120 protein-coding genes and 1 tRNA gene (1 of these 121 cut by a window edge) are annotated in these 110,103 nt (G+C 63.9%); 75 read left to right on the plus strand and 46 right to left on the minus strand.

Annotated elements, in window-relative coordinates:
- The 4 genes from aspS to Q0982_RS06435 all read left to right on the plus strand — a co-directional run.
- Positions 1-291, plus strand: partial view of an aspartate--tRNA ligase gene (aspS, locus tag Q0982_RS06420; protein WP_299393093.1) — the final stretch only. It extends 1,488 nt beyond the left edge of the window; the window shows 291 of its 1,779 coding nt (coding positions 1,489-1,779); its start codon lies beyond the left edge, outside the window; the stop codon is at positions 289-291.
- A 28-nt stretch (positions 292-319) separates the two neighbouring features.
- The gene (aguA, locus tag Q0982_RS06425; protein ID WP_299393095.1) at positions 320-1,342 is read left to right on the plus strand and encodes an agmatine deiminase; all 1,023 of its coding nucleotides are present in this window, start codon (positions 320-322) and stop codon (positions 1,340-1,342) included.
- Between the two features lie 352 nt (positions 1,343-1,694).
- Positions 1,695-2,861, plus strand: coding sequence for an ABC transporter substrate-binding protein (locus tag Q0982_RS06430; RefSeq protein ID WP_299393098.1), 1,167 nt, complete (start codon positions 1,695-1,697; stop codon positions 2,859-2,861).
- Between the two features lie 245 nt (positions 2,862-3,106).
- Positions 3,107-5,212 (plus strand): methyl-accepting chemotaxis protein, encoded by a 2,106-nt coding sequence (locus Q0982_RS06435; protein WP_299393101.1) that lies wholly within the window; start codon positions 3,107-3,109, stop codon positions 5,210-5,212.
- A gap of 54 nt (positions 5,213-5,266) precedes the next feature.
- Here the strand turns inward: Q0982_RS06435 and Q0982_RS06440 are convergent, their stop codons facing one another.
- Positions 5,267-5,800 carry a DUF6505 family protein gene (locus Q0982_RS06440; RefSeq protein ID WP_299393103.1) on the minus strand — a complete coding sequence of 178 codons (534 nt, stop codon included), beginning with the start codon at positions 5,798-5,800 and terminating at the stop codon, positions 5,267-5,269.
- A 90-nt stretch (positions 5,801-5,890) separates the two neighbouring features.
- Complete coding sequence (locus Q0982_RS06445; RefSeq protein ID WP_299393106.1) at positions 5,891-6,607, minus strand: GGDEF domain-containing protein; 717 nt, start codon at positions 6,605-6,607, stop codon at positions 5,891-5,893.
- Between the two features lie 281 nt (positions 6,608-6,888).
- Here Q0982_RS06445 and Q0982_RS06450 point away from each other — a divergent pair, with 281 nt between their 5' ends.
- The gene (locus Q0982_RS06450; RefSeq protein ID WP_299393108.1) at positions 6,889-7,704 is read left to right on the plus strand and encodes a DUF1849 family protein; all 816 of its coding nucleotides are present in this window, start codon (positions 6,889-6,891) and stop codon (positions 7,702-7,704) included.
- Between the two features lie 25 nt (positions 7,705-7,729).
- Here Q0982_RS06450 and Q0982_RS06455 read toward each other — a convergent pair whose 3' ends face one another.
- Together Q0982_RS06455 and Q0982_RS06460 are read right to left on the minus strand one after the other, a co-directional pair.
- Positions 7,730-9,046, minus strand: a complete 1,317-nt coding sequence (locus Q0982_RS06455) for a DNA polymerase IV (protein ID WP_299393111.1) — start codon at positions 9,044-9,046, stop codon at positions 7,730-7,732.
- Between the two features lie 4 nt (positions 9,047-9,050).
- Positions 9,051-9,980 (minus strand): ROK family protein, encoded by a 930-nt coding sequence (locus Q0982_RS06460; protein WP_299393113.1) that lies wholly within the window; start codon positions 9,978-9,980, stop codon positions 9,051-9,053.
- 263 nt (positions 9,981-10,243) lie between these two features.
- On the opposite strand from Q0982_RS06460, the gene Q0982_RS06465 reads away from it, so the two are divergent.
- Together Q0982_RS06465 and Q0982_RS06470 are read left to right on the plus strand one after the other, a co-directional pair.
- Positions 10,244-10,609: a response regulator gene (locus Q0982_RS06465; RefSeq protein WP_299393115.1), complete on the plus strand. Its 366-nt coding sequence runs from the start codon at positions 10,244-10,246 to the stop codon at positions 10,607-10,609.
- A 24-nt stretch (positions 10,610-10,633) separates the two neighbouring features.
- Positions 10,634-12,058: a PleD family two-component system response regulator gene (locus Q0982_RS06470; RefSeq protein WP_299393128.1), complete on the plus strand. Its 1,425-nt coding sequence runs from the start codon at positions 10,634-10,636 to the stop codon at positions 12,056-12,058.
- A gap of 109 nt (positions 12,059-12,167) precedes the next feature.
- Here the strand turns inward: Q0982_RS06470 and rpmG are convergent, their stop codons facing one another.
- The 10 genes from rpmG to ruvX all read right to left on the minus strand — a co-directional run bounded on the left by rpmG (position 12,168) and on the right by ruvX (position 25,562).
- Positions 12,168-12,335 carry a 50S ribosomal protein L33 gene (gene rpmG, locus Q0982_RS06475; RefSeq protein WP_299393130.1) on the minus strand — a complete coding sequence of 56 codons (168 nt, stop codon included), beginning with the start codon at positions 12,333-12,335 and terminating at the stop codon, positions 12,168-12,170.
- A gap of 121 nt (positions 12,336-12,456) precedes the next feature.
- Positions 12,457-14,073, minus strand: a complete 1,617-nt coding sequence (locus Q0982_RS06480; protein ID WP_299393133.1) for a S41 family peptidase — start codon at positions 14,071-14,073, stop codon at positions 12,457-12,459.
- Positions 14,074-14,238: 165 nt separating this feature from the next.
- Complete coding sequence (rnr, locus tag Q0982_RS06485) at positions 14,239-16,629, minus strand: ribonuclease R (protein ID WP_299393135.1); 2,391 nt, start codon at positions 16,627-16,629, stop codon at positions 14,239-14,241.
- 6 nt (positions 16,630-16,635) lie between these two features.
- Positions 16,636-19,335: a type I DNA topoisomerase gene (gene topA, locus Q0982_RS06490; protein ID WP_299393138.1), complete on the minus strand. Its 2,700-nt coding sequence runs from the start codon at positions 19,333-19,335 to the stop codon at positions 16,636-16,638.
- A gap of 138 nt (positions 19,336-19,473) precedes the next feature.
- On the minus strand, positions 19,474-20,679 hold the full coding sequence (gene dprA, locus Q0982_RS06495; RefSeq protein ID WP_299393141.1) for a DNA-processing protein DprA: 1,206 nt from the start codon (positions 20,677-20,679) through the stop codon (positions 19,474-19,476).
- A gap of 72 nt (positions 20,680-20,751) precedes the next feature.
- Positions 20,752-21,372, minus strand: coding sequence for a glycerol-3-phosphate 1-O-acyltransferase PlsY (gene plsY, locus Q0982_RS06500; protein ID WP_299393143.1), 621 nt, complete (start codon positions 21,370-21,372; stop codon positions 20,752-20,754).
- 14 nt (positions 21,373-21,386) lie between these two features.
- Entirely contained in the window at positions 21,387-22,703 is a 1,317-nt protein-coding gene (gene pyrC, locus Q0982_RS06505; RefSeq protein WP_299393146.1) for a dihydroorotase, read from the minus strand.
- On the minus strand, positions 22,700-23,689 hold the full coding sequence (locus Q0982_RS06510; RefSeq protein ID WP_299393148.1) for an aspartate carbamoyltransferase catalytic subunit: 990 nt from the start codon (positions 23,687-23,689) through the stop codon (positions 22,700-22,702). Before Q0982_RS06510 ends, pyrC begins: the two co-directional genes overlap by 4 nt.
- 69 nt (positions 23,690-23,758) lie before the next feature.
- Positions 23,759-24,976 carry a CaiB/BaiF CoA-transferase family protein gene (locus Q0982_RS06515; RefSeq protein ID WP_299393151.1) on the minus strand — a complete coding sequence of 406 codons (1,218 nt, stop codon included), beginning with the start codon at positions 24,974-24,976 and terminating at the stop codon, positions 23,759-23,761.
- A gap of 103 nt (positions 24,977-25,079) precedes the next feature.
- Positions 25,080-25,562 carry a Holliday junction resolvase RuvX gene (gene ruvX, locus Q0982_RS06520; protein WP_299393444.1) on the minus strand — a complete coding sequence of 161 codons (483 nt, stop codon included), beginning with the start codon at positions 25,560-25,562 and terminating at the stop codon, positions 25,080-25,082.
- A gap of 183 nt (positions 25,563-25,745) precedes the next feature.
- On the opposite strand from ruvX, the gene gatC reads away from it, so the two are divergent.
- From gatC to gatB, 4 genes are read left to right on the plus strand one after another with little or no spacing between them, the layout of a single operon-like run.
- The gene (gene gatC / locus Q0982_RS06525; protein WP_299393153.1) at positions 25,746-26,033 is read left to right on the plus strand and encodes an Asp-tRNA(Asn)/Glu-tRNA(Gln) amidotransferase subunit GatC; all 288 of its coding nucleotides are present in this window, start codon (positions 25,746-25,748) and stop codon (positions 26,031-26,033) included.
- Positions 26,033-27,508, plus strand: coding sequence for an Asp-tRNA(Asn)/Glu-tRNA(Gln) amidotransferase subunit GatA (gatA, locus tag Q0982_RS06530; protein ID WP_299393156.1), 1,476 nt, complete (start codon positions 26,033-26,035; stop codon positions 27,506-27,508). Before gatC ends, gatA begins: the two co-directional genes overlap by 1 nt.
- Before the next feature lie 5 nt (positions 27,509-27,513).
- The gene (locus Q0982_RS06535) at positions 27,514-27,978 is read left to right on the plus strand and encodes a GNAT family N-acetyltransferase (RefSeq protein ID WP_299393158.1); all 465 of its coding nucleotides are present in this window, start codon (positions 27,514-27,516) and stop codon (positions 27,976-27,978) included.
- Positions 27,979-27,999: 21 nt separating this feature from the next.
- Positions 28,000-29,448, plus strand: coding sequence for an Asp-tRNA(Asn)/Glu-tRNA(Gln) amidotransferase subunit GatB (gatB, locus tag Q0982_RS06540; protein WP_299393161.1), 1,449 nt, complete (start codon positions 28,000-28,002; stop codon positions 29,446-29,448).
- A 36-nt stretch (positions 29,449-29,484) separates the two neighbouring features.
- On the opposite strand, the gene Q0982_RS06545 is transcribed toward gatB, so the two are convergent.
- Both Q0982_RS06545 and Q0982_RS06550 read right to left on the minus strand, forming a co-directional pair.
- Positions 29,485-30,591: a DUF2336 domain-containing protein gene (locus Q0982_RS06545; RefSeq protein WP_299393162.1), complete on the minus strand. Its 1,107-nt coding sequence runs from the start codon at positions 30,589-30,591 to the stop codon at positions 29,485-29,487.
- 257 nt (positions 30,592-30,848) lie between these two features.
- Positions 30,849-31,532, minus strand: a complete 684-nt coding sequence (locus Q0982_RS06550; protein ID WP_299393165.1) for a cupin domain-containing protein — start codon at positions 31,530-31,532, stop codon at positions 30,849-30,851.
- A gap of 179 nt (positions 31,533-31,711) precedes the next feature.
- On the opposite strand from Q0982_RS06550, the gene Q0982_RS06555 reads away from it, so the two are divergent.
- Positions 31,712-32,407 carry a glutathione binding-like protein gene (locus Q0982_RS06555; protein ID WP_299393166.1) on the plus strand — a complete coding sequence of 232 codons (696 nt, stop codon included), beginning with the start codon at positions 31,712-31,714 and terminating at the stop codon, positions 32,405-32,407.
- A 64-nt stretch (positions 32,408-32,471) separates the two neighbouring features.
- A complete protein-coding gene (locus Q0982_RS06560; RefSeq protein ID WP_299393169.1) occupies positions 32,472-33,092 on the plus strand; it encodes a glutathione S-transferase family protein in 621 nt (206 codons plus the stop codon).
- A 69-nt stretch (positions 33,093-33,161) separates the two neighbouring features.
- Here Q0982_RS06560 and Q0982_RS06565 read toward each other — a convergent pair whose 3' ends face one another.
- From Q0982_RS06565 to Q0982_RS06595, 7 genes are all read right to left on the minus strand, one after another.
- Positions 33,162-33,383, minus strand: coding sequence for a hypothetical protein (locus Q0982_RS06565; RefSeq protein ID WP_299393170.1), 222 nt, complete (start codon positions 33,381-33,383; stop codon positions 33,162-33,164).
- A 118-nt stretch (positions 33,384-33,501) separates the two neighbouring features.
- On the minus strand, positions 33,502-34,449 hold the full coding sequence (locus tag Q0982_RS06570; RefSeq protein ID WP_299393173.1) for a DMT family transporter: 948 nt from the start codon (positions 34,447-34,449) through the stop codon (positions 33,502-33,504).
- A gap of 74 nt (positions 34,450-34,523) precedes the next feature.
- Entirely contained in the window at positions 34,524-35,531 is a 1,008-nt protein-coding gene (gene glk, locus Q0982_RS06575) for a glucokinase (protein WP_299393175.1), read from the minus strand.
- A complete protein-coding gene (gene otsA, locus Q0982_RS06580; RefSeq protein WP_299393178.1) occupies positions 35,528-36,913 on the minus strand; it encodes an alpha,alpha-trehalose-phosphate synthase (UDP-forming) in 1,386 nt (461 codons plus the stop codon). Before otsA ends, glk begins: the two co-directional genes overlap by 4 nt.
- The gene (locus tag Q0982_RS06585; RefSeq protein ID WP_299393180.1) at positions 36,910-38,706 is read right to left on the minus strand and encodes a glycoside hydrolase family 15 protein; all 1,797 of its coding nucleotides are present in this window, start codon (positions 38,704-38,706) and stop codon (positions 36,910-36,912) included. The genes otsA and Q0982_RS06585 overlap by 4 nt, the downstream gene beginning before the upstream one ends.
- A 6-nt stretch (positions 38,707-38,712) precedes the next feature.
- Positions 38,713-39,507: a trehalose-phosphatase gene (otsB, locus tag Q0982_RS06590; protein ID WP_299393183.1), complete on the minus strand. Its 795-nt coding sequence runs from the start codon at positions 39,505-39,507 to the stop codon at positions 38,713-38,715.
- 260 nt (positions 39,508-39,767) lie between these two features.
- The gene (locus tag Q0982_RS06595; protein ID WP_299393184.1) at positions 39,768-40,385 is read right to left on the minus strand and encodes an XRE family transcriptional regulator; all 618 of its coding nucleotides are present in this window, start codon (positions 40,383-40,385) and stop codon (positions 39,768-39,770) included.
- Positions 40,386-40,574: 189 nt separating this feature from the next.
- On the opposite strand from Q0982_RS06595, the gene Q0982_RS06600 reads away from it, so the two are divergent.
- Positions 40,575-41,063, plus strand: coding sequence for a hypothetical protein (locus tag Q0982_RS06600; protein WP_299393187.1), 489 nt, complete (start codon positions 40,575-40,577; stop codon positions 41,061-41,063).
- A 151-nt stretch (positions 41,064-41,214) separates the two neighbouring features.
- A complete protein-coding gene (locus tag Q0982_RS06605) occupies positions 41,215-41,619 on the plus strand; it encodes a DUF6362 family protein (RefSeq protein WP_299393188.1) in 405 nt (134 codons plus the stop codon).
- A gap of 63 nt (positions 41,620-41,682) precedes the next feature.
- Here Q0982_RS06605 and hspQ read toward each other — a convergent pair whose 3' ends face one another.
- The gene (hspQ, locus tag Q0982_RS06610) at positions 41,683-42,006 is read right to left on the minus strand and encodes a heat shock protein HspQ (protein ID WP_299393192.1); all 324 of its coding nucleotides are present in this window, start codon (positions 42,004-42,006) and stop codon (positions 41,683-41,685) included.
- A 478-nt stretch (positions 42,007-42,484) separates the two neighbouring features.
- Here hspQ and Q0982_RS06615 point away from each other — a divergent pair, with 478 nt between their 5' ends.
- The 3 genes from Q0982_RS06615 to Q0982_RS06625 all read left to right on the plus strand — a co-directional run bounded on the left by Q0982_RS06615 (position 42,485) and on the right by Q0982_RS06625 (position 44,781).
- The gene (locus tag Q0982_RS06615) at positions 42,485-43,006 is read left to right on the plus strand and encodes a TadE/TadG family type IV pilus assembly protein (RefSeq protein WP_299393193.1); all 522 of its coding nucleotides are present in this window, start codon (positions 42,485-42,487) and stop codon (positions 43,004-43,006) included.
- Positions 43,006-43,542 carry a TadE/TadG family type IV pilus assembly protein gene (locus Q0982_RS06620; RefSeq protein WP_299393196.1) on the plus strand — a complete coding sequence of 179 codons (537 nt, stop codon included), beginning with the start codon at positions 43,006-43,008 and terminating at the stop codon, positions 43,540-43,542. The genes Q0982_RS06615 and Q0982_RS06620 overlap by 1 nt, the downstream gene beginning before the upstream one ends.
- Positions 43,543-44,127: 585 nt before the next feature.
- Positions 44,128-44,781, plus strand: coding sequence for a heme-binding protein (locus Q0982_RS06625; protein WP_299393198.1), 654 nt, complete (start codon positions 44,128-44,130; stop codon positions 44,779-44,781).
- A gap of 4 nt (positions 44,782-44,785) precedes the next feature.
- Here the strand turns inward: Q0982_RS06625 and Q0982_RS06630 are convergent, their stop codons facing one another.
- Positions 44,786-45,118 (minus strand): hypothetical protein, encoded by a 333-nt coding sequence (locus Q0982_RS06630; RefSeq protein WP_299393201.1) that lies wholly within the window; start codon positions 45,116-45,118, stop codon positions 44,786-44,788.
- Between the two features lie 297 nt (positions 45,119-45,415).
- On the opposite strand from Q0982_RS06630, the gene Q0982_RS06635 reads away from it, so the two are divergent.
- Positions 45,416-46,081 (plus strand): class I SAM-dependent methyltransferase, encoded by a 666-nt coding sequence (locus Q0982_RS06635; protein ID WP_299393203.1) that lies wholly within the window; start codon positions 45,416-45,418, stop codon positions 46,079-46,081.
- On the opposite strand, the gene Q0982_RS06640 is transcribed toward Q0982_RS06635, so the two are convergent.
- The 9 genes from Q0982_RS06640 to Q0982_RS06675 all read right to left on the minus strand — a co-directional run bounded on the left by Q0982_RS06640 (position 46,078) and on the right by Q0982_RS06675 (position 51,896).
- A complete protein-coding gene (locus Q0982_RS06640) occupies positions 46,078-47,349 on the minus strand; it encodes a site-specific integrase (protein ID WP_299393206.1) in 1,272 nt (423 codons plus the stop codon). The two genes, Q0982_RS06635 and Q0982_RS06640, sit on opposite strands and share 4 nt — an antisense overlap.
- A gap of 144 nt (positions 47,350-47,493) precedes the next feature.
- Positions 47,494-47,829, minus strand: a complete 336-nt coding sequence (locus tag Q0982_RS23845; RefSeq protein WP_367575446.1) for a GrlR family regulatory protein — start codon at positions 47,827-47,829, stop codon at positions 47,494-47,496.
- 2 nt (positions 47,830-47,831) lie between these two features.
- Positions 47,832-48,482: a hypothetical protein gene (locus Q0982_RS06645; protein ID WP_299393208.1), complete on the minus strand. Its 651-nt coding sequence runs from the start codon at positions 48,480-48,482 to the stop codon at positions 47,832-47,834.
- A gap of 16 nt (positions 48,483-48,498) precedes the next feature.
- A complete protein-coding gene (locus Q0982_RS06650) occupies positions 48,499-49,560 on the minus strand; it encodes a site-specific integrase (protein ID WP_299393210.1) in 1,062 nt (353 codons plus the stop codon).
- Positions 49,561-49,876: 316 nt separating this feature from the next.
- Positions 49,877-50,188 carry a hypothetical protein gene (locus Q0982_RS06655; protein ID WP_299393213.1) on the minus strand — a complete coding sequence of 104 codons (312 nt, stop codon included), beginning with the start codon at positions 50,186-50,188 and terminating at the stop codon, positions 49,877-49,879.
- Complete coding sequence (locus Q0982_RS06660) at positions 50,185-50,490, minus strand: hypothetical protein (protein ID WP_299393215.1); 306 nt, start codon at positions 50,488-50,490, stop codon at positions 50,185-50,187. The genes Q0982_RS06655 and Q0982_RS06660 overlap by 4 nt, the downstream gene beginning before the upstream one ends.
- A 229-nt stretch (positions 50,491-50,719) precedes the next feature.
- On the minus strand, positions 50,720-51,316 hold the full coding sequence (locus tag Q0982_RS06665; RefSeq protein ID WP_299393218.1) for a hypothetical protein: 597 nt from the start codon (positions 51,314-51,316) through the stop codon (positions 50,720-50,722).
- The gene (locus Q0982_RS06670) at positions 51,316-51,585 is read right to left on the minus strand and encodes a hypothetical protein (RefSeq protein ID WP_299393220.1); all 270 of its coding nucleotides are present in this window, start codon (positions 51,583-51,585) and stop codon (positions 51,316-51,318) included. Before Q0982_RS06670 ends, Q0982_RS06665 begins: the two co-directional genes overlap by 1 nt.
- Positions 51,582-51,896: a hypothetical protein gene (locus Q0982_RS06675; RefSeq protein ID WP_299393223.1), complete on the minus strand. Its 315-nt coding sequence runs from the start codon at positions 51,894-51,896 to the stop codon at positions 51,582-51,584. Before Q0982_RS06675 ends, Q0982_RS06670 begins: the two co-directional genes overlap by 4 nt.
- Positions 51,897-52,090: 194 nt before the next feature.
- Between Q0982_RS06675 and Q0982_RS06680 the strand changes: the two genes are divergently transcribed.
- Positions 52,091-52,690, plus strand: a complete 600-nt coding sequence (locus Q0982_RS06680; protein ID WP_299393224.1) for a hypothetical protein — start codon at positions 52,091-52,093, stop codon at positions 52,688-52,690.
- A 7-nt stretch (positions 52,691-52,697) separates the two neighbouring features.
- Here the strand turns inward: Q0982_RS06680 and Q0982_RS06685 are convergent, their stop codons facing one another.
- Positions 52,698-53,921 carry a S24 family peptidase gene (locus Q0982_RS06685; protein WP_299393227.1) on the minus strand — a complete coding sequence of 408 codons (1,224 nt, stop codon included), beginning with the start codon at positions 53,919-53,921 and terminating at the stop codon, positions 52,698-52,700.
- On the opposite strand from Q0982_RS06685, the gene Q0982_RS06690 reads away from it, so the two are divergent.
- On the plus strand, positions 53,920-54,411 hold the full coding sequence (locus Q0982_RS06690) for a phage regulatory CII family protein (RefSeq protein WP_299393229.1): 492 nt from the start codon (positions 53,920-53,922) through the stop codon (positions 54,409-54,411). The genes Q0982_RS06685 and Q0982_RS06690 overlap by 2 nt on opposite strands.
- A 32-nt stretch (positions 54,412-54,443) precedes the next feature.
- Here Q0982_RS06690 and Q0982_RS06695 read toward each other — a convergent pair whose 3' ends face one another.
- Positions 54,444-54,950 carry a helix-turn-helix transcriptional regulator gene (locus Q0982_RS06695; RefSeq protein ID WP_299393230.1) on the minus strand — a complete coding sequence of 169 codons (507 nt, stop codon included), beginning with the start codon at positions 54,948-54,950 and terminating at the stop codon, positions 54,444-54,446.
- Positions 54,951-55,009: 59 nt separating this feature from the next.
- Positions 55,010-55,285, minus strand: a complete 276-nt coding sequence (locus Q0982_RS06700; protein WP_299393232.1) for a type II toxin-antitoxin system RelE/ParE family toxin — start codon at positions 55,283-55,285, stop codon at positions 55,010-55,012.
- Positions 55,286-55,348: 63 nt separating this feature from the next.
- Here Q0982_RS06700 and Q0982_RS06705 point away from each other — a divergent pair, with 63 nt between their 5' ends.
- The 26 genes from Q0982_RS06705 to Q0982_RS06830 all read left to right on the plus strand — a co-directional run bounded on the left by Q0982_RS06705 (position 55,349) and on the right by Q0982_RS06830 (position 75,759).
- On the plus strand, positions 55,349-56,335 hold the full coding sequence (locus Q0982_RS06705) for a CHC2 zinc finger domain-containing protein (RefSeq protein ID WP_299393234.1): 987 nt from the start codon (positions 55,349-55,351) through the stop codon (positions 56,333-56,335).
- On the plus strand, positions 56,335-56,925 hold the full coding sequence (locus Q0982_RS06710) for a transglutaminase-like cysteine peptidase (RefSeq protein ID WP_299393237.1): 591 nt from the start codon (positions 56,335-56,337) through the stop codon (positions 56,923-56,925). The genes Q0982_RS06705 and Q0982_RS06710 overlap by 1 nt, the downstream gene beginning before the upstream one ends.
- Positions 56,926-56,963: 38 nt before the next feature.
- Positions 56,964-57,320, plus strand: a complete 357-nt coding sequence (locus tag Q0982_RS06715) for a hypothetical protein (protein WP_299393240.1) — start codon at positions 56,964-56,966, stop codon at positions 57,318-57,320.
- A gap of 8 nt (positions 57,321-57,328) precedes the next feature.
- Entirely contained in the window at positions 57,329-57,565 is a 237-nt protein-coding gene (locus Q0982_RS06720; protein ID WP_299393243.1) for a hypothetical protein, read from the plus strand.
- Between the two features lie 2 nt (positions 57,566-57,567).
- Positions 57,568-58,965, plus strand: a complete 1,398-nt coding sequence (locus Q0982_RS06725) for a site-specific DNA-methyltransferase (RefSeq protein WP_299393244.1) — start codon at positions 57,568-57,570, stop codon at positions 58,963-58,965.
- Positions 58,966-59,044: 79 nt separating this feature from the next.
- Entirely contained in the window at positions 59,045-59,341 is a 297-nt protein-coding gene (locus Q0982_RS06730; RefSeq protein ID WP_299393247.1) for a hypothetical protein, read from the plus strand.
- The gene (locus tag Q0982_RS06735; RefSeq protein ID WP_299393249.1) at positions 59,341-60,891 is read left to right on the plus strand and encodes a phage/plasmid primase, P4 family; all 1,551 of its coding nucleotides are present in this window, start codon (positions 59,341-59,343) and stop codon (positions 60,889-60,891) included. Before Q0982_RS06730 ends, Q0982_RS06735 begins: the two co-directional genes overlap by 1 nt.
- 301 nt (positions 60,892-61,192) lie before the next feature.
- Entirely contained in the window at positions 61,193-61,798 is a 606-nt protein-coding gene (locus Q0982_RS06740; protein ID WP_299393251.1) for a hypothetical protein, read from the plus strand.
- 70 nt (positions 61,799-61,868) lie between these two features.
- On the plus strand, positions 61,869-62,474 hold the full coding sequence (locus Q0982_RS06745; protein WP_299393254.1) for a hypothetical protein: 606 nt from the start codon (positions 61,869-61,871) through the stop codon (positions 62,472-62,474).
- Between the two features lie 110 nt (positions 62,475-62,584).
- Positions 62,585-63,184 carry a DUF1441 family protein gene (locus Q0982_RS06750; RefSeq protein WP_299393256.1) on the plus strand — a complete coding sequence of 200 codons (600 nt, stop codon included), beginning with the start codon at positions 62,585-62,587 and terminating at the stop codon, positions 63,182-63,184.
- Complete coding sequence (locus tag Q0982_RS06755) at positions 63,162-65,267, plus strand: phage terminase large subunit family protein (protein ID WP_299393259.1); 2,106 nt, start codon at positions 63,162-63,164, stop codon at positions 65,265-65,267. Before Q0982_RS06750 ends, Q0982_RS06755 begins: the two co-directional genes overlap by 23 nt.
- 8 nt (positions 65,268-65,275) lie before the next feature.
- A complete protein-coding gene (locus tag Q0982_RS06760) occupies positions 65,276-65,488 on the plus strand; it encodes a hypothetical protein (protein WP_299393262.1) in 213 nt (70 codons plus the stop codon).
- 3 nt (positions 65,489-65,491) lie between these two features.
- Complete coding sequence (locus Q0982_RS06765) at positions 65,492-67,138, plus strand: phage portal protein (RefSeq protein WP_299393263.1); 1,647 nt, start codon at positions 65,492-65,494, stop codon at positions 67,136-67,138.
- A complete protein-coding gene (locus tag Q0982_RS06770; RefSeq protein ID WP_299393266.1) occupies positions 67,138-68,724 on the plus strand; it encodes a S49 family peptidase in 1,587 nt (528 codons plus the stop codon). Before Q0982_RS06765 ends, Q0982_RS06770 begins: the two co-directional genes overlap by 1 nt.
- A 57-nt stretch (positions 68,725-68,781) precedes the next feature.
- Positions 68,782-69,156 (plus strand): capsid cement protein, encoded by a 375-nt coding sequence (locus tag Q0982_RS06775; protein ID WP_299393268.1) that lies wholly within the window; start codon positions 68,782-68,784, stop codon positions 69,154-69,156.
- Positions 69,157-69,261: 105 nt separating this feature from the next.
- Positions 69,262-70,248: a hypothetical protein gene (locus tag Q0982_RS06780; protein ID WP_299393271.1), complete on the plus strand. Its 987-nt coding sequence runs from the start codon at positions 69,262-69,264 to the stop codon at positions 70,246-70,248.
- 77 nt (positions 70,249-70,325) lie between these two features.
- Entirely contained in the window at positions 70,326-70,808 is a 483-nt protein-coding gene (locus Q0982_RS06785; protein ID WP_299393273.1) for a hypothetical protein, read from the plus strand.
- Positions 70,808-71,122, plus strand: coding sequence for a head-tail joining protein (locus tag Q0982_RS06790; protein WP_299393276.1), 315 nt, complete (start codon positions 70,808-70,810; stop codon positions 71,120-71,122). Before Q0982_RS06785 ends, Q0982_RS06790 begins: the two co-directional genes overlap by 1 nt.
- A 1-nt stretch (position 71,123) precedes the next feature.
- Positions 71,124-71,573: a hypothetical protein gene (locus Q0982_RS06795; RefSeq protein WP_299393277.1), complete on the plus strand. Its 450-nt coding sequence runs from the start codon at positions 71,124-71,126 to the stop codon at positions 71,571-71,573.
- Positions 71,574-71,596: 23 nt separating this feature from the next.
- Complete coding sequence (locus Q0982_RS06800; RefSeq protein WP_299393280.1) at positions 71,597-71,752, plus strand: hypothetical protein; 156 nt, start codon at positions 71,597-71,599, stop codon at positions 71,750-71,752.
- Between the two features lie 3 nt (positions 71,753-71,755).
- Positions 71,756-72,148 carry a hypothetical protein gene (locus Q0982_RS06805; protein WP_299393281.1) on the plus strand — a complete coding sequence of 131 codons (393 nt, stop codon included), beginning with the start codon at positions 71,756-71,758 and terminating at the stop codon, positions 72,146-72,148.
- An 11-nt stretch (positions 72,149-72,159) separates the two neighbouring features.
- On the plus strand, positions 72,160-72,534 hold the full coding sequence (locus Q0982_RS06810) for a hypothetical protein (RefSeq protein ID WP_299393284.1): 375 nt from the start codon (positions 72,160-72,162) through the stop codon (positions 72,532-72,534).
- A 140-nt stretch (positions 72,535-72,674) separates the two neighbouring features.
- Complete coding sequence (locus Q0982_RS06815; protein ID WP_299393287.1) at positions 72,675-74,558, plus strand: hypothetical protein; 1,884 nt, start codon at positions 72,675-72,677, stop codon at positions 74,556-74,558.
- A 72-nt stretch (positions 74,559-74,630) separates the two neighbouring features.
- On the plus strand, positions 74,631-75,176 hold the full coding sequence (locus tag Q0982_RS06820) for a hypothetical protein (RefSeq protein WP_299393289.1): 546 nt from the start codon (positions 74,631-74,633) through the stop codon (positions 75,174-75,176).
- 12 nt (positions 75,177-75,188) lie between these two features.
- Entirely contained in the window at positions 75,189-75,335 is a 147-nt protein-coding gene (locus tag Q0982_RS06825; protein WP_299393292.1) for a hypothetical protein, read from the plus strand.
- Positions 75,328-75,759 (plus strand): hypothetical protein, encoded by a 432-nt coding sequence (locus Q0982_RS06830; RefSeq protein ID WP_299393294.1) that lies wholly within the window; start codon positions 75,328-75,330, stop codon positions 75,757-75,759. The genes Q0982_RS06825 and Q0982_RS06830 overlap by 8 nt, the downstream gene beginning before the upstream one ends.
- Before the next feature lie 20 nt (positions 75,760-75,779).
- Here the strand turns inward: Q0982_RS06830 and Q0982_RS06835 are convergent, their stop codons facing one another.
- Positions 75,780-76,400 carry an FkbM family methyltransferase gene (locus tag Q0982_RS06835; RefSeq protein WP_299393297.1) on the minus strand — a complete coding sequence of 207 codons (621 nt, stop codon included), beginning with the start codon at positions 76,398-76,400 and terminating at the stop codon, positions 75,780-75,782.
- Between the two features lie 187 nt (positions 76,401-76,587).
- On the opposite strand from Q0982_RS06835, the gene Q0982_RS06840 reads away from it, so the two are divergent.
- The 8 genes from Q0982_RS06840 to Q0982_RS06875 all read left to right on the plus strand — a co-directional run bounded on the left by Q0982_RS06840 (position 76,588) and on the right by Q0982_RS06875 (position 83,805).
- Positions 76,588-78,108 carry a LamG-like jellyroll fold domain-containing protein gene (locus Q0982_RS06840; protein WP_299393299.1) on the plus strand — a complete coding sequence of 507 codons (1,521 nt, stop codon included), beginning with the start codon at positions 76,588-76,590 and terminating at the stop codon, positions 78,106-78,108.
- The gene (locus tag Q0982_RS06845; protein WP_299393302.1) at positions 78,105-78,527 is read left to right on the plus strand and encodes a hypothetical protein; all 423 of its coding nucleotides are present in this window, start codon (positions 78,105-78,107) and stop codon (positions 78,525-78,527) included. Before Q0982_RS06840 ends, Q0982_RS06845 begins: the two co-directional genes overlap by 4 nt.
- Positions 78,527-80,764, plus strand: a complete 2,238-nt coding sequence (locus Q0982_RS06850) for a phage tail protein (RefSeq protein ID WP_299393303.1) — start codon at positions 78,527-78,529, stop codon at positions 80,762-80,764. Before Q0982_RS06845 ends, Q0982_RS06850 begins: the two co-directional genes overlap by 1 nt.
- A complete protein-coding gene (locus tag Q0982_RS06855) occupies positions 80,761-81,441 on the plus strand; it encodes a hypothetical protein (RefSeq protein WP_299393305.1) in 681 nt (226 codons plus the stop codon). The genes Q0982_RS06850 and Q0982_RS06855 overlap by 4 nt, the downstream gene beginning before the upstream one ends.
- Positions 81,442-81,529: 88 nt before the next feature.
- The gene (locus Q0982_RS06860) at positions 81,530-81,793 is read left to right on the plus strand and encodes a hypothetical protein (protein ID WP_299393308.1); all 264 of its coding nucleotides are present in this window, start codon (positions 81,530-81,532) and stop codon (positions 81,791-81,793) included.
- A 34-nt stretch (positions 81,794-81,827) separates the two neighbouring features.
- Positions 81,828-82,253, plus strand: a complete 426-nt coding sequence (locus Q0982_RS06865; RefSeq protein WP_299393309.1) for a cell wall hydrolase — start codon at positions 81,828-81,830, stop codon at positions 82,251-82,253.
- Positions 82,253-82,870: a transglutaminase-like cysteine peptidase gene (locus Q0982_RS06870; RefSeq protein ID WP_299393312.1), complete on the plus strand. Its 618-nt coding sequence runs from the start codon at positions 82,253-82,255 to the stop codon at positions 82,868-82,870. Before Q0982_RS06865 ends, Q0982_RS06870 begins: the two co-directional genes overlap by 1 nt.
- 11 nt (positions 82,871-82,881) lie before the next feature.
- Entirely contained in the window at positions 82,882-83,805 is a 924-nt protein-coding gene (locus Q0982_RS06875; RefSeq protein ID WP_299393315.1) for a hypothetical protein, read from the plus strand.
- A gap of 152 nt (positions 83,806-83,957) precedes the next feature.
- On the opposite strand, the gene Q0982_RS06880 is transcribed toward Q0982_RS06875, so the two are convergent.
- Genes Q0982_RS06880 through Q0982_RS06890 form a run of 3 tightly spaced genes read right to left on the minus strand, consistent with a single transcriptional unit; the run spans position 83,958 to position 85,263 of the window.
- Entirely contained in the window at positions 83,958-84,314 is a 357-nt protein-coding gene (locus tag Q0982_RS06880) for a hypothetical protein (RefSeq protein ID WP_299393317.1), read from the minus strand.
- A gap of 38 nt (positions 84,315-84,352) precedes the next feature.
- Positions 84,353-84,850, minus strand: coding sequence for a TIR domain-containing protein (locus tag Q0982_RS06885; RefSeq protein WP_299393320.1), 498 nt, complete (start codon positions 84,848-84,850; stop codon positions 84,353-84,355).
- A gap of 11 nt (positions 84,851-84,861) precedes the next feature.
- Positions 84,862-85,263 carry a hypothetical protein gene (locus Q0982_RS06890; RefSeq protein WP_299393322.1) on the minus strand — a complete coding sequence of 134 codons (402 nt, stop codon included), beginning with the start codon at positions 85,261-85,263 and terminating at the stop codon, positions 84,862-84,864.
- Between the two features lie 96 nt (positions 85,264-85,359).
- Here Q0982_RS06890 and Q0982_RS06895 point away from each other — a divergent pair, with 96 nt between their 5' ends.
- The 4 genes from Q0982_RS06895 to Q0982_RS06910 all read left to right on the plus strand — a co-directional run bounded on the left by Q0982_RS06895 (position 85,360) and on the right by Q0982_RS06910 (position 88,800).
- Complete coding sequence (locus tag Q0982_RS06895; protein WP_299393325.1) at positions 85,360-85,593, plus strand: hypothetical protein; 234 nt, start codon at positions 85,360-85,362, stop codon at positions 85,591-85,593.
- A 498-nt stretch (positions 85,594-86,091) separates the two neighbouring features.
- Positions 86,092-86,184 (plus strand) — tRNA-Ser (locus Q0982_RS06900).
- 533 nt (positions 86,185-86,717) lie between these two features.
- Positions 86,718-88,322 carry a peptidoglycan DD-metalloendopeptidase family protein gene (locus tag Q0982_RS06905; RefSeq protein WP_299393328.1) on the plus strand — a complete coding sequence of 535 codons (1,605 nt, stop codon included), beginning with the start codon at positions 86,718-86,720 and terminating at the stop codon, positions 88,320-88,322.
- 73 nt (positions 88,323-88,395) lie between these two features.
- On the plus strand, positions 88,396-88,800 hold the full coding sequence (locus tag Q0982_RS06910) for a polymer-forming cytoskeletal protein (protein ID WP_299393330.1): 405 nt from the start codon (positions 88,396-88,398) through the stop codon (positions 88,798-88,800).
- Here the strand turns inward: Q0982_RS06910 and Q0982_RS06915 are convergent.
- The 3 genes from Q0982_RS06915 to Q0982_RS06925 form a co-directional block, all read right to left on the minus strand.
- Positions 88,797-89,837 (minus strand): threonine/serine dehydratase, encoded by a 1,041-nt coding sequence (locus tag Q0982_RS06915; RefSeq protein WP_299393333.1) that lies wholly within the window; start codon positions 89,835-89,837, stop codon positions 88,797-88,799. The two genes, Q0982_RS06910 and Q0982_RS06915, sit on opposite strands and share 4 nt — an antisense overlap.
- A gap of 51 nt (positions 89,838-89,888) precedes the next feature.
- Positions 89,889-90,587: a haloacid dehalogenase type II gene (locus Q0982_RS06920; protein ID WP_299393334.1), complete on the minus strand. Its 699-nt coding sequence runs from the start codon at positions 90,585-90,587 to the stop codon at positions 89,889-89,891.
- 66 nt (positions 90,588-90,653) lie between these two features.
- Positions 90,654-92,627, minus strand: coding sequence for a lytic transglycosylase domain-containing protein (locus Q0982_RS06925; RefSeq protein WP_299393337.1), 1,974 nt, complete (start codon positions 92,625-92,627; stop codon positions 90,654-90,656).
- A 209-nt stretch (positions 92,628-92,836) separates the two neighbouring features.
- On the opposite strand from Q0982_RS06925, the gene dapA reads away from it, so the two are divergent.
- Positions 92,837-93,712, plus strand: a complete 876-nt coding sequence (gene dapA, locus Q0982_RS06930; RefSeq protein ID WP_299393339.1) for a 4-hydroxy-tetrahydrodipicolinate synthase — start codon at positions 92,837-92,839, stop codon at positions 93,710-93,712.
- Between the two features lie 20 nt (positions 93,713-93,732).
- On the plus strand, positions 93,733-94,197 hold the full coding sequence (gene smpB, locus Q0982_RS06935; protein ID WP_299393341.1) for an SsrA-binding protein SmpB: 465 nt from the start codon (positions 93,733-93,735) through the stop codon (positions 94,195-94,197).
- Here the strand turns inward: smpB and Q0982_RS06940 are convergent.
- A complete protein-coding gene (locus Q0982_RS06940) occupies positions 94,171-94,818 on the minus strand; it encodes a uracil-DNA glycosylase (protein ID WP_299393344.1) in 648 nt (215 codons plus the stop codon). The genes smpB and Q0982_RS06940 overlap by 27 nt on opposite strands.
- A 20-nt stretch (positions 94,819-94,838) precedes the next feature.
- Complete coding sequence (locus Q0982_RS06945; protein WP_299393345.1) at positions 94,839-95,471, minus strand: NYN domain-containing protein; 633 nt, start codon at positions 95,469-95,471, stop codon at positions 94,839-94,841.
- A 185-nt stretch (positions 95,472-95,656) separates the two neighbouring features.
- Between Q0982_RS06945 and folK the strand changes: the two genes are divergently transcribed.
- From folK to Q0982_RS07015, 14 genes are all read left to right on the plus strand, one after another.
- On the plus strand, positions 95,657-96,151 hold the full coding sequence (gene folK / locus Q0982_RS06950) for a 2-amino-4-hydroxy-6-hydroxymethyldihydropteridine diphosphokinase (protein WP_299393348.1): 495 nt from the start codon (positions 95,657-95,659) through the stop codon (positions 96,149-96,151).
- A 128-nt stretch (positions 96,152-96,279) separates the two neighbouring features.
- On the plus strand, positions 96,280-96,657 hold the full coding sequence (gene rpoZ / locus Q0982_RS06955; RefSeq protein WP_322096968.1) for a DNA-directed RNA polymerase subunit omega: 378 nt from the start codon (positions 96,280-96,282) through the stop codon (positions 96,655-96,657).
- 136 nt (positions 96,658-96,793) lie between these two features.
- Positions 96,794-98,947 carry a bifunctional (p)ppGpp synthetase/guanosine-3',5'-bis(diphosphate) 3'-pyrophosphohydrolase gene (locus tag Q0982_RS06960; protein WP_299393350.1) on the plus strand — a complete coding sequence of 718 codons (2,154 nt, stop codon included), beginning with the start codon at positions 96,794-96,796 and terminating at the stop codon, positions 98,945-98,947.
- 34 nt (positions 98,948-98,981) lie between these two features.
- Positions 98,982-99,599: a DUF2062 domain-containing protein gene (locus Q0982_RS06965; RefSeq protein ID WP_299393353.1), complete on the plus strand. Its 618-nt coding sequence runs from the start codon at positions 98,982-98,984 to the stop codon at positions 99,597-99,599.
- Positions 99,596-100,366, plus strand: coding sequence for a pyridoxine 5'-phosphate synthase (locus Q0982_RS06970; RefSeq protein ID WP_299393355.1), 771 nt, complete (start codon positions 99,596-99,598; stop codon positions 100,364-100,366). The genes Q0982_RS06965 and Q0982_RS06970 overlap by 4 nt, the downstream gene beginning before the upstream one ends.
- Before the next feature lie 39 nt (positions 100,367-100,405).
- Positions 100,406-100,810 carry a holo-ACP synthase gene (gene acpS, locus Q0982_RS06975; RefSeq protein ID WP_299393358.1) on the plus strand — a complete coding sequence of 135 codons (405 nt, stop codon included), beginning with the start codon at positions 100,406-100,408 and terminating at the stop codon, positions 100,808-100,810.
- A gap of 59 nt (positions 100,811-100,869) precedes the next feature.
- Positions 100,870-101,652, plus strand: coding sequence for a signal peptidase I (gene lepB / locus Q0982_RS06980; protein WP_299393361.1), 783 nt, complete (start codon positions 100,870-100,872; stop codon positions 101,650-101,652).
- Positions 101,639-102,376: a ribonuclease III gene (rnc, locus tag Q0982_RS06985; protein WP_299393363.1), complete on the plus strand. Its 738-nt coding sequence runs from the start codon at positions 101,639-101,641 to the stop codon at positions 102,374-102,376. The genes lepB and rnc overlap by 14 nt, the downstream gene beginning before the upstream one ends.
- Positions 102,373-103,284, plus strand: a complete 912-nt coding sequence (gene era, locus Q0982_RS06990) for a GTPase Era (protein WP_299393366.1) — start codon at positions 102,373-102,375, stop codon at positions 103,282-103,284. The genes rnc and era overlap by 4 nt, the downstream gene beginning before the upstream one ends.
- Positions 103,285-103,323: 39 nt before the next feature.
- Complete coding sequence (recO, locus tag Q0982_RS06995; RefSeq protein WP_322096971.1) at positions 103,324-104,094, plus strand: DNA repair protein RecO; 771 nt, start codon at positions 103,324-103,326, stop codon at positions 104,092-104,094.
- Positions 104,091-105,347, plus strand: coding sequence for an FAD-binding oxidoreductase (locus Q0982_RS07000; RefSeq protein WP_299393370.1), 1,257 nt, complete (start codon positions 104,091-104,093; stop codon positions 105,345-105,347). The genes recO and Q0982_RS07000 overlap by 4 nt, the downstream gene beginning before the upstream one ends.
- A gap of 85 nt (positions 105,348-105,432) precedes the next feature.
- Positions 105,433-107,655 carry a DNA topoisomerase IV subunit A gene (parC, locus tag Q0982_RS07005; RefSeq protein WP_299393373.1) on the plus strand — a complete coding sequence of 741 codons (2,223 nt, stop codon included), beginning with the start codon at positions 105,433-105,435 and terminating at the stop codon, positions 107,653-107,655.
- A gap of 310 nt (positions 107,656-107,965) precedes the next feature.
- Positions 107,966-108,439 carry a TRAP transporter small permease subunit gene (locus tag Q0982_RS07010; RefSeq protein WP_299393376.1) on the plus strand — a complete coding sequence of 158 codons (474 nt, stop codon included), beginning with the start codon at positions 107,966-107,968 and terminating at the stop codon, positions 108,437-108,439.
- Positions 108,440-108,442: 3 nt separating this feature from the next.
- The gene (locus Q0982_RS07015) at positions 108,443-110,020 is read left to right on the plus strand and encodes a TRAP transporter large permease subunit (protein ID WP_299393378.1); all 1,578 of its coding nucleotides are present in this window, start codon (positions 108,443-108,445) and stop codon (positions 110,018-110,020) included.
- Positions 110,021-110,103 lie beyond the last annotated feature (83 nt).

Consider the following 110,103-nt stretch of genomic DNA (forward strand, 5'->3'; position numbering starts at 1 on the left):
CCGGAGGTCATGTACAAGGCTTTCGGCATCGCCGGCTACAGCCAGGAGCAGGTGGATACCGAGTTTGCCGGCATGATCTCGGCGCTAAAGTTCGGCGCGCCGCCTCATGGCGGCTCGGCCCCCGGCATCGATCGGATCGTCATGCTGCTGGCCGATGAGCCGAACATCCGCGAAGTGGTGGCTTTCCCGATGAACCAGCGGGCCGAAGACCTGATGATGCAGGCGCCGGCAGCAGTGAGCGCGCGGCAGTTGGCCGAGCTTCACATCAAACTGGACCTGCCGCCCGAGTAACGCCGGGTTGGGCGCCGGGGGAGGGGCAATGGCTGAGCGGACTCCCGTCGATGGCGGCTTCTTCATGCCGGCGGAATGGGCCCCGCACGAGCGCTGCTGGATGGCCTGGCCCTGCCGCGGCAGCCTCTGGGAAGAGGGGCTCGACAAGGCGCGGGATGCCTACGCCGCAGTGGCCCGGGCGATCGCCGGTTTCGAGCCGGTCACCATGCTTGCCAACCCCTCGGAACTGGAGGATGCCCGCACGCGCTGCGGGGCTGAGGTCGACTGCCTTGCCCTGCCGCTCGACGACTCCTGGATGCGCGACTTCGGGCCGAGCTTCCTGGTCGACGGCAAGGGTTGCCTGGCGGGTGTCGACTGGGGCTTCAATGCCTGGGGCAACAGGTTCCACCCCTATGACCAGGATGCCCTGGTCGCCGAGCGGGTTCTGGCTCAACTCGGCGTGGCACGGTACCGTGCGCCCCTGGTCCTGGAGGGCGGCTCCATTCACGTCGACGGCGAGGGGACGCTCCTGACCAGCGAGGAATGCCTGCTGCACCCCAACCGCAATCCTGACCTCGACCGGACGGCCATCGAGGATCTGCTGCGCCGCTACCTCGGCATCGAAGCCTTTGTCTGGCTGGGCCAGGGGCTGGACAAGGACGACACCGACGGGCACGTCGACAACATTGCCTGCTTCGTGCGGCCGGGTGTTGTCATGGCGGTCACCTGCGACGACCCGGCGGATCCCAACCACGCGATCCTGCGGGACAACCTGGCCCGCCTTGCCAAGGCGAAGGACGCCAAGGGACGGGCCCTGGAGGTCATCGAACTGCCGCTGCCACGCGAGGCCCGCTATCTGGACGGCCAGCGGCTCTCCCTGTCCTACGTGAACTACTACATCGCCAACGGCGGCGTGGTGATGCCGTCCTTCGGCGACCCGCAGGATCCGGTCGCCCTGGAGATCGTCGCGGCGAGCTTCCCCGGCCGCAAAGTGGCCCAGGTGCCGGCCGGCGACATCCTGGTCGGCGGTGGCGGTATCCACTGCATCACCCAGCAGCAGCCGCTCGTCTGACGACCGCCGACTGGCCGGTTTCGTTCCCGTGGGCGCCAAGCGAGGCAGCGGGTCTGCGGTCCGGCCTTACGGCAGGTGTCGGATCATCGCTAGGCGTGCATTCCTTCGCAGTCGCTCCCTTTGGCCGGGCCCCGGCACCTCGCAGCCAGGCAACCATTCGTTAAGCAAACACTTTGCGTACTTTAGATTGATCAAGTTGTCTCGCTATTTGCTGTATTAACGGATACTTCACCCGCATTTCCTATAGCCCTTCCAAGCTTGCAGTTGCCCTTGGGTTTTGATCCGGGAGCTTCAATGGTGAGCGTAAACGTAATGATTAGAAGGAATTCTGGGGATCATGGGAAATCGTCATATGAAGCGTGCGCTGCTGCCGGCCGTTGCATTTGCCGTGGCGGCGACCACAACCATGGCGGCAAACGCTGAGGTCGGTGTTACGGACACCACCATCACCTTCGGCCAGTCCGCCGCCCTCGACGGCCCTGCCGCCGCGCTCGGCACCGGGATGCGTGAAGGTATTCTGGCTGCCTTCGCCGAGGCCAACCGCAACGGCGGTATCGCCGGCCGTCAACTTGAGCTCAAGAGCTACGACGACGGTTACGAGCCGGAGCGGGCCATCAGCAACGTCCAGAACCTGATCGACCAGGATCAGGTCTTCGGCCTGATCGGTGCCGTCGGCACGCCGACGTCGAAGGCGACCCAGCCGATCGCGACCGATGCGGGCGTGCCCTTTGTCGGTCCGTTCACCGGTGCAGGCTTCCTGCGCGACCCGGCGCTCGACAACGTCATCAACGTCCGTGGCACCTACGGGCAGGAGACCGAGGCCTGGATCAAGCACCTGACCGAGGACCTGGGGTACGACCGTATCGCCATCCTCTATCAGGACGACTCCTTCGGCCGTGTCGGCCTTGCAGGTGTGAACAAGGCGCTGGAGAAGCGTGGTCTTTCGCTGGTCGCGGAAGGCACCTACAAGCGCAATACCACAGCCGTGAAGTCGGCGCTTCTGGCGATCCGCAAGGCCAAGCCGCAGGCGGTCGTCATGGTCGGCGCCTACAAGCCGATTGCCGAGTTCATCAAGCTTGCCCGTAAGACCAAGCTGTCGGCCACCTTCGTCAATATCTCCTTCGTCGGCTCGAAGGCGCTGGCCAAGGAACTCGGCAAAGACGGTGAGGGCGTGGTGATCACCCAGGTCGTGCCGTTCCCCTGGGATGCCTCGATTCCGCTGGTCAAGCAGTACCAGGCGGCGATGAAGGCGCATGACCCCAGCGCCGAGCCCGGCTTCGTTTCGCTGGAGGGCTACATGGTCGGCCGTATCGCCATCATGGCCCTGGAAAAGGCCGGCGGCGAGATCACCCGGCAGTCCTTCCTGCAGGCTGTTGCCAACACCGGTGCCTTCGATCTGGGCGGGGTCACGCTGACCTACGGCCCGGGTGACAACCAGGGCATGGATGAGGTCTTTCTCTCCATCATCCAGTCCGACGGCTCCTTCAAGGCGGTCGAACGCCTGAGCGGCGCCAGCTAACCGTTCGTGCCGTGAAGGGGCGCCCCGGTCGGGCGCCCCTTCTTGCCGCAGGCCCATGCGGGCTCTTATGTGGGAGTATTGGGGTTAGTGTGATGGGCAATCCAAAAAGCGAGGAGGCGGAGGCCTCCCCGGTGGCAAAGCAAGCCGCCAAAACGTCTGCGACCAAAACGTCTGCGACCAAAACGTCTGCGACCAAGACGTCTGGGAAGACCGGGAAGTCCGGCCGCAAAGGCCTCCACCAACGCATGAGCGGTATCCGTGCCCGACTGTTCAGCGCTTTCGGCGGCGTCGCTTTTCTGACCGTCGCTGCCAGCGCCGTCGCGCTGATCGCCTTCTCCAACGTCGGGGAGGTCTTCGAGAAGGTCACCAGCCGTAGCGTGCCGGCGATGACCGAAGCGCTGAGGCTGTCGTCCATCAGCGCGGCGCTCTCCGCAGAGGCGCCCGCCCTGGTAGCCGCCAAGGACGATGCGCAGCGGGCGGAACGCAAAGCGGTGCTTGCCGAGATGAGCACCGAGATGAACGCCAATCTCGCGGCCCTGCGTGCACGCCTCGGCCAGTCCGAGCAGCTTGAGGCGATCGAAGGCATGACAGGCGAGGCGACGGCCAATCTGCAGTTGCTGGACGAAGCCGTCGGAGAGCTGCTGGCCGCCCGCGCGGCGCGGGAAGCCAAGGTCGAAGAAATCACCAGCGTCCATGCAGACATCCTCTCGATCACCGTTCCAATGGTCGACGACGTGAATTTCGAACTGGTGATCCAGGCCGACGATGCATCGCTGATCGGCGGCGAGGCCGTAACGGAGCTGTTCGACAGCGGCGTCACCTCCCTGCGTGCCGTGCTGCAGGTCGAAGCGCAGTCGAACCTTCTGGACGGCATCCTGCGCGATGCCGCCAACACCAATGACGCCAGCCGTCTGGAGCCCCTCAAGGAGCGCTTCGATACAGCCGTGGCGACCTTGGGCGAAAGCCTCGGGCTGATCCCGGAAAGCGAGCAGGCCGAGACCCTCGGCTTCCTGATCTCCAGCCTTGTCGCCCTGGGAGCGGACGAGGTGAACATCTTCACGCTGCGCAAAGCCGAGCTCGGTGCTGCGGACCATGCGGAGGAGGTGCTGAATTCCAGCCGCCAGTTGACGCAGGAACTGGCTGTGCAGGTCGATGCCCTGGTCGGCCAGGCGGCGGATGAACTGAACCAGGGTACCACGTCGTCGGAAAGCGCGATCTCGCAGGGCAAGCTCTGGCTGGCAGTCATTGCTGTGGTCAGCCTTGGCTTCGCCCTGGCAATCGCCTGGCTTTATGTCGGCCGGAACCTCGTGGCGCGGCTTTCCGCGGTGGTGTCGGCCATGCGTGAGATCGCAGGCGGCAATCTGAAGGCGCAGCTTGCGGTGAAGGGCAATGACGAGATTGCCGAGATGGCCACGACACTGATGGTGTTCCGCGACGGCTTGGCGGAGGTCGAGAAGGCCAACGCCAAGATCGAAGAGGAGCGCGCGGCGGCGGCCATGGAGCGGCAGGCCGCGATGATGGAACTGGCCGACGGGTTCGAAGCCTCGGTGCTGGGCGTTGTCGAGTCCGTTTCCTCGGCTTCCGGCGAGATGCAAAGCTCCTCGAAAGGCATGGCTGAGCGGGCCGACAATGCGAAAGCGCAGGCCGATGCGGCAGCCGGCGCGGCAGAACAGGCGGCCGGGAACGTGCAGACGGTAGCCAGTGCCGCCGAGGAACTGGCGGCCTCCATCGAGGAGATCGGGCGGCAGGTGAACCAGTCGTCGAAGATTGCCGCCCAGGCGGTCGACCGGGGCCAGAAGACCAATGCGCAGGTGGAAGGCCTGGCGCAGGCTGCTCAGAAGATCGGCGAGGTCGTGAAGCTGATCACGGATATTGCCGAGCAGACCAATCTGCTGGCCTTGAACGCTACAATCGAGGCGGCGCGGGCCGGCGAGGCCGGAAAGGGCTTCGCTGTTGTTGCCAGTGAGGTGAAGGGTCTGGCAACCCAGACCGCGAAGGCCACTGAAGACATCGCCGAACAGGTCAACGACATCCAGGCGGCCACCCGGGTCGCGGTGGACGCGATCAAGGAGATCACGACGACGATCTCCGAGATCGACAAGATCGGCACGACGATCGCCTCTGCCGTCGAGGAACAGTCGGCGGCGACGAAGGAGATCTCCCGCAACGTCCAGGAAGCTGCCAACGGCGCCCAGAAGGCCGGCAGCAACATCTCCGGCGTGCACCAGGCGATTGGCGAGACCGGCGAGTCGGCGCAGCGGATCCTGGGGGCTTCCGGCAAGCTGGCAGAGCAGGCCGGTGAGCTGAAGTCGCAGGTCGGCCAGTTCCTGGAGAAGGTGCGCAGCGCCTGAGCCGACGGTCCTTCGGGTGGTGCCGCGCCACCGGCGCCGCCTTGATGGCGAGCGCTAGCCCTCTGGGCTCTTGTCCTCTGCGCCTTCTTCTTCTGCGCCTTCTTCCTCTGCGTCTTCTTCCGCTGCGATGGTCCAGATGCGGGCGTGATCCTTTGCCCGCTGCGGTTCGACGATGCGGATCCGCTCGGCAATGCCGGCCTCGGTCATTTCCCGCTCGATCGCCAGGAGGCTGCCGAGCTTTTGCGTGCAGAGGCCTGCCGCGTCTTCCAGTTCCCCCCGCGCCGCCAGCAGCGCTTCGGGCAGGCTGGGCGCGCCGTAGTGCTCAACCAGATGGCGGGCGAGCTGTTCGACGAGACGGAAGAAATCGGCTTCGTCGATCTCCGCCACCTCAACCAGAGTCGTGAAGCCGAAACTCTCAAGGCCCAGCCAGGCCGATCCGAAGGCGATTCGCAGCTTGTTGTCGGCGCTCTCGGCCTCCAGGTCGGTGAAGGCAAAGGTTCCGGGAATGGCCCACTCGCCGGACTCACAGGCCTTTGAAAAGACCTGGAGGTCGGACTGATCGAGGCGGATGGCACGGGGCAGGCGCATGCGCCCAGCCTATAGCATTGGCTCCGACTTTGCGAAAGGAGCGCCGTAGCGCAAGGCCGCGAGGCGACGTGTCTCAGCCCCGGTCTTCTCTTAGCCCAGGTCTTCGCTGGCGACAAGCTGGGGGCGCTTGTTGCGGTAGAGGTCCTGATCGGCAAGGAAGATGAGCGTTTCCGGCTGGCTGCGCCGGTCGTAGGTCGCCATGCCGAAGCTGGCCGACACGGGCAGCAGGGACGCCTGCCAGGGGACGGTCAGCCCGTTGATCAGGGTCGAAAGCTTGCGCGCGAGAAACTCGCTTTCCTCGCCCGCGGTGTGGGTCATGATCACCGCGAACTCGTCGCCACCGACCCGCGCGACATAGTCGCTTTCGCGGATCGAACCCTTCAGCGCCTTGGCGACCGCCCGCAGCATGGCGTCGCCGGCCTGGTGGCCGTAGGTGTCGTTGACCGCCTTGAAGTGATTCAGGTCGCACAGCAGGAGCAACCCCTTTTCGTCCATGCGGCGGGCGCGGGCCAGGGCCCGGGAAAGCTCGGTCTCGAAGCCGCGGCGGTTCAGAAGCGTGGTGAGTTCGTCTGTGACGGAGAGGGACTCCAGGAAGCGGATGCGGGCGCGCTGAAGCGCTATGGACTGCTCGGCCGCCGCTGCTGCCTCCAGCAGTTCGTCCAGCAGCGTAAGGCCGTCGGGGCCCAGGGCCTCCGGCGAGTGCTGGGCGATGCGCCGCAAGCGGTCCGCTGCCGAGCAGAGCTGCGGCAGGCTGTCCTGCGCGATCAGGGTCTCGAACCTCATCCCATCCAGGAGATCTGGAATCATCCCTCTGTCCACCCACATTGGTCCCCGTCCCACGCCTGTCGATGCAAGCCCGGTGCCATCATGAAGATTATAAGAATCAATGGTTTGTGTATGGCCGCCGGCTCTGCCGCGGGACGTTTTTGCCGCCTGGCCGGCAAGTTCTGCCGGGTCCGCGAGCCTCTGCCCAACTGCTTCCACCGCTGCGCAAATGGGTCGAAAGGCTTGATATTTAAGAGATATGCAAGCACTTAGAACGGTGACAGGAAGCAGAGGGGCCGACCCAAGCCGCAGGGGAACTGATTATGCGTTTTGCGAAGTGGACTGTCCTTGCGATCCTGGCCATGGGCTGGGGCGCGCCGGCATCCGCCACGGCCGCGGCACCAGGCATCGATCTGGTGCCTCACCGGGCGAGCTATGCGTTGACGCTGGGTGATGCGAGCAGCGCCAGCCCGGTGGTGCAGGCGCAGGGCCGTTTCGACTTCGAGTGGGCCGATGCCTGCGATGGCTGGACCGTCGTCCAGCGCTTCCGTGTCAATCTGATCTATGAGGATGGCTTTGTCGCCGACTTCGGCTGGAGTCTGTCGTCGTGGGAGTCCAAGGATGGCGGGCGCTACCGCTTCTTCATCCGCCGCTTCGATTCCGGCGGCGAGAATGAACGCGTGCGCGGCGAAGCCACCTTGAAGGAGGACGGGTCCGGCCGAGCCGTGTTCACCGAGCCCGAGGAGCGCGAGCTCGTGCTCCCGGACGGCACCCTGTTCCCGACCCAGCACACGATTGAGGTGCTGGCCCGTGCGCAGGAGACCATGGTTCCCCACTGGCGCCTGGTCTTCGACGGGTCGGGGGAGGAAGGGCTCTTCGGAGTCTCTGCTGCGTTGTCGCGCCGCCTGCCCGCAGGAAGCGGGACCGGGCTCGCGAGCCCGCTGCTGACCAAGGTGCCCTCGTGGCGCATGACCCTCGCGTTCTACGGCGCCGATGAGTCGAACGCGGAGCCGGAACAGGAGCAGGGCTTGCGCCTCTTCGCCAACGGTATCGTCGATGAAATGCGCTTGAACTACGGCGACTTCGTCCTCGACGCCGATCTCAGCAGCGTCGAGCCGCTGCCGGTACCGGATTGCTGACAACGGGCGGCTGACCGGCCTCCAGCTACTCTTCGTCCCCGCCCCGAAGGCTTCCGCCGAGCGCCCGGCCCTTGATGATCGACTCCTCTCCCAGTTTGTTGCGGACCTGGTCCATAACCAGTTCGATCTTGACCCGCTTGTTGCGTTCGGGATCGAGAAGGTCCGGCAGATCGGCATCATCGTCGGCAACCAGATCGGCGGCACCGACGCCGATGAGGCGGAAGGCGCGTCCATCGGCTTCATGGCGCAGAAGCGGCTCGGCCGTTCGATAGATCTCCTCGGCCATCTGGGTTGGCGTCGACAGGCGGCGTGAGCGCGACACCAGCTTGAACTCCGCCGTCTTCAGCTTGAGGTGAACGGAGCCGCCGGCCAGGGAGGCGCGCTTCAGCCGCTTGGCCACCTTTTCGCAGAGCGGCCAGAGCTGGGCGGCGAGCCGCTCGGCGGAAGCGATGTCGGTGTTGAAGGTCGTCTCTGAGGAGATGCTCTTCGTGGCGCCCTCGGGACTGACCCGCCGGGCGTCTTCGGCGCGCGCGAAATGATAGAGGCGCGTGCCGATGCTGCCGTAGCGGGCGACGAGGGCGCTCTCCTCGTAAGGCAGAAGATGACGCACCTTCGTGATCCCGTCGCGGGCGAGGGCGGCTTTCAGAGACTTGCCGACTCCCCAGATGATGCCTACGGGGCGGTCCGCCAGAAAGGCGCGTGCCTCCCGCTGGCCGATGACGGCAAAGCCGCGGGGCTTGTCCAGGTCGGAGGCGATCTTGGCGAGAAACTTGTTGAAAGAAAGGCCGATAGACGCGGTCAGGCCGAGATCGTCCTCTATGCTCTTGACCAGGCGTGCCAGGCTGCGCGCAGGCCAGCCATGGTGAAGCGCCTCCGTCCCGCCAAGATCGAGGAAGGCCTCGTCTATGGACAGCGGCTCCACCATGGGCGTGAGCGCGCGCATGCGTTCGCGGATGTCCTTGCCGATGGTGCTGTACTTCGCCATGTCCGGGCGAATGACGACCGCATCGGGGCAGGCCTTCAGCGCCTTGAACATCGGCATCGCCGAGTGCACGCCGTACATCCGCGCGACATAGCAGGCGGCCGAGACGACGCCGCGGCGCCCGCCGCCCACAATCACCGGCTTGTCCCGCAGCTCCGGCCGGTCGCGCTTTTCCACGCTGGCATAGAAGGCATCGCAATCGATGTGGGCAATCGACAGCCTGTCGAGCTCGGGGTGCCGGATCAGCCGCGGACTGTCGCAGTTGGGGCAGCGCGCGATCTCAGGGGAGTCGTGTGCCTGCGTCTCGGGGACCTGATGCCCGCCAAAGGCCTGCAAGCAGTCACGACAGATAGCCGGCATGGCGTCAACCTGCTTCTCGCGTCGGAAGCGGTGCTTCGCCAGCGGGCCAGAGATGGGCCGCGCCGAAGACGCCGCTCGAATCGCCGTGAGCGGCCTTTACGATGGGAGTGACCACCTCGTCCGAGAACACGTAGCGCGGCAGCAGGGCCGGGACGTTCGTGTAGAGCCGATCGATGTTGGAGACGCCGCCGCCCAGAACGATGATGTCCGGGTCGAGCAGGTTTATGACCGGCGCAAGCGCGCGTGCCAGCCGGTCTTCGAAGCGCTCCAGGGCCGCATTGGCCGCCGCCTCGCCGCTTTCTGCCCGCTCCGCGATCGCCGCCGCGGTCGCTTTCTGTCCCGACGCCGCCTCGAAATCGCGTGCGAGCCCAGGGCCCGAGAGAAAGGTCTCGACGCAGCCGCTGAGCCCGCAGTAGCACGGCGGACCCGGCAACTCGTCGGGCCGCGGCCAGGGCAGGGACATGTGGCCCCACTCGCCGGCGATAGAGTTCTTGCCGACATGGGGGCGTCCGTTGATGGCGACGCCTCCGCCCACGCCGGTTCCGAGGATCACACCGAACACGATCTCAGCGCCCGCCGCCGCGCCGTTGGTGGCCTCCGACACGGTCAGGCAGTTGGCGTCGTTTGTGATGCGCAAAGGCCGTCCCAGGCGCAGGGCAAGATCCTTGTCGAGCGGTTTTCTGAGCAGCCAAGTTGAGTTGCAATTCTTGATTAAACCATTGGATGCAGAAAAGGCGCCGGGAATGCCGATACCGACGCTCCCGCGCATTCCAAGCTCGCGCTCAATCTCCTCGATCAGCGCGGAGATCGCCGCAATGGTCGCTGCGTAATCCTCACGCGGGGTGGGTACGCGGCGGCGGATCAAAGTGGCCCCCTTGCGGTCGATGGCAACGGCTTCAATTTTCGTGCCGCCGAGATCAACGCCGATCTGCATGAATTTCCTACCTATTTTGCCTCTTGGTGAATGTGGCACCAGACCTTAGTGTAAGCAAAACTTACCAAAAATTAACTTTATCGTTCTATCACTGTGGTGAAGCTGGTGTCGGGGCGCGGCAGGGGAACTGCGGTATTCTCACCGGACTTTGAGACGATCTTGTCGGTGCGGTCTTCCCCGAGGACGGTACCTTTCATCCAGGAATGCCACGGGGCAGGGCAAACAGCATGATGAATGGAACAAACAGCGTTGCGAGCGAGAGCATGGCTAAGACTGTGCTGATTGTGGAAGACAACGAGCTGAACATGAAGCTCTTCCATGACCTCCTCGAGGCGCATGGCTACAATATCCTGCAAACCAAGGACGGCATGGAAGCGCTGCGCCTGGCGCGCGAGCACCGGCCCGATCTGATCCTGATGGACATTCAGCTTCCCGAGGTGTCGGGTCTGGAAGTGACGAAGTGGATCAAGGAAGACGACAATCTGAAGGCCATTCCGGTTGTCGCCGTGACCGCCTTTGCCATGAAGGGCGACGAAGAGAAAATCCGGGAGGGCGGCTGTGAGGCCTATATCGCCAAGCCGATCTCCGTCACGAACTTCCTGGAGACTGTCGAGCGTTTCCTGAACTAGCTTCGACAGAGCACGGCCGACACGATGACCGCGCGAATCCTGGTAGTTGATGACATACCGGCCAATGTGAAGCTGCTCGAAGTCAAGCTTTCGGCTGAGTACTTCGACGTCCTGACCGCTTCCGACGGACCCCAAGCCATCGAGATGGCGCGCAGCGAAGCGCCCGATCTCATCCTCAGCGACGTCATGATGCCGGGGATGGACGGTTTCGAGCTTTGCGAGACGCTGAAGGCGGATCCTGCGACCAGCCACATTCCGCTGGTTATGGTGACTGCGCTGAGCGACGTTTCCGACCGTGTGCGCGGCCTGGAAGCCGGCGCCGACGACTTTCTCACCAAGCCGGTCAACGACATCGCGCTCTTTGCTCGTGTGCGGTCTCTGGCACGCCTGAAGCTGATGACCGACGAGCTGCGCGTGCGCCAGGCAGCCAGCGGCAACGGCAACGTGCTCTCGGAGAACGACATCGAGGTCGAAGGCCGGATCGCGGATGCCCGGGTGCTGCTGGCCGATGCGAGCGATACCCTGGCCGCCAAGGTCGCCGACTATCTGGGTGAGGACGGGCACCGGACCGACCACGTGCGCACCGCATCGGAAGCCCTCAACGCCACGCAGGGCACGGGCTACGATCTGCTGATCGTCAGCCTGCATCTGGGCCAGGAGGACGGCCTGCGCCTATGCTCGCAGTTCCGCTCCCAGGAGGACACGCGGCACGTTCCCATCCTGCTGCTGCTGGATGAAGAGGACCTGCCCCGTCTGCCCAAGGGGCTGGAGATCGGCGTCACCGACTATGTGATCAAGCCAATCGACCGCAACGAACTGCGGGCGCGCACGCGCACCCAGATCCGCCGGCGCCGCTATCACGACAAGCTGAGCGACATGCTGCGCAGCTCGGTTGCGCTGGCCTATACCGACACGCTGACCGGCGTCTACAACCGCCGCTACATGAACGCCCACCTCGACCGCAAGATCATCGAGATCGCGGAGACCGTGAAGCCCGTCTCCCTCCTGATGTTCGACCTCGATCACTTCAAGAGCGTCAACGACACCTACGGGCACACCTCAGGGGACGAGGTTCTGCGCGAGCTCGCCGAGCGGGTCTCCGACGGCGTCCGCGACATCGATCTCGTTTGCCGCTATGGCGGCGAGGAGTTCGTGATCGTCATGCCCGATGCCGACATCGACGTCGCCGTGAACGTGGCCGAACGGGTCCGGAGTCTGGTCGCCGGCCAGACCTTCGAGGTTTCCGGCAGCGAGGCACCGCTGGAGGTGACTGTCTCGGTCGGGGTGGCGACGACCCGCGATCCCACCGAGACACCGGAGACACTGATTTCCCGCGCCGACGAGGCGCTTTATGCGGCGAAGGCCGGCGGGCGGAACTGCGTCCGTTCGGCGGAGCTGGAGCGCCGTGCCCAGCGTTCGTCCTCCGCCACTGCTGCAGGCGCCGACTAGGCCGACCCGCGGGCTATATCCTCAGGGCAATCCGCGAAATGCAAAACGGCCGCGTCAGGGCGGCCGTTCAGCGATGGATGATCCATAGCCGCCAACCGCGGCCTGGGCATCACTTCATCTTGGATTCCTTGAAGAGCACGTGCTCGCGCGCAACGGGATCGTACTTCCGGAGTTCCAGCTTCTCGGTCATGGTGCGCGGGTTCTTCCTGGCCACGTAGAAGTAGCCGGTGTCCGCGGTGCTCACCATCTTGATCAATTGCGTGGCTGGCTTGGCCATGTCCGCTGTCCTTTAACCTGTACTCGGCACCTGATGTGCCGGGGAGTGCGAGGGAAAATAGCGGTCTTGGGCAGACTGTCAAGCCGATCCCGGGCCGGATCGGTCGAAGACTTTCTTCCTATCAACCTCCGGAGGCCTTGACGAGACCACCGCTGCGCTGCGCCGTATCCGGAGCGCCTTCGACGACCCGGGCAAAGAGGGTCGGGTCCTCGAGGAGCTGGGTTGCCACTTCGAGATCGAGCTCGGTCTGCTCTTCCCGCGAGGGGCAGTTGGCCCGCAGGTCTTCGACCGCCTGATCATCGTTGAGGTCGATCTGCTGCAGCCGCAGACCCCGATCCAGGGGCAAAGCGCCGCTGTCGATCAGCGTCACCACATCGTCGAGATCGGAGACCTCGCCGGAGGTGCAGATGTCAGGCATGACACCGCGGCGGTGCAGGGCGTAGCCCGAAGGTGCGTGGAAGCGCGCCCAGGTCAAGGTCAACTCGCCCTGGTTGGGCAACTGCTCGATCCGCTGCACCGTGCCTTTGCCGAAGGAGGTGCTGCCGACCACCACGGCGCGGCCCGAGTCCTGAAGAGCGGCGGCGACAATCTCGGCAGCCGACGCGGAGCCCCCGTCGACCAGCACCACCATGGGCACACGTGCGATGAGGTCGCCACGGCCGGCGCTGAAGTACTGATGGCTGTCGGGGTGGCGGCCATGGGTCGCGACGATCCGGCTGTCGCTGACGAAGAGATCGGAGACCTCAACGGCCTGATCGAGAAAGCCGCCGGGATTGCCGCGAAGATCGAGAATGAGACCTTTCAGGTCGTCGCCGAACTCGTTCTCGATCTGCTTGACCTTCTGCTTCAGGGTGTCCGTGGTGCGCTTGTTGAAGCTGGACAGGCGGATATAGGCCAGATTGCCTTCCCGGCGGTAGGACACGGTCTGCGGCACGATGTGGGCGCGCTTCACTTTCACCTGAAGTGCCGTTTCGCTGGCATCGCGATCGATCGTCAGGTTGACCTCGGAGCGGACCGGTCCGCGCAGGCGGCGGACCACCTGGCGCTGGGAAAGCCCTTCGACAGGTGCGCCGTCGATTGCGGTGATCACGTCGTCGCTTGCGAGGCCGGCGTCCTCGGCCGGCGTATCCTCCATGACCGAGAGGATCAGCACACCCTCCTCGATCAGGCGAATTCTAATGCCGATCCCGCCGAAGCCATCGCGACTGGCCCGGTTCTCCCGTGCAGCTTCGCGTCCGGCATAGCGGGAAAAGCTGTCGAGCTGGCTGAGGACGCCGTCAAAGACAGCCTCGTAGAGCTGCTCCGGGTTGGCGCTGTCCAGATCAACCGAGTGATAACGGCTGGCGCTGATAGCGGCCGCTGTCAGCGCACCCCAGGCTTTGGCATCATCGGAGTTCGGGGCCGGATAGCTGGCCATCGAGGTGCCATCGATGCTGACCCGCACCAGATCGCCGTCTCTGGCCACGCCGATGGCCGGATCGATACTGGCCAGGCTGCCCATACCCGCGATCGCAAGCTGGGAGACCGACACCTCCTCGATAAAGATGTCGGAAACGTAGCCATAGCCGGTGCTGAACAGATGCCCCGCCCGCGCTTCGTCGTAGCCGGCGGGCGGCGCGGAGTCCTGCGATGCGCAGGCGACCATGAGGAAGGCGAGGCACAGGGGACCCGCGCGCCGCAGCAGCCCGCGGAACTCAAACATCTTCAACTCGATGGTCTTGAACGACCCAGACCTCATTGCCACCCTTAGCAACCCCCGTCGCGCCCCTTGAACCAAACATAAGCGAAGTCGTTAACTCCACGCAAAGCGCAAATTCGCTAGCCCAGGGAGATTCAACACTTCGCGTCTGTTAGTAAGCACCCTCTAGCGTCAAAGATTCGTTAACGCCAAGGTAATAATTCTCTATCGGTCCTTTCGATCTCTGCGTGCCCGGTCCTTTGTACCCGGCGCCGGTTTGCGCCCGGCTTTGGCCCGTTTTTTCTTTCTGCCCGGCTTTTGTGGCAATTTTCGGGCCTTGGCCGGCGGGGTCCGGCTGGTGCTCAAGGGATCCCACTTCTCACGGGTATTTTGCGCCGATCTGCTACCTTCAGTTGAGCCATCGCCCGACTCGAGCAGGGCGAGAATGAGGCCGCCGGTAACGGGATTCGACTCCAGCAGGCGCACGCGCACCCGGTCGCCGAGCCGGTAGACCCGGCCCCAGCGTTCGCCCTCCAGGCTGTGACGCGCTTCGACATGACGATAGAAATCGTCTGGCAGGGTGCTGATGGGGATGAGGCCGTCGGCCCCACTGTCGTCGAGGGTGATAAACAGCCCGAAGCGTGTGACGCCGTTGATCCGCCCGCTGAAGTCCGCCCCGACCCGGTCCTGCAGGAAGGCCGCGGTAAAGCGGTCGACCGCGTCGCGCTCTGCGGCAGCGGCCTGGCGTTCGGTGGCGCTGATGTGGGAGGCGGCCTCGTCAAAGCGACCCTCCGCATCCGGCGGCAGGCCGTCTTTGCCGAGCCCCAGGGCGGCAATGAGAGCCCTGTGCACCAGAAGATCCGCATAGCGCCGGATGGGCGAGGTGAAGTGGGCGTAGTGGGTGAGGGCGAGCCCGAAGTGGCCGATGTTCTCCTGGCTGTAGATCGCCTGGCTCTGCGCGCGGAGAATGAGATCGTTCACGAGGCCGGCCTCCGCCTGGCCCGCGACCTTGACCAAGAGCTGTGTGAGCATGCGCGGACGGACCACCTGGCTGGCGTTCAAGCGCAGTCCAAGACCGCGCAGCACCTCTGCCAGGGCCTTGAGGCGCACCGGGTCCGGCTTGTCGTGCACCCGGTACATGCAGAGCTGACCGAGCCGCTCCAGCTCGCGGGCCGCGGCCACGTTGGCGGCAATCATGAACTCCTCGATCAGACGGTGGCTGTCCAGGCGCTCACGCGCCTCGATGGCGATCACCCTCCCGTCTTCTGCAAGGCGGACCTTGCGCTCCGGCAGGTCCAGTTCGAGCGTGCCGCGTTTCTCCCGCGCCTTGATGAGAGCGTGAAAAGCTCCGTAGAGCGGCGGCAGCACCTGAGCCATCACCGCCTCGTTCCTGCCATCACCCCCCGGCGCAGGGCTGCCCTCGTGGGCGGCCTGCACCTGCTCGTAAGTCAGCCGTGCTGCCGAGCGCATGAGTCCGCGCACGAAGCGCTGACGCAGCAGGCGCCCCTCGGCATCAATCCAGAGGTGGACCGCCATGCAGGGCCGGTCCTCCTTCGGGTTCAGCGAGCACCAGCCGTTAGACAGTGCAGGGGGCAGCATCGGCAGGACGCGGTCGGGAAAGTAGACCGAGTTGCCGCGGCCGTAGGCCGAGCGGTCCAGCGGGCTGCCCGGGCGGACGTAGTGGGCAACATCGGCGATGGCGACCAGCAGGTGCCAGCCGCCGGCGTTTTTCGGATCGTCATCCGGCTCGGCGAAGACGGCATCGTCGAAGTCCCTGGCGTCCGCGCCGTCAATCGTCACCAAGGGTATCGCGCGCAGGTCCTCCCGCTTTGCAAGCGTCGCGGGGCCGGCGGCCTCCGCTTCGGCGACGGCGTCCTCGGGGAATTCGTTGATCAGGCCGTGCTCGTGCAAGGTGATGAGACTGAGCGCCTTGGGGTCATCGCCGCGCCCGAGGCGCTGAACAACGCGGACGGAACGGAGGCCGAGGCGTGGACCCCGGCGGCGCTCCGGCAGGATCTCCGCCAGCACGAGTTCGCCCGGCTGGGCTTCGCCGGCATTCTCGGAAGAAAGGATGAAATCGCGCTTGGCACGCCGGTCGGTGGGGCGCAGGCGCCCGCCTTCGTCGCTCCGCTCGTATAGGCCGAGAACCCGGCGTTGCGGCCGGTCCAGCTTGCGGATGACTTCCGCTTCGTAGCTCTGATCGCTGGTCTTCTTGAGCCGGGCCAGCACCCTTTCGCCGACCGCCAGGGTCGACCGGCTGCCGCGGGGCGGCGCCAGATAGATGGTCGGCGGCGGTGCCTCGTCTTCCCAGACCGCAGGCCGCGCGCGCAACTCGCCGTCTTCGTCGAGCTCGCTCACTTCGATCACCATAACCGAAGGGAGATGCCCCGGCGTCGCATGGCGCCGGCCGGTCTGGCGCTCGAGCAGGCCATCGGCCTGCAAATCCTTAAGGAGAGCCTTCAGCCGGATGCGATCGTTGCCCTTGATGCGAAAGGCACGGGCGATCTCGCGCTTGCCCACCGGCTCGGCGCTTTCCTTGATGAAGGTGAGGACCTGTTCCTTGGTGGGGAAGGGTGCGGAGCGGGCCTTGGCAGCCGGTTCCTTCTTGCGCGCCACCTTGGGTCAGTCGGCGACCGTCGAGGGGACGGCTTTCGCCTTCTTCGCCGGTGCCTTTTTGGCTGTCGTCTTTTTGGTTGCCGCTTTCTTTGCGGTCTTTTTCTTTGCGCTCTTTTTCGCTGCCGGTTTCTTCTTGGCGGCGGCCTTCTTTTTCGCAGCCGGTTTCTTGGCGGCTTTCTTTTCGGCCTGGGCGGCCAGCAGCGGCAGGGCCTGTTCCAGGGTGATCGTCTCCGGGTCGATATCGCCGGGGATCGAAGCGTAGAGACGCAGGTGTTTTACGTAAGGCCCGAAACGGCCCTTGCCCTGGGTCACCGGCTTGCCGTCATCCGGGTGGTCGCCCAGCGGGCGGCCCGCCGCCGCACCGCGCTTCGGCGCTTCGGCGATCAGAGCGACGGCGCGATTGAGCCCGATGGTCAGCACATCGTCGCCTTCGGTGAGCGAGCGGTAGGTCGACCCGTGCTTCACATAGGGGCCGTAGCGCCCGATGCCGGCACTGATTGTCTTGCCGTCTTCGGGGTGGTTGCCCACCTCGCGCGGCAGCGCAAGCAGGGCCAGAGCCTTGGCGAGATCGACCTCTGCCGGGGAGAGCCCCTTGGGCAGCGACGCCCGCTTGGGCTTGGTATCGCCCTCCGGCTCGCCGGCCTGGAGATAGATGCCAAAGGGCCCCTTGCGCAGGGTGATCGTCTTGCCGGTTCCCGGGTCCTCGCCAAGTGGCTTGGGATTGGTCAGGTCGATGCCGTCGGTGTCGTCTCCCTCGCCGGGGACGGCGAGGGCGCGTGTGTAACGGCAGTCCGGATAGTTCGAGCAGCCGACGAAGCCGCCTGTGCGGCTGAAGCGCAGACCCAGCCGCCCGTCGCCGCAGGAGGGGCAGGCGCGCGGGTTCCTGTCCGGATTCTTCGGGTCGTGCGGAAAGAAGTGCGGCCCCAGGTCTTCGTCCAGCGCATCGATGACCTGCGTGATGGACAGCCCGCTTGCTCCCTCGACCGACGTGCTGAACGCCGACCAGAAGTCCCGCAGGACCAAGCGCCAGTCGATGCGCCCGCCGGAGATGTCGTCGAGCTTTTCCTCCATCTCGGCGGTGAAGTTGTACTGCACGTAGCGTTCGAAGAAGCTGGCGAGGAAGGCAACGACCAGGCGGCCGCGGTCTTCCGGCACGAAGCGGCGCCGGTCGAGCTGGACGTAGTTGCGGTCCTGCAGCACCTGAAGGATGGAGGCATAGGTCGAGGGGCGCCCGATGCCCAGCTCCTCCATCTTTTTCACCAGGCTGGCCTCGGTGTATCGAGGAGGCGGCTGGGTGAAGTGCTGCTCGGGGCGGATCTCCTGACGGGTCAGGGCCTCGCCTTCGCTCAGCTTCGGCAGGCGGCGGTCGCCCGGCTTATCGGTGTCGCCGTTCGCCTCGTTGTCGCGGTCGTCCCTGCTTTCCTGATAGAGCGTCAGGAAGCCGTCGAAGGTGACGATGGAACCGGTCGCCCGGAGCTGGGCCACGCCGCCGTCGGCCTTGATGTCGACGGCGACCTGGTCGAGCTCGGCCGAGGCCATCTGGCTGGCCACCGTGCGGCGCCAGATGAGATCGTAGAGCTTGCGGCCGTCGTCATCGAGAAAGGCGGCGATGTCCTTCGGCCGGCGGAAGAGGTCCGTCGGACGGATGGCCTCATGCGCTTCCTGGGCGTTCTTGGCCTTCGACTTGTACTGGCGTGGGCCCTCCGGCAGGTAGGGGTCGCCATAGTCGGTGGAGATCAAGGAGCGCGTGGACGACAGGGCCTCCTCGGCCATCTGCACGCCGTCGGTGCGCATGTAGGTGATGAGGCCGACCGTTTCGCCGCCCAGGTCAAGGCCCTCATAGAGCTTCTGGGCGACACGCATGGTGCGCGTGGCGCCGAAGCCCAGTTTGCGCGACGCCTCCTGCTGGAGGGTGGAGGTGGTGAACGGCGGATAGGGGTTGCGCTTCGTCTGCTTGCGCTCGACCTGGGAAACGGCAATCTGCGTTGCCGCTTCGAGCTTCGCCGTCGCCGCCTTGGCCGCGGCCTCATTGCCGAGGTCGAACTTGTCGAGCTTGGTCCCGTCCAGATGGGTGAGCCTGGCGGTGAAGCCGGCGCCCGCGCTGTTCAGCAGCGAAACCTCGATGGACCAGTATTCCTGGGGGCGGAAGACTTCGATCTCAGCCTCACGCTCACAGATCAGACGCAGGGCCACGGACTGCACGCGTCCGGCCGAGCGGCTGCCGGGAAGCTTGCGCCACAGCACCGGCGAAAGCGTGAAGCCGACGAGATAGTCCAGCGCCCGCCGCGCCATGTAGGCGTCGATCAGTTCGCGGTTCAGGCTGCGCGGATGGTCGAAGGCCTCGGCGATTGCCTTTTTTGTGATCTCGTTGAAGACAACGCGCTCGACATCGACTCCGTCGAGCACGTCGCGCCGCTTCAGCTCTTCGACGATATGCCAGGAAATCGCCTCGCCCTCGCGGTCCGGGTCGGTCGCGAGATAGAGGTGTTTGCTCCGCTTCACCGCATCGGCGATTTCTTTCAGGCGCTTTTCGCCTCGCTCGTCGACCTGCCAGCTCATGGAGAAGTCTTCGTCGGGCCGCACCGAGCCGTCTTTTGCCGGCAGGTCGCGGACATGGCCATAGCTGGCCAGAACCTGAAAGTCCTTGCCCAGGTACTTATTGATGGTTTTCGCCTTGGCGGGCGATTCAACGACGACGACGTTCATGCGCTGTGATGATTCGCTCTGTTCCTTACGATCTCGCTAAAGCGGCGCCTTTCCGGGCTTTCCGCGGCCCCTGCCACAAATGTGTCGCAGCGGGGCCCCGGTCAATGCCCGGTCAATGTCCGGTCAATGGGACCGACCTCATAATAGGTCCGCAGGGGCTTTGTAAAGCCGCGCAACGCGGTTACCCGGGTGTCGTTCGATGCGTCCGGCCAGTTCAAGGTCGAGCAAAGCGCTGTGGACAACGCCGATGGGCAGGCCGGAAAGCCGCACCAGTTCATCGACCATAATTGGCTCAGGACCGAGCAATTCTTCCAGGTCCCGTCGCTCGTTCGGGCCAGCCTCGGCCCTCTCGGCGATCGGCGGTGTAGGGGGCGGCGGAGCCTGGGGTGCGAAGACCTGCTGCAGGCCTGTCGGTGACGACCCTGGCGCTGACGACCCTGGCGCTGATGACCCTGGCGGTGCGGGCAAGGGCGCGCGCAGATCGTCCAGAATCTGTGCGGCGGACTCCACCAGAGTGGCGCCCTCCCGGATCAGATGGTTGCAGCCGGCGGCGCGCGGGTCCAGAGGAGACCCGGGCACGGCGAAAACGTCGCGCCCCTGTTCGGCGGCAAAACGCGCGGTGATCAGGGAACCGGAGCGCTTGGCCGCCTCGACGATGACGAGGCCGCAGGAGAGGCCGGAGATCAGGCGGTTGCGGCGCGGAAAGTGCCGGGCCTGCGGTTTGGTGCCCAGCGGCATCTCGGAGATCACCGCGCCGCGGTCCTGCAGATCGCGATGCAGACGGTCGTTCTCCGGCGGGTAGACGACATCGACGCCGCCGGCCAGCACCGCGACGCTGGGTCTCGGCAGCGCGCCGAGGTGGGCGGCGGTGTCGATCCCCCGGGCCATGCCGGAGACGACGGCGTACCCCGCTTCCGCAATCTCCGCCGCCAGACCCTGTGCGAAGCGCCGGCCGTTGGCCGAGGCATTGCGCGCGCCCACGATCCCGACCGCCGGGGCGGACAGGGCCGCTGGATCGCCAAGGACGATCAGCAGGGGCGGTGCGTCCTCCAGTTCCCGCAGCGGGGCAGGGTAGGCGGGTTCGCACCAGGCCAGCAGCCTGGCACCGGCTCGCCGGGTCGCAGCCATCTCGGCCTCGGCGTCAGCCTGGGAGCAGATCCTGATTCGGCGTTTTCCGCCGGCGCGCGCCGCGACCTCGGGGAGGGCGGAGAGGGCCGCCGCGGGGGATCCGAAGCGGTCGAGAAGCTGGCGGAACACCACCGGGCCGACATTCTCCGAGCGGATCAGGCGCAGCCAGGCAAGGCGCGCTTCATCGTCCAGAGGTTTAATGGTGTTCGGCTGCATCCCGTTTAGATCGTCATGCCGGGGCGCAAAGGTCAAGCCTGGACGGGCGTCGATGGCTAGGCGCGGCCCGAGTCAGCCGGTCTTCTGGCCGATTTTCGGCTCTTCGCCCTTCAGCAGGCGGCGGATGTTGGGGTGGTGGCGCCACCAGACAAGCGCGGCAACGGCAGCCGTCAACTCCACCATCTGCAGGTCGGCCAGCAGGAACCAGGAGAGCAGCGGCGCCGCGGCAACCGAGCACAGGGATGCGAGCGAAGACATCCGGAAGACCAGAGCCACGAGCAGCCAAACGCCGCAGCAGGCGGCACCGACGGGAAAGGAGAGGGCCAGGAAGACGCCGAGCGCCGTGGCGACGCCCTTGCCGCCTTTGAAGCCGAGCCAGACCGGAAAGAGATGTCCGACCACAGCCCCGAGGGCGGCGACCAAAGCCATGTCCGGTCCCCAGATCTGGGCAATCAGAACCGCGGCGATGCCCTTGCCGGCATCCAGCAGCAAGGTGGCGGCGGCCAGACCCTTGCGGCCTGTGCGCAGGACGTTGGTGGCGCCGATGTTGCCGGAGCCGATCTGCCTGACGTCACCGAGCCCGGCGAGGCGCGTGAGGATCAAACCGAAGGGCAGGGAGCCCAGCAGGTAGCCGCCAGCGAGGGCGGTGGCCAGGTAAGGCCAGGCAAACTCCCAGGAGATCGGGTCGGGCATCGCGCCTGGCCCGCTCAGGCCGCTTCGAAGAGGGTGCGGCCGTCCACCACGGTGCGGCGCACGCGGCCTTGAACCGGCAAACCCTCGTAGGGCGTGTTCTTGGACTTGCTTTCGAAGCGGTCGGGGTCGATCCGCCAGCCACGGTCGGGATCGAAGACGGTCAGGTCCGCCGGTGCCCCCTTCGTCAGCCTGCCGCCCTTGAGACCCAGGATCTCAGCGGGCTTCTCGGTCAGCCGGCTCAGCAGCTCGAGCAGGCCGATGCCGCCGGAGTGGTAGAGCTGCAGCGACAGCGGCAGCAGGGTTTCCAGGCCGACGATGCCGGGCTCGGCGATGGCGAAGGGCAGGCGCTTGGATTCCTGATCGTGCGGGCTGTGATCGCTGGCGATGGCATCGATGGTGCCGTCGATCAGACCGGCGACCACGGCGCGGCGGTCGTCCTCGCTGCGCAGCGGCGGCGAGACCTTGGCAAAGGTCCGGTAGTCGCCCACGGCAATCTCGTTGAGGGTCAGATAGTGCGGTGCCGTATCGCAGGTGACGGCAAGACCGCGGGCCTTTGCCCGGCGGATGACATCCACCGTCTCGGCGGTGGAAACGTGGGCGACATGGTAGCGCCCGCCCGTCAACTCGACGAGGCGCAGGTCCCGCTCCACGGTCATCACCTCAGCCACCGCCGGGATGCCCGGCAGTCCCAGGCGTGTCGCCATTTCGCCGCCGTTCATGGCGCCGCCGGCAAGGCTGGGCTCCTCCGGGTGCTGCACGATGAGGTGGCCGAAGGTCTTGGCGTAGGAGAGGGCGCGGCGCATGACCTGGGCGGAGGCAATGGCGCGGGTGCCGTCGGTGAAAGCGACGGCACCGTACTCGCCGAGCAGCCCCATCTCCGTCAGTTCCCTGCCTTCGGTGCCCCGGGTGACGGCGGCGTAGGTGTAGACCTTGACGCTTTTCTCCTCACGGGCGCGCCGGGCGATGTACTCGACCCCGGCCACGTCGTCGATGACCGGGTCGGTGTTGGGCAGAGCCACGACCGAGGTCACGCCCCCCGCAGCCGCCGCCCGCCCGGCGCTGCCCATGGTTTCCTTCTGCTCTTCGCCGGGTTCGCGGATGTGAACGCGCATGTCCACCAGCCCCGGCGCCAGGCAGGCGCCCCGGCAGTCGACGGTCTGGATCCCCTCTGGCACGCCCTCGGCAAAGAGCTGAGGGCCGAAGTCGGTGATGCGGCCGTCTTCGGCCAGCAGGGCGCCGGGCGCGTCGAGACCTGTGGCCGGGTCGAGCAGCCGTGCGTTGACATAGGCGGTGCGGTGTTTGGGCAGCAGTTGGGTCGTCAGCTGAGTCATCGGGCCAGGCGCTCCGGCGTGAGCTCCGAGGCCATGAGGTTGGCGTTCAGGGTCTCAAGGCAGGCCATGCGTACGGCGACGCCCATCTCCACCTGTTCACGAATGACCGAGCGGTTGATGTCGTCGGCCAGGTCGCTGTCGATCTCGACGCCGCGGTTCATGGGGCCGGGGTGCATGATGAGGGCATTGGGTTTGGCGGCCTGGAGCTTGTCCTGATCGAGGCCGAAGAAGCGATAGTATTCCCGCGTCGAGGGCACGTAGCTGCCCTGCATGCGTTCGGTCTGCAGGCGCAGCATCATGACGATGTCGCAGCCCTCCAGCCCCTTGCGCATGTCATGGAAGGTCTCGACACCCATGCGCTCGACCTGGCCGGGCATCAGCGTGGGCGGCGCGATCAGGCGGACGCGGGCGCCTAGGGTCGTCAGCAGGTGGATGTTGGAGCGTGCAACGCGGCTGTGGGCGATGTCGCCGCAGATCGCCACCAGCAGCCCCTCCAGGCCGCCGAGGCGGCGGCGGATCGTCAGGGCGTCGAGAAGCGCCTGGGTCGGGTGCTCGTGGCTGCCGTCGCCGGCGTTGATGACGGCGCAGTTGACCTTCTCGGAGAGCAGCTGAACGGCGCCGGAATCGGGATGCCGCACCACCAACACATCCGGGTGCATGGCGTTCAGGGTCATCGCCGTATCGATCAGCGTTTCGCCCTTTTTGATCGAGGACCAGGCGACCGACATGTTGATGACGTCGGCGCCCAGCCGCTTCGCAGCCAGCTCGAAAGATGTCCGCGTTCTCGTTGAATTCTCAAAGAAAAGATTGATGACCGTTCGGCCGACCAGAAGGTCTTTCTTCTTGTCGCTGCCGCGGTTCAGCGCGACGTAGCCGTCCGAAAGGTCGAGAAGGAAAAGGATCTCCGGTGCCTTCAGCCCCTCGATCCCGAGGAGGTGCCGGTGCCGATAGCCGCCAAAGGCGGTCGCTCTTTCAACCGAGGTCATTAAAGCGGTGTTATGACACCGGGCGGGGGCTTGGGCAAGCGGGTCCGGCGACCCTCTGCGAGAACGGCGTCAGATGATGCCCTTTCCGCGCAGTCGCGCGCAGTCTTCCGGCCCCATATCGAGCAGTTCCTGGAGAATCTCGTCGCTGTGCTGACCGGCGCGCGGGGGCGCGAATCGATACTCCACCGGGGTCTCCGAGAACTTGATGGGGTTGCCGATGACATCCACCTCGCCCTTCTCACTGCCGGGGTATGGCAGGGCGACCTTCATCCCGCGCGCCAGAACCTGGGGATCGGCAAAGACCTTGTCCAGCGTGTTCACGGGGCCGCAGGGCACGCCGCGCTCCTCCAGACCGTCGACCCACTCCTGCTGGGTTTTGCGTTTCGTGTAGTCCGGCAGAATCTCGTAGAGCGCGTCCCGATTGCGGACGCGGGCCGCATTGGTTTTGAACCGTTCGTCCTCGGCCAGGTCCGCGCAGCCGGCGAAGTCGCAGAAGCGCGCAAACTGCTCGTCGTTGCCCACCGCGATGATCACCAGCCCGTCGGCACAGGGCATCACCTTGTAGGGCACGATGTTAGGGTGCTCGTTGCCCTGACGCTTCGGCACCTCGCCCGAGGTCAGGTAGTTGAGTCCTTCGTAGGACAGCCAGGCCACCTGGCTGTCCAGCAGGCCGAGGTCGATATGCTGTCCCAGGCCGGTCATGCCGCGGCAGTGGAGGGCGGCCAGGATCGCCGAGGAGGCATACATTCCGCACATGATGTCGGCGATGCCGACGCCGACCTTCACCGGCTCCCCCTCGGGCTCGCCGGTCAGGCTCATCATGCCGCCCATGCCCTGGGCCAGGTAGTCGTAACCCGCCCTCGCGGCATAGGGTCCGGTCTGGCCGAAACCGGTGATCGAGCAGTAGATCAGCCCGGGGTGGGACTCCTTCAGGTCGTCGTAGCCCAGGCCGTAGCGGGCGAGGTTCCCAACCTTGAAGTTCTCCACCAGGATGTCGCAGTAGCCGATGACCTTGCGGGCCAGGGCCTGCCCTTCGGGCTGGGAGATGTCGATGGCGAGCGAGCGCTTGTTGCGGTTGGCGGAGAGGAAGTAGGCGCTTTCGCTGGTGTCGCTGCCGTCGGGTCCCGGGACGAACGGCGGGCCCCACTTCCGGGTGTCGTCGCCCTGGCCGGGACGCTCGACCTTGATGACGTCGGCCCCCAGGTCCCCCAGGAGTTGGGTGCAGGTGGGGCCTGCCAGAATGCGGGTCAGATCGAAGACCCGCAGGCCGGAAAGGGGAGCGGTCATGCGACTGGGATCCTTGGCGGCGTGCTCGGTGGCGGATATCAGCCGTTTTGCCGCGCAGCCATCCCAGGGTCAAGAGTTGGCGGGTCAAGAGTTGGCGCTCCCGTCAGGCGGGTCTGCGGGCCGCAATGGCGTCGAGGGCACCCTGGAGGATGTAGGCAGCGGCCATCTTGTCCACCACCTCGGCGCGGCGCTTGCGGGTCATGTCGGCCTCGTCGACGAGGAAGCGTTCCACCGCTGCGGTGGACAGGCGCTCGTCCCAGAACGCGATGGGCAATTCGAAGCCGGCTTTCTCCACAAGGTTGCGGGCGAACTGGCGGACCGACTGGCAGCGCGGCCCCTCGCTGCCGTCCATGTTGACGGGCAGGCCGATGACGAGGCCGCCGATCCGCTCCTCCCGGCAGATCTCCGCCAGCCGGGCGGCGTCCTCGGTGAACTTGCCGCGTTTGAGGGTGGTGAGCGGCGAGGCGATGGAGAGCAGGCCATCGGAGACCGCGAGACCGAGGGTCTTGCTGCCGGGGTCGATGCCCAGCAGCCGCTGGCCGCGGGCGAGCTTCTGCGGCAGATCCTGGGGCGCGGTTTCCTGCATCGGGCCGTTATAGGCGGAGCGGGCGGAGGTCGGCAAGGCAGGCGGGGCGCGACCTTGCAGGGCGCCGGGGCCGGTGCTAGTTTCCGGCGGTTTTTCAATGCCCTGATCTTCGAGGTGCATGGCCGCTCCGCGGACTGGCCCGCACCAGTGGTCGGGGCCTTCCAAAAAGAGGGTGGCTGGCCGATGTCGGTCGACAAGGATACCGTCGCGAAGATCGCGAGTTTGGCGCGCATTCGCATCGATGAAGCCCAGAGCGAGTCCCTGGCCGGGGAGCTTTCGAACATTCTGGGATGGATCGAACAGCTTTCCGAACTGGACACCGAGGGGGTCGAGCCCATGACCTCGGTGGTGTCGATGACGCTGCCGCTGCGCGAGGACGACGTGACCGACGGTGGCATCCCCGACAAGGTGACGGCCAATGCGCCGGAGGCCGCCCATGGTTTCTATGCCGTGCCGAAGGTGGTCGAGTGATGAGCGATCTGACCGCCCTCACGCTGGCCGGCGCCCGCGACCTTCTGGGCAAGGGCGAGGTCTCGGCCAAGGAGCTGACGGAGGCCCATGTCGCCGCCGTCGAGGCCGCCCGGCCGCTGAACGCCTTCATCACCGAAACGCCGGAGAAAGCGCTGGCGATGGCCGAGACCTCCGACACCCGGCGCGCCGCCGGAGAGGCCGGTCTTCTGGAAGGCCTGCCCATCGGCATGAAGGACCTGTTCTGCACCGAAGGAGTGCTGACTACCGCGGCCTCCCACATCCTCGACGGCTTTCATCCGACCTATGAATCGACGGTGAGCCGGAACCTCTGGGACGCCGGGGCAGTGCTGCTGGGCAAGACCAACCTGGACGAGTTCGCCATGGGCTCCTCCAACATGACCAGTCACTATGGCGCGGTGGAGAACCCCTGGCGCCGAGAGGGGGACAATCGGCCCTTGGTGCCCGGCGGTTCGTCCGGCGGGTCGGCGGCCGCGGTGGCGGCCCGGGCCGCTCTGGCGGCGACCGGAACGGACACCGGCGGGTCGATCCGCCAGCCGGCGGCTTTCTGCGGCATCGTCGGCATGAAGCCGACCTACGGGCGCTGCTCGCGCTGGGGGATCGTCGCCTTCGCGTCCTCGTTGGATCAGGCGGGGCCAATGACCCGGACGGTCAGGGACTCGGCCCTCATGCTGAGGGCCATGGCGAGCTACGACAGCAAGGACTCCACCTCGGTCGACCGCCCGGTGCCGGACTACGAGGCGGCGCTGAGCGGCGACATCCGCGGCATGAAGATCGGCGTTCCCAAGGAATACCGTGTCGAGGGCATGACCGACGAGATCGAGGCGCTCTGGCAGCAGGGCATCCGCTGGCTGGAAGAGGCGGGTGCGGAGACGGTCGAAATCTCCCTGCCGCACACCCACTATGCGCTGCCGACCTATTACATCATCGCGCCGGCTGAGGCCTCCTCCAATCTGGCGCGCTACGACGGCGTGCGCTACGGCCTGCGCGAACCGGGCGAGAGCCTGGACGAGATGTACGAGGCGACCCGGGGCAAGGGCTTTGGCGCCGAGGTCAAGCGCCGGGTGCTGATCGGCACCTATGTGCTCTCCGCCGGTTACTACGACGCCTACTACAACAAGGCGCGGCGGGTGCGCAGCCTGATCGCCCGGGACTTCGCCCAGGCCTATGAAACGGTGGACGCGATCCTGACGCCGACCGCGCCCTCGGCGGCCTTCGGCGTCGGCGACAAGATGGACGATCCCATCGCGATGTACCTGAACGACGTTTTCACCGTGCCGGCCTCGCTGGCCGGGCTGCCGGGGATCTCGGTTCCGGCCGGCCTCTCGGCGGAAGGGCTGCCGCTCGGCCTGCAGATCTTGGGCAAGGCCTTCGAAGAAGAGACGGTGTTCAAGGTGGCTGGAGTGCTGGAAGAGGCGGCGGGCTTCGAGGCCAAGCCGGCTTTCCGGGCGGCGTGACGGCCATGGCGGCGCAGGCAACAGCGATCGCCGTGCGCAAAGCCGGGCCCGATGACCACGGGCTCCTGCTGCCGTTGTTCGAGCGCTTCTATGAAGAAGAGGGCTTCGAGGACGCGGTGGCCGGCGTGGCCGAGAACCTGCGCCAGATCCTGGTACGGGACGATACGGCGGCTTTCGTCGCCTTCGCCGGCGAAGATGCCGTCGGGGCGGCGGCGGCCAGCACCTCCTTCGGCCTGGAGGTCGGGCTCTACGCAGAGCTGGAAGACCTCTCCGTTGATCCGGTCTGGCGCGGCAAGGGTGTGGCCTCGGCCATCGTGGAAGCGGTCGCCGACTGGGCCCGGGCCAAGGGCTGCTCGGATATTGAGATCGTGCTGACCCCCCATGCGCAGGCCAAGGCCGATCTGTTGCCTTGGTATGAGGCGCGGGGGTTCGTCGAAACCGGGCGGGTAATTTACGAGCGGGCGCTTTAGTCCGGCAAGCGGAGCAGAACGATGGCACTGGTGAAAGGCAAGTCAGGCGATTGGGAGATGGTCATCGGGCTGGAGGTCCATGCCCAGGTGATCTCCAAGTCCAAGCTGTTCTCGGGGGCGTCGACCGCCTTCGGGGCGGAGCCGAACAGCCAGGTTTCCCTGGTCGACGCGGCCATGCCGGGCATGCTGCCGGTGCTGAACATGGTGGCAGTGGAGCAGGCGGTGAGGACCGGCCTCGGCCTGAATGCCCAGATCAACCTGACCTCGGTCTTCGAGCGCAAGAACTACTTCTACGCCGACCTGCCGCAGGGCTATCAGATCTCCCAGTACCTGCACCCCATCGTTGGGGAGGGCACTATCATCCTGGATCTTGAGGACGGCGAGACGCGCGAGGTCGGTATCGAGCGCCTGCACCTGGAGCAGGACGCCGGTAAGTCGATCCACGACCAGCATCCGACCCAGTCCTACATCGACCTGAACCGTTCCGGCGTCACCCTGATGGAGATCGTCTCCAAGCCGGACATGCGCTCGGCGGAGGAGGCGGGGGCCTATCTGCGCAAGCTGCGTACCATCCTGCGCTACCTCGGCACCTGCGACGGCAATATGGACGAGGGCTCGATGCGTGCCGACGTGAATCTCTCGGTGCGCCGTCCCGGCGAGGCCTTCGGCACCCGCACGGAAACCAAGAACGTCAATTCCATCCGCTTCGTGCAGCAGGCCATCGAAGCGGAGACGAAGCGGCAGATCGAGATTCTGGAAGAGGGCGGGGAGATCGTGCAGGAGACCCGTCTCTTCGACGGCATGACCGGCAAGTCGCGTTCCATGCGCTCCAAGGAAGAGGCCCACGACTACCGCTATTTCCCCGACCCGGACCTGCTGCCGCTGGAACTGGATCCGGCCTGGGTGGAGGAGATCAAAGCCTCCCTGCCGGAACTGCCGGACGCAAAGAAGACGCGGTTCGTCGGCGACTTCGGTCTGCCGGCCTATGATGCCGGTGTGCTGGTGGCCGACCGGGAGACGGCGGCTTTCTATGAGACGGTGGCAGAGGGGCGCGATCCGAAGCTGGCGGCCAACTGGGTCACCGGCGAGTTCTTCGGTGCGCTCAACAAGAGCGGCGTCGAACTGGCTGCGGCGCCGGTGGATGCCAAGAAGCTGGGCGGCCTGTTGGATCTCATTGCCGACAACACCATTTCCGGACGCATCGCCAAAGAGGTCTTCGAGGCGATGTGGGAAAGCGGCGAGGACGCCGGCGCCATTGTCGAGGCCAAGGGGCTGAAGCAGATCTCTGACAGCTCCGCCATCGAAGGCCTGGTGGAGGAAATCATCGCCAACAACCCAAAGCAGGTCGAGCAGTTCAAAGGCGGCAACGAGAAGATCCTGGGCTGGTTCGTCGGCCAGGTGATGAAGGCCACCCAGGGCAAGGCCAACCCGGGCATGGTGAACCAGGTCCTGCGCCAGAAGCTCGGCTGACCGCGGCGGCGATCAGCCGCCCGTCGGCTGGAGCACCTAGTCCTGCTCGGTCAGGCGGCCGATCTGAAACATGACGCTCTCCAAACCGTCGGGGCTGAGCCGGCGGTAAGCCCGCACGAGGTCGGCGACGATGCGCTGTTCCAGGGCCTCGGGATCGAGAGTCGCGCCATCGTCGCGGCGCGCCTGCAGCACGATTTCAAGGACGACCTGGAACGCCTTTTGAAGGTGGCCCGGCAGGCCGGCCTTGCGGTAGAGGGACTGCAGCGCCGGCGTGCCGGTGTCGCGCAGGACCTTCTGCGCCTTGGGGGCGGAGATGCGGGCAAGCGTCGCGAGCCCGGTGCCGAGGAACTCCAGATGGCCGGCGCAGAGCACCCTCAGCAGGAGGGTCGCCGTCAGGCTGCCGTTCAGGTGAAGCCGCATGGCTGCCGCCTCGATCTCCTGGGCGGTAACCAGGGTTGCCAGGGATTGGGCAAGCGCCCGTTCGCGGCCATGTTGGGCAAGCTGATCGGCGAGCGCCGCAGGGAAGCTGTGCTTGTCAACGAGACGCTCCCGCAGATCCTCGCAGACAAGCGCGACAAGCCGCTCCTGAACTGCGAACGGCAGCGCACTGCGCTCGACGAGAAGCTTGTGAACATCCGGCTCCTCGGCAAAGGCGTTGAGGAGCTTGCGGTAAGACGACTCCGAGATCTCTGCACCCTCGTTCGCCAGGAGCACTTCGACCACGCTCTGCTTGCCGGTGTCCACAAGGGCGCCGGACACGACTGCGCTGACCGTATCGCGCGCAGCAATGGCGCACTGCTTCTCGGTGCTGCCGGTCTCGATGATCGCAAGGAGATCCCGGTCGGAGAGCGCAAGCGACGTGTGGAGAATCGGGGTGGCGACAGATTCGATGTCCTGGGCGAGCGTGAGGGCGATGCTGTCCGGCAGCAGAGGGGAGGACTTGATGTGCTCGGCAAAGCTCTGGCGCACATCGACCTCGGTATGGCAGGCCAGCCAGCGGAAGACCTCCAACGCTGCCGAGCGTTCACTGTCGGATATGACGCCGCGGCTGAAGGCTTCGGCAGCCTGGATCGCAAGCTGCCCGGCGTTGAGCTGGGCCAGGCCCTCCATAGGCCCCTGTTCTTTACTTGCAAGCTCGACCATAGAACAACCTGTTTGATTATCTTATCGGACGAAAAATTTAGTCGTTCTGAAAATATCTGTCAATTTTTATTGATCTATATTTGATTTATATTTGTGAATATTTTTATTCGTATTTGTCGCGAATTTTAGGCAAACCTTGAGGGCGCCAGCCGGCGCAGGGGAGGCTCCGCTGGTTGGTGGGCGATTCGCGGCCACGCTTCCAGGATGCGGTTGATCGTATCGCGTGCAAACCTGCTTCAGAGGCGAAGCAGCAACGATCAGGTCCGCAGGTGATTGCGCTTCAGATAAAGGGTGGTTTCCGCCGAGGCGGTGAAGGCGGAGGAGAGGCCATACGGCTCCCGCAGCCAGGCGCCGGCGTTCAGGCGGCCTTCGCCGTTGCTCAGACGCCCTGAGACAATGAACATCTCCAGGCCGCCCCCGGCGGCTTCTCCGTCGATCAGGGCCGGCGGCAGCGCTGCGCCTGGGGCGAGGCGGAGCAAGCGGACATCCTCCGGATAGCCGGCATCCCGATAGAGCAGAAGTTCTTCGGCACCCGGAGCCGCTGCACGCCAGCTGTCGGCGTTGTTGGTGTCGACGACGACATGCTCGCGGTTTGTTCCGGCGAACTGGCACAGCTTCACGAAGATAATGCAGCCGTCCTTCGAAAAGGGCGCATGTCTGAACCCCTGGGGGTTCAGCAGGTAGGTGCCGGCCGGGTAGTCGCCATGCTCATCGGAGAAGGTGCCTTCGAGCACCAGGATCTCCTCGCCTTGCGGATGATCGTGGGGGTGAAAGCGGGACTGGGGATCGTAGCGGACCACCGAGGTGACGCGGCTGAACTCCCCGTCCACAAGGTCCAGACGCTTGCGCCAGACGGTCGCGCTGGGGCTTGCCTGCCATTCCATCTTGGCTGTGTCCATCGCCGCCGGCCGCGTGAAATCGGCGTTCAGACTGTCGCTCATCGCCTTCTCCATGGTCTCCCTACCTCTAGGTAGGGGCGCTAGCCGGCGGCCTCAAGATCGATCTTCGGTCTTGCAAAGACTTTCCAGGCACCGCATGTGTTGGCTCATGGGCGGCAGGGGTGCCGCCGGATGGTCCCTGGAAAGGCGCGCCATCCTCTTATGGGGCAAGGGAAAAGGTCATGGCAATCGAGCTCTATTCCTGGGCGACGCCCAACGGGCACAAGATACACATCATGTTGGAGGAACTGGGTGTTTCCTACAACGTTCACGCGATCAATATCGGCGCCGGCGATCAGTTCGACCCGGAATTCCTCAAGATAAGCCCGAACAACAAGATGCCGGCAATCGTCGATCCCGACGGGCCGGACGGGAAGCCCATCTCGGTGTTCGAGAGCGGGGCGATCCTGATCTATCTGGCGAACAAGTACGGCAAGTTCTTTCCGGAAGAGCCTCGTGCGCGCTACGCGACCCTGCAGTGGCTGATGTGGCAGATGGGCGGGCTGGGACCGATGCTGGGCCAGGCGCACCACTTCAGGAACTACGCCCCCGAGCGCATCGAGTACGCCTATCAGCGCTATACGAACGAAGCCAAGCGGCTTTACGGCGTGATGGACAAACGCCTTGCCGAGGCGCGCTATCTGGGCGGCGAGGAGTACAGCATCGCAGACATCGCCGCCTGGCCATGGACCCGCACACCCGACCGTCAGGGCGTGAGCCGCGACGACTATCCCAACTACAAGCGATGGTTCGAGGAGATCGCCGAGCGCCCGGCGGTGCAGCGTGGGGTTGAGGTGCTGGCCAACCTGCGCAGCGAGGGCTTCGACGCCAAGGCAAAGGAAATCCTCTTCGGGGCGACGCAGTACGCGCGGAGATAGAGGCGGAAAGCGGATCGGCGCGTTACTCGTTCACGGGTGATGCGGAGCAGCGGAGCACTGACACGTGACCATCGATTTCTATACCTGGACCACACCGAACGGCAGAAAGGTCTCCATCGCCTTGGAGGAACTGAGGCTGGATTATGCCACTCACCCGGTTAACATCACTAAGGACGAGCAGTTCGCTCCTGATTTTCTGAAGATCAGTCCAAACAACAAGATCCCCGCCGTCGTCGATCCCCAAGGCCCTGACGGTGAGCCCATTTCGGTCTTCGAGACCGGGGCGATCCTGCTGTACCTAGCCGATAAGACAGGGCAACTGATGCCGGATGAGCCGCGCGCCCGCAACGCGGCGATGCAATGGCTGATGTGGCAGATGGGCGGCTTTGGACCGATGCTGGGGCAGGCCCATCACTTCCGACGCTTTGCGCCCGAGAAGCTTCCCTATGCCGTCGATCGCTATTCAAACGAGGCGCGGCGGCTCTACGGCGTGCTGGACAAGCGCCTGGAGGAGGTTGAGTACCTGGCCGGGGACTACTCGGTGGCCGACATCGCGACCTTTCCCTGGGCAGCCCGTCATGAGTGGCAGGGAATCGCCCTGGAGGACTTCCCGAACGTCAAGCGTTGGTACGATGCCATCTGGGCCCGGCCGGCGGTCGAAAAGGGTATGGCTGTTCCGGGATAAGGCCGAGCACGCAGCCCCCGCGGCGGCACGGCCAGCACTGCGTGGGGCCAGGTGGGGCAGGTGGGGCAGTCAGGCAGAGGGCCTGCGGCCCCGGCGGCGGCCCCTCGGCCGTAGAGCGACAATCTCGGAGGGCGCCGTCTGGGCGCGGCCGGCCAGGACGGACAGCTCGTCCTTGCAGCGCTGAAGGTTCAGCAGTTCCCGGGAATCGTCCCGATCATAGACCTCGACGCAGCTCAGCTTGATCTCCACCAGATCGATCAGCGTCTCGACGGAGGATTTCGACAGTCCCATAAGATGCCCCTGACTGTTTTGATTAGATCGAGAGCATTTTTTGTGTAAATCGGTTAAAGGCGCGTAAAGCCCGTGGCCCTGGCCCAACAATTTTTGACCGTCGCGCCAGTCCGCGGGCTTACGGGAGGTTGGGCGGCTCGGCCTGCTGCCGGTTGCCGCCGGGTCGCAGCCGCTGGAGGGCCGCGAAAACGCGGCCATCGATTACGGCCAAGCCCAGGAAGATAAGGAGCATTCCCGCCAACGCCGCAAGCGTGACCACCTCACCGAGCGCCAGGGCGCCAAGAAGAACGGCGGCGATGGGGATGAGAAAGGTGACCAACAGCAGGTTGGTCGCGCCGGCGCTGGCGAGAATCCGGAAGTAGAGGATGTAGGCAAAGGCGGTGCTGATTACCGCCAGGGTTGCCAGCGCCGTCCAGGTCGCGAGATCGGGCCGCGCAGTCCAGGGGCTTTCGAGCAGCAACGCAGCCGGCAACAGCATCACCGCAGCGCAGGCCGTCATGCAGCCGGCAGAAACGATCGGGCTGAAGCGGCTGAGACGGCGCCCGAAGATGCCGGCCATGGCATAGGACATGGCGGCGGCCATGACGGCCATCTGACCCCAGGACTGAGCCCCAATACCGGTCAGGGCGCCCGGGCCGATCAGCACCACCGCCCCCAGAAAGCCGATGCCGACCCCGACTGCGCCGCGGCGGGTCATGCGCTCATCCTTCGTCAGGAAATGAGCGAAGATAAATGTAAAGAGCGGAGTCGTGGCATTCAGGATCGAGGCCAGTCCACTGTCGATAGAGACCTGCCCCCACATAATGAGAGAAAAGGGCAGGGCGTTGTTGATCAGCCCCATGAAGGCGAGGGGGGCCCAGTCGGTCCAGGCTTTCGGCAGGTTCTCGCCCCGCATCGCGGCAAAGGCCAAGAGCACCATGGCGGCAAGGCCGACGCGGGCCGTGGCCAGGGTGAGGGGCCCGAAATCGCGAAGACAGATTTCGGTGAGGAAGAAGGAGATGCCCCAGACCAGCGCCAGCAGAACGATCTGCAGCCAGTCGCCGTAGGCCATCTGTGGTGGGCGCATGCGCCGTCTCCCAACTGTGATCCCGCGGATCAGCATAGGGACCGCGGGAAGCTTCTATATCCGCTTCTTGCGCCTTACCGCATGTCGGCGGAGATAAGGTCGGGAGCGCCGAGAAGCTGTCGTGCGGCGACGGTCAATCCGGCGAAGGCCGCATCCGGCTGGGTTATAAGCCAGGTCGGAATCCGGGCAAGGTAGCCGCTGAGGCGACCCTTGTCCTCAAAGCGTCTGCGGAAGTCCGATTCCGCCAGGAACTCCGGGAAGCGCGGCAGGATGCCCCCGCCGAGGTAGACTCCACCCTGCGCGCCATAACACAGTGCCATGGACCCTGCGAAGGACCCGAGGAAGGCGCAGAAGACCTGGAGGCTGCGACGGCACCGATCGTCGGATCCTTCGAGGCCAAGCTGCGTGACCTCTGCCGGGTCCATCGCTTCAACCGCCGCTCCTTCGAGGTTGGAGAGTGCCTGGTGGATGTTGGTCAGACCCGGTCCAGACAACAGTCGCTCGGCGGAGACATGGCCATAGCGCGCCCTCAGGAAGGCCAGCACCTGCGCTTCGACGTCATTGGTGGCCGCCATGGTCGAATGGCCGCCTTCGCCGACCAGCACCTGAGGCTGCGCCTCCGCAGGCATCAAGGCGGCGACACCGAGGCCCGAACCGGGCCCGATCACGGCGAGCGCACCGCCCGAGCTCGACAGGGGTGGGCCGACTGTCAGGCGATCGTCCTCCGTCAGGCGGTCAAGGCCGAGGGCGAGGGCAGCATAGTCGTTCATCAGGCGGACGGAGCGAAAGCCGAAACGCCTGCACAGTTCGTCGCTGCGTGCGTCCCAGCCCGAGTTGGTCATTTGAGCGCGCTCGTCGCTGACCGGGCCGGCGAAGGCGAGAACGGCGGCAGTGAGCGGCCTCTGCGCCCGGCCGGATAGAGTCTCGAGCGCTGCGCCCAGGGCATCATAGGACTGCGCATGCTCGGCAACTTTCAGCCTGACCAGGGGGCTGGTGCCGTCCGCGCTCAGCAGGGCGAAACGGGCGTTGGTGCCGCCGATATCGGCGAGCAGTGCCGTGGCCTCGTTTCCGGATCCGCTCACGGGATGCGTTTCCCGTGCTGCAGGGTTTCCAGGTAGTCGGCCCACCAGGCCGTGACGTCGTTCACGGCGATAGCGCGATGCATTGAGCGCCAGCGCTCCCGCCTTTCTTTGAGCGGCATGGTGAGCGCTTCCTGGAGCCGCTCTGCGACGCCTTCGACGTCATAGGGGTTGACGATCAGGGCCCCGTCCAGTTCGCGTGCCGCGCCGGCGAAACGCGACAGCACCAGAACCCCGGGATCTTTGGCAGGCTGGGCGGCCACGTATTCCTTCGCCACCAGGTTCATGCCGTCGCGCAAGGGAGTGACCAGCCCGATACGGCTGCTGCGGAAGAAGCCGGCAAGAACCCGCCGGCTGAAGCTTTTGTTGAGGTAGCGGATCGGTACCCAATCGTACTCGGCAAAGGCGCCGTTCACGCGCCCGGCTGTGGCCTCCATTTCGCGCCGGATGTCGACATAGTCCGCAACATCGGCACGCGAAGGCGGATTGATCTGCAGGAAGACTACGTTGCCCCGGTTGTCCGGATAGGCGGTCAGGAGATGCTCGAAAGCTTCGACGCGGTTGATGAGACCCTTCGAGTAATCCAGCCGGTCGACGCCGATGATCAGATCCCGGCCGATAAGGCTTTTCTTCAGACGCGCAACCTGGTTCGAGGTTTCGCTTTCCTCAGCCATCTTGGCGAAGGTCTCGGTATCGACGCCGATAGGGAAGGCGCCTGCGCGGAGGGTTCGGCCGAAGACACGGATCACCCCGTTCTCGCCGACCTCGCCGCCGATCTCGCGGCGGATGTAGTCCTGGAAGCACTCCAGGTCCTCGTCCGTCTGAAAGCCGATCAGATCGTAGGCGCAGAGCGCCTTGACGATCTCGCGGTGCCAGGGCAGCGCGGTGAAGACCGGCAGGGCAGGCCAGGGGATGTGCAGGAAGAACCCCATCTTCTGCCGGCAGTTCGCGTTGCGTAGCTGCTCGGCCAGGAGGGTGAAGTGGTAGTCGTGCACCCAGATGACATCGGAGTCCTTCAGAAGAGGCTGCAGACGATGAGCGAAATGGGCGTTGACCCTTTCGTAGCCCTTCCATGTCCGCTGAGAGAACTCCGCCAGATCAAGGCGATAATGAAAGAGCGGCCAGAGCGTCGAATTGGCGAAGCCCTTGTAGTAGTCGTCATAGTCGCGCTGGGTGAGATCAATGGTGGCGAAGGTTGTCTTCCCGACCTCGGCGACGCTCGGCTGGCCGTAGTCGCGTTCGAGGACCTTGCCGCTCCACCCGAACCAGATGCCGCCGTGCTGACGCAGCGCGGCGCGCAACGCCACGGAGAGGCCGCCTTCCGAGCCCGGACGGGAAAGCTTGCTGGCGGCGACGCGGTTGGAGACGACGACAAGCCGGCTCAATAGGCTTCCTCCCAGGACTTCGAGAGGCGCATGGCGGAGCTGATGAGCCCGACCATGGAATAGGTCTGGGGGAAGTTGCCCCAAAGCTCCCCGCTTTGCGGCGCGAGGTCTTCCGAGAGGAGGCCCATGGCGTTGCGCGCGGCGAGCATGGTCTCAAAGAGCGCGCGCGCTTCCTCGGTCCGCCCGACCGCTGCAAGCGCGTCGATGTACCAGAAGGTGCAGACATTGAAAGCGACCTCCGGCGAGCCGAAGTCATCCGGGGCAGCGTAGCGCTGAATGAACTGGCCGTGCTTCAGGTGCCGCTCTATCTGTTCGAGAGTGCCGAGGAAGCGAGGGTCGGTGGCCGGCAGAAACCCGATCTCCTGCAGGCAGAGAAGACTGGCGTCGAGGTCGCGGCCGCCGAAGGTCGAGACCAGGCTGCCCAACTCGTCGTTCCAGGCGTGGTCGAGGATCCCCTCACGAATGCTTTCGGCGGCGGCGGCCCAGTGGCTCTGGCGCTGCGGCATCTCCAGCTGTGCCGCGATCTTTGCCAGCCGGTCGCAGGCCGCCCAGCACATGACACTTGAGTAGGTGTGCACCTGCTGGCGGGTCCTGAGTTCCCACAGACCGGCGTCGGGCGCGTCCCAGAGCTTGATGGCCTGTTCGCCCAGACGCTCCAGCTTCTCGAAAAGGCTGATATCGCCGGGATGGTCCAGGCGCCGGTCGAAGAAACTCTGTGTTGAGGCGAGTATGACGCTGCCGTAGCCGTCATTTTGAATCTGCGTGTAGGCACTGTTGCCGATGCGCACCGGCCCCATGTTCCGGTACCCGGGCAGCGAGCCGCAGACCGACTCGTCAAGCTCGGCCAACTGAGAGATGCCGAAGACCGGTTGCAGGTGGCCGTCGGCGGCATTGGCGCCGACGTTGGAGGCCACGATGTTGGAGATGTAGTTGAGAAAGCCTTCCATCGTCTTGGTCGCGCCGAGACGGTTGAGCGCATGGACGACGAAGTAGGCGTCTCGGAGCCAGCAATAGCGATAGTCCCAGTTGCGGCCCGAGTCCGGCGCCTCCGGGATCGACGTGGTCATGGCGGCAATGATTGCGCCGGTTTCCTCGTAGCTGCAAAGCTTCAGGGTGATGGAGGCGCGAATCACCGCATCCTGCCATTCGAAGGGGAGGGCGAGGTAGCGGCACCACTCGCGCCAGTACTCGTCCGTTTTCTTGAAGAACTCCCGGCTTGTCTCGTCCACGGGTGCCGTGAGGCTCTCGTCGGGCCCCAGGATCAGAGTGACCGGGCGTTCGAGAATGAAAGGAGTCTGCTCCATGACATACGTGATCGGGCCATCTGTGGTCAGCCGCAAGGTGAGATGTGGCATGACGAAGCGCAGATGATTGCTGCCCCGCGTGACCTCAGGATCGCGCTCGCCATAGTCGTAGGTGGGGCTGATGCGAATACGGATCCGCGGGCTGCCGGAGAGAGGCCTGGCATGGCGGATGATCGACGGCGGTCGGTGAATGCGATCGAAGTGCTTGAAGCGCGGCGCGAAGTCGGTGATCTCGATGACGCCGTCGGCTGAGTCGTAAAGTCTGGTGACCACGACTGCCGAGTTCTCACGATAGTGCTGCTCGGAGCGTGCGAAGTCGAGGAGCTCGATTTCATAAACGCCTCGTGCGCTGTCGTTGCCGGCAACAAGGTTGGAGAACACCGGGTCGCTGTCGAAGCGCGGCATGCAGGCCCAGACGATGCGGGCCTTCTGATCCAACAAAGCGCCGAAGGTACAGTTTCCGATTACAGCAAGATCAAGCGTATTCACTTTGCGTCAGACCCGGGTCCTGTCAGCAGAGAACTTGGTAAGCCAGGCATGGACTGCCGCCTCGTCCTGCAGGCGGTACGTCGCCTTGGTAGCCTCGCCTGCGGCTCCCACTTTAACCGAAAGCCCGCCGAGGCGGTTCACTGCCTCGAAGCCGTCTTCGTCGGTGACATCGTCGCCGACGAAGACCGGCACGCGGCCGCGAAAAGGCGGTTCCTTCATAAAGGCCGCAACGGCGGTTCCTTTGTTCGCGCCCTTGGGCTTCACTTCCAGGACCATCTTTCCGTGTTGCAGTTCGAGCGCTGCGCCGCTGTTGCGCAGCAAAGTCGCCACCATACGCTCGGCCTCGTCTTCAAGTTCCGGCGCCTGACGAAAGTGGAGCGCCATTGCGAGTCCCTTGTCTTCGAGCAGCAATCCCGGGTGAGACTCCGCGAAATCGGCGAGGGGTTGCCGCAGAGGCTTTAGCACATCCTCCTGGCCTCCGGTAGCTGTGTCGCCCGCTGACTTGCGGCGCTCCAACCCGTGAACGCCAGCGGCGCTGAGGCGCAGTGGCGAAAAGAGGGCGTCCAGCTCGCCGACGCACCGCCCGCTCACAAGAGCCAAGGCACCTTCCAGCCGGTTCTGTATGTCTGCCAACAAAGACAACAGAAACGGGGGAACGCGAACGTCCTGTGGGCGTGGTGCAATCGGCAGCAGAGTCCCGTCGACATCGAGAAACAGCGCGCAGGATTCGGCCGGCAAAGATTCACTCGGGTTCAATGCTTCGCCCGTGTTCGATTTCAGTGTGACTGATGCGGAATCCATATCGGAATGCTTGTCTGTGGCCCCCACTCCCTAGAGGTGCCGCATTGCCCGGCAACGTCAAGCGTCAATGGCGGTGCGGCATAAGGCGAATGGGTAGGCCTATGCAGCCTGCGGCCTCGCGCCAGCCGATGCCCGGGGTTTGTGCGGAATTCGCAACAGTCGTTTCTCGCGCTACCAAAATGACGAAGAGCAGAACGGGGAGGATCGCGCTCCGGTTGGATTCAATGCCGGGAAAAAGGCGGTTACCGCAACACTGCAGGCTAAGGGCGCGGCCTGAGCTTTACCCAGGTCACGGGTGCGATCCACTCGACAGGCACGTTGTGCTCGATCGGGGTGGCGGCATTGACGGAGACGAGGGTCACCTCGCCCTTCTTGCTGCCCGGCTCGACAATCTTGACGAGCTGGCGGCCGTCCTTGGTCTGGACAACGCATTCGCGCCCATAGCAGTTTGCGAGATCCAGCCCTTCTTCGCGGGTGTAGCCCAGATGTTCACCGTCCTTGAAGCGCGGGGCCATGGAGTTGCCGCGCACGACCACGCAAACTCCGCCGCCTTCGCCGTGAGGCGCGTCGATCTTATAGAGGCCGCTGCCTTTGGCGTGATCGTCGATCGACATGACCGTCTCTCCGGCGCCGACGTAGCCGACCACCAGGCTCGAAGCCTTGATGCTGCCGGCAATGGGGGCACCGAGTTTGATCATCAGGTCGTCCAGGGGGGTCTCAAGGTAGTCGGCAATCTCGACCGCCTCCTCGATCTTGATGCTGCGGCTTTGATTGAGGATCTCGGTGATTCGGGAGGGGTCTAAGCCCATGTGCCTTGCCAGGCCTCGCTGGGTCTTCCCGAGCTGGCGCAGGCGTTGCTGGAACCATTGCTTCTGCATCTGGATAAATTGCGAAATTTGCTACGATCTGTCTATTGCAATTTTCGCAACACTCACCTACATTGAGTTGCGAATTACGGAATGTATTCTAGGGAGAAAGCAGTGGCGGAAGCAACAGGGTCCTTGTCGGAGAGAGCCGGAAAGACACGTCGCGCTGCGCAGCCCGGGTCGCCGCGGGAGGGGCGGAGAGTGCAGGCCGCGACCGTGCGCCGGGCGATCAAAGACCTCTTGCGGCGGTGTGCACCCAACGACTGGACCGTCCGAATGCTGCCGGCACCGGCATCCGGCGACGTGGCCGGCCAAGGGGTCGACCAGGCGTTCGACCAGGGAACGGGTCGGGGGCGACAGCCCGACATCGTGCTCATTTCTCCCGCGGGGCGATGCTACTTCCTGTTCGTGAAGGCGCCGCATGACCGCTGGTGGGACGGTGACCTCAGGCGCGTGGATGCGGAGAAGGTGACCGAAGACGAACGCAGTCTGATGATAACCCTGAAGCGGGCGGGAAACGGGGCCCGCGCGGTGTGGAGTACGGAAGACGCCAAGCGCGCATTGGCGGCCTGGGGCTGCAGGCTGACTCCGGACCGCCAGCCCGCGCAACCGTCGGCCGGCGGTCGGCAGGCAGCCGGGCCAGCCCAGTCCGCAAAGCGGCCGACGCTTCGTTTCTGGCGGGGCGCCTGAGATGGCCGTTCGCGAGTCAGCAAAGCGTTCCCAAGGTGTTTCTCCAAAGGTTCTGGCGCGGACCAGGTCGGTCCTGGCACACGGGCGCGCGCTCGCCAGATCCGCCGGGCGCGAGACCCCAGATCTTCGGGACGCGATCTGGGAACTGCTGATGGAGGCGGCGGACACGCTTTCGCGCCTGCCGAACCGCGAGCGCGGCTGGCTGACGGCGGCGAGCCGTGCACATTGGCCAGATGTCGTTCGGCAATACGAGGAGAGCTTTCAGGACGGGCGCTCGCCGTCGTCGGCAACGACGCTTCGGCGCAGCCCGGCCAGTGCCGAGGCTATCGACCGCATGGACACCGTGCTTGCGTGGCTGCCTCTGGCCGGCGGCAGCAATCCGCGGCGGGATCTCGCGGTTCTCTTCGGTCTCGCCTGCGGAGCGAAGGTCGCCGCGTTACGCCGGCGCTTCGGATGCGGCCGACGCACGATCTACGACATCCGCGACCGGGCTTTGAAGCGTCTTTGCGCGCATGTGTCTTCGGACCTGAGGCTGGAAGCGGATGCCGAAGGCTAGTCGCTTCCCTTCCATAAGCGGCACTGCCAAGCAGGCGACCGTGCATTCAACCGATGAAGGGACTCAGTTGGTGAGGGATTGGCGCGGCACGTAGTGGCCGTCTTCAAAGCCAGTAAAGAGGTCATCGACCTGCGGATGGGATACCGCATCGCCGCTTTCGTCGATCACGAGGTTCTGTTCCGATACATAGGCGATGTAGGACGTTTCCGAGTTCTCGGCGAGCAGGTGATAGAAGGGCTGATCCTTGCGCGGCCGGATGTCCTCGGGGATCGCCTCCCACCACTCCTCAGTGTTGGAAAACGTCGGGTCGACGTCGAAGATCACGCCGCGGAAGGGAAAGAAGCGATGCTTCACGATTTGACCGATTTGAAACTTCGCCGTTCTCATCGTCTGCCTGCCGCCGGAGCGGCCCTGTAGGTTTTTAATGTCCCTTAGTCATATGCGGTCTTGAACGGACGAGACAAGGGAACAGTGGTGCGCAGGCGGATCAGAGGTTGGACGCCAGATCGATGAATCGCTTCGAATTTAGCACAGTTCCGATCTTGTCTTTTTCTTAGATCGAACTGGAAGAAAGCATTGTAATTTATTGTAATTACTAAATAAACAATTCGAGCCAAATTGGCTGAATCATGACAGACTCTCTGGCTGGCTGCGGCGGCGCCAAGGTGCCTCGGGGAGCCTTTTTCACTTAAGGGTTTGTTAAGCGGATCACGGTCGAATCCTTATTCAGGAGGATCAGGACTCGCGGGCGCCAAGGCGTCGGCGTGCCTCCCTTGAGAGGATTGCGATGCGTGCGAAAGCAAAGAATGGTCAAGGGGAGTGGCCGGGAGATGGCTGTCGAAGCCGTGCTTCCAGGCGGTCCCTGTTGAAGCGTGCGGCGAGCGCCGTGGGGCTGCTGCGCGATGAACGCGGCAGTGCGGTGATCGAGTTCGCCTTTGTCGCGCCGCCCTTCGTGTTTCTTCTGACCGGGATGCTGGAAGTCTCCGTCATGTTCTTCACCAGCAGCGTGATGGAGGGGGCGACCACGGAAGCAGCGCGAGCGATCCGCACCGGTCAGGTCCAAAGCGAGGCGGACCCGGTCACGGCATTCCGCGAAAGGCTTTGCGACTCGCTGTATCACGTCATCGACTGCAACGAGGTGATGTTCAACGTCCGTACCTTCTCCGACTTCGGAGCCGTGTCCATGCCGATCGAAGTCGACGACGACGGTGAGATCGTCAACAACGGTTTCGCCCCCGGCGGCAGCGGAGCGGTGACCGTTGTCCGTGCCATTTACCGCTGGGATTTCATGACGCCGCTGATCGAGCAGGTGTTGCCGGGCGGGGACGCAGGCAACCTGCTCATCTCGACCGTTGCTTTCCAGAACGAACCCTATGATGTGAACTGATGCTGAGCCTGGCGCGCAGATTCGCCGCCGATCGACGCGGCAACGCAACAATAGACTTCGCGGTTCTGTTGCCGGTGATGCTGATGCTGCTGATCGGCGTGGTCGAGTTCACCAACATGCTGCGGCTCGACAGGAAGGTGGTCTCCGCGGCGCAGACCACGGCCGACCTCATTACGCAGAAGCGCATTGTGACAGACGGCGAGATCACCGACATTCTTCGGGCTGCCGAACTGGTCGTAGAGCCTTTCCCGTCAGCGCCCCTGGCCCTCGGCATTACTGCGATCCGGTTCGACGAAGACACCGGCGCGCCGGAAATGGACTGGCAGGAAAGCCGCAACGGCGGTTCGGTGCCCAATGCGCTCACGCTGGCGCAAAACATGGGTCCGCCGGGGGAAGGCGTGGTGATCGTCCGGGCGACCTATGATTACACCCCTATCTTTCTCGGGTTCGTTGTCGGGCAGACCGAAATCGAGGAGGTCTCGATCATGCGCCCCCGGCGCAGCGCCTTCGTCGAAGGGCCGACTCCGCCCTCCTAACCCCGGCATCCCGGAAAGGATCGTCCTCGCCGCCACGCGCCGCCGGCGAAGCTGCTGATCCGGCAGGCGGTCTGCGGCGGCTGTGTGCCGGCCCGGCAGGACATCCAGCTCCGGTTTCGCAAGCGGTCAAAAAAATTGCGAATTCAGCAATTTTTTCGTTGCACAGTCCTGCTAAGGGCGCGTCGATGTCTGGCTAGGAGACTGATGTTGTTACGGTTTCCGCACCACGCCAGACCCCACTGTGTCAGCTTTGTGCCAGCAAGCGCTCTCTCGGGCCCGGCCTGCCGGGTCCGACCAACCTCAAGGCCCCCGTCGCGCCGCGCCGTGAGGGCGCAGGAGAGGGGGGCACCTAGGCCGCGGCCTTCTCGGGGACGAACCGCGCCCGCCCGTCGCGCTTGGTCGAGAGAAACAAGATCAGACCCAGGACCAACAGTGCTCTTACGTCTCTCATAGTGTTTGCCTCCGTTTTGAAGCATTACGGCGGACCGGTGGGTCTGGTTCACCGCCGCCTTACTTCTGACACGGATCAAACCAAGTTCGGATCCACGCCGTATAAGAGGCATTGGAGACGATCGGGTCGATACGATGCGAAAGGCGATGAAGGTGCTGGGCTTCGTGGTTCTGGGCGGTGTGGGTCTGGCGGCTGTCGCCGCTGGCGCCTGGTGGTACTACACCAACAACGTCGAGCAGCCGAAGTACGCGGTCGTAACACAGGACGGCGCCATCGAAGTGCGCGACTACCCGGCGCTCGTCGTGGCCGAAGTGCTGCGCCGCGGAGACCGCGGGGCCGCCGTACGCGCCGGCTTTTCTCCCCTGGCCAATTACATCTTCGCCAAGGAACGGGAGGGCCAGTCGATCGCCATGACCGCGCCGGTGACCCAATCCCGCGAAAAGATTGCCATGACGGCCCCGGTTACGCAGGCGCGCACCGGTGAGGGAGATACCTGGGTCGTGCGCTTCATCATGCCCTCCGAGTACGCCCTGGAGGATCTGCCACTGCCGGCCTCTGCGGATGTCAGTCTGAAGCCGCTCCCGCCGGCCCGCCGGGCCGCGATCCGCTTTTCCGGCGTCGCGACCGATGCGCTGATTGCCGAGCAGGAGGCCAGGCTTCTGGCCTGGCTGGAGCAACAAGGCCTGACTCCCCAGGGCAGCCCGACCTACGCCTATTACAACGATCCCTTCACGCCCGGCCCCTTGCGCCGCAATGAGGTGATGGTGGAACTCAGCACCGAAGGCTAAAGCTTCAGGGCTCCGCGCGCTCGCGGGCGAATCGTGCCTTGGCCTTCAGGTAACGGGCAAACAGGACAATCAGGGCCACGGGCAGCAGGGCCATGAGGGCGATGACCGCCAGCACCCAGAACAGGAACCACAACGGTGGGAACTCGGCGACCGCGGAACTGGTGAGCGCCTCGGTTCCCGTGAATACCCAGGCAGCGCTGAAGAAGCCCAAGACGGCCAGCAGTCCCAGGCCGGCATAGAAGCCCGTGCCGGGCTCCGCCGGGCAGAGGGTCAAATCCAGCCCGATCAGCCCATAGGCCAAGACCATGCCCACGCCGAGGACGGCAATCTTCCGCAATAGGGCGCTATGTTCCTGCACGAACTCGGTCCAGTGTTTTGCAGCGAGAGCTAGCGGTACGTCGAATTGGATCCGCTGCCCGTTCAATTCGGCCCGCTGCTGCTTATCTCTCGCAGTATCGTAGCTCTTTTTTCGCTCAAAAGTTGACATGAGCCTGTGACCGGACAACCATGCGGCTCAAGGCTAGAGTGAGTGCAAGAGTTGGTTGGTCCGACACCCGAATACGCTTCCGCAGCTCCAATCTACGACAGTCGCGTACCCTACCTTCCGGGGTTCTTCGCCGGATTGGGGACTCAGATGTTTGAAGGCGAGCCTTTGCGCCTCGCTGATCTAGCCTCTGGACCGGGCGCTCTGGCGCAGGGTTTTTCCCCTTACGTCTCTGCCTGTTTGCTGGTGGATGCAGAACCGGAGATGCTAGCCGTTGCCCGGAGGGGTAACTACAAGGAGCCCTGTGAGGCGGACTTCCTCTGTGCATCCGTCGAAGACCTGCCTTTAGAGGTCGGTGTCTTTGATATTGTGACGATCGGCAGAGCGCTCCACTGGTTGCCACACCAGGCGACGCGCGCCACGTTGCAACAAATCACCAAGCCTGGGGGTCATGTGCTGATCTGTGAAGCGGGCACGTTCCGCTATGAGTACAATCCCTGGCACAAAGACTTCAACGCAGTGCGCCAGCGATACACGAAGGAGGATCCTTTCGTCGGGAGCCAGGGGAACGCGATGTTCTTCAGCGGAAGCAGCTTTCGATGGCGCGGGAACACAACGATCATTGATACGCAGATGGTCTCGATCGACAAACTGATTGAACGGGCCTTCTCGTACAGTTCGACCGCCCGCGATGTGCTTGGTGATCAAGCCGCTGCCATGGAAGCGGACTTACAGGCGGCCCTTCGGCCGCACGCTCGCGATGGTCTCGTCCAGGAAGTGATCTATAGCGCCGCGCAAGTGTTTGTCCGCGACTAACGCGAATCTGTCCAAAGCTCCTTTTCCGGGCGTACTTCCAAAAGTCCACTTTCCCCGCGGCAGAGCCGGCCGTTGATAGCGGTTCGTGGCAGATGTTGGGTCTTGGTACTGGGCGCCGGCAGGCTGCCCAGGCGCTGCCCGAGGGGCAGGGCCGTCACAACGGCCTCCAGATCTATCGGGACGTCGGAGATATAGAAGCGCTCCACCACGGCCGGATTGCGCCACATGCCGGCCAGCGCGATGGCCTTGGCGTCGAGCCCCAGGTCTTGGCGCAGCGTGTTGGCAAAGTTGTGCCTGAACCAATGGGGCGTAGCCTCCTGAATCACCATGGCGCGCTCATGATAGCCGAGGGCTTTCATCTGCCGAACGCAGCGTCGCTTGGCGCGGGCAAAGGCATGGCGGATGTGGCCCCCACGGCCTTCGATGTGGGGATAGGGCCGGCCCCGCTCCGTCAGGAAGGCTTCGGGGTGGATGTCGCGCCGGCGGCGGAACCAGTCCTGCATCATGCCGGCGGCGTAGGGGTGCAGCGGCCTAAGATAGCAGTGGCCGTTCTTGGTCTTTGGAAAGAAGACGCGTCCGAAATCCCCGCTGAACGTGAAGTGAGTGCGCTTGAGGTGCACGACCTGGCCGACGCGGGCGCCGGTGGCGTAGAGGACGGCCAGCATCGGCTTCAGTTGGTCCGCTGCGCAGTCGATGAGGAGCTCCACTTCGCCAGGGTAGAACCTTTTCATGGCGGCGCTGCGCTCTTGGTTGCGGACTTGGATCCGTGGCCAATAGGGTGATGCGTAGAGGTAGCCAGCCTTGGCAGCGTAGTTAAGCACGGCCGCCATGAGACCCTCTAGACGACGCCTGGTCGTCGGCTGGACGTGGCGGCAACGGCGGATGAAGTAGCCTTCGAGCTCGGTGCGATCGAGATCGGCTATGGGCACGCGCCCAAAAGCGGCGATGAACTCTCGGACCATGCGAACGGAAGTGTGTACAGGCTGGCGGACGCGCAGGAATTCTTCCGCGACATCCGCGAAGGGCGCGTCAGGCAGGCGCTTGTAGACAAAGCGGTCCAGGACCTCCGCCTCCCGCTTGATGCGCAGCACCTCGGCTGCCGCCCAGGCTCCAGGCTGCCTTGCTTCTAGACCGGTGCTTTCTCTTATGCGGATGGACTTCTTGCCGATGCGGACCGTGCCGCTGAGATAGAGCTTTGTGCTGGAACTGCGCTGGACGACTCTCAGGCCGCCAGCCTGTGTGGGCGAGGCATATGGGTCTCGGGGCATTGTCTTCTATCCTCATGTTGGGCCAAACCAATGGGTAGGTCGGCCACTCCATAAGGACAGGGAGTGCGTGGCAGGTGTGTGGAAACACTGTACAAGAGCCTTGTAAACTCACGGCACTGTTAAAGGACCGTAGGGTGGTCGACATCACTCAAACAGCGGCGCCACTCTCCTTCCACGCATCTTAATGCTGACATTTGGGATACTCTGACTGCTGCCCTGAAGATCAAAGCCGCTGTCATCAGATGTACCAGACAAGTTCAGTGTGAATCTGGAGATTGGACCCATAACCGAGTTGGGGGTACCGCGGTAGTGCGTTACTTCGATAGTCGCTCGGACTTTGCCACCGTAGTTATCGAACCGGCCCTGATAGAAGTATGATCCATCCCCGCCATTAACTCTACCATTGTCGATTACAACAATTCCTGAACCGAAATCTCGGTTGCTGGCTTGAAAGTCAACGCCGAACAATCCGGATAGCATAACTAACCTCCGTCCTTAAGAATACTGGCGAGCTTCTCGAAGTCGCTTTGCGTTTGAGGGAAGTTCTCGACTACACTTTTCAGCCGCTCAGCTTTCCAAGAGTCTCCAAGACGACGTTCAAGTCGAGTTGGGAGATCGAGCGCATTTTCACTTGATCGTAAGAGTTCAAGAACCTCCTGCTCCTCTAGAACAAGTTCATCAATCAAGAATGTGTAGAGGCTGTTCCCTCGCAAGCTGCCGAGGGTCTGAAGCCTCTCCCGGCGCTTTGCGATCCAGTCGCCGATTTCTTTGCCATCGGGTGTTCGGTTGGCAAGCTTCTCCAAACCTTCCTGCAAGCCATTCACAGTTTCTTCCAGTTGTGAAACCTGCGCCTTGATCTTCGAGTTAGTGTTGGTCCCAGCAATCGAGTCCAAATAGTGCTTTGGGTCGTCATAGTCTTGCGGAGAGAACCAGACGGCTGGCCTTACAAACAAGATAAAAAAGAAACCAATCACCAGCACCACAGGAAACAGCATAACAAACCAGACAAAGGTAGATTGTAGCTCGGGCGATAGCTTGATTAGGACGTAGGCCATTGACACTTCTGACAGCCCGGCAAACCCTCCAAGAACTGTTAGTGGGCTGCGAAGGATAGTGGAGTGCTGCGAATTCATGCGGACTATCCAGTATCTAATTTTGGTTCTTTATGCGGCCAAGTCTGACGTGCGGCGAATTGATCTTGCCAAACGCCATCCCCTTGATCGCCTCTTCCACATGCGCGGGCGCGTCAGCGATGTAGGTTTCGTTGACCAGTGAAACGCTCTCCCACATCCCGGCCTCAGCGATGGTGCGCGGGTCGAGTCCGTGGTCCTGCCGAAGCGTGTTCGCAAAGTTGTGGCGAAACCAGTGTGGTGTTGCCTGGCTGATTACCCGCGCTCTGTCATGGAGGGCCTTCGCCTTCAAAGTCCGCACGCATGCGCGGCGGGCGCGCAGGAATCCCTGGCGGATCTGGCCGCCTGTGCCGCGCTGGACCGTATAGGGCGCACGGTAGTAGGTGAGGAACATGTCGGGGTGCGGATCCCTGCGGCTGTTCACCCATTCGATCAGAATCTGAACGGCGTAATCGTGTAGGGGCCGCGAATAGGCGTTGCCGTTCTTGGTCTTGGGGAAGGTGACGCGCCCATTTCCCGGCACCAAGACGAAGTGCTCGCGCTGCAGATAGAGTGTCTGTGCGACGCGCGCGCCCGTGACCAGGAGCGTGGCCAGCAGAGGCTGCAGGTGCGGCCGGGCACAGTCGATCAGAAGTTCTGCTTCACCCGGCAGGAAGCGCTTGACCACGCCTGTGCCCTTCTTGCGCGGAATCTTGGTGCGCTCCCAGTAGGTCATTGCCGGAAGGTAGCCCTTCTTCACAGCGAAGGTCAGGAGTGCGTGAAGCGTATTCTCGTGCCGCCGCTGGGTCTGCGGCTTGGCATGGGCAAAGCGGTGGCGATAGAAGCTTTCTATGTCCTTGCGGCTGATGTCGATGATCGGGCGCTTGCCGAAGGCGTCAATCAGTTCGCGCAGATTGCGCAGATCGGCCGGGCCAGGATCTACGGCTTTGATGTAATGAGCCGCAAGGGTGGCGATGAGGTCTGGTGGCGGGCGTCCGTAGACTGCTTGGTCCAGGATTTCCGCTTCGACCTTGATCCGGATGGCCTCGGCGGCTTCCCAGGCTTTAGGCGCGCTGATATCAAGGCCTGTGCTTCGGCGCACTCGGACGCTGGTTCCTGCAACGCGCAAAGTTCCCGTGATGTGGAGCTTTGTCGTGCCGGGCCGAACGACGACCTTAAGGCCGTATCCGCCGACAGGATGGCGGCCTTGAGGGCGTGAAACTGACTTTCGGTCCATACCTTCGACCTTCCTATGTAGCCGTGCAACTGCAGGCGGCGGTCGGCTGGCGGCTGACGGAGATCTTCAGCAAGACGAGTTTGCAGCCAACGCGCGCTTTTGCCAAGGCGCTCTGCAACCTCACCGAGGGTCAGATGATCCGGACTTTGTCGTTTTGGGCCCAGGTGAGTTTTGCGAGGCCTCATCGGCCAACGCGTCCTTCAACCTGCTCGCGGATGGCCGCGTGTTCGCGGCGACGTTTGCGCTCGCCGTCGGCAACCTCGTCGGCGAAGCGGGTGAGGGCGCCCAGGGCACCGGGCTTGCGCTCCAGCCTCCAGGCCAGGATGAGGGGCAGGGCCGTGCGGCCCTGGCTGCGCTCCCGGTCGTTGCGCTTGCGCCGGCAGGCGTCGACGCAGAAAGCCTGATCATGCCGGCGCGGATAGAAGGGCTGGCCGCACTCGCGGCAATAGGCCAAGCGCGGCGGTCGCGGAAGGCGGGCGAGCGGAGCGGTCATAGCGGCTTGTCCTCGCTGTTGGCCGGGCGCGTGTTCGCGAGCCGGACTTTGGCGACATGCTGGGGAAAGTCGTCGGCGAAGCCCCGGAGCCAGTCGGCAAAGGCAGCGGGGTCCTGCTGCGTGCGGGCGACCAGCATGATCACCGCGCTCAGACAGCACTCGACCATCCGGAGGCCCCCGTGCGGACCGGCCATGGCCCGGACCCGTTCGACGAACTGAAGGACGAAGGCGTCGGCTTCGGTCTGCGGGGACCCTGACGGGATCAGGATCAGATCCGTCTCCAAGTCTTCGTTGCCGGTCAAGACGGACACTCCGGCACGAAACGCTCGACGGGACCACCGCAGTCGGGGCACTCCGTTGGGTATGCGTCCGGGTCGTTCGTGGCCGGCATAGATCCCACGGCATCGGGACAGCCACTGGCGCAGCGATAAAAGAAGCGCCAGCCATCGAGGGGTGCCGGGTTATAGCTACTGCGCCACATCGGGTCGAAGACCGCCTCCGGGTGCGGAGGTTGCTGTTCGGACATGGCCGCTAATCCCTCGACTGTGTTGCGGGGCAGAACTCCTGCAACCGCTGGAGCCAGACTTCGGCGGCGCGCGGCCAGGGCCAGGGCTTGATGACGACCCGGTCGGGTGGTGGGTAGCCGCAGAGGTCGGCAGCCACGAAGCTTGGCTTAAGGTCGCGCACCTCGGTGGCGAACATCACGTCGTCGGCGTGCTTCACCTGCTGCTTGGTCTCGGCGGGGAGAGGCCAGGAGAGCCCGGCAGCGGGGTAGATGATGCGGTCGTGCCGCTCCTCCAGGATGTCAAGCAGCATCGGGGTTCCGTACTCCTCGCGCAGCAGGTCCTTCAGCGGGCCGGGCGTGTCGTTCAGGTAAGCCTCGTGTGCATCGTGCAGCAGCCCGTAGGCCCGGAGATCCGGCGGGAGGATGTCGGCGACGCGGACGCAGTGTTCGGCGACCGAGATCGGCAGCGCTGTCGCGCCGATGTGCCGGTTGATCTTGGCGAGATGCTCGGCGATGTCGGGCCAGTGCAACTGCGCACCCTGGGGCGCGGCCAGATGCCATTGGCGTCCTGATACGGTCTTGATGGTGGCGGCCCGGCGGGTGGGTCTGGAGGCTGTGGGCATCAAGGAAACCTCGTGACGGGATCGGTGTTGCGGGTGGGCACCCGGCCCAAATAGAAGCGAGCGTCCCGGCGAAGGCCCACGAGGGTGGAGGCGGCGCAGCGGGCGAGGCTGTCGCGCTTTGCGTAGCCACGGATCTGGTCGAGGGCGTGGAGGCACTCGGCGACCGTGGCGGGGTTGCCCTGACGCAGGCCGTGCCGGGCCAGAGCCGCCGTCTGCCAGAGCGAGTAGGCGCAGAGTTCGAGGCCGGAGGTCATGCGGCTGGAGATCATCGCAGCGCCTGCTCGATCCCTCTCGCCCGCTGCACGGCTGCAAGGCTGAACTTGTCGATGGCCTCCAGGCTGAAGCCCTGCGCAACCAAATCCATGCGGTCGCAGGTGCCGCGCTCCTGCTTCACGCGCACGAGGGTGCGGGCCATGGACTCAATCAATCCTGCGGGTTTGTAAGCCTTTAGGCGGCAGCGCACGCGCGCGATGCGGGGGCGGCGGACCGGGATCATCCGGTCGAGGGTTCGTGCCCGACCGCGGTCCTGCGGGCCGATCGGCGCATCCGTGTTGCATTCGAGGAGGTCTTCGTGGGTCATAGGGGTCTCTCTCCAGGATTGATATGGAAAAGATATGCGCAAAAATGCGCATCAAGCAAGCATCAAAATGCGCACGCAGGAAAACCCTACGGTTTGCGCGGGAGTCCCCAGGGCAGGTGCCGTTTCCTAAGGGCTCGTGCTATGGTGTAGTGAGGTTGTTGTCAGTCTATCGCGAGTAGGCGGGAGGGGCGCGCATGGTGGACGGGCAGACAAGTCCGAGGGACGGATGGAGCAAAGCGCAGTCGGTGGCGACGATTTTCGCCACGGTCGCTGTGCCCATAATCGTCGCCTTTGCCGGCTATGTGGTGAACGCAAATCTTAAGGACCGGGACGTGAAACTGCGTACCACCGAATTGGCGATCGCGATTTTGCGGGAGGATCCGAAGAACAGCCCGGAGACGCCGCAGCTAAGGCAGTGGGCAGCCGAAGTTATAGATCAGTACTCTGGTGTCTCGTTCCCGGAGGGAGCTCTGGATGAACTGAGAGAGAACGCAATTCCCATCAGTTATGCCAATGGGTTTTTCGGTGTTGATCCCACTCTAGAGATCAAGGCTGCACAAGCGAATCTTCGGGCCTTGGGTTATACGGGTGACGTTAGTTGTAAGGCATTGATGAGACCGGCTTTCGGTGAGTTGGAGAACCTAGCTAAGCGCTTCGTCGAAGATAATCCTCCGCGCCGAAACCTAGTCGAAGGAGATGTCCTGAATGCTATGAACCGAATTGCGAGCAACTGTGCACGCCTCCATTTTTTGGATGTGATGGGAGGAGTTGCTCAGCCGCCCGAACTTCAATGAGGCGCGATTAGGCTGTCGCCTCGGGCCGGATCGAGGCAATCACCAGGGCGGTCACTAGGATCGCGTCGTCGTGGATTTCGGCGGTTTCGCCGGGGGCCGGTAGGTCAACGACGCCTGCGTAGCGGGGATTGTCGGATCGGGCATAGAGCCGCCCTCGACCCTGCTCGACAACGAACTCCTTCACGGTCGCCTCGACCAGATCTCCGCGGCGATGCTCGACAATCACGCGCTCACCGGATTTGGGCTCACGGCCGAGATGGAGGAAGGAGACGCAGGCAAGGATCGAGCCCTCCGGATAGACGAGGTTCATTGAGGGGCCGCGCACGACAAGGCCGAACTGGGGCAGGGCGGTGTAGCGCTCGACCCCGGCGACACCGACCGGATACCAGTCTTCCTGCGGCCATTCCATCGCTTCGCGCCAGGCGCCGGCTTCTACGGTGCCACGCACGGGCATGAAGCTGAGGTTGGCCGATTTAGCCCGCGCGGTATACAGATCCCATGACTGCATCGCGGCGCCAAGGGCTTCGTGAGCGCGTATCTCAGCCAAACTGCGCAGCAGTTGTTCGCGTTCCCGGCCTTCCGGCAGATCGGCGATCTGCTGTTCCAATTGCGCGATCGCCTTTGAAGCACCCTGGTGCGCCTGCGCCTTTCCGGCGGCCTCTGCGATCTTGGCAATGCTGCGCCGCGAGAGGGTGTGCTTGACCTCCTGATTGAGGAAGCGGTTCAGGGTGGACGGCGCAAGTCCGGCCTTGCGGGCCAGCTCGGTCGGGCTCCACCCGGTCTCAGCGAGGATCTCACGCACATAGGTCCGCGCCCGCTCCTGCTCGGCATCGGCTGCGCTCGGACGGCGCTTTGCTTGCGGCATCGGTTGCGACTCTGTCCTGATTGGCGTCGGCGCAAGACTGCACATCATTGCGCTTCCAAGCGTAAGGTATTTTTGCGCTTGTTGTGTGCGCAATAATGCGCATATTCTCTCGCCATGGACTTCGTCTCCCGCATAGCCGCCATCGAGGCAGCCCTCGCCGAGCGGGAGATCCCCGTCGACCTCTTCTGTACCCGGGCTGGTGTCAGCCGGGCTTCCTGGCAGCGTTGGAAGGCCCGGCAGACCTTCCCCAACGGGCGTCTCTGGCTCCGGGTCGAACAGACCGTGAGGACGTTGGGCCTGCTGGGAAGCGATGCCGTCGAAGAAAGCATCGGCAACCTGGCAGGCGAAGTAACGGAGATCAGCCATGGCTAAGTCTCGGTACAAGGATCGAAATCCCGCGAGCCTGAAGGCAGCGGTGTCGGATCTGATCGAATCCTGCGGCGGCGGGCCCCGTGCCGCCGACGTGGCCCGGGTCGGGAAGGCCTCGCTGTTTCGATACACGGACGAGAGCGAGGACAACGCCAACTACCACATGCCCGCAGACGTGATCCGTGCCCTGGAGACACACTGCGGGCAGCCCATCGTGACCCGCTTCCTGGCCGCCGAGGCCGGCGCGGTTCTGCTGACCCTGCCGCGCGAGGGCGGTCTGGACGGGGATTGGTCAGTTCGGCTTGCCGCCCTGGCCAAAGATAGTTCCGACATCTTTGCCAAGTTCGGCGAGATCCTCGCCGACGGAATGATCACGCCGCGCGAAGCCGGGGAGGTGATCCAGGAAGTCGACAAGGCCATGGCCCATCTCGGCCAGATCCGGGCCGTCATGCGTTCGATTGCAGACCAGGAGGGCCGGGGCAGATGAGTGCCGCGGCGAAAGTACCACCGGCAAGCGCGTTAGCGCGTTGCTGGGACCAGCATCTCCATGTCCACTTCAAGCGCGTTCGCCAGTTCGCTGAGGACGGGAACGGACAGGTTCGCCTTGCCGGACTCGACCTCGGAGAGGTGGCTCTTGCTGATGCCGATGCCCTTCGCCAGTTCGGTCTGTTTCAGTCCGCGGTAGACGCGCCAGACCTTCACAGCGTTCTCGCCGTCGAGAATGGCGTTGACCACCTCGGCGGGGAAGGTCTCCTCGTCGCGCGTCGCCTCGTAGGCCCGGCGGGACTTGTTGTCTTCGGCTGCCTCGACCAGTGCGTCAAAGTCTGCACGGGGCAGGGTGACTGTTTCAATGACGCGCGTTCCCTGGCGTGCTTGTTTGGAAATGGGCACAAATGCCTCGGTGTTTCTCGAGCTCTTGCTGATGGTCATCGCAGAACCCGCGATGGTCTTGACGTCGCGCGCCTTCGTGCTGCCGCTGCGCGCGGTGGCTGGTTTGCTCGAACGTCCGCTGCGAGACTTCTTCATCCTTCTTCCTCCTCCTTCACAGATCTTCCGTATCGCCTGTTATCTCTGCACCTCCGTATTCATCGGTATGCGCTGCCGCGCGGCTCGATTTCAAATACTTCGACGGTTCCTGTGTCGCGGTCGATGGTCATGGAGACCCGTCGTTCCCCGACCCGAAGCCTGAACCCGTTCTTCATACCCTGCAAGGGTTTGAGGTTCGGGTGGTGGCCGAAGGGGTCCTTCGCCACCGCTTCGATGGCCGCCCTGATGGCTTCCGCCCTATTTCTCGGCATGCGGATCAGACGCTTCGCCGGGGTCTTTTTGTACGTCAAGTCCATGTCGAAATGTTCGCTCATATCGAACTTTTTTGCAAGAATAAAGTTCGGTCACGGCGAACTTTTGCGGCTCGAGGAGTTCACGTGACCCGGCGCGGCAGCCAGCAGTTCACCGACTTCTTTGTCCGCGAAGTGCGGGAGCGCACCCGGATCGTCCACCTGATCGGGCGGGACGTACCGCTGACGCGGCGGGGCGGGCGGCACTGGGGGCTTTGCCCCTTCCACCAGGAGAAGACGGCGTCCTTCACGGTCAGCGAAGAGCGCGGCTCCTACAAGTGCTACGGCTGCGGCGCGCGGGGTGACGCCATCGACTGGCTGAAGGACCACCACGGCTTGGCCTTTCGCGAGGCGGTCGCCGAGCTTGCGGTGCAGGCGGGCCTGATCGCCGACCGAGAGGGGCGGACGCTGCCGCGCAAGCCGCCGGTACCGCGCAAGAGCGAGGAGGAAGCCTCCCAGGACCGGGCGCGGTCCATCGCCTGGGCACGCAGCCGCTTCGCCGAAAGCCGACCCGCCGCCGGGACCTGGGTCGAGCGCTACCTGCGGCGGCGCGGGATCACCATTCCTATCCCGCCGACCATCCGCTTCCATCCCGGGCTGAAGCACAAGGGTACGGGGCTGATCTTTCCTGCCATGGTCGCAGCGGTCCAGGACGGCCAGGGCCGCATCACCGGCATCCACCGGACCTTCCTGCAGCCCGGCGGTCTCGACAAGGCCAATGTCTGCGACCCCAAACAGATGGCCGGTGCCTGCTGGGGCGGCTGCGTGCGCCTCGGCCCGGTAGAGCGCGAGTTGCCGATGGGCGAGGGGATCGAAACCTCTCTTTCCGTTCAGCAGGCCATTAAGCGCAGCTGCTGGGCGGCGCTTTCGGTCGGCGGCATGGGCGCAGCCGTCCTGCCGCGGAAGGTCGAGGGCGTCATCCTCTGCGGCGAGCGGGACGTGAAGGATCAGGCTGCCTACGACGCACAGATCGAGGGCGCGGCCCGCTGGCACCACGACCACGGTCGCTGGGTGCGCATCGCTTGGCCCGGCGAGGGCCAGGACTTCAACGACATGCACCGGGAGCAGGCCTGATGCAGAAGCTGCTCCGACTCGTCGTCATCTCGGTCTGCCTGAGCTTCTCCACGGCGGCTTCCGCCTGGACCTGCATGGAGGACCCGGAGAATTTCAAACTCGACCACTGCCGCGCGCCCAGAGCCTTCCGGCGTGCGGTCCGGCGGCGGCCCGAACTCTCGATGCGCAGGCACAAGGCCGCGCAGGTGGAGATGGGCCGGCTCGACGAGGCCAGGGCCGTCAACAGGCGCGTCAACCGTTCGATGATCTACACGCCCGAGGCGGTCGACGACTGGCTTTCTGGCAGCGACTGCGACGACTATGCGCGGCAGAAGCTGCTCGATCTTCTCGACCGGGACTTCCCGCGCGGGGCGCTGCGGCTGGCCATGGGGCGCACGCCCGAAGGCGTCTACCACCTCGTCCTTCTGGTGGATGCCGCCGACGGCCAAACCCTGGTCCTCGACAACCGCAACGACCACGCCCTGCCGATTGAACACAGCAACGTGACGTTCCTGCTCTGGCAGAGCCCCGGGACCGATCTGTGGCAACGCGCCGAGGCCAAGCCGCTCGACTTCGGCGGCGTCTGGGCAGCCAGCACGGGGACGCGGTGATGGGAGCGAGGCGGAGCGGGCCACAGAAAGGAGATTGCATGACTCAGACACAGGAACTCTCCCCGCAGCCCAGACTGCGGTTTCCACAGGGCGTCCGGCGTCGGCGTCCTGTGATGATTACCGCGCACTGGGAACGCTACTGGTACGGCGGGGAGCGCTGCGCGCTGATGGTGCTGCCGCAGTCGTGGATCGCGGTGGTGCCACGCCGCGCGACCATCACGGGCAAGCGGATCTGGCTGATCGTGGTCGGCGAGACCTACCGCAATACGGCGCCCCTCCGCTTTCTGGCGGTCAGCCGTCGCGGGGTGCGGGACACGGTGCGCGAGGCGCAGCGCCGGCTCGGCTGGGACCTGGTCCTCTCCCCTTGGGGCGAGTTGCCGGGAGCGCTGCTGTGAACCCCCGGGTGAAGCGTGCGCGGATCCCGGCGGCGGCCCTGGCGGCCCAGTCCTCCTCGGGCCGCTGCAATTCCCGGCGGGTCGATCCGCTGCCAACGCCAGGCGCGTACCGCTATTGCGACGACCGCGCGAGCGTGAAGACGCGACACTGTCTCTCCTGCCGCGAGCCCTTCCGTTCCGTGAATGCCGGCAACCGGATCTGCAGCGGTTGCATCGCCCGGGTGAGCAAGCAGGTCGAGGGCTGACGATGGCGGTCAGGCTTCTCGTCGGCGATGCCCTGGAGCACCTTCGAACGCTGGCGGATGAAAGCGTCGACAGCTGCATTTGCTCGCCGCCCTACTGGGGCCTCCGCGATTACGGCGTCGAGGGACAGATGGGCCTGGAGGCGAGCCTTGGCGAACACCTGGAGGCCATGGTGGGGGTCTTCGCTGAGGTCCACCGGGTCCTCAAGCCGGGGGGCGTGCTGTGGCTGAACTACGGCGACTGCTATGCGGCCGAGCCCAACGGACGCTCCGCAGCGGAGACCAAGGCCAAGGGGGGCGACGACCGCACGTTCCGCGACAAGCCGATGAAGACCACGGGGCCGATACATCCGCCGGTTGCCGGCAAGCCCTTCGAGACACCGAAGGGCGCAGGCCGCCGGGGCGGCGGCAAGAATGCTGCGGGGCCGGTCTTCGATGCCGACTACCGCCAGCGCACGACCGGGGGGTTGCATCTGGCTCGGCGGGAGGACGTCAAGGGGCGGGTGGTGGCCGGGGGATACCTTAAGCCCGGGGACCTCTGCATGGTCCCGAACCGGCTGGCCATTGCCCTGCAGGAATGGGGGTGGTGGGTCAAGGCGGAGTGCGTCTGGGCCAAGCCTAACGCCATGCCGGATTCTTCCGGGGTCAGCCGTCCGGCGACGGCACACGAGAAAATCTTCATGCTGACCAAGTCGGACCGGGTGAACCTTTGGCGGGCACGGGATACGGGCGAGATCTCCTACGATCCGGATCACAGCGAGATGGCGGTGATGAAGTCGACCAAGGATCAACGGCTCGGCAAGCGCTGGATCGCTATGCGCCATCACTACGATGCCGAGGCGGTGCGGGTCCCGGCAGACCCGGAGAGCCTGGCACGCTACGAGCGGGGCCGCTCCGACGACCACAAGTGGGCCGACGGCGGCCCGGGCGGACAGACCATCGCGCGAAGTTTTCGCGGCATGCGGCAACCGAAAGACAAGCAACGGGGTCACGCGCGAGAGCATGCGGGCTTCAAGGAGCGCTGGGACCAGATGACCCGCGAGGAGCAGCAGGCCAACGGTCGCCTGCTGCGCAATTACGAGCCCGCCCCGCCCGTGGTCTGGGAGATGCCGACGGCGTCCTTCGCCGAGGCGCACTATGCGACCTTCCCGCCTGAGCTTGTGGAGCGCTGCATCCGGGCGGGCTGCCCGATGGGCGGGACGGTGCTGGACCCCTTCGGAGGGGCGGGCACAACAGGTTTGGTGGCGGAGGCCATGGGACGGAACGCGATCCTGATCGAACTGCATCCGGATTATGCCCGCATGGCCCGGCGGCGTATCCGGACCGGCCTGGGGCGGGTCGAGGCAGACCTGCCTGATGACGGACCCGAGGGGCTGCCCCTCTTCGGCGGGGCGTCGCGGTGATGGGGGCGCAATCTTTGCGCCCTAATCCGCATTTCGGCGGCGGGCTATCCAGGGGCGACAGGGTGATGAAGGGACGGGCATGAGCCGAGCAGCGCGAGACGGCGCCAGGGAACGCCAGCAAGCAGCGCACGCGAAGCGTGGCCACGCTTCAAATCCGCCGCGCGCCGCCGCCTCGCCGCCGCCTGAGCCGAAGGCCGAGCGCTGCGGGATCTGCGGCGGTCGCGGCACCTACGGCTATTTCGGCAAGCCCTACTGCGGCGATCACCTGCCGGACGACTTCTGGAACGTGAAGCGCAGGGCGGAAGGCGAGCCGGTGCCGGAGCGCACAGTATCGCCACCGCGGCGGCAAGGGCCGGACCAGGGGTGCCTGTTCTGATGCCCGGTCAGGCAAACCCATCCGGCGAGGCGGGTATCCGCGACGCCATCGACCAAGCGGAAGTCGTGGAGTTCCCGCAGGGCGGCGGCGACGGCGATTCGCTCAACCTTGCCTGCGCCTATCTGCCGAAGAACGACGTCGGCAACGCCAAGCGGCTGATCAAGCGCTACGGGCCGGACCTGACCTATGTGGAAGGGATCGGCTGGTTCTGCTGGGAAGGTACGCACTGGGATGGCGAGCGCGGCGACCTGGAAGCGCAACTGCGGGCCCACTGGACGGCGGGCGATGTCAAAGAAGAAGCGGAGGCCATTGTCGATGATGGCCCGTTCGAGGATGAGGCCGACAAGGATTTTCAGGAGCGGGTCGCGAAGCATCGGTCCTGGGGTGTGGGCTCCGGCAACTCGAACCGCATTCACTCGATGCTGCGCGAGTCCGTGCCCTACCTCGCTCGGCGTCTGGAGGACATGGACGCGGACGCCTTCCTCTTCAACGTCCAGAACGGGACGCTGCACCTCGGGCCGGCGGGCGACGACACCGAGGGCGTGTGGCTGAAGCCCCACGACCGCGCCGACCGCATCAGCAAGGTCGCGCCGGTTGCCTTTAAGGCGGCGGCGGACGCGCCGATTTTTCAGGCCTTCCTGCAGCGCATCCTGCCGGACCCGGAGATCCGTGGCTTCGTGCAGCGGTGGTTTGGCTACTGCCTGACAGCGGACACCTCGGAACAGGCGCTGGTGCTGTTCCACGGCCAGGGGGCCAACGGAAAGTCGACCCTTATCGAGGTGGTGTCCTGGATCATGGGCCGCTATGGGCTGGCGCTGCCCTTTGCCTCGCTGCTGCACGACGACAAGCGGCGCGGCTCCGAGGCGACGCCGGATATCGCCCGGCTGCCAGGCGCGCGGCTTGTGAGCGCGAGCGAGCCCGAGATCGGCCAGCGCTTCTCCGAGTCGCTGCTGAAGTCGCTGACCGGTGGCGAGACCATCACGGCGCGGCACCTGAACCGCGACTTCTTCGAGTTCCAGCCCACCTTCAAACTGGTGCTGTCGTTCAACCACAAGCCCTCGGTGCGGGGTCAGGACGAAGGGATCTGGCGGCGGCTCCTGATGGTGCCTTTCGATGTCACCATCCCGGAGCCGGAGCGCGACCGTGCGCTGCTGTCGAAACTGAAGGACGAAGGCAGTGGCATCCTGAACTGGCTGCTCGACGGCTTCCGGCTCTGGGTCGAAGGCGGACTGGCGGTGCCGGACGGGGTGCGGGCGGCGACCGATGCCTACCGCAGCGAAAGCGATCCCGTCGGCCAGTTTCTCGCCTCGGCGACCAGGCACGACCCCGGTGCGACTGTGCAGGCCTCCCGCCTCTACAAGGCCTATGAACTCTGGTGCAAGGACAGCGCGGTCACGCCGCTCAAACAGACCGCCTTCGGCAAGACGCTGGGCGACCGCGGCTACAAGCGCTCGAAAATCGGGACCTACTACTACAGCGATCTGGCCTTGGAGCCGGGATACGATCCCGACCTCCAACAGCCGGGGGATCAACCTTATGGCGACGACTGAGGGCATGGGACGGATGTCCCCAACCGTCCCTACCGTCCCTAACCGTCCAGAAAAAAGGCGAGGGATATCATAGGGTTTGGACAGTTGGACGGTTTGGACGGTTTTCCACACCGCATGAGGCGGGCGCGCGCGCTATGCGTAGGCCCTGAAAACGGTCCAACCGTCCAAGAACCATTGGAAGTCATTGAAACGCCAACTATCTGCCGAGCAGCAACCGTCCAGAAAACCGTCCATGGGAAGTCGCCTCCTTGGACAGCTGTCCGGGTGAAACGAATGAGAACTTTGGCCTAGGGTGAAGATCATGCACAGGGAAGAAATCGATATCGAAAGGCTGCTGATCTGGACTTATCAGACCAAGGCGGCCGACAAGGTGGCCTCCCGCCTCAGCGGCATCGGGCCGGGGCCGGTCACGACGAACGCACAGGGCTTGATGCACATGGCCGCGCTCGGCTGCCGCATCGATCGGTCTGGACCGGGTGTCCCGACAGCGGGTGCCCAGGATCTCGACCCAGATGCGGAGGCCGTGCATGAGGCGGTACTCGCCTTGCCCCAGTCGGATGGCGCACTGGTGTGGCGGCATGCGAAGACGGCCACGCGCCCGGACTTCATGCCGGGCGCTTCGACAAGGATGTGTCCCGTGCTCCGCGGCAATGGAAAACCGAAGATGGTTTACCGCGATAGGGCTTGTACCAAACCGTCTTACTGTCTCATTGAGGCCGACCCACCGCAGGCGCGCATAGACTTCGTGCGCAGGACTTACAAGCAGTGGTGGGACGCGATGGCGGCGCTCGTCGAGACGCTGGTCATGCGGGCGTTCACGGTGACCGGCCCTTCGGCGCCGCGCGCGCCCTGGAAAGGAGAGCCCTTGACGAAGCAGAAAAAAGTTGACTACCTTTCGGCACAGTGAAGTAGGTTCATCGACCGAAGCCCGCCCGACACCCGTCGCGGCGGGCTTTCTCTTGCGCGGAGCCAGCCATGTGATTGACCTCTCGGTGCGCTCGAACATCAAAGAGCTCGAGCGCTACCTCACCCGTGTTCAACGCAGGCAACTACCCTTCGCGACGTCGCAGGCTTTGAATGGGACCATCTTCGCTGTGCGACGGCGCATCGTTGGGCGCACCTTCGGGGAGGCCTTCAAGATCCGCAACAAGCGGTTTCCCTCCGCAGCCATGCGGGTGAAGAAGGCGACCAAGAAGCGCTTGGAGGCGACGCTCTTTGATCGCCTGGGGCGGGACTATCTCCAGCGCCACACGACAGGGGGGACCAAGCGTCCCTTCACGGGGCGGCGATTGGCGGTCCCGACACGGAAGGTCAAGCGAACGGGGACGGGCAAGGTGCCACGGTCGCTGCAGCCGACGACGCTGCGGAACAAGCCGAACGTCTTCGTTGGCCGGTTCAAACGTCCGGAGGCTGGCCTCTGGCGGCGGACCAAGGCGGGGGTGCAACTGCTCTACACGATGCCGCAGACCGCGCGCATCGACCGAAGCTTCCGCTTCTATGAGGACGCCACCGGGGTGGTGAACCGACAGTTCAACCGCCGCTTCTTCGTGGCTCTGAAGCGGGCGCTGCGCACCGCAAGGTGACCGAGGGGCCGATGGGTCCTTCCGGCGCGCAAACGGACACGGGGAACGCGCCACCGCGGAAGTGTTGAAACTGTCAGCGAAATCAGACCGTTAACTTTCCATTGGTGTTGATGTTGTCGGAGCAAGACACAACGACGGCGGATCTGCCCGAGGGGCCGGTGCTGCTGAACAAGGGCCAACTGGCGATGGCCTTTCGTGTGTCCTTGCCGACCATCGACCGCTGGAAGCACGCCGGCATGCCGATCGAGGAGCCCGGCAGCAACGGCAAGCCTTACCGCTGCGACCCGGACAAGGTCTTGGCGTGGCGGCGGGAGGAGGAAGGGCGCGAGCAGGCGCAGCGCGCAGCGGAGGCGGAGAGGATCGCCGAACTGCACGGGCAACTCGACCTGCAGGGCGGCTCCGTCGATGGCCTGGACTCCCTGACGCCGAAGCAGCGCCAGGCGTACTACGAAGCCGAAGCGGTGCGCATGAAGGTTGACCGCGAGAGAGGTCTGCTCTGCGAGACCGAGGCGGTCAAGGCGCAGTTCGTCGAGGTGTTCTCGTTCTTGAGCGGACGCCTTCAGGACTTGCCCGATTTCCTTGAGCGCCGCTGCAACCTCTCGCCCGAGGCGGTGGAAGAACTGGCGGCGGCTGTGACCGAGTGGCAGCGGCGGCTTGCCGATGACCTGAGGACGGAGGCCCTGGACGATGGCCGCAACACCGCCGCTTGAGCCGCCGCCGCTGCAGGCTTTCCAGGACCCGAGCGTCTTGCGCGCCGAGGCCTCCGAGTTTATGGCACCGCCGATTGGGATGTCCGTCAGCGAAGCCGCGGAGCGGTATCACTTCGTCCATAAGCCGGGCGGGTACAGCGGCTTCTGGAGCAACGAGGACACGCCCTATCTCGTCGAGCCGATGAACTCGTCGCTGCGGCGGCGCTTGTCGGGGACCGTATTCGTCGGGCCGGCGCAGTGCGGCAAGACGGCGGGCCTGGTCATCAACCCTATCGTCTACGCCGTCACCTGCGATCAGGCAGACATGCTGGTGATCCAGACGACGTCGGCCATGGCGCGCGATTTCTCGAAGCGCCAACTCTCGCGTCTGAACCGCTTCAGCCGCGAGGTCGGCAACCGCCTTGACCCGACGAAGGGCAGCGACAACGTCTTCGACAAGCACTATCGCGGCATGATCCTGTCGCTGGGGTCGCCGACCATCAACGATCTATCGGGGCGGCCGATCCCGCGCGGGATCATCACCGACTATGACCGCACGCCGCCGGACGTGGACGGCGAGGGCGAGCCCTTCGATCTGCTGCGCAACCGCGCGAAGACCTACGGGTCTCGCGCCTGGACGGGGGCCGAGTCCTCGCCAGGACGCCCGGTGCTGAACGCCAAGTGGAAGCGGACGACGCCCCACGAGGCACCACCGACCACCGGGATCCTCGCGCTCTACAACCGCGGGCACCGCGCACGCTGGCAATGGGAGTGCCGGCACTGCCGGGACTTCTTCGAGGGGCACTTCGGCCTGTTGAAGTGGGCCGACAGCGCGGACATCGAGGAATGCGCGGAGTCGGTCGAGATGATCTGCCCGCTCTGCGGGGGCTTCTTGCGACCGGAGTGGAAGCGCGAATTGAACGCCGAAGGGATCTGGGTCGGCGATGGGCAGGCGGTGGTCGATGGCCGGTTGGTCGGCGATGCCCGGAGAAGCGACATCGCGTCCTATTGGCTGAAGGGGCCGGCGGCGGCTTTCCAATCGTGGCAGAGCCTCGTGCGCAACTGGCTGACCGCGAAGGCGGAGTGCGACCGCACCGGCTCCGAGGAATCGCTGAAGGTCACGGTTAACACGGATCAGGCGGAACCCTACCTGCCGAAGGCGGCGCAGGTGGAGTCGTCGCTGGAGGCCGAAGAACTGATCGAGCGGGCGGAAGCATACCCGCTCGGTGTCGTGCCGGAGGGAGCGGTGTTCCTGACCGCTGCGGTCGACGTCCAGGCGAACCGCTTCGAGATCCTGGTTCGGGCCTGGGGGCCTGGGATGGAGTCCTGGGTCGTCGACTTCTTTTCTGTCTATGAGACGGAAAACCGCGACGGCAAAAAGCGCTTGATCAATCCCGCGCTCTACAACGAAGACTGGGATCTGCTGCGCGAGATGATCATCGAGAAGCGCTATCAGCTTGCGAGCAGCGAGGGCCTGGAGATGGCGATCCTGCGCACGGTCATTGATTCCGGCGGCGCGAAGGGTGTCACCCCACGCGCCTACGACTTCTGGCGACGCTGCCGCAAGGACGGCCTTGGCCGACGGGTTCTGCTCTCGAAGGGCGCGAGCAAGCTGACGGCTCCGCGCGTCATGCGGCATCTGCCGGACTCACAGCGCAAGGACCGCAAGGCAGCGGCCCGCGGTGAAGTGCCGGTCTTCTTCTTCAACGCGGACATCCTGAAGGACGAACTGGACAGCCAGTTGCGCAAGGAAGAGGGCGGCGATCTGGCCGTCCATCTGTCGCGGGGGCTGCTGGAAGAGAAGCCACCGCACCCGTTCTTCGAGCAGATCACGGCGGAAACGCGGGGGCCGGACGGGAAGTGGCAGAAGGAGAAGGACCGAAACGAGGCGGTCGACCTGATGGTCATGGCCCACGTCGGCGCTCTCCAGGCCAAGGCTGAAAGGATCGATTGGAAGGCCCCGCCGGTCTGGGCCCAGGCGGCGACGGTCAATCCCTATGTCACGCCGGTCTTGCCCGTAGCCGAGGACCCGGAGGACGACGCGCCGCCAACGACCGCCCAGAAGGGCCGCCGCATCGTCCGCACCGGGCGGCGATTGAACTAGGAAGAACGATGGCCAAGACCTACAGCGAACAACTGGACGAAGTGCAGACCGCCATCGCCAAGATCGAAGCGGGCGGCCAATCCTGGAGCATCGGCAACAGGAGCTTCACGCGAGCCGATCTCGGCGAACTGTACCAACGTGAAGAACGGCTGACGCGCCTGGTTCGCCGGGAGAGCCGTGGTGGCATCGGCGTCAAGCGCGCTGTGCCGGACGTGCGCTGAGCCATGGCCAAGACGAAGAAGCTCCCGACCCGAAGCCTGCTCGACCGGGCCATCGCGGCGATCAGCCCCAGTGCTGGCGTGCGCCGCGTCAGGGCCAAGGCCGCCTTGCACCGCTACGATCAGGTTGCGAGCGGAGGTTGGGGCGGTTACGGCGGAGCGGACCGCCGCAAGCGCAGCCTCAAGCGGTGGAACGCGCCGGACGGATCGGCCGACTCGGTCATTGCACCGGATCTGGTCGAGTTGCGGCGCGCATCACTGGATCTGGACCGCAACATGCCTCTGGCGACCGGCGCGTTCCAGACCATCGCGTCTTCTGTGGTGGGCACGGGGCTGACCCTGCAGTCGCGGCTCGACCGTGACTTCCTCCGGTTGACCGAGGAAGAGGCGAGCGTCAAGCAGCGGGAGATCGAGCGGCTGTGGCGGCATCTCGCCAAGCGCGCCGATTGGCGGCGGCAGGTGCATCTGGGGGTGCTGGAGTACGTGGCCCTCTATTCCTGTCTGGCCTCGGGCGACTGCTTTGCTTTGCTGCCGATGGCCCGCCGCCCTGGCGATCTGTTCGGCTTGAAGGTGCAGCTGATTGAGGCGGGGCGCGTCTGCAACCGAGATCATGTCGCCGACGGCCCGACCCTGGTCCAGGGCATTGTCCTTAGCGACGACGGCCGCCCGCTCGCCGCGCACATCGCCAACAAGCATCCCTTCGACTTCGGGGCCGGGGTGCCGATCGAGGCGAAGTGGGAAACGGTGCCCTTCTATGGTTCGGGGTCTGGCCGGCGGAACCTGTTGCATATCTTCGATCCGACGAGACCGGATCAGACACGGGGCGTGCCGATCCTGGCTCCTGTGATCGAGGAACTAAAGCAGCTGTCGGACTATAGCGGCGCGGAGCTTATGGCGGCGGTTGTGAACAGCTGCTTTTCCGTGATCGCCAAGACGGATGACGGGGAAGGTATGGCGGCAGATCCTGGGCAGATCCAGGACGCAAAGGGGCTGGAACGCTGGGAAGTGACCTTCGAGCCAGGCATGGTGCTTGAGGGACTGTCCCCCAACGAGACCATAGAGAGCTTTACCCCGGGCCGCCCCAATCCGCAGTTCGAGGCCTTCTTCACGGCGGTGGTCCGGCAGATCGCGGTGGCGATCGGGCTTTCCTTCGAGGTGCTGATCCGGCACTTCACAGCCTCATATTCGGCAAGCCGGGCGTCGCTCCTGGAGACCTGGAAGATGCTGCGGCGGCGGCGGGCTCTACTGGTCTCGATGCTCCATCAGCCGCTCTACGAGGAGATGCTGGCCGAAGCCGTCGACAGCGGACTGATCGGGCTGCCCGGCTGGGAGGACCCGCTGGTGCGCGATGCGTGGTGTTCGGCGGAGTGGACCGGTCCGTCGCCGGGCCAGATTGACCCGAAGAAGGAGGTCGACGCGGCCCGCGAGCGCGTGGACATGGGCGTATCGACCCTGCAGCGCGAGACGGCCGAGATGACCGGCGGAGACTGGGAATCGAACCATGCGCAGCGCAGCCGCGAGAGAGCGGCAAGGGTGCGCGACGGACTGGAAGGTGCCGCGGTCCAGGCGGGCGCGGCACCGGTGCCGGCGGCAGACGAGGAAGGCGACCGGGGGATGGACCGCCCCGAGGACGAAACCCAGGAGGAAAACTGATGCGCGCGCACGATCTGCCGCTCCTGGCCCGGAGCCGGGTCTTCAATCGGCCCCTTGTCATCACAGCGGACAAGGCAATGGAGATCGTGGCGGTTCTTCGCGAACGGCTGAATGTCTCGGAGGTGCAGGTCCCGGCTTTGGAGGCGGTCTACTCGGCAGACGACCTCGACGGCATGGCCGTGCAGGCGGCCGCACGGACCCAAGGCGAGCGGCGGCGGACCTTCGACATGATCGACGGCGGGATCGCCGTGATCCCGATTATCGGCACCCTGGTCAACAAGCTCGGCTCGATCGATCCCTACAGCGGCATGACCGGGTATGACGGCATATCGGTCAAGCTTCAGGACGCGCTAATCGACCCTGAGGTGCAGGGGATTGCGTTCGACATCGAGAGCGGGGGCGGCGAGGTGGCGGGCTGCTTCGATCTGGTAGACGAGATCCACGCCGCGCGCAGCGAAAAGCCGATCTGGTCGATCCTGACCGAGTACGCCGCGTCGGCGGCCTATGCGATTGCCAGTGCCACTGACCGGATCATCATGCCGCGCACAGGCATGGTGGGCTCCGTCGGCGTGGTCTGCATGCACGTCGACTGGTCGGAGTTCCTGTCGAAGGAAGGCGTCAAGGTCACCTTCATCCACGCGGGCAAACACAAGGTCGACGGCAATCCCTACGAGCAGCTCCCCGACGACGTGCGGGAGAAGATCCAGGAAGAGGTCGACGCCGTCAGGCGGATCTTCGTTGCCTCGGTGGCGCGTGGCCGGGACATGCCGGAAGCCGCCGTCTTTGAAACCGAAGCACAGATGTATCAGGGAGAGACCGGTCTCGCCGCCGGTCTCGCCGATGCAATCATGGCACCGCGGGAGGCAATGGAGGCCTTCCGGGCGCACATCGAGGGCCGCGACGAAGTCGTGGCCGCAACCGCGCTGGCAGGGTCCACGCGCAGCAATGAGGAGCAAACCATGGAGCGCAGTCGCGTCTATGCCACGGCTGCCGAGGGCGGCACCAGCAAGCCGTCCAAGGCCGCCGAGGGCGAGCAAACGTCTGAGGAACAGGAAACCCAGGCTAACGACGACGAGGAGCGGGAGGACGAAAAGGAGATGGAGGAGTCGGACGCCGACGCTGGCGAAGATACCGCCGCGGCATCGGCGGCAGCGGCGTTCGCCGCGACCAATCCAGCCGCCGCAGAGTTCCTCCGCCGTCAGGGCAGCGACGCGGAGCATACGCGCCTGATGCAGATGGACCAGTTGGCCGAGCCGGGCGAAGGCGAACTCCTGGCGCAGTTCAAGGCCGACCGCTCCATGGGCGTCGCCGCCGCGGCGCTGGCCTTCGCAGAGCAGCGCAAGCAGCGCCGCGCGGGGCGCCAGGCGGCGCGGCAGGACGATGCACCCCAGGCGCAGCCGACCGCAGCGCCCGATGCCGACGGCAAGGTTGCCAGTGGGAAGGGGACGCCCCGGCAGAAGGCGGAAGACGGCATCGATCGTGAAGCCAAGAAGATCCAGGCGGCAGAGCGCATCACCTACGAGCAGGCCTACGTGAAGGCCTGCGAGCAAAACCCGGAACTTTACAAGGTCCTGCGCGCGGCGTAGCGCCGGCGACCGCACGCTTCGCCCGCACAAGCGAACCATCAAGACGAGGAACAGAAGATGGCAACCTATCAAAGCCTGCACAACATCACCCTGGTGGCTGGCGCGGACCTCTCTGCCAGCCAGTACCGCTTCATGACCGTCGCGGCGGACGGACAGATCGACCCAACCGGCGATGGGGCGAACGCACACGGGGTGCTTCAGAACAAGCCGAGCGCTGCCGGCGAGGCAGCCACTGTCGCCATTGCCGGGGTCAGCAAGGTCGTGGCCGGCGCGGCGGTGGCGGCTGGTGCCTCGGTCGCCTCCGACGCCAATGGCGGTGCCGTACCACCGACGGTCGGCGAGGAGAAGCTCGGTACCGCGCTGGAAGCCGCCGGGGCGGCAGGCGAGATCATCGAAGTCCTGCTACAGCTGGGGCCCGGTCAGCCGAACTGATCGATCCTGATCGCCCAGGCTGCCGGGGCGTCCTGCGGCAGCATCATGAACCGCGGCCCGCCGGGTGCGCGGTTTTTTCATGCGAGAAGAAAGGAAGGATCATCCATGAATCCGACATCCGGCGACGTCCATGTCAACAGGCCGCTGACGAACATGTCAGTTGCGAACTGGCAGTCGGACGACAACTTTGTGGCCGACCGGGTATTCCCGATCTTGCCAGTCGAGCACAAGAGCGACGTCTATTACATCTTCAACCGGGGAGACCTGGCGCGCGACGAGATGAAGATTCGGGCTCCGCGTTCCGAGTCCGCCGGGAGCGGCTATCGCGTGCAAGCCGACGATCCTTATCTGTGCCGGGTGCGTGCCTTGCACACGGATATCGACGACGAAACGCGCGGGAACACAGACTCGCCCCTCAACAATGATCGGGCGGCGGTCAACTTTCTGAACCAGAAGGCCCGCATCAATCGGGAGAACCGCTTCATCACCAGCTACATGGCCTTGACGGTGTGGTCGGGTGAAGTGACCGGCGTGGCCGCTGCGCCCGGAGCGGGGCAGGTGTTGAAGTGGAGCGACCCGAACTCGACGCCGATCCAGGACATTCGGACGGCCAAGACGGCGGTCCATGTCCAAAGCGGCGGCTTCATGCCGAACACCCTGGTGATTGCTCAGGATGTGGAAGACCAACTCGTCGATCACCCCGACATCGTTGACCGGGTGAAGTACGGGACCCAGGACGGGGTCTCGACGGTAGACCTTTCCGAACTGGCAGCCCTCCTGAAGCTCGACCGCATCATGACGATGCGGGGCGTGGTCAACGCCGCCAAAGAAGGGGCCGCCGATCCAAGCATGGCCCTGCTCGGCAGCGGTAAGGCCCTGCTGGCATATGTGCCGCCGAACCCTGCAATTGAGACACCGGCTGCGGGGTACACCTTCGTGTGGCGGAACTATCCGGGATCGGGCGCGCAGGGCCAGAGGATCAAGACCTTCCGAGTCGATACCAAGAACTCGGACCGCTACGAGATCGAAACGGCAGACGATCAGAAGCGGGTCTCTGCCGACTGCGGTCACTACTTCCACGACATCATCTAGACCCCGCGTCTCAAGAGGCGGGGCGCAGACGGGCCGGCTCACGCCGGCCCGCTTCTCACATGGCATCGGAGGGCGGGATGTACCGCAGGAATCTTGGCCGCTTCAACATCGATCGGCCTTATGTCTGGACCCGGGACATGGTCTTCAACGGCAAGCGGGTGAAGAAGGGCCAAACCGTCTCGAAGAAATGGGTCGCTAGGCACAAGCTGAAGCAGCTTTACGAAACCCGGCGGATTGCCTTGGCGGACGGGCAGCCGCCGGAAACCCCGGGGAACCGCAGCCGGGCGAAAGCCCTGAATGCGACTGTCGCCGCCGTAGGGCTTATGAATCAGGAGGGGCTTACCCAGGCTGACGTCAAGGGCACCGGGAAAGACGGACGTGTCGTGATCAACGACGTTCGCAGAGCGGTCAAGGCCCTCCACGCCAGCCTGCTCAAGAAAGCGGAGAAAGCGGGCATCGACGTGGTCACCATCCCGGGCAGCGGTCCCAAGGGCGCGGTCACGGTCGCGGACCTCCGCAAGGCTCTGAAGGCGGCCGAAGACCGGAAGGCGAAAGCCTGATGGCTGTCGAGGGACCCGAGGAGCGCGCCGCCTTCTTCGATCCGGAGGTCTTCGGGGTGGCTGCGACGTGGTCGCCTGCCGGCGGGGGCGGGCCAATCACGGTCAACGGGATCTTCGACAACGAGTTCGCCAGCGGGCTGCAGGAGGACGACGTAGCCGTGGAGACCAGCCAGCCCCGGTTCACCTGCGCGTCCGAGGATGTACCGAACATCGCCCAGGGTGACAGCCTGACGGTCAACGCGACCATCTACGCCGTCGTCGGCGTGCAACCCGACGGCACGGGCATCACGGAACTGCTGCTGGAGCCTTCCTGACATGGCCGATCACATGCGCAAGCAGATCCGCGACGCGGCGGTCGCGGCCCTGACGGGCCTGCCGACGACCGGGTCCAACGTCTTCCCCTCGCGGGTCCGCGAGATCCCCGTAGAACGATTGCCTGCCCTGGCAGTCTACACCCTCAATGAGGAGTCGGAACGCGACGCCATGGGACCGCCCGGAACGGCACCGCTCGCCCGTGTCGTTGAACTGGCGGTCGCGGCGGTTGCCGAGGAGGCCGCGGGCCTGGACGACCGGCTGGATCAGATCTGCGCTGAGGTCGAGGGCGTTCTCGGCGGGACCACCTTCAGCGGACTGGTCAAAGGCACAGTGCTGGAAGGCACCGAGGTCACCATTGAGGGCGACAAGCGCCAGCCCCTGGGCGTGGCCCGCATGACGCTCTCGGTCCTGTACCGCACGCCGGAAGGCGATCCCACAACCGCGGCATAGCCGCTGATGAGAGAGGACGAGACGTGGCAAACAAAACGATGGTGACCATGAGTAATCCCAAGGCCAAGGGGCCCGTCGAGGTGCTGGCGAGCGAGGTCCCGACCATGGAGAACCGAGGCTGGTCCAAAGTCGGAAACGACGGCCCGCCACAGAAGAAACCCGCAAGGAAGGAGGGCTAGGCCATGGCCAATCACGTAGGCAACGAGGGCATCGTCCAGATCGGGGCAGCTGTCGTGGCGGAGGTTCGCTCCTGGTCGATCGAGGAAACGGCGGAAACGGCCGACACCTCTGTCATGGGGCCGGTCGCGCGAACCCACAAGGTGACCAAAACAACTTGGTCGGGATCGCTGGAGTGCTTCTGGGACGAAACCGACTCGACCGGACAGGGCGCCCTGACAAAAGGGGCATCGGTCCAGCTTGACGTGTATCCGGAGGGCAATACGTCCGGCGACGTTCACTATGTCGGAACCGCCACGGTGACGCAGGTAACCAAACAGGCGGCGCACGACGGCATCGTCGAGGCGGCCTTTACCTTCCAGGGCAACGGCGACCTTGCCGAACAGACGGTCGTTTGAGGAGCTTCAACATGGCGCAGCGACGAAAGAGCGAAGACTCCAAGCACCACCCGATCTTCCATCAGGCGGTCGAGCAGTTCAAAGGCCAGGAAATCACGGTTATCGAGGTCGAGGAATGGGGCATCGATGGGAAGCCCGCCATCATCCACGCGACTCCGATGAACCTGGACGAGAAGAATCGGGTCAACCGCTACGGTTCCAAGGAGGATCTCTCGGCTCTCTGCGAGGTCCTGATCCTGAAGGCCCGCGACGAGAACGGCGACCCGATCTTCACGCGCGACCTCAAGCCGCGGATGATGCGCGAGCTTGACCCGGATGTGATCGCATCCGTCGTCAAGCAGATCGTCGGCGAAGAAGAGGACCCGGATCAAGCGGCGGGAAACTGAGGGCCGACCCGGACCTCCTGATGGTCTTTCATCTCGCCGCGATGCTCGGACGCACGGTCGGGGAGCTGGTGCAGACCCTGACCGTCGCGGAGTTCAACTACTGGGTCGGCTATTTCAAAGTGAAGAACGGCAAATAGGCTATGGCAATTTCGCTCGGCAAATCGCTGAAGTTCTCGATCCTCGGCAAGGACAAGTCCGCCGCGGCGATGAATTCGGTGAAGCGTGGACTCTCGGGCCTGAAGTCCGCGATGGGCGCGGTGATGACTGCGACCAGGGCGGTTGCGACAGCCGGCGCGGCCCTGGTGGCCGGTTTTGTGGCCCTGATTGCCAAGACAGAGGCGGCAACGGATCGGATCGGCAAACTATCGACCCGCCTCGGGGCCAGTACCGAGGCGCTGTCCCAGTACGAGTTCGTCGCCAAGCGCAGCAACGTTGCTTTCGAGGCCCTGACCCAGGGCTGGCAGCGCATGACGCGGCGGATCTCCGAGGCGGCGAACGGCACCGGCGAGGCCAAGGACGCGCTGCGGGAACTCGGTCTGTCCGCTACGGATCTGGAGCGCCTGCGTCCGGAGGAGCAGTTCGAGGTTCTGGCCGATGCCTTGGCCGGCGTTGAAGGGCAGGCGGACCGCGTGCGCCTGGCTATGAAGCTCTTTGACAGTGAGGGCGTCGCGCTCCTGCAGACCATGAAAGGCGGGTCGGCAGCGATCCGCGAGATGCGGGCTGAGGCAGATGCGCTGGGCGTGACCATCACCCAGGAGATGGCTGAAGCAGCGGCCCGGTCGCGCGACCAGATGGTCCGCCTGGAAGCGGCCTTCAGGGGACTCACCATCGCGGTCGTGAATGCGCTGGGTCCGGCCCTGACGCAACTGACGATCTGGCTGTCAGAGATGGTGCCCCGGGCGGTTCAGTTTCTGCACGAAACCCTGTTGAACATGCGGATCAACATCCTGGCCGACGCACAGGCCATCGTCGATGGCATCGCCTCGATGTTGGACGCCCTGGCCGCGCTGCCGGAGTTCGCCGGGGGTCACTTCTTCGAGGAGCAGGCCCTGGCGCTGAAGCTGTTCTCTATCGAACTGGGGTCCATGCGCTACGAGGCGGAACTCGCGCTGCAGACCTTCAAGGAGGGCGTGCCGGCGGTCAGCGAGTTCGGGCAGGGCTTCGAGGATCTGGCGGGCAGCGTCGGGAAGGTGGGGATCGAGGCCAAGGACCTGAAGCGCGACTTCGACGCCATGCTGAAGACCCGCGATCAGTATCTCCGGGGGCTGGAAAACGAAGCCGAAGCCGTCCGGCGCGCCGTAGAGACGCCGATCGAGGCCTACAACCGCCAGATCGAAAAGCTCAAGCAACTGCGCGACGAGGGACTGATCACGCAGGAGACCTTCGGCCGCGCTACCAAGCAGGCGGAGGAGACGCTCAAGAAGGAGCAGGAGGCACTGGAGGGAGTGCGCAAAGAAATGGACCTGCTGACGGAGGCCGTGCGCACCGGAGACCGGGCGCTTTCCGGGTCCATGAACACGCTCCGCGACTGGGGCCGGCTGGCACTGGACATCATCCATAAGATCATCCAGGCCATGGTCTCCGTCCCAAAGCAGGGCGGCGGCGGGTTTAAGCTCGGCGACATTGGCGGCATCATTCTCAATCTGGGGTCTTCAGTCTTCAGCGGCGGGTCTCTTGGGCCGCAGTTCACGGGGTCGAACATCCAGGCGCAGGGGAGCTTCGCCACGGGCGGGTCCTTCACGGTCGGCGGCTCCGGTGGAACCGACAGCCAGACCGTCGCCTTCAAGGCAACACCCGGCGAGCGTGTGGACGTCCTCACGCCCGGTCAGCAGCGCGCGCAGGCGGGTATGGGCGGGACAACGGTCTACATCGACGCCCGGGGCAGCAACGGCGATGCGGCCGTCGAGGAAGCGGTGCGCCGCGGGATCGCCAGGGCGGCCCCGGGCCTGATCAATGCCTCGGTCGAGACAGTCCGGGGAGAGCGGCAGCGCGACCCGCGGTTCTTCGGCTCGCAGGTGGCCTAAGCGACCGTGGCTGTCTTTCCGATTGAACTTCCGGTCGCACCGCAGCGGGTGCGCTGGACAGCGCGAGCGACGGTGGCGCGCACAGAATCGCCCTTTACGCTGCAGCAACAGGTCCAGGTCCACCAGGGCCAGCGCTGGGAGGTGGAACTGACCTATCCGCCGCTTGACCGCGCCGAGGCGGATGAACTGGCCTCGGCGCTACTGCTCCTGAACGGCGGAGCAGAGACCTTTCTCTTCGGCGACGTTCTCGGGGCCGCGCCGCGGGGCGTGGCTACGGGTATCCCGGTGGTGAGCGGGGCGGGGCAGATCGGGGATCTGCTGACCACCGCCGGCTGGACCGGCAGCACGGTTGAGATCATGGCTCCCGGCGATTTCTTCAGCCTCGGTGCCGGGGCGACAACGCGGTTGCACCGCGTGATCGAGACGGCGGACAGCGACGTGGCGGGCGTTGCGAACCTGCGCATCTGGCCGTCGCTTCGGGAAAGCCCGCTCGATACGGCACCGCTGGCCGTTAACAACGCGAAAGGCGTGTTCCGTCTGGCGGGCACCCTGGCGAGTTGGGAGATCGCGGAGACGAACCTCTACGGGATCCGCTTCTCGGCGGTGGAATCCCTCTAGAAAGGAGAACGCATGGAAGGGCAGAAGGTGCCACCGCTCGAACAGCAGGTGGCGAAACTGGAACGCTATCTGGCGACCAACCCGAAAGGGCCAAAGACCAAGATGTATCGCGCGAAACTGAAGGCGCTGCGCCAGGAGATGGGAGGCGGGCATGCCTGACGTCCGGATCGCGAATGCTGCCGCGATTGCCATGTGCAACGCGGCTGTGGACCTGATCGACGGGGGTGCCGGTGCGGGCCTATTGAGGATCTATGATGGCGCGCGACCGGCGGACCCGGATGTCGCAGTTGGTGCGCAGGTTCTGCTTGCCGAACTCACAATGTCGGATCCGGCATTCGGCAATGCCGTCGACGCGAACCCCGGAGGGCAGGCGACGGCCAACGCGATCACTGCAGACGGCAGCGCGAACGCCTCCGGGACGGCGACGTGGTGCCGCATCGTCGACAGCAACGGCGTGGCGATCCTGGATGGGGACGTCGGGGCGACGGCCTCGGGAGCGTTTCTGGAACTGAACACGACTGCGATTACCGCCGGGCAGAATGTCTCGGTGTCATCCATGACCTTGACGCAGCCGGAGAGCTAACGCGCCGACCCGCCATCAGTTCAAGAGCGCACGGCGATAGCGTCGATGACGGATGGGTCGGGGAAAGCGTCGAGGCGAATGTGTATGGTCTCGCCAACGTGGGGGCGCGAGGCCCTGGAAGCATAAAGGATGTAGTCGCCGGAGAGCATCTGGTCCAGGCGCAGCCTGTCGGCTTCGTTGTGGTACTCCATGTAGATCGCTTTCGGGGCGTACGTCCCAAGGATGCTGCTGAGGATCGGGACCTCGCAGCCTTCGGTGTCGATCTTAAGGATATCGATGTGGTGCACGCCAAGGGCGGCGATTGCCGAGGCAGCATCGCGCAGGTCAATTCTCTCCGAAACGCTGGAGTTCAGGCGGGCGCGATGCACGGAGTTCGTGGTGTTCGTGTGCTTCCCGATGAAGAGTTCAGCTTCATGGTCGTGGTCGCTGAGTCCGAAGTTGGAGATGTGAATGCGACCGAAGGACTTGGTGTTGCTGCAGGCGTAATCATAGCTCTGTCGATGGGGCTCGAAGCCATAAATCTCGGCGCGGGGATAAACTTCTGCAAACCAGATGGCGGCTGCTCCCACGTTTGCGCCGACATCGACGACGACCGTTGCAGAGGACAGAAAGTCGATGGCCGGATAGGTGCGGCCACGCAAGGTTGCCTCAATCTCTGAACGGCTGGCTTGGTCGTAGCTGAAGGGTATCCGATTCCCACGAAACCGAATGTGGCTCGTTTCAATCTGAATTGGAAGTGATCTGGCGGTAATCATGCATGGATTGTGCGTTCCCGTTGAAGTTAGCGGCAATAGGAAAATGGCCCTAGGTCAAAAGGGGGTATAAAAGGTGGCTTTCGATCCGATCGTCGATGTCTCCGGGTGTGTCCTCTGGTATGACGCCGATGACCTTGCGACCATCACCAAGGACGGCAGCGACATTGTCCAGCAATGGGACGATAAGTCGGGAGACAACAACCATGCCTCTCAGTCGTCCGCCAGCCAAAGACCGCTGTATGTGGCGTCTGGGATTGGCGGGCTGCCGTCAATCCAATTTGACGGATCGAACGACGAGTTGGATTACGACGCACCAACTGGTATCTCCGGTAGCCAAAATAGAACCGTCTTTGTCGTCTTTCAGAACGATGATGTCCTGGCCGATCATGGCGTGTTGTCATTCGGGGACAACGCGACGCGGCAATCCTTTCACCTCGTATCTCGGTCCACTGACCGCTGGGGTGTGGGGCTTTGGGACGACGACTACGATAGTACGACCCTGGTGCCTGGCACCTCGGCACGGGTTGGCGCCGCGAAGCTCGACGGCACGACTTTAGGCGACATCACGCTCTATCTCGACGGCACGGCAGAGAGCGCAAGCGGTGCAGCTGTCGTCAACACAGACAGCGGCTTCGGAGCCATACCCCGTGTGGGCTCGACGCACGGTGTCTCAAATCACGACGGCCTGATTTCGGAAGTGCTGATCTACAACACAGCGCTCTCGGACGCCGACCGCCAATCGGTCGAAGGCTATCTGGCGCACAAGTGGGGTCTTGAGGGCAACCTGCCCAATGGCCACCCTTACAAGCTCGCACCGCCGGGCGCAGATCCCATCGGCCTGGCAACCGGTGGGCTTCCTGTCCTCGGCGGATCTGCTACTGGTTCTACCGGGCTTGGAGGAGCTGCTGTTGCAGATCTGACCGCGCTGACCGGCACTGCTGATGGCCTTGTTCAAACGACTGCGACTGGTGCGGGTTCGATTGCACCGATTGCGGGACGCGCCAACGGCGTCATCCTGGACTCGACGCGCCGAATCATGACGGATGCGATGGCGAGCGAGACGGCGCAGGCGGTCCTGGCACCGGTTCTCCTGGCGAAATTTTCTTTCGACGGCGGCGACCTCAGGCTCTGGACCGGTGTCGGCCCGACGGATTTCGATGCGGAGACGTACACGGGAGCAGGCACCTTCGGCGGAGTCGGTCCGGTTCGCGAAACGGAGTCGGTGCGTGCGACAGGGGCGTCGTTCTCGCTCTCGGGTGTGCCGACCGAGGTCGTCTCGCTGGCCTTGAACGAGGAATACCAGAATCGCACCGCGCGGCTCTGGCTGGGTTTGATGGACAGCACCAAGCCGGGCGCCGCGTTGATTCCGGATCCGGTTCTGCTGTTCAAGGGGCGCATGGATGTGATGCGCCACCGCAACCGCGCCGAGGACGCAGACGTGTCGCTGACGGCTGAGAACAGCCTGATCGACCTGGAGCGTCCAAGAGAGCGGCGCTATACCAGCCAGGACCAGGCCATCGACTATCCGGACGACAAGGGGCTGGAGTTCGTGCAGAGCCTCCAGGACAAGGAACTGTTGTGGGGGCGCGGATGAACCGCCTACCGGACTGGCAAAGCCGACTGGCAGACGCGATCAGGGCCGCTTCCGAGCGGCCCTTTTCTTATGGCGGCCATGACTGCTGTCTGGCGGTCTGCGATTGCGTCCTGGCCGAAACCGGGATCGACCTTGCCGACGACATCCGCGGCTATTGCGGCAAGTCCGAGGCAGTCGCCGTCCTCAAGCGCTACGGTGGAGTGGCTGGGCTCTGTGAGACCAAGGCGAAGATTCACCGCTTGGCGGAGGTGCCGCCGCTTCAGGCGCAGCGCGGCGACGTCGTGATCACGTTGGAGCGCGGGCGCGACACCCTGGGGATCGTCGATCTTGGCGGCCGGGTGACGCTGTCGGCTGCAGCGCCGAAGGGCTGGGGCGAGCGGCCGTTGCGGGAAGCCTCACGCGCCTGGAGGATCGGCTGATGCCGCCCGCCGCAGCTGTGGTGGCCGGTGCCGTCCTTGCCGGGGTCGGGTCCTTTGCGGCGGGCGCAACGATCTTCGGGCTTTCCGCCGGCCTGACGGCGGTGATCATCGGTGCCACAAACCTTGTCCTTGGCTTGGGTGCATCGTTCCTTGCAGAGAAGCCGAGTGTCGACCTCCCGAACCTGAGCAGCTTTACCGCGAGGGCGCAGAACCGGACCCAGACGCTGCGGCAGCCGATCACACCCAGGCGGCTGGTCTACGGCGAAGCCCGGGTTGCGGGGCCTATGATCTTCGCGGAGTCGACTGGGAACAACCGCTTCCTGCATCTGGTTGTGGCTCTTGGCCAAGGACCCTTCGAGGCCATCGACGAGGTCTGGCTGAATGCAGACCCGATCTTTTCCGACGACCTCGACAGCGACGGTCTGGTCACGGCGGGCAAGTACAAGAACAAGGTCCGCATCAAGAAGTACCTTGGGGAAGCCGATCAGGTTGCGGATCCGGATCTGGTCGACGAGGTCGCATCCTGGACGGCGGCACACCGCCTGCGCGGCATGGCCTACATCTACCTGCGACTGGAGTTCGACAGAGATCTTTTTCCGACCTCGATCCCGAACCCCTCTGCCTGGGTAAAGGGCAGGAAGGTGGCTGATGTTCGGCAGGGCGGGTCGCCTGTGGTGTGGACGCCAAATGCGGTGCTTTGCACCCGCGACTACATGCTGGATCAAACGCTGGGTCTTGGGGCCGGGCCCGACGAGTTCGACGACGATCAGGCGGCGGCCGGTGCGAACGTCTGCGACGAGTTCGTGACCGTGCTGGATGCGGACTTCACAGCGTCCGCTGTGTCCGAGGCGGACGATGCTATCGACCTGGACCTACCACGGCTGTCGCTGCAGACGGGCGACGTTGTCCAGGTCTCCAGCACGGATGCTTTGCCGGCGGGACTGCAGGCCGGGATCAACTACTTCGCCATCCCGGTGCGCCGCCGGCAGACCGATCACAAGGACCCGAGGATCCGGCTGGCGGCTTCCTATGCCGATGCGCTGACCGGCACAGCGGTGGATCTGACGGATGCCGGTAGCGGCACCCTGACCGTGACCAAGAAGGGCGAACCGCGCTACGCCCTGTCGGGTGTGGTGGAAACCGACCGTCCACCCTCGTCGATCATCGAAGAGATGCTGACGGCGATGGGCGCGCGCGCCGTCTATGGCTCCGGGCAGTGGCGGGTACTCCCGGCGGCCTGGGCGTTGCCCTCGCTGTCCCTGGACGAGAACGATCTGCGAGGGCCGATCGAGGTCCAGACCAAGATCACGGGCCGGGACCGGTTCAACGCGGTCAAGGGGATCTTCGTTTCGCCGGAGCGCGACGGGCAGCCGGACGACTATCCGCCCGCTGTCAATGCGCTCTACCAGGCGGCGGACGGTGGGCGGCGGAAGTTTCGGGAACTCAGTCTCCCCTTCACGACGCGCGCCAACCAGGCGCAGCGGCTGGCGAAGATCGCTCTGGAGCGTCACCGGCAGGAGATCAGCGTTACCGCCCGCTGGTCCTTGCGTTGCCTGCAGGTTCAGGCGGGGGACAGGGTGGAGTTGACCAACCAGACCTACGGCTGGGACCGCAAAGTCTTCGAGGTCGAAGCCTGGGCACTGATCTTCGAAGAGAGCGACAGCGACGCCCCGGCGCTTCTGGTCGAAATGGGGCTGCGGGAAACTGCGGCGGGCATCTTCGAGTTTGATTCCGGTTTGGAAGAAACGCGGGTGGATCTGGCGCCCGATACCAACCTGCCGAACCCCTTCGACGTGGCGCAGCCGACCGGCATCGGCGTCTTTACCCAGATCACGCTGACGGCCGCAGGCGACATCGTCCGCAACATCCTGGTCACCTGGATGCTGGCGGATGACTTCTACGTCGTCAACGGCGGTCACTACCAACTGCGGTTCAAGAAGTCGAGCGCGACCTTCTGGCAGCAGTCATGGACCATCGACGGGGCCGACAACTCGGCACAGACGCCGCCGGTCAATCTGGACGAAAGCTACGACCTTGAGATCCGGTCGGTGAACCATCTGGGCATCACATCGCCCTATGCACGGGTCTTCGGCTACGTGGTCGGCTCCAGCGGGGCCGGCGTGACGTCGAAGGTGGATGAGGGTCTGGTGTCGGAGTCCGTGACCAACTTCGTGGACGAGGGTCTGGTGTCGCAGGCGGTCACGGTGACGAACGACGAGGGAGCGATCGGCAGTTGAGCGAACAACGGCAAAAGCGGCGCGATGTCTGGGCGGTGGTCTCTAACTCGACGCCGACAGAAGGCGAGTTCTGGTACATCACCGACACACACAGCTGGGTCTTCGGTGACGGCTCGACGGTGGGCGGGATTCCGTTCGGGCCGGGAACCGGTGATTTCAAGAGCACAGCCAAGGCGACCGTCGATCCGGGCTGGCTGCTGGCGGATGGCCGGACCATCGGTTCGCCGACATCGGGCGCAAACCTGACCGGAGATCAATATCGCGCGCTCTTTACCTGCCTGTGGAACGATTGGTCCGAGACTACAGCGCCCGTGACTCCTGGCGGTCGTGGGGTCTCCGCTGATCAGGATTGGGCAGACAACAAGGCGATCAGGATCCCGAACCGCCGGGGGTACGCGGAGGTCGGGGCAGATGCGTCGCCGCCGCTGACGGCGCGGGCCGTCGGCGCGATCTGGGGTGAGGAAGAGGTCACCATTGAGCGCACCCATCTGCCCGCCGAAGGGCTGGACCTGACCCTGCCCCGCAAGTTCGGGAGCAACGAAGGCAGCGGCGTTGGCTTCTCCAAGGACAACGGCACCACCAGCGACGGCACGGGCACAACCGAGAACATGGGCGACGGCACCACCCTCCCGATCCAGCCGCCGTCCATGGCGGCCTATATCTGGATCAAGCTTTGACGGCGATCCACCGCCGTCGACCGGGTGACACGGGCCGCCTCCGGGGCGGCTTTTTTCTTGCGATGCCAGAGGGTGAGGAGGTCTCCGAATGGAGTGGGGCATAGACGGCGGCGACATCCTGCAGGTCGCCGCCTTTCTTGTGGCGGCTGTGATTTTCGTTCTGCGGATCGATAAGCAGCTGGGGATCATGAAGGCGGAGATGAAGGCCTTGGAAGGCCGGGTGAACACACTGGAGGAAGGTCTTCGTGATGACGTGCGCGAGATCAAGGACACGATCAACGCAAACGCCCGCGACAGCAAAGACAATTTCAAGGCGGTCTTCGAACGCCTCGACCACAAGGCCGACAAGTGACGGTCGTTTCTCAAAAACAGAAGGATGATTTGCGATGATCACGATCACACAGCAAGACGTTGATGTCCTGGCGCGCACGGTCTACGGCGAGGCGCGCGGGGAGCAGATGCAGGGCAAGCTCGCCGTTGCCTACGTCATCATGAACCGTGTCCGCGCGGATCTCCACGGCGACGAAAAGCCGGATTGGTGGGGCGAGGGGATTGTCGGTGTCTGCCTGCGTGATCGCCAGTTCTCCTGCTGGAACCACAACGACCCGAACCGCACGAAACTGATGACGGTCGGACCTGACGACAAGGCTTTCGCCGAGTGCATCGGTGCGGCGTTGATGGCGATCCACCGGTTGCAGCCGGATCCGACCGATGGAGCCGACCATTACTTGGCTTCGCACGCCTGGGCGGATTGGGCTAAGGGCAGGCCTTTCGTCTCCATCGGCCGTCATCGCTTCTTCCACCTGAACTGATGCCGGCACAGAGAGGCCGCCACCTGCGGCCGAGCGTGCGGACGGTCGCGACGCCGTCCGAGGCCAAGCGGCTCTATAAGCATCCACGCTGGCGGCGGCTGGATCTCGACCGTGCGCGGCGGTCGCAGCTGATCGGCTCGTGCGAGGATCTGCGGGTCGTCGACGAGTGGTTCGCATGGCTGCAGGAACGCTGGCGTCACCGCGACGAGGGCCAGAACATCTGGGCCAACATGATCCGCCGCTGGCGCAAGGTCGCCGGGCAGTGGGTCCTCCTTTGGTTCGGCGACTGCGAGGACTGGTGCCTGCTGCTGATCCTGCATCTGGTCACGCGCGCCGGCTTCCCTCGCGGGGCGCTGCGGCTCTGCGCCTGTGAGATCCCGCGCCCGGGCAGAAAGCCGGAGGGCCACATGGTCGTGGCCGTCGCAACCGACCGCGGGACCCTGGTCTGCGATCCGCTGCAGGACCGTCCGCGATGGGCCGACGATCCGGTTTTCGCGGGCCATGACTGGCATTCGATCGAGGACCCGCCGGAGATCCCTGGCCCGGGCCGGGGTGTCTGGCGGTCCCTGCGCGTCGTCACCCTGGAGGACGCGCTGCGTTTTCATCCGCAAAGCTGAAAGGAAAGACGATGGATGAGTTTTTGACACCGGAACTGATCGGGGGCCTGACCGGCGGCCTGATCGTAGCAATTGGCTTGTTCATCTTCCGAGGTGTGGCCTGGATCAAAGACTTTGTCACAGGGACACCGACGAAGCTTGACGACAAGGTCTACAACAAGGTGGTCGAGGCATTTCGGGAGGCAGGCGAGATCTCGCTGCCCGAGAGCATCGACCAAGGGAAGGGTGTGAGAATCGACAATCTGGTGCTGGCCAAGCGCGATTCCGGAAACAAGGACTCCAGCCCACGCTCGCCGGCAATGGTCGCGGCGGCAGCACTGCTGATGGCTTTGACCCTGACCGCGTGCGATCCGTTCAAAGCCTTCATTCCGAGCGGCTCGGTGATCCAGAGCGGCGAGGCGGCCGAAGACGAAAGCGCCCAAAAGCGGCTGGCGGACCAGATCTTCGGTGCGGTCTCAGGCCAGGAGGGGCGAACGGCACGCCTGACGCTGGTCATGGCGACCTACAGCGAACTGGCCGCCGACCGCGTGACCCGCTTCGATCAGGACCAGGCGCCCACGGTGCTGGGCCGCTTCGCGGAGTTGCGGGGCATGCTGGCCCGCTTCCAGACCACGCCGGACGCTGTGTTCGTCGAGACCAACCTCCGCTACGCGAGCTTGGCGATAGCCTCGATTGTCATCGATACGGGCCTGGACCGGGCCGGAGCGCTCGCGGGCAACGTGATCGGAGGCCTGAGTGTCAGCGGCCTGGGCGACCGGGCCAAGGTCGTGGCCCGTCAAGCGGCCCTGACAGAGGCGCTCCTCGCCGACGTGCGGGCGGCGACGGCCAGGATGCGCGACGATCCATCCTCGATTGCCGGCATCCAGCAGGCCGCCCTGGCCCGCTTCACGGCCAACGAGAACCGCATCAAAGCGATCCTGGGCCTGATCGCCTAGCCGCCACACATCACAGTCCCATGACGTGCCCCCGCCATGGAGGCTGGGGCAGGGCCGTGCGAACAGCCCGAGCGGCGAGACTGAATTCTTGCCCATCCATCTTAGCACCGCGGCAACATCGATCGTTTAGTGCCGCGCATGTGGGCAAGTGGCTATCTCACTTCTTGTGCTGCTTTCAGGTGTTCTCCTGTGCCGCATGAAATCCCGGTGTTCCATGGCTGCTTGCCGCCCTTCAGGACGACGAGATCCGCCAAGGGCACGTTGACGACGTCCCCTAGGACCTTGGGGGCATTATGTGACTGACACTTTAGGTACCATTCTTGAACTGACGGCCCATCCCCGCGGTCGATGGATTCAAGAATCTGGTACTTGAACTTCCCGCCCTTTTCGATTGGGTCGTGAATGCACCAACGCATGTTGTTTTTGAGGTCGACGAAATCGCAAGCGAGAACACTGGCTGGCGCCAGCAGTCCAACAGCAAGTGCACAAATACAAAAGGCTCTTCGCATCGCATCCTCCTTTGATCTGCATCTTCGGTTGGATAACGCTAATTGGCCTTGCGGATTCTGATCGCCTCTTCGACTGCATTGCTGAGATGCTTGGAGATCCAGTCGTAGCGTTCTTTGCTGGTGGAGCCTCCTGGGGTGTAGCACTTCACGATCGCAGACAGCTTCTTTCCTGTGTTTCCATACCCAATGAAGTCGAATGGGTTCTTACCCACCGATGCAGTGTCCCCAGCCAAGTCGGTCAATCCGTGGATCCGGATGCCCACGACGCCCATGTTGCTGTCCCACGATCGGATAATTTCGTGATTGATCCACTTCCGGTTAGCCGTATTGGCCCCGACCAAAACGACCGTGCAGCTTCGACCTGACATCTGCCTGCCGATCCAGTTCCGGATCGCTTGGTCTCCACCTTTGGTGACGCTCTCCCAATCGTTGTCAGAGACAGGTGCATTGCCTTCAATAACACCGATGTTTCGAACCTTTGCCGCCCGGGTGCTGTCAGGTTTGTAGTGGAAACTGTAGAAGCACTTCCTCTTCATTCACCAACCCCCTAAAGCAGCGCAAGCATTACAACGACAACAGCGAAGAGCAGTCCGCCGTGAAATGCGACAAGTGTTGCAGAGAAGATGACACGGGCTAGGGCGGGGACCTCTCGATCGACTGACTTTGTGCTCATCGAAAAGTCGATTGCGTCATCTTCCATCTTCCGCACCCTGTCGTATAGCGCTCGAAACATCTTCTCTTGCCGCAAGAAGTATCCATCGAGACCCCAGAATACTATTACGGGAATATAAGCCAAGAATATAAAACTTCGGTTTGAATTCTCTGCCGCTAGTGCGGAGAGTGCCGCGACCAACACCACGCTCCATCCCTTAAGCAAGAAGGAGCTCTGTGCAAGGCGATTGATTACACCTTGGACAAACTCCATGTGCTTGATTTTACGATGTTCCATCGCGCCCTCCCACTTGACACGGCAGTGTAGCAGTCCAGTCAGATCCCAGAAAACTAGCCTCTTGTACATGGTTTGTTCTGGTGCGAAGATATCTCAATGCACGAGACCTACCAGCCCGCTGATCCTAAAGACGTGGTGCAGTCGATCGCCATGGCGTTGCAGCTCAGAGTGCCGCAGGTTTTAAAGGTGAAGGATGCCAGCGACCGCGAGCGCATGGCCCGGGCGATTGCCGTTCATCTGGAACTGTGCGGCTACAAGATTTGCAAAAGGCCGTGGGATCTGCCCAGTCAGAGTGTCCTGGCGGGGCCAAAGGGCGAGACGCAGCGATGACGGTCTTGCAGGCCTGGCGCTCATCTTTGGCATCGAGGCGCAGCTTTGCCATTTGTCCAGATGTCAGTTGCGGCGGCGGTATACCCGGCTTTCAGTGCTATCTCACTAATGCTGAAAGAGAGCCGCTTTTTTTCGACCTGATTGTCCAGTTGGCGGTGGCTAACAGTGCGAACCTGAAGCGCTGTGGCTACTGTGGCCTCGTATACGAGCGAGCGATCCCTGACCGACTGCTTGGCCATCTACTTGACGGTGTCGAGGGCAGAGTATGGCGACCATTGAAGCTGCGCTACTAACCGTCTTACCCGATGCGGGTACGGTCCAAGTCTTGGCTGTTCGTGTGGAATGAACTCGACGCCAATGCGGAACCTAGCGAAAACAGACTGTGTCAGCTATGTGCCAGCGTTCCTTCGCCGTTCTGCACTTTTCTGCGCGGACCTGCACTTTGGGCTTGCGCGACCCCTCGGCAAGACGCTAGGAAAACTGCGCTTTTCCCGGCGAGGACAGGTGGCCGAGTGGCTGAAGGCGCTCCCCTGCTAAGGGAGTATGTGGTTAAGAGCTGCATCGAGGGTTCGAATCCCTCCCTGTCCGCCATATCCCTCCAAGTTAGTGAAATCCATACTGAAATCGCGTGACGACCGGTGCTTAGCGGTCAGACGCGAATAGCTTCCGTCCCCGATCCGGAACGTCCGCAAACGGCTCTGAGCCAGGCGCCTCGCCCGCCAGATGTGGCCAAAGCGGCCCCGGCTCGCAGTTTCCTGCCTGCTGCTGATGACCGAAGCCGCCCGCAGATGAAATCCCTGTGACACGAGAAGCGCGTTAACGCTTGCTTAAGTTTGATCCGGCTTGATGAACAGGCGTTTTGGGGGACATCCCATGATCGGAAGGGGCGTTGCCCTTAACGCTTGGTGCCGTGGTAGCCGACGGCGCGGCTTGAGCCGATGACCGCCGATGGCCGGTCGGGCCGAGGTTTCAGGTCACAAAGTTACATGTTGAATTCAATACTTCTCTTCAGGACGGTAAATTAGTCATCTGATTTTGCTTTATTTTTTGATGTCGGCAGAGCTCTCGGCGAGCAGAAGCGCGGGCCGAGAGTTGGGTAAGAGTTCGGGAGGGTTGCAGAGCATATGCTGCAGGGCCTGAGAAGCAGGGTAGATGCAAAGCTCAGCGCGTTTTTCGTGCCGCGGGAGCTGATTCTCCGTGCCCATGACCGCGTCACAGTCCTGCGGCTCTCGGTTCGCACCCAACAAGCCGGCTTGTGTGCCGTCTTTCTTTTTCTCGTTTGGACGCTCGCGGCGAGTGGCGGTTTCGTTCTGCAGGAATACACCATCGCAGGCAAGGACGACGAAATCGAACAACAGAAGTTCGATTACTTTTCTCTCCTCAGCGAAGTGGCAGAGTACCACCAGCAGTTCGCGCGCATTGCCGGCTCTCTTGAGGACAACCAGGCTTACCTGCTCTCAGCGCTGCGGGACGGTGTGCAGGGCGAGGAAGCGCTTGCCCGCATCGAGGAGAACCTCAGAAAGACCGAGTCCGAAGAGACCAGAGTTGTGGCGGCCCGGGCCGGACTGGGATCCAAGGCTGAACGTTTCGGTTCCGAACTCGAGGCCATTCTGGAGCGCGACCAAGCTCTTCGTGCGCGGGTTCAGTCCATGCGCTCCATTCTGGTGGAAGACAGTCCAGACGGCGGACAGGCGGCCGAGGCAGACCGCAGGCTGGGTCAGCGACTGCAGGATCTTGAAAGCGAACTGACGCAGTCCGATACGGCGAGACGCCAGCTTGAAGCCACGGTCGCGGACCTCCGTTCGCAGGTAATGACAGCGCAGCAGGAGCGGGAAGCAGCGGAAACGACTGGGGAACAGTTCCGAGACGAGATCCGGATCCTGGAATCTCAATTGACGCTCGCAGCCAACCGCGAAGACGGACTGGATCGACAGATCTCAGCGCTGGAGCAGTCGCTGGAGACGGCCATTCATCGGGGCGACGGCTTGGCAGACGACAAATCCGGTCTGCAGGGTGAGCTTGTGGACGCCCGTCAAAGGATGTCGGATCTGCGCGCTGCACAACACAGCATTGTGGAACGGCTGCGCGACCGCACGGAGCTCGGCGTCGACAGCATCGAACGTACGGTTGCAATGACTGGCCTGAAAGTTGAAGACTTGTTGGCACGGGTGGAGGGCAGCGGAGCCTCTCAGGGCGGTCCTTTCATCGCCGGTGACTATTCCGGCGATTTCAATGGCGATGCAGAGCTCGAGATTGCCCTCTCGCTTCTAGATCTACGTCTAAATCGTTGGAATGCTTTACAGAAGATAATGCGTACACTGCCGCTGACGGTTCCGCTGGACAGCTATTCCATCAGCAGCGGCTACGGCAAGCGCAAAGATCCGCTGAATGGACGCATGGCGTACCATCGCGGATTGGATTTCCGGGCGCGCACGAAGGCGCCCATCTACTCGACAGCACCAGGAACGGTCACCTATGCCGGCTGGAGTGGGCCCTTCGGTCGCATGATCGAGATCGATCACGGCCACGGCATTCGAACGCGGTACGCCCACCTTAAAAAGATTCTTGTCAAATCAGGACAGTCGGTAGCTAATCGCGAGAAGATCGGTCTTGTCGGCTCTTCCGGCCGCAGCACCGGTCCACACTTGCACTACGAAGTGCGCTATAACGGCGCTCCGCTCAACCCCATGAAGTTCTTGACGGCAGGCAAGCATGTTTTCAAAGACTAAAGAGACCAGTGGTAGCCCCGAACCCGTAACGCCCACCAGCACGGAGCCTAAGCGAAGCCCCGCAAACAGTGGTGTGCCTTCGATCATCAGCGCCGATCTGAAGATAACCGGCAACCTGAGAAGCGATGGCGATATCCAGGTTGATGGCTTTGTCGAGGGCGACATCGACAGCGCAACCCTCACCGTCGGAGAGGGGGCTCAGGTCAAAGGCCACATCAGCTGCGATGCCGTGCGGATCTGCGGAACCATCGATGGTGCCGTGAAGGCGAAGTCTGTCGTTATGGCGAAGTCGGCCCGTGTGATCGGCGACATCATCCATGACAGCCTGGCCATTGAGGCGGGTGCCTTCATCGAGGGCAACATCAAGCGGCTGGAAGGTGCGAGCCGGTCCTCCGGGGGTACCAGCAACGTCACGCCGGCGCCGACAGCGTCGAGCAGCAGCGGCGGCTCCCAGACCAGCAAGCCCCTCGCGAGCTAAGGGCCGCAGTCGCCCTGTTCTTCGCAGTCGCCCTGTTCTTCTAGGACAGAGCGAAAGAGATCGGGATCAACGTTTCCGCCGGACAGGGTCAAAGCGACTGTCCGGCCGGCGCAGTCGATCTTGCCTGCAAGGACCGCGGCCAAGCAGACGGCCCCGCCTGGCTCCACGACCAGCTTGAGGACGCGGAAGGCGAAAGCCATCGCGGCCTTCACTTCCCGGTCGGTCACGGCTAATCCGCCCCTGACACGGCCCTCGTTGGCGGCAAAGGTGAGCGTGCCCGGTTGCGGCGCCAGGAGGGCATCGCAGATTGATCCCTGCATGCTCTGGTTAGGCAGGATCTCTCCTGCTTCGAGGGAACGCCGGGTGTCATCGTAGTGGGCCGGTTCGACGGTCATCACTTCAGCATCGGGCAGCAAGCGCTCGAAAGCGATTGCGCAACCGGCCGTCAGTCCCCCTCCACCGCAGCAAACCAACAGTGTGTCCGGTCTCGCGCCCAAGGTCTCCGCCTGGCGGACGATTTCCAGACCGCAGGTTCCTTGGCCGGCGATGATGCCGCCGTCGTCGTAAGGCCGTACAAGCGTGGCGCCTCGTTCCTCACAGAGGCGGCCGCCGATCTCTTCGCGGGAGTCCGTCAGGCGGTCATAAAGGCCGACTTCGGCCCCATAACCCTTTGTGTTCTCAATCTTGATCGTCGGGGCATCTCTCGGCATCACGATCACAGCCGGAAGCCCAAGTATGGCGGCGGCGGCGGCGACGCCCTGTGCGTGGTTTCCAGAGGAAAAAGCCACAACACCATTCTTGTGGAGGGCTTCCGGAATCTGGGCAATCCGATTAAAGGCGCCCCGGAATTTGAAAGACCCGGTTCGCTGAAGCGATTCAGCCTTGAGCAAAACCCTGCCGCCGGCAAGTTCGTTCAGGGCGGCGGACTCCAACAACGGCGTCACGGTCGCCCAGCCGCACAAGCGCTCGGCCGCGCGCAGAATGTCATCAAAGGCAGGGACGTCATCAAATCGCGTCGAAGTCGTTGTATCAGGCAAAGGGCATCGTCTTTCTTGATCGAGGAAGTGTTTCAGAGACAGTTGGGTCGGCTAGTCGATACCCAGCAAAGGCGGGAGCTCGGCGAGCGTGCTGATTGTAGCGCCCAGTTTACCGGGCAGGCGATCCGGCTCTCTCTGGAAGCGGTTCACCCATGCGACGTGGAAGCCAAAGTGGGCTGCGCCGCGTGCGTCCCAGCCGTTGCTGGAGAGAAAGCAGATTCTCTCCTGCGGTGTGTCGAGGCGATCCACGGCAAGCTGGTAGACCCGCGAGTCGGGCTTGTAGATCCCGACGTCTTCGACGGAAAGTGCCAGATCGAGAACAGGCTGCAGCCCGGCAGATTGGACCGCTGCGTCCAGCATCGTCGGACTTCCGTTTGAGAGAATTGCAGTGGCCAAGCCGGCGTTCTTCAACGTCTCCAGCGTGGTCTTCACTTCCGGGTAGGCATCCAGCGTCAAGTAGAGCTCCATCAGCCTCTGATGAAGCTCCGCATTCTCGGTTCCCGTTGCGGAGAGAGCGAAATCCAGGCTCTCCGCGGTTACCTGCCAGAAGTCGACGTGAGCGCCCATGAGACTGCGTAGCCAGGTGTACTCCAGTTGTTTCTGGCGCCAGAGTTCGGAGACCTCGGTCGCCTTGTCGCCAAGGTCCTCACCGCCATGGCGAATCGCAGAGTGCACATCGAAGAGCGTTCCATAGGCATCGAAGACACAAGCCGTTACCCCTTCGAAGCGGGTGTCGTTATCTGATGCCACAGTGGTGCTCCTCTGTACGCGAGATGGGCGGCGTTCGGCTTCAGGCGCGAGCGTCTCTGGATTTTTCTAGGAACCGAGTGGGGGAACTCTCAGAGCCCAAGGTGTGTTCGCCGAGCCGTTCATCTGTCTGTAGATCGCCAGTGTCTCCAGGATCCGTTGCACATAGTTCCGGGTTTCCGCAAAAGGAATCCGCTCGACCCACAGGATCGGATCAACAGAGGGCAAGCGCGGGTCGCCGAACTGGGAAATCCAGCGCTCCGCACGGCTGGGACCGGCATTGTACGCTGCCAAGGCCAAAATGTAGGAGCCGTCGAACCGCTCCAGGAGTTCCGCCAGATAGGCACGTCCCAACGCGATGTTGTAGTCGGGATCATCCGTCAGGCGGCCTCTGTCGTAGGAAAGTCCGATGCCACGCGCCGTCTGCCTTGCCGTTGCCGGCATCAGCTGCATCAGGCCGAGTGCGCCTACAGGGCTTCTGGCCTTTGGATAGAACTCGCTCTCCTGACGCATCAGCGCGAGAACGAGAGCTGGCTCTGGGACGTCCGGCCCGGAAAGCACCCGCTTCGGGTAGAGCAGGGTTCCGAGGTCGACGCCGCGCCGCAGCGCAAGCTTGGCGGTTCGAAGTGCCATCTCTTGGCGGCCAAGCGAGGCCGCCAGATCCACGATCAGGTGAAAGTCGGACTCTGTCTTTGCGTCCTGCCTCAGGCGTGCAATGAACTGTTGTTGCAGTCTGGTTTCATCCAGATGACCGAGGATTGCGATCGCCTTCACAAGCTCGCGGTCTCGGAATGCCGACTTCTCGGCAGGCGATAGCGGGGCGGGAGTTTTGAGACCTGCTAGACTGGTCGAGCCCATTCTCTGGGAAGCGATCTGGCCGTAGAAGGCGGTGGGGTGGTCTGAGGCAACTCCGTACCATTTTCGCGCTTCCGCGAGATCGCCAAGGCGATTCTGAGCTTCAGCCGCCCAGAATGCGCCCCGCGCTCTGCTGATCGGGGAAGTAACCCCGGAGTGGAGGCGCTCGAAGTGGCGAAAGGCGACGGCAGGCTGGTCGAGATAAGCCAAAGTAATCCAGCCTGCCAGCCATTCCCCTTCAGCAAACCCAAGGCCTTCGTTCTGCCCGTGGCGGCTGGCAATCTGGTAGGCGAGCCTGTGTTGCGAACGATCAAGCGCGCGCCAGAACGCCCATTTCCGAAGGCGCCACCAGCTCGCCAGATGGTCACCTTGCGTCGGCGCCTGATTGAGGATCTCAACGACACCGTCAAAGCGATTGCGTCGCTGGCGCCAGGCGGCGCGCTCGTAGAGTAGGCCCTCGTCGCTCTGAAGCCGGGCCGGAACCCTTCTGATGGCGGCGTCCACGCCAGGTTTGTTGCCATAGAGGGCGATCCGCGCCTGCGCGAGGTATCGATGCCCGCTATCCACGCGCCGCAACTGACGATTTGCTGCCGCGGTGCGGCGGTCCCACAGGAGGCGTTCCAGCCGCCGTCGTTCGTCTTCCGGTGTGAGGAAGGCCTTGAAGAGACTATGAAAACGGACCTCTTCGCCTTGGCCAAAGTCCAGCGAAACCCAAAGCAGGGGCACCATTTCCTCGACAGTGGCTGTGCGCCCCAACTGTTGAAGGGCGCGGCTGTATGCGGTTGCGCCTTCGCCGGTAATCGGAGGGCGGGTTCCGAACCAGGCCAGAACCCGCTCCGGCGCCCAGTCCGCCGGCAGCGCAGGTTCGGCGTTCCGATAAAGCTGGAAACGGCCCGGCCATTGAGGGTTTGCGCGGAGGAAGGCCTCAAGATCGGCGAAGCTGCGGTCGCTGTTCCGGCGGGTCAGATCGATCCAATCGACGATCTTCGCGGCCAGAGGACTGGTACCCTGCCTAGCGAGGCGAAGGCCGGCCGCGTTGCGTCCGTTTCTGACCAGTTGTATGGCTTCGCCATAGAGAACCTGATCCTCTGTGGAGAGAGGAGGGGGAAGTGCTTCGGCGAGGGCGGCGTAGGAAAGGAAGAGGACCGAGACCAGGATGCTCAGAAGGAGCCCGGGCACCCTGACCATCTCACCTGACCTCATGGCGTCCCCTTCTTGAAGCGTTTCGCCAATGCTAGAGAGATGGCGCGCGGGAATCCAGCATTCTGGGATGGCACCCCGCTGGCCCTTCTTGCTCCGACCAATGCCAGCGGTTATGGTCTGCCCTCACTGCGGACACCCCGTCCCGCGGGGCGTTGAACCAAGAGAGTTTAAGGGTTTTCACTATGTCGGGCCCAATGTTTTCGGGATCCATAACTGCGCTCCTCACCCCATTTCGCGACGGCAGGGTGGACGAGGGCGCCTTCCAGAACTTCGTGGAGTGGCAGATCGGCGAAGGGACCGAGGCCCTGGTGCCTTGCGGAACAACCGGCGAGTCTCCGACCCTGAGTCATGACGAGGACATGCGGGTGACGGCGCTCTGCGTTGAGGTGGCAAAAGGGCGGGTGCCGGTCATTGCCGGTACGGGGTCCAATTCCACTGATGAGGCCATCCAACTGACCGTACACGCGAAGGAGGCTGGGGCGGATGCCGCATTGGTGGTAACACCTTACTACAACAAGCCGACCCAAGAGGGGCTCTACCAGCATTACCGCGCCATCCATGATGCGGCCGACTTTCCGATCCTGATATACAACATTCCGGGCCGATGCATCGTCGATATGACGGTTGAAACCATGCAGCGCCTGGCGGAGTTGCCGAACATTGTTGGCGTCAAGGATGCTACGGCTGACCTGGTGCGTCCGGCACTGACGAAGGCGGCGATCGGCGACGACTTTGCGCAGCTCTCCGGGGAAGACGCGACGATCGTGCCGTTTCTTGCACAGGGCGGACACGGATGCATCTCGGTTACTTCGAACGTCGCGCCCCGCCTGTGCGCCGAGCTCCATGCCGCGTGGAGGCGCCGGGACCTTGACAGGGTCGAGGAAGTGAACAGCCGGCTCATGCCGCTCCACAAAGCACTCTTCGAAGAATCGAGCCCGGCGCCGGTGAAGTTCGCAGCGTCGCTGCTGGGGCAATGCGAGAATGAGCTTCGTTTGCCCATGGTTTCGATCCGTCCCGAAACCGAAGCCAAGGTCAAGACCGCTATGGTTCACGCCGGGTTGCTCAACTAGTTCCGAGGACCCCCTGAGCTATGACGCAGGGCGCGAAGCAGATCGCCGCCCAGAACCGACGGGCACGGCGCGATTTTCAGATCGAGGAAACCTTCGAGGCCGGTCTGGTGCTGACCGGCAGCGAGGTGAAGTCGCTGCGTGCCGGGCGTGCATCGATTGGTGAAGCCTACGTGAGTGAGCGGTCCGGGGAGCTGTTTCTGCAGGGCGCGCACATACCTGAGTACCTTGCCGCCACCTACAACAATCATCAGCCCCGCCGCCTGCGAAAGCTGCTGGTCCACAAGCGGGAACTGGCCAAGCTGGTCGGTCAGGTACGCCGAGAGGGCTATACCCTGGTTCCTCTATCGGTCTACTTCAACCCTAGGGGACGCGCCAAACTCGAGGTGGGCCTCGCGAAAGGGCGCCGTAAGGCCGACAAGCGGGAGAGCATCAAGTCTCGCGAGTGGGAGCGGCGGAAATCAAAGCTGTTGCGGGAGCGCGGATAGGCGCTCGCAGATGCTTTCGAACACCTGCTCAAACATGTCCACCGTAAGCCGGCCGGTGTTCGTGTTGTATCTTGAGCAGTGGTAGCTGTCCGCGACCAGCAGGTTGTCGATTGCATGCAGGTGGCCATGGCCGAAGGGGAAATGGGCCTTGCGCTGGCCGAGGGTGGTGAGAACCGCCGCATGCGACAGCCCCCCCAAGCACAGGACGACCTGAAGCCGGTCCATCTGCCGGATTTCGGCTTCCAGGAAGGGACGGCAGTTTCTGCCTTCTGCGCCGGTTGGCTTGTTTTCCGGAGGAACGCAACGGACCGCGTTGGTGATTCTGCAGTCTTGGAGACTGAGGCCGTCTTCGGCGTTTCGACCGTAGCGTCCCTTCGCAAAGCCGAACTTGCTTAGCGTCTCGTAGAGGAGATCACCGGCATAGTCTCCGGTGAAGGGTCTGCCGGTCTGGTTCGCCCCTTTCAGCCCGGGCGCGAGACCAACGATCAGAAGGCGGGCGTCCAGCGGGCCGAAGGCCGGCACCGGTGCGTTGTGGAAGCTGGGATGGTTCTGTCTGTTCGCCTGCCTGTATTCGACCAGCCGAGGGCAGAGCGCGCAATCCAGCGGTGGCTCTGAAAACATTCTTGAACCCCGGATACAGGCTAGACAGCCTCGTCCTCGAAGTAGTCGCCGTCGTCGTCCGAGAAGTGGTCGTCCTCGTAGCCGTCTTGGCGCAGGCGTTCTCCGGCACGGGCCCGATCGCCCGGCAACTGCCTTGCGATCTGCGATTGCAGGTCGGCAAGGTCAACAAAGGTATCGGCCTGGCGGCGCAATTCATCGGCGATCATCGGGGGCTGCGACCTGATCGTCGAGACGACGGTAACCCTGCAACCGCGCCTTTGAACGGCTTCTACGAGGCGCCTGAAATCGCCGTCTCCCGAAAACAAGATGATATGGTCCAGACGGTCGACCATTTCCATCATGTCGACCGCGAGTTCGATGTCCATGTTGCCTTTGACTTTGCGCCGGCCCGCAGCGTCGGTGAACTCCTTGGTCGGCTTTGTGACCATAGTATAGCCATTGTAGTCCAGCCAGTCGACCAAGGGCCGGATCGGTGAATATTCTTGGTCTTCTATCAGTGCGGTGTAATAGAGTGCGCGTACTAAATTGCAGCGACCGTTGAATACATCGAGTAATCGCTTATAGTCGATATCAAAGCCCAGAGAGCGTGCGGTGGCGTAGAGGTTTGCGCCATCAATGAATAATGCGACCCGTTCCTGGTCATAGAGGTTCATAACAATCCTTCCGAACCGAATACTGTTTCACTAATGCTGCCTAGGCATCTTTTCCAAACCGCGATGTCAGCATCAATCTACACGCGAGATCCATCAAACTGAAGAAATCAATCGCATTTTCTTCGCCATAGATCTATGCCGTCCCCGAGATGTCGCAAGAGAATCGTAGCAAGGAGGGCAGCGAGGTGATCCTCATTGCGCTGGGGTCCAACCTCGAGAGTCCGGAACACGGCTCGCCGCAGAACGTTCTGGAGGCCGCCGTGACGGCGCTGCCGGACTACGGCATCGCGGTGGTCCAGTGCAGCTCCTGGTACCGTTCGGCACCTATACCTGCATCGGATCAACCTTGGTATGTGAACGGAGCCGCCCGTGTGGCGGGGGACCTGCAGGCGGAGGACCTGCTGGGTCGCCTCCATGATGTTGAACGGCGGTTCGGCAGGGTCCGGCGGCGAAGGAACGAAAGCCGGATCCTGGATCTCGACCTTCTTGCTTATGGAACCAGACGAACGGAGGAGGGCTCAGCACTCGTCTTGCCGCATCCGCGGATTGCAGAAAGGGCCTTTGTCTTGAAGCCCTTGATGGAACTGGTGCCGAACTGGCGTCATCCGGTCACGGGCGAAACGCCGGCAGAGATGCTGGAGCGGCTCCCCGATAGCCAAGCGGTGAAACGCATTCCTTAATAACACTGTTTTAGTGTGTTTATTTTCGGCGCACGAGGGTTGTAAACGCGCTGTTCGGGCCATATATTCCCGCGGCCTCGGCCAATGCCGGGCAGGATTGTCGGTTCCCATCAGAGAGGTTGCCGCAGATGGCGCGCGTAACGGTCGAAGACTGCGTTCTACAGGTCCCCAACCGCTTTGAGTTGGTTATGAAGGCTGCCCAGCGTGCGCGGGATATCTCTTCCGGAGCGCCGTTGACCTTGGACAGGGACAATGACAAGAACCCGGTGGTAGCCTTGCGGGAGATCGCCGACCAGACGATCAGCCTTGACGCCTTGGGTGACTCCTTGATTACCGGCCTGCAGAAGCAGAGCGAGCAGGACGAGCCGGAAGACGACATTGTTGAGTCGGATAACCTCGTTATCCCAACGGCTGCGGAGCAGGGGCTTGGCGCCGCCCCGGCGGTGGACGCGCCGGCGGAAGCAAGCGAGCCAGAGGCTCCCGAAGGCCCCGGAGATCAGCAGTAGCTGCAGACTTGCGGCTTTCCAGGCAGGCTGCCCGCAGCCGGCGGCAGCCGTATTCTTGGACTTGGCGCCCAGCGGACTAGCGCCTATGCTGGAATCGTTTTAATCGGTTATTCGCAAGGCACGGGTCAAAAACAGCATGATCCGGCAGTTTGAGCTGGTCGAACGGGTCAAATCCTATGACCCGGGCGCGGATGAGGACGCCCTCAACCGTGCCTATGTCTATGCCATGAAGGCGCATGGGACGCAGACGCGCGCTTCGGGCGACCCCTACTTCTCCCATCCGATCGAAGTTGCGGGCATTCTGACCGACCTAAAGCTCGACGATTCTTCCATCATCACAGCCTTGCTCCACGATGTCGTTGAAGACACCGATGCCTCGCTCGAGGACCTCGAGGCGCATTTCGGCGGCGATATTGCGCGCCTGGTCGATGGAGTCACGAAGCTTGGGCGGCTCGAGCTACAGTCCGAAGAAACCAAGCATGCCGAGAACTTCCGCAAGCTTCTTGTTGCGATGTCTGAAGACATCCGGGTGCTCCTGGTGAAGCTCGCCGACCGTCTGCACAACATGCAAACCCTTCATTTCATCGGTTCAGAGGAGAAACGCCGCCGCATCGCCCGCGAGACCATGGACATCTATGCGCCGCTTGCCGAGCGCATCGGTATGCATGGATTCAAGGACCAACTGGAAGACCTGGCTTTTGCCGAGTTGAACAAGGACGGGCGCGAGTCTGTTCTGGCACGCTTGGACTTTCTGCGCGGGCAGGGACAGGATCTGTCCGGGCGCATCATTGAAGAGCTGCGGTCAACGCTGACGAGCGAAGGCATCAAAGCGGCAGTTTCTGGGCGCATGAAGACGCCTTACTCGGTCTGGCGCAAGATGCAGCGCAAAAACATCACCTTCGAGCAGCTTTCCGACATCATGGCGTTCCGGATCGTCGTCGACACGCCCGGAGAGTGCTACCACGCGCTGGGCCTGCTCCACAGCCGCTACCCGGTTGTGCCGGGCCGCTTCAAGGACTACATCTCCATTCCGAAGCCGAACGGATACAGCTCTCTCCACACCACGATCATCGGGCCCGAGCGCCATCGGATTGAGGTCCAGATCCGGACCCACGACATGCACGAGATTGCCGAGTACGGCGTGGCGGCGCACTGGCAGTACAAGCAGTACAAGCAGAACCATCCGCAGGTGGAAGGTCGGCAGTACCGCTGGATGCGGGAACTGCTGGATATCCTGGAACACGCCGACAATCCCGAGGAGTTTCTCGAGCACACGAAGCTTGAGATGTTTCAGGATCAGGTCTTCTGCTTCACGCCGAAAGGGGCCGTGATCGCCCTACCCAGAGGCGCAACGCCCGTCGACTTCGCTTATGCGGTCCACTCCGAAGTCGGCGATACCTGCGTCGGCGCAAAGGTCAACGGTCGGATGGTGCAGCTTCGTGCGCCGCTCCAGAACGGGGACCAGGTGGAGATCATCACGTCGAGGGCGCAGACGCCGTCTCCTGACTGGGAGCAGTTCGTTGTCAGCGGAAAGGCGAAGGCGCGCATCCGCCGCTTTGTGAGGCTGAAGCAGCTCGAGCAGTACACCGAACTCGGCCGTCAGATCCTTCAAAAAGCGTTCCGTCAGGAGGGCTATGAGTTCAGCGACAAGGGTTTGGAAACTGTGCTCAAGCGCTTCCGCTGTGATTCGGTGATGGATCTCTGCGCGGCGGTTGGCCAAGGGCACCTGACGGGCCGGGAAGTCGTGGTGGCCGTCTTCCCAGGCGCGAAGGCCGAAACCGCACCGACGAAGGTTGTGCCGATTGCGCGGGCGCGCGCGCGGCAGGGCAAGAGCAAGGAAACCTCCGTCCCCATAAAGGGCCTGATTCCCGGCATGGCCGTTCACTACGCGCACTGCTGTCACCCTCTGCCCGGAGATCGCATCGTTGGCATTGTGACGACCGGAAAGGGCGTCACTGTGCATACCATCGACTGCGATACGCTGGAGAGCTTCCAGGCAACTCCGGAGCGCTGGGTCGATCTGGCCTGGGACGTGGAGGACAGCGAGGAACAAAGAACCGGAAGGCTGCATGTGATCGTGGCGAACGAGCCGGGCAGCCTCGGTGGTCTTTCCACGATTATTGGAAAGAACAGCGGAAACATCAGTAATCTAAAAATCACCAATCGATCGACTGATTTTTTTGAAATGATAATCGATGTAGAGGTGACCAGCGTTAAACACCTGACAAACATAATCGCGGCGCTGAGAGCAATGCCTGTGATTACTTCCGTCGAGCGGGCTCGCGGTTAAGGTCACGGCCACTTTTTGCGTCTAGGATTACAGGATGTTCAAGCGCCGTAAGCCCCGTCCCGCACTGCAGCGATTGTTCGACGCGGTCTGGCCGAAGGGCGGATGGCGCCGCTCCGGCACTTATGTCGCGCACCGCCTGCGGCGACTGCCGGGCACGCCCTATCGCATTGCGGCCGGGTTCGCTTCGGGCGCCGCGATCTCGTTTACACCCTTCATCGGCCTCCATTTCATTCTCGCTGTGGTTTTGGCGCTGGTCCTGCGGGGAAATCTCATTGCCGCCGCTATCGGAACCGTCGTCGGAAACCCCTGGACATTTCCCATTATTTGGCTGTGGATTTACAGTCTGGGCACTTGGCTCATCGGCAACGATGACTTGACGGCCCTGCCACAAACCCTTTCATTGGGATACATAACTGAGAATCCGCTGAAGGTTCTGCTCCCAATGGCGGTAGGGGGGGTGCCGACGGCTATTTTCGCGTGGTTCGCCTTCTTTTGGCCCATCAAGCAGACCGTGGACCAGTATCAGCGGGCCAGGCGCCGGCGCATCCGCCGGAAACTCAGGCACTCGCGGGAGGTCCGCGGGCCCAAGGGCCGCCCGGCTGATCGGGGCAAGACCTTCCGCGTTGCCGAAGATTTTGAGAGGCAGCCTTGAACCGACACCTCAGGCTCGGTGTGAACATCGATCACGTCGCCACGATCCGGAACGCCCGCGGCGGCCTGCATCCGGATCCTGTGCGCGCGGCGCGCCTGGCCGCTGCCGCCGGCGCCGATGGGATCACGGCCCATCTGCGCGAGGATCGACGCCACATCTCCGACAGCGATATCGAGCGGCTGACCGCGGAACTGGACATCCCGCTCAACCTCGAGATGGCGGCGACGGAGGAGATGCTGGACATCGCTCTGCGTCATCGGCCGCACGCCGCCTGTATCGTGCCGGAGCGGCGGGAAGAACGGACAACCGAGGGCGGGCTCGATGCCGCCGGCGGCCACAATCACCTGCAGCACTTCGTCAGCAGTCTGCGTGAAGCGGGGTCTCGGGTGTCGCTCTTCATCGAAGCCGATCTCAAGCAGCTGCAGGCTGCGGTCTCTTTGGGGGCACCGGTGGTGGAACTCCACACCGGGGCCTATTGTGAGGCCTTTCTGGAAGATCCTGAAGGGGAGCGCACAAAGCGCTGTCTTCAGCAGCTGCAGCAGGCGGCCGAGGACGCGGCGGAGCTGGGGCTGGAATGCCATGCAGGACACGGCCTGACTTTCGACACGGTCGGGCCGGTCGCCGCGATTCCCGCAATTGCCGAACTGAACATCGGCCACTTCCTGGTTGGAGAGGCAATCTTCGGCGGGTTCGATAGCTCGATCCGCAGAATGCGGGCCCTGATGGACAAGGCACGCGCGGAGGCGGGGAGTGCGCGCAGCGCCTAGTCTCTTGGGCTTGAGGTCTGCGGAGCTTGGGTCGGTAGGATGATTCTGGGCCTTGGCAGTGACCTCATCGACATCCGGCGCATCGAGAAGACCCTGGATCGCTTCGGTGAGCGCTTCACGCAGCGATGCTTTACTGACATCGAGCGGCAGAAGTCGGATCGCCGTGCCGCCCGCGCCGCCAGCTACGCCAAGAGGTTTGCCGCAAAAGAGGCCTGTGCCAAGGCCCTGGGAACCGGCGTTCCGCGGCGGGGTGTCCATTGGCGCGACCTGGGGGTGGTCAATCTGCCAAGCGGCAAGCCGACCATGGCGCTGACCCGCGGGGCGGCCGCCCGGCTGGACGAGATGACCCCGCCGGGCATGCGGGCGCAGATTGACATTACCATCACCGATGACTATCCGCTTGCTCAGGTGATCGTGATCATCACCGCTTTGCCGGGCGAATAGCGGATGAACCGGTCTGACGCCAGGAACGAGCAGCGCAGCAGAAGACAATGGACAATTCAATGAGCAACAAGGGCCCGGACGCGGATCCGGAGAACAGCGCCGAAGGGGGGCAATCGTCGACCGGGGCGCTGCTGGAGACGCTGCGTACGGTCGTTATTGCCGTTCTGATCGCTCTTGGGGTCCGGACCTTCGCCTATGAGCCCTTCAACATCCCATCGAGCTCTATGGAGCCGACGCTGCTGATTGGCGACTATCTCTTCGTCTCCAAGCTTTCTTACGGCTACAGCAGGTATTCGTTGCCGTTCAGCCCGAATCTCTTTGACGGGCGCGTCTTCTTTTCCGAACCGGAGGCCGGCGACGTCGCCGTGTTCCGGACCCCGCGGGATGTCAAGACGGACTACATCAAGCGCATCGTCGGCCTGCCGGGAGACGAGATCGAAGTCCGCGGCGGCATTCTCCATGTCAATGGGGAGCCGGCCAAGCGGGAGCGTCTTCTGCCTTCCGAACTGGAAGCGTACGACTACCCCTCCGCTCAAGGTGCGGTCTACATGGAGACCCTTCCCAACGGACGCCGGCATCTGATTCATGAGCAGGTGGATACCGCGCCCTGGGACGATTGGGGGCCCGCGAAGGTACGGCCGGGGCACTTCTTTGCCATGGGCGACAACCGGGACAACAGTCAGGACAGCCGATCGAGAAGCGTGGGGCAGATTCCTTTCGAGAATCTGGTGGGCCGTGCTGACGTCTTGTTCTTTTCTCACGACAGCAGCGCATCCTGGTGGGAGGTTTGGCGCTGGCCTGCGGCAATTCGCTTTGGCCGGATCGGCGATGCCATCCAATGACAAGCCAGCACCCGCGCAAGCCTCGGGGACCGGGAGCGACCCTCTTGCTCCGCTGGAACATCGCCTAGGCTACAGTTTCAAGGCCCCTGACCACCTCGAGCGGGCTTTGACTCACTCCAGTGTTTCGGCGGACCCCGCTCACTTTGGTGGAGATTACGAGCGCCTTGAGTTTCTTGGCGACCGGGTGCTCGGTCTCGTTGTTGCCGAACTCCTGTTCCAGGAGTTCCCTTTGGAAGCCGAGGGCCAGCTGGCGCGCCGGCATGCTCAGTTGGTCCGCAAGGAGACCTTGGCCGCGGTAGCGCGCACCCTTGACCTTGGCAGCTTCATACGGCTGGAAATGGGAGAAGCCGAGCGAAGCGGCCGCGACAACCCCGGTCTCTTGGCGGACACCTGTGAGGCCGTGATTGCGGCCCTCTACCTGGATGGCGGCCTCGCGACCGCACAGAGCTTTATCCGGGCCAACTGGCGCGATCACATCGCTGCAGACATCGCCCCGCCGCAGGACGCAAAGACGAAGCTTCAGGAATGGGCGCAAGGCCGTGGTCTTCCCTTGCCGGTTTACTCGGAACGAGACCGAAGCGGTCCGGCACATGCGCCTGTTTTCACGATCAGTGTCGCAGTGCAAGGGTTTCCCGCAATCGAGGGACAGGGCAGGTCGAAGCGAGCCGCCGAGCAGGAAGCGGCAGGCAAGCTGCTCGCCGTGCTGGAGGAGGGGCAGTCGTGACCGGCGAAGCCACCCGACAGCGATGCGGCCTCGTGGCCGTCGTGGGAGCACCGAACGCCGGCAAGTCAACGCTGGTCAACCAGCTCGTCGGCGCGAAAGTCTCGATCGTCACGCATAAGGTGCAGACGACCCGTACGCGTGTTCGCGGCATTGCCGTTCACGATGACAGTCAGATCGTGTTCATCGACACGCCGGGGATCTTCGATGCAAGCCGCAGGCTCGAGAGAGCCATGGTGCAGGCCGCCTGGGCCGGCGTCGAAGATGCGGACCTGGTGCTGCTGGTCTACGACGCCGGCCGCAAGGGAGTATCGGAAGACGCCCGCAAGGTGATCGAAGGCCTGGCGGCGCGCGCGAGCAGGCTGGTTTTGGTCCTCAACAAGATCGACCTCGTAAAGCGCGAGCGGCTTCTGGATTTCACCGCGCAGCTTTCCGCCCTGGCGGCGTTCGAGGAGGTCTTCATGGTATCCGCGCTCACAGGCGATGGCCTTGCGGACATCATGGGCTATCTGGCCGACCAGATGCCGGCCGGGCCGTGGCTTTTTCCTGAAGACCAGCTTTCGGACATCTCCTTGCGCATGATGGCAGCGGAGCTGACGCGCGAGAAGCTGTTCCTCAACCTCCACCAGGAACTGCCTTACGCCCTGACAGTCGAAACGGAAGACTGGGAAGAGTTCAACGACGGCTCCGTCAGGATCAACCAGACTGTCTATGTCGCGCGGGAGCAGCACAAGGCGATGTGTCTGGGTAAGGGCGGGCGCACCATCCGCGCTGTCCGCGAAGCGACGCAGGCGGAGCTTCAGGAGGCTTTGGGCCAAGCCGTTCACCTCTTCATCTTTGTGAAGGTCCGGGAGAACTGGATCAACGATCCGGAACGCTATCGACAGCTGGGGCTGGAGTACGATGCCTAGGTCCCGCTCCCGTCCATCTCTCAGGGTTGTCCGGGCCACCTGATGCAGTGGGACGATGAAGCGGTGATCCTCTCGGTGCGCCCGCACGGCGAAACATCAGCCATTGTGCAGCTCTTGAGCCAGGTCCATGGGCGGCACGCAGGGCTCGTCCGTGGTGCCCAGAGCGCCAGGGCCAGGGGCGTTTACCAGCCGGGAAACCAGGTGAGGGCGGTCTGGACCGGGCGCCTGGCAGAACACCTGGGGCGCTTTGAGTGCGAGCTGGTTCAGGCCTATGCAGCTCAGGCGCTGGATGACCCGGAACGGCTCGCCGGCTTGGTTGCTGCAACAGCGGTTTGCGAGGGCGCGATGCCCGAACGCGAACCGCATCCCGGATGCTATCAAGGCCTTTTGGTTCTGTTGGACTCTCTGTCGGACGATCATTGGGCCGAGATCTACGTTCGCTGGGAACTTGGATTGCTTGCGTCTCTGGGATTCGGGCTGGACCTGACCCGCTGCGCGGGGGGCGGGGACAACGATCAACTCAGCTACGTCAGCCCGCGGTCGGGGCGTGCCGTTTCCCTGTCTGCTGGTGCGCCCTTCAAGGAGAAGCTTCTGCCGCTTCCCGGTTTTCTGCTGGGCCGTGGGGCAGGGGGGGCGGAGGAGGTTGCAGACGGTCTCGCGCTGACAGGGTACTTTCTCGAGCGCTACACATTTCACCCCCACGACAAACCACTGCCGGCGGCACGTCAGCGTCTGGCCCAGCTCTTCGCGAGGACGGCGCCCACGACCGGCGGTGAGGGGGACGCATCGGCGTTGAAGGAAGGCCCATGAGCACAGAGGACGGAAAGGCCGCTCCGGTCGTGGTGGTCGGCGCCGGCATCGTCGGGGTCTGTACGGCGCTCTATCTGCTCCGCGACGGTCGCCGCGTGGTGCTGCTGGATCGGGGCGGGCCCGGCGAGGGGACCTCGTTCGGAAACGGCTCCATCATCACCGAAGAGGCCGTGGTGCCGGTCCAGACCCCCGGGATTCTCTGGAAGGTCCCAAGGATGGTGTTGGACCCCCTGGGTCCGCTCGCTCTTCGCTGGCAGTACCTGCCCCGGCTTGCGCCCTGGCTGATCCAGTTCATCGGTGCCAGCAGCCCGCGGCGCGTCGAAGAGATATCGATCGCGCTGAGAGCTTTGCTGCGTGGCGCGACGGCGGCCTACGACCCTCTGGTCAAGGCAGCCGGGATCCAAGACATGATCAAGCGCAGCGGCTGGGTGTCGGTCTACGAGACCGATGCAGGATTTCGGGCCTACCAGCCGATGCTGGAGCTGCAGCGCCGCCGCGGAGTGAACCTGGAGATTCTGTCGGCGCCGGAGCTTCGGCAACTCGAGCCGGCCTTGGCGCCCATCTTCAAGCACGGCGTCTTCTATCCGGACGTGTCCTACACGGTGGACAACTTCCGTTTCGTTCAGGAACTGGCAGCGGCCTTCGTCAGTTCGGGCGGGACAATCCGCCGCGAGACCGTTTCCGGTTTCGAAAGGGCGGATGGCGGCGTGAGCGCGGTTATCACCGACCACGGGCGGACCGCTTGCGAGGCCGTCGTGATTGCAGCCGGCGCGTGGTCGAAGGCCCTGACCGCCATGCTCGGTTGTCGGCCGCCCCTGGACACCGAGCGCGGGTATCATCTGACCCTTCCCAATCCAGGCGTCAGCCCACGGCTTCCGGTCTATTCGACGGAGCGTGGCTTTGTCTGCACGCCGCTTGAGACCGGCCTCCGGGTTGCCGGCACGGTGGAACTGGGCGGTCTCGACAAGGCGCCGGACTGGCGGCGGGCGGAGGTGCTCTTCGAAAACGTATCGCGCTGGTACCCGGGCCTGGACCGTAAAGACGAGACCAAGTGGATGGGCTACCGCCCGTCGATGCCCGACTCGCTGCCGGTTATCGACCGCGCGCCGCAGCACCGCAACGCCTACCTGGCCTTCGGCCACGGGCATTGCGGGCTCAGCCTGGCGGCGCGAACCGGAGAACTGGTCGCCGACATGATCGCGGGACGGGAGATCGGCATCGATATGGCCCCCTACCGGGCCGACCGCTTCTAGATCAGGCCAATCGTGGCAAAGTATTGATCTCGGCGGCGGGCTGACTACTGTATCTGGTGCCTTAACTGCCGATTCGCACCGAACCATGAACAGCACACCGGCGGGGGAAATCCGCGATATCAAGCTCTCCGACGCCCTGTCGGAGCGTTATCTGTCCTATGCGCTTTCGACCATCATGGCGCGATCGCTGCCGGACGTCAGGGACGGGCTCAAGCCGGTCCACAGACGTCTTCTCTACGCGATGCGTCAGCTGCGCCTCGATCCCAACACAGGGTTCAAGAAGTCGGCGCGTGTCGTGGGTGACGTGATCGGCAAGTTCCACCCGCACGGCGATCAGGCAATCTACGATGCCCTTGTCCGCCTGGCCCAGGACTTCTCGCTCCGCTTTCCGCTGATCGACGGCCAAGGGAACTTCGGGAACGTCGATGGCGATAACGCCGCCGCCATGCGTTACACGGAAGCACGGCTCACAGAGGTGGCCGCCGCGCTTCTGGACGGCATTGATGCCGATGCCGTCGACTTTCGCCCGACCTACGACGGAGAGGCGGAAGAGCCGGTGGTGCTGCCGGCCGCCTTTCCCAATCTTCTGGCGAACGGTGCCCAGGGCATTGCCGTCGGCATGGCGACGTCGATTCCGCCGCACAACGTGGGCGAACTCTGTGACGCCCTGCTGCATCTGATAAAGGCTCCGAACGCGACTTTCGACAAGCTGGTCGACTTGGTACCGGGACCGGACTTTCCGACCGGTGGCATCCTCGTAGAAGCGCGCGAAAGCATCGTGGATTCTTATAAGACCGGCCGCGGCAGCTTCCGCCTGAGGGCGCGCTGGGAGGCCGAGAAGATCAAGGGCGGCAGCTATCAGATCGTCGTCACCGAGATCCCCTTTCAGGTGCAAAAGTCGCGTCTGATCGAGAAGATCGCAGAACTCCTGCTGGCCAAGAAGCTCGCCATGCTGGCCGACATCCGCGACGAGTCGACGGAAGAGATCCGCTTGGTTCTGGAACCCAAGAGCCGGAACGTCGATCCCGAGGTTCTGATGGAGTCCCTGTTCCGCCAGACCGATCTGGAAACCCGTGTTGGCCTCAACATGAACGTCCTCGATGCCGACAACACGCCGCGGGTCATGAATCTGCGCGAAGCGCTGCGTGCCTTCCTGGATCATCGCCACGAAGTCCTCAAGCGGACGACGCGGTTCCGCCTCGCAAAGATCGAACACCGCCTGGAGGTGCTCGACGGCTACCTGATCGCCTATCTCAATATCGACGAGGTCATTCGCATCATCAGGGAGGAAGACGATCCGAAAGCGCGCATGATGAAGCGCTGGAAGCTCTCCGATGTTCAGGCCGAGGCAATCTTGAACATGCGCCTGCGGGCGCTGCGCAAGCTCGAGGAAATCTCCATTCGTGAGGAGCACGCCGCCCTTTCCAAAGAGCAGAAAGACCTGAAGCAGCTATTGCGGAACGAGAAGCGGCGATGGACGGTCATCGGCGAGCAGGTCAAGGAGATCCGCGACCAGTTCGGCGCCAAGACCGAGATTGGCGCCAGGCGCACCGAGATCGGCGCGCCGCCGTCCGAGGTGGTGATCCCGCTGGAAGCCGTTGTCGAGCGCGAGCCGGTGACGGTTCTCTGCTCCGCCAAAGGTTGGGTCCGTTCCTTGAAGGGCCATCAGGAGGACGTGAGCGATGCCAAATACAAGGAAGGCGATCGCGAGCGCTTTGCCGTCCACGCCCAGACGACCGACAAGCTGCTGGTCTTCGCGACCAACGGGCGGTTCTACACCCTGGGCGTGGACAAGCTTCCCGGCGGGCGCGGCTTCGGCGAACCGCTGAGGCTGATGATGGGACTTCCCAACGACCAGGATATCGTCGGGCTTCAGGTCCACGAGCCGGGCCGCAGACTCCTCGTCGCCTCGGCCGATGGGCGGGGCTTCATCGTTCCGGAGGACGAGGTGGTCGCCCAGACCAAGAACGGCAAGCAGGTCCTGAACCTGGCCGAGGGTGTTGAGGCGGCAGTTTGCAGACCCGTTTCAGGAGACCATGTAGCGGTGGTGGGGGAGAACCGGAAGCTGATCATCTTCCCGTTGGATGAACTGCCAGAAATGACTCGGGGCCGCGGCGTCATCATGCAAAAGTACAAGGACGGCGGCCTATCCGATGCCAAGACCTTTACCCTGGCCGATGGGCTGACCTGGTCCTCCGGCGCCGGGCGCACGCGGACCGAAAGCGATCTGGTGGCCTGGGTGGGCAAGCGCGCCCAGGCTGGGCGGCTGCCGCCCACCGGCTTCTCGCGTGCCAACAAATTCGGCTGATTGCGCCCATTTTCCCGTTGTTCTGACCTGTCCGGCGGCCTATAAGCCGGGTGGCACTGCACCGAGAGGGCAGAAAAACCTCGGAAACCTGGGGTTATGCTGGGAGGCGGATCATAGGCGCACAAATAAGAGCCGTGGTCTGCGAAACGATGGGAAAGGCGCCGGAGAGGCTGCAAAGCCGGCTCGCAAGAGAACAGGGCTGCGCTTCCGGCGGACAACGGGGGGCTGAAAGAGGGTCGTGAAGGGGCTTGCCACCTTCGTCAATCTCGTTGACTCACTGAATGAGCACATTGGGCGGGCGGTGTCATGGATGACGCTGCTCATGGTGATCATCACTTTTGTCGTGGTGGTTCTGCGCTACGTCTATTCGATCGGTTGGGTCTGGCTGCAGGAGTCGTACGTCTGGCTGCACGGGCTGGTGTTCATGCTGGGGGCCGGCTACACCCTGCTCCACAACGGCCACGTTCGGGTCGACATCTTCTACCGCCCGAACTCGGCGCGCTATAAGGCCTGGATCGATCTCTGCGGCGCGCTGCTGCTCCTTCTTCCTCTGGTCATCGTCGTCTCTCTGGTCAGCTTCGACTATGTCGCCTCCTCTTGGGCCAGGCTCGAGGAGTCGAGAGAGGCCGGGGGGCTGCCGGGCCTCTTCCTGCTGAAGAGCGTCATTCTCGCATTTTGTGCTCTTATCGGACTGCAGGGGCTTTCCCTGGCCGGCAGAAGTCTTCTGGTTCTGACGGGTCATCCGGAATTCAAACCGGAAGACGAAGAGACGGAGCCCATCTGAACCATGGATCCCGTACTGCTTGGGGAGATTCTCTCCCTCATCATGTTTGCGACGGCCTGTGGCGTGCTGCTGCTCGGGTTTCCCGTCGCCTTCACTCTGGCTGGTGTTGCCCTTGGCTTTGCCTTCCTCGGGTATGGCCTGGGTATCTTCGATATGCGGCTTCTGGGCGGGTTGGCATCGCGCTACTTCGGCGTCATGACCAACGAGCTGCTGGTTGCGGTTCCGCTCTTCGTCTTTATGGGCGTGATGCTGGAGCGGTCGAGAATCGCCGAACAGCTTCTGGAGACCATGGGCCTGATGTTCGGCCGTCTGCGCGGCGGGTTGGGGCTGTCGGTCATCTTTGTCGGCATGCTGCTGGCGGCATCCACAGGCATCGTCGGGGCCACCGTCGTCACCATGGGGCTGCTTTCGCTGCCCTCGATGCTGAAGGCGGGCTACGACCCGAAGATCGCCTGCGGTACCATCTGCGCCTCCGGCACGCTCGGCCAAATCATTCCGCCCTCCATCGTGTTGGTGCTGCTGGGCGACATCCTCCAGGGCGCCAACACCGAAGCGCAGCTTGCCCTCGGAAACTTCGCCCCGGACCCGGTTTCCGTCGTCGACCTCTTCGCGGGTGCGTTCTTACCGGGCATGATGCTGGTCGGGCTCTACATGCTCTGGATCCTGTTTTCGGCCTGGCGGCGTCCGGATGCCTGTCCGCCGCTGCAGCGGTCGGCGGATGACACCGAGCCTATGGGCCCCCGGGTCCTCCGGGTTCTGGTGCCGCCGGCATCGCTGATCGTCCTGGTCTTGGGGTCAATCCTGCTGGGCGTCGCCACGCCGACGGAGGCGGCCGCCATGGGCTGCATCGGCGCGCTTCTGCTTGCCGGAAGGGCGGCCTTCGAGGAACGGTCCGGGGCGATCTACCTGGCGGCCTTCTGCCTTGTCGCGCTGGTACCCCTGTCGACGATCTTTGATCTGCGTATGCAGCGCGAGACCGTGCCCGTCATCGACTTGGCCGCCGCTGTCGTTGCCGGGGCCTGCATCCTGGCCCTGGCGTTCGGCCTCGCCGTTTCCCTGTCGCGGGTCTATCGCAACGGGATCCTGATCGATGTGATGCGCACCACGGTCAAGATCTCGGCGATGGTCTTCGTGATCCTGCTGGGGGCTTCGGTGTTCAGCCTGGTGTTCCGCGGCCTGGGTGGCGAAGAGATCGTCTCCGACGTTCTCAATGCGCTTCCGGGCGGTGTTTTTGGGGCCGTGGTGGTGGTCATGGCCCTGATGTTCGTGATGGGGTTCTTCCTCGACTTCATCGAGATCGTCTTCGTGGTCGTTCCCATCGTGGGACCCATACTGCTGACGATGGGGCTCGATCCGATTTGGCTTGGCGTGATGATTGCCGTGAACCTGCAGACGTCGTTTCTGACGCCGCCCTTCGGCTTCGCGCTCTTTTATCTGCGCGGGGTTGCGCCGGCCATCATCACGACGATGGACATCTACCGCGGCGTGATGCCGTTTGTGATGATCCAGATCCTCGGTCTTATCCTGATCGCCGCGTTTCCGACGATGGCGACCTGGCTTCCCGGCGTTCTGTTCGACTGATCCAAGACAGCTTCTGCCCCGTGGCGGGGTGCATGAAAAAGGCCGGCGGGGTAACCCGCCGGCCTCTTTTTTTGTGCCTGAAA

The sequence above is a fragment of the Pelagibius sp. genome (assembly GCF_028281305.1).
GTDB lineage: Bacteria > Pseudomonadota > Alphaproteobacteria > Kiloniellales > Kiloniellaceae > Pelagibius.

Bases quoted from the DNA above. Each gene is read 5' to 3' on its own strand.
- Q0982_RS06620 (WP_299393196.1), top strand. From the start codon at position 43,006: ATGCTGAGCCTGGCGCGCAGATTCGCCGCCGATCGACGCGGCAACGCA.
- Q0982_RS06740 (WP_299393251.1), top strand. From the start codon at position 61,193: ATGCACAGGGAAGAAATCGATATCGAAAGGCTGCTGATCTGGACTTAT.
- Q0982_RS06640 (WP_299393206.1), bottom strand. From the start codon at position 47,349: ATGCCCCGAGACCCATATGCCTCGCCCACACAGGCTGGCGGCCTGAGA.
- Q0982_RS06885 (WP_299393320.1), bottom strand. From the start codon at position 84,850: ATGAAGAGGAAGTGCTTCTACAGTTTCCACTACAAACCTGACAGCACC.
- Q0982_RS06565 (WP_299393170.1), bottom strand. From the start codon at position 33,383: ATGGGACTGTCGAAATCCTCCGTCGAGACGCTGATCGATCTGGTGGAG.
- Q0982_RS06960 (WP_299393350.1), top strand. From the start codon at position 96,794: ATGATCCGGCAGTTTGAGCTGGTCGAACGGGTCAAATCCTATGACCCG.
- Q0982_RS06945 (WP_299393345.1), bottom strand. From the start codon at position 95,471: ATGAACCTCTATGACCAGGAACGGGTCGCATTATTCATTGATGGCGCA.
- dprA (WP_299393141.1), bottom strand. From the start codon at position 20,679: ATGCAGCCGAACACCATTAAACCTCTGGACGATGAAGCGCGCCTTGCC.
- Q0982_RS06655 (WP_299393213.1), bottom strand. From the start codon at position 50,188: ATGACCGCTCCGCTCGCCCGCCTTCCGCGACCGCCGCGCTTGGCCTAT.
- Q0982_RS06645 (WP_299393208.1), bottom strand. From the start codon at position 48,482: ATGAATTCGCAGCACTCCACTATCCTTCGCAGCCCACTAACAGTTCTT.
- Q0982_RS06830 (WP_299393294.1), top strand. From the start codon at position 75,328: ATGCCTGACGTCCGGATCGCGAATGCTGCCGCGATTGCCATGTGCAAC.
- dapA (WP_299393339.1), top strand. From the start codon at position 92,837: ATGTTTTCGGGATCCATAACTGCGCTCCTCACCCCATTTCGCGACGGC.
- Q0982_RS06940 (WP_299393344.1), bottom strand. From the start codon at position 94,818: ATGTTTTCAGAGCCACCGCTGGATTGCGCGCTCTGCCCTCGGCTGGTC.
- Q0982_RS06845 (WP_299393302.1), top strand. From the start codon at position 78,105: ATGAACCGCCTACCGGACTGGCAAAGCCGACTGGCAGACGCGATCAGG.
- Q0982_RS06440 (WP_299393103.1), bottom strand. From the start codon at position 5,800: ATGCGCCTGCCCCGTGCCATCCGCCTCGATCAGTCCGACCTCCAGGTC.
- pyrC (WP_299393146.1), bottom strand. From the start codon at position 22,703: ATGACTCAGCTGACGACCCAACTGCTGCCCAAACACCGCACCGCCTAT.
- Q0982_RS06455 (WP_299393111.1), bottom strand. From the start codon at position 9,046: ATGCCGGCTATCTGTCGTGACTGCTTGCAGGCCTTTGGCGGGCATCAG.
- Q0982_RS06760 (WP_299393262.1), top strand. From the start codon at position 65,276: ATGGCCAAGACCTACAGCGAACAACTGGACGAAGTGCAGACCGCCATC.
- rnc (WP_299393363.1), top strand. From the start codon at position 101,639: ATGCCATCCAATGACAAGCCAGCACCCGCGCAAGCCTCGGGGACCGGG.
- Q0982_RS06680 (WP_299393224.1), top strand. From the start codon at position 52,091: ATGGTGGACGGGCAGACAAGTCCGAGGGACGGATGGAGCAAAGCGCAG.
- lepB (WP_299393361.1), top strand. From the start codon at position 100,870: ATGAGCAACAAGGGCCCGGACGCGGATCCGGAGAACAGCGCCGAAGGG.
- Q0982_RS06875 (WP_299393315.1), top strand. From the start codon at position 82,882: ATGGATGAGTTTTTGACACCGGAACTGATCGGGGGCCTGACCGGCGGC.
- otsB (WP_299393183.1), bottom strand. From the start codon at position 39,507: ATGGATTCCGCATCAGTCACACTGAAATCGAACACGGGCGAAGCATTG.
- Q0982_RS06690 (WP_299393229.1), top strand. From the start codon at position 53,920: ATGGCTAAGTCTCGGTACAAGGATCGAAATCCCGCGAGCCTGAAGGCA.
- Q0982_RS06715 (WP_299393240.1), top strand. From the start codon at position 56,964: ATGACTCAGACACAGGAACTCTCCCCGCAGCCCAGACTGCGGTTTCCA.
- Q0982_RS06765 (WP_299393263.1), top strand. From the start codon at position 65,492: ATGGCCAAGACGAAGAAGCTCCCGACCCGAAGCCTGCTCGACCGGGCC.
- Q0982_RS06735 (WP_299393249.1), top strand. From the start codon at position 59,341: ATGCCCGGTCAGGCAAACCCATCCGGCGAGGCGGGTATCCGCGACGCC.
- Q0982_RS06605 (WP_299393188.1), top strand. From the start codon at position 41,215: ATGGAGGCGGCGGACACGCTTTCGCGCCTGCCGAACCGCGAGCGCGGC.
- Q0982_RS06550 (WP_299393165.1), bottom strand. From the start codon at position 31,532: ATGAGCGACAGTCTGAACGCCGATTTCACGCGGCCGGCGGCGATGGAC.
- Q0982_RS07010 (WP_299393376.1), top strand. From the start codon at position 107,966: ATGACGCTGCTCATGGTGATCATCACTTTTGTCGTGGTGGTTCTGCGC.
- Q0982_RS06685 (WP_299393227.1), bottom strand. From the start codon at position 53,921: ATGGCTGATCTCCGTTACTTCGCCTGCCAGGTTGCCGATGCTTTCTTC.
- parC (WP_299393373.1), top strand. From the start codon at position 105,433: ATGAACAGCACACCGGCGGGGGAAATCCGCGATATCAAGCTCTCCGAC.
- Q0982_RS06555 (WP_299393166.1), top strand. From the start codon at position 31,712: ATGGCAATCGAGCTCTATTCCTGGGCGACGCCCAACGGGCACAAGATA.
- Q0982_RS06770 (WP_299393266.1), top strand. From the start codon at position 67,138: ATGCGCGCGCACGATCTGCCGCTCCTGGCCCGGAGCCGGGTCTTCAAT.
- Q0982_RS06785 (WP_299393273.1), top strand. From the start codon at position 70,326: ATGTACCGCAGGAATCTTGGCCGCTTCAACATCGATCGGCCTTATGTC.
- smpB (WP_299393341.1), top strand. From the start codon at position 93,733: ATGACGCAGGGCGCGAAGCAGATCGCCGCCCAGAACCGACGGGCACGG.
- Q0982_RS06815 (WP_299393287.1), top strand. From the start codon at position 72,675: ATGGCAATTTCGCTCGGCAAATCGCTGAAGTTCTCGATCCTCGGCAAG.
- Q0982_RS06860 (WP_299393308.1), top strand. From the start codon at position 81,530: ATGGAGTGGGGCATAGACGGCGGCGACATCCTGCAGGTCGCCGCCTTT.
- rpoZ (WP_322096968.1), top strand. From the start codon at position 96,280: ATGGCGCGCGTAACGGTCGAAGACTGCGTTCTACAGGTCCCCAACCGC.
- Q0982_RS06780 (WP_299393271.1), top strand. From the start codon at position 69,262: ATGAATCCGACATCCGGCGACGTCCATGTCAACAGGCCGCTGACGAAC.
- Q0982_RS06515 (WP_299393151.1), bottom strand. From the start codon at position 24,976: ATGACCGCTCCCCTTTCCGGCCTGCGGGTCTTCGATCTGACCCGCATT.
- Q0982_RS06545 (WP_299393162.1), bottom strand. From the start codon at position 30,591: ATGGTCGAGCTTGCAAGTAAAGAACAGGGGCCTATGGAGGGCCTGGCC.
- ruvX (WP_299393444.1), bottom strand. From the start codon at position 25,562: ATGCAGGAAACCGCGCCCCAGGATCTGCCGCAGAAGCTCGCCCGCGGC.
- Q0982_RS06465 (WP_299393115.1), top strand. From the start codon at position 10,244: ATGGCTAAGACTGTGCTGATTGTGGAAGACAACGAGCTGAACATGAAG.
- Q0982_RS06825 (WP_299393292.1), top strand. From the start codon at position 75,189: ATGGAAGGGCAGAAGGTGCCACCGCTCGAACAGCAGGTGGCGAAACTG.
- gatB (WP_299393161.1), top strand. From the start codon at position 28,000: ATGGCACTGGTGAAAGGCAAGTCAGGCGATTGGGAGATGGTCATCGGG.
- Q0982_RS06450 (WP_299393108.1), top strand. From the start codon at position 6,889: ATGCGTTTTGCGAAGTGGACTGTCCTTGCGATCCTGGCCATGGGCTGG.
- Q0982_RS06535 (WP_299393158.1), top strand. From the start codon at position 27,514: ATGGCGGCGCAGGCAACAGCGATCGCCGTGCGCAAAGCCGGGCCCGAT.
- plsY (WP_299393143.1), bottom strand. From the start codon at position 21,372: ATGCCCGACCCGATCTCCTGGGAGTTTGCCTGGCCTTACCTGGCCACC.
- Q0982_RS06700 (WP_299393232.1), bottom strand. From the start codon at position 55,285: ATGAGCGAACATTTCGACATGGACTTGACGTACAAAAAGACCCCGGCG.
- Q0982_RS06725 (WP_299393244.1), top strand. From the start codon at position 57,568: ATGGCGGTCAGGCTTCTCGTCGGCGATGCCCTGGAGCACCTTCGAACG.
- Q0982_RS23845 (WP_367575446.1), bottom strand. From the start codon at position 47,829: ATGCTATCCGGATTGTTCGGCGTTGACTTTCAAGCCAGCAACCGAGAT.
- Q0982_RS06965 (WP_299393353.1), top strand. From the start codon at position 98,982: ATGTTCAAGCGCCGTAAGCCCCGTCCCGCACTGCAGCGATTGTTCGAC.
- Q0982_RS06570 (WP_299393173.1), bottom strand. From the start codon at position 34,449: ATGCGCCCACCACAGATGGCCTACGGCGACTGGCTGCAGATCGTTCTG.
- Q0982_RS06880 (WP_299393317.1), bottom strand. From the start codon at position 84,314: ATGCGAAGAGCCTTTTGTATTTGTGCACTTGCTGTTGGACTGCTGGCG.
- Q0982_RS06850 (WP_299393303.1), top strand. From the start codon at position 78,527: ATGCCGCCCGCCGCAGCTGTGGTGGCCGGTGCCGTCCTTGCCGGGGTC.
- Q0982_RS06430 (WP_299393098.1), top strand. From the start codon at position 1,695: ATGAAGCGTGCGCTGCTGCCGGCCGTTGCATTTGCCGTGGCGGCGACC.
- Q0982_RS06810 (WP_299393284.1), top strand. From the start codon at position 72,160: ATGGCGCAGCGACGAAAGAGCGAAGACTCCAAGCACCACCCGATCTTC.
- Q0982_RS06635 (WP_299393203.1), top strand. From the start codon at position 45,416: ATGTTTGAAGGCGAGCCTTTGCGCCTCGCTGATCTAGCCTCTGGACCG.
- Q0982_RS06865 (WP_299393309.1), top strand. From the start codon at position 81,828: ATGATCACGATCACACAGCAAGACGTTGATGTCCTGGCGCGCACGGTC.
- Q0982_RS06595 (WP_299393184.1), bottom strand. From the start codon at position 40,385: ATGCAGAAGCAATGGTTCCAGCAACGCCTGCGCCAGCTCGGGAAGACC.
- Q0982_RS06665 (WP_299393218.1), bottom strand. From the start codon at position 51,316: ATGCCCACAGCCTCCAGACCCACCCGCCGGGCCGCCACCATCAAGACC.
- acpS (WP_299393358.1), top strand. From the start codon at position 100,406: ATGATTCTGGGCCTTGGCAGTGACCTCATCGACATCCGGCGCATCGAG.
- Q0982_RS06730 (WP_299393247.1), top strand. From the start codon at position 59,045: ATGAGCCGAGCAGCGCGAGACGGCGCCAGGGAACGCCAGCAAGCAGCG.
- Q0982_RS06710 (WP_299393237.1), top strand. From the start codon at position 56,335: ATGCAGAAGCTGCTCCGACTCGTCGTCATCTCGGTCTGCCTGAGCTTC.
- Q0982_RS06750 (WP_299393256.1), top strand. From the start codon at position 62,585: ATGTTGTCGGAGCAAGACACAACGACGGCGGATCTGCCCGAGGGGCCG.
- Q0982_RS06805 (WP_299393281.1), top strand. From the start codon at position 71,756: ATGGCCAATCACGTAGGCAACGAGGGCATCGTCCAGATCGGGGCAGCT.
- aguA (WP_299393095.1), top strand. From the start codon at position 320: ATGGCTGAGCGGACTCCCGTCGATGGCGGCTTCTTCATGCCGGCGGAA.
- Q0982_RS06905 (WP_299393328.1), top strand. From the start codon at position 86,718: ATGCTGCAGGGCCTGAGAAGCAGGGTAGATGCAAAGCTCAGCGCGTTT.
- Q0982_RS06470 (WP_299393128.1), top strand. From the start codon at position 10,634: ATGACCGCGCGAATCCTGGTAGTTGATGACATACCGGCCAATGTGAAG.
- Q0982_RS06755 (WP_299393259.1), top strand. From the start codon at position 63,162: ATGGCCGCAACACCGCCGCTTGAGCCGCCGCCGCTGCAGGCTTTCCAG.
- Q0982_RS06790 (WP_299393276.1), top strand. From the start codon at position 70,808: ATGGCTGTCGAGGGACCCGAGGAGCGCGCCGCCTTCTTCGATCCGGAG.
- Q0982_RS06460 (WP_299393113.1), bottom strand. From the start codon at position 9,980: ATGCAGATCGGCGTTGATCTCGGCGGCACGAAAATTGAAGCCGTTGCC.
- Q0982_RS07015 (WP_299393378.1), top strand. From the start codon at position 108,443: ATGGATCCCGTACTGCTTGGGGAGATTCTCTCCCTCATCATGTTTGCG.
- Q0982_RS07000 (WP_299393370.1), top strand. From the start codon at position 104,091: ATGAGCACAGAGGACGGAAAGGCCGCTCCGGTCGTGGTGGTCGGCGCC.
- Q0982_RS06445 (WP_299393106.1), bottom strand. From the start codon at position 6,607: ATGATTCCAGATCTCCTGGATGGGATGAGGTTCGAGACCCTGATCGCG.
- Q0982_RS06795 (WP_299393277.1), top strand. From the start codon at position 71,124: ATGGCCGATCACATGCGCAAGCAGATCCGCGACGCGGCGGTCGCGGCC.
- Q0982_RS06925 (WP_299393337.1), bottom strand. From the start codon at position 92,627: ATGGTCAGGGTGCCCGGGCTCCTTCTGAGCATCCTGGTCTCGGTCCTC.
- Q0982_RS06670 (WP_299393220.1), bottom strand. From the start codon at position 51,585: ATGATCTCCAGCCGCATGACCTCCGGCCTCGAACTCTGCGCCTACTCG.
- topA (WP_299393138.1), bottom strand. From the start codon at position 19,335: ATGAACGTCGTCGTCGTTGAATCGCCCGCCAAGGCGAAAACCATCAAT.
- rpmG (WP_299393130.1), bottom strand. From the start codon at position 12,335: ATGGCCAAGCCAGCCACGCAATTGATCAAGATGGTGAGCACCGCGGAC.
- hspQ (WP_299393192.1), bottom strand. From the start codon at position 42,006: ATGAGAACGGCGAAGTTTCAAATCGGTCAAATCGTGAAGCATCGCTTC.
- Q0982_RS06510 (WP_299393148.1), bottom strand. From the start codon at position 23,689: ATGACCTCGGTTGAAAGAGCGACCGCCTTTGGCGGCTATCGGCACCGG.
- gatC (WP_299393153.1), top strand. From the start codon at position 25,746: ATGTCGGTCGACAAGGATACCGTCGCGAAGATCGCGAGTTTGGCGCGC.
- Q0982_RS06480 (WP_299393133.1), bottom strand. From the start codon at position 14,073: ATGAGGTCTGGGTCGTTCAAGACCATCGAGTTGAAGATGTTTGAGTTC.
- Q0982_RS06890 (WP_299393322.1), bottom strand. From the start codon at position 85,263: ATGGAACATCGTAAAATCAAGCACATGGAGTTTGTCCAAGGTGTAATC.
- Q0982_RS06695 (WP_299393230.1), bottom strand. From the start codon at position 54,950: ATGAAGAAGTCTCGCAGCGGACGTTCGAGCAAACCAGCCACCGCGCGC.
- Q0982_RS06675 (WP_299393223.1), bottom strand. From the start codon at position 51,896: ATGACCCACGAAGACCTCCTCGAATGCAACACGGATGCGCCGATCGGC.
- gatA (WP_299393156.1), top strand. From the start codon at position 26,033: ATGAGCGATCTGACCGCCCTCACGCTGGCCGGCGCCCGCGACCTTCTG.
- Q0982_RS06870 (WP_299393312.1), top strand. From the start codon at position 82,253: ATGCCGGCACAGAGAGGCCGCCACCTGCGGCCGAGCGTGCGGACGGTC.
- Q0982_RS06435 (WP_299393101.1), top strand. From the start codon at position 3,107: ATGAGCGGTATCCGTGCCCGACTGTTCAGCGCTTTCGGCGGCGTCGCT.
- Q0982_RS06895 (WP_299393325.1), top strand. From the start codon at position 85,360: ATGCACGAGACCTACCAGCCCGCTGATCCTAAAGACGTGGTGCAGTCG.
- Q0982_RS06775 (WP_299393268.1), top strand. From the start codon at position 68,782: ATGGCAACCTATCAAAGCCTGCACAACATCACCCTGGTGGCTGGCGCG.
- Q0982_RS06625 (WP_299393198.1), top strand. From the start codon at position 44,128: ATGCGAAAGGCGATGAAGGTGCTGGGCTTCGTGGTTCTGGGCGGTGTG.